101 protein-coding genes and 2 pseudogenes (1 of these 103 cut by a window edge) are annotated in these 114,872 nt (G+C 67.5%); 38 read left to right on the plus strand and 65 right to left on the minus strand.

What is annotated here, in order from left to right; translation table 11 throughout:
* The 4 genes from ACFULV_RS15355 to ACFULV_RS15370 form a co-directional block, all read left to right on the plus strand.
* A protein-coding gene (locus ACFULV_RS15355) for a hypothetical protein (RefSeq protein ID WP_378656944.1) crosses the window boundary here: on the plus strand, positions 1-213 show its final stretch. Its footprint begins 429 nt before the window's first position; 213 of the gene's 642 nt are visible here — the last part of the coding sequence; its start codon lies beyond the left edge, outside the window; the stop codon is at positions 211-213.
* 136 nt (positions 214-349) lie between these two features.
* Positions 350-991 (plus strand): class I SAM-dependent methyltransferase, encoded by a 642-nt coding sequence (locus ACFULV_RS15360; RefSeq protein WP_378656947.1) that lies wholly within the window; start codon positions 350-352, stop codon positions 989-991.
* A 34-nt stretch (positions 992-1,025) separates the two neighbouring features.
* Positions 1,026-1,694, plus strand: coding sequence for a DNA alkylation repair protein (locus ACFULV_RS15365; protein ID WP_378656950.1), 669 nt, complete (start codon positions 1,026-1,028; stop codon positions 1,692-1,694).
* Between the two features lie 90 nt (positions 1,695-1,784).
* Positions 1,785-3,455, plus strand: a complete 1,671-nt coding sequence (locus ACFULV_RS15370) for a DUF885 domain-containing protein (RefSeq protein ID WP_378656953.1) — start codon at positions 1,785-1,787, stop codon at positions 3,453-3,455.
* 7 nt (positions 3,456-3,462) lie between these two features.
* Here the strand turns inward: ACFULV_RS15370 and ACFULV_RS15375 are convergent, their stop codons facing one another.
* Positions 3,463-4,374, minus strand: a complete 912-nt coding sequence (locus ACFULV_RS15375; RefSeq protein ID WP_378656955.1) for a hypothetical protein — start codon at positions 4,372-4,374, stop codon at positions 3,463-3,465.
* A gap of 154 nt (positions 4,375-4,528) precedes the next feature.
* On the opposite strand from ACFULV_RS15375, the gene ACFULV_RS15380 reads away from it, so the two are divergent.
* The 3 genes from ACFULV_RS15380 (at position 4,529) to ACFULV_RS15390 (ending at position 7,566) form a co-directional block, all read left to right on the plus strand.
* A complete protein-coding gene (locus tag ACFULV_RS15380; protein ID WP_378656958.1) occupies positions 4,529-4,807 on the plus strand; it encodes a hypothetical protein in 279 nt (92 codons plus the stop codon).
* A 92-nt stretch (positions 4,808-4,899) separates the two neighbouring features.
* Positions 4,900-6,150 (plus strand): YhgE/Pip domain-containing protein, encoded by a 1,251-nt coding sequence (locus ACFULV_RS15385; protein WP_378656960.1) that lies wholly within the window; start codon positions 4,900-4,902, stop codon positions 6,148-6,150.
* A gap of 165 nt (positions 6,151-6,315) precedes the next feature.
* Entirely contained in the window at positions 6,316-7,566 is a 1,251-nt protein-coding gene (locus tag ACFULV_RS15390; RefSeq protein ID WP_378630226.1) for a PucR family transcriptional regulator, read from the plus strand.
* A 25-nt stretch (positions 7,567-7,591) separates the two neighbouring features.
* On the opposite strand, the gene ACFULV_RS15395 is transcribed toward ACFULV_RS15390, so the two are convergent.
* Genes ACFULV_RS15395 through ACFULV_RS15410 form a run of 4 tightly spaced genes read right to left on the minus strand, consistent with a single transcriptional unit; the run spans position 7,592 to position 19,571 of the window.
* Positions 7,592-8,890, minus strand: coding sequence for an FAD-dependent oxidoreductase (locus tag ACFULV_RS15395; protein ID WP_378656962.1), 1,299 nt, complete (start codon positions 8,888-8,890; stop codon positions 7,592-7,594).
* On the minus strand, positions 8,887-9,876 hold the full coding sequence (locus ACFULV_RS15400) for an AfsA-related hotdog domain-containing protein (protein ID WP_378656964.1): 990 nt from the start codon (positions 9,874-9,876) through the stop codon (positions 8,887-8,889). Before ACFULV_RS15400 ends, ACFULV_RS15395 begins: the two co-directional genes overlap by 4 nt.
* Positions 9,873-13,070 carry a type I polyketide synthase gene (locus ACFULV_RS15405; RefSeq protein ID WP_378656967.1) on the minus strand — a complete coding sequence of 1,066 codons (3,198 nt, stop codon included), beginning with the start codon at positions 13,068-13,070 and terminating at the stop codon, positions 9,873-9,875. The genes ACFULV_RS15400 and ACFULV_RS15405 overlap by 4 nt, the downstream gene beginning before the upstream one ends.
* A 24-nt stretch (positions 13,071-13,094) precedes the next feature.
* On the minus strand, positions 13,095-19,571 hold the full coding sequence (locus ACFULV_RS15410) for a type I polyketide synthase (RefSeq protein ID WP_378656970.1): 6,477 nt from the start codon (positions 19,569-19,571) through the stop codon (positions 13,095-13,097).
* Positions 19,572-19,807: 236 nt separating this feature from the next.
* Here ACFULV_RS15410 and ACFULV_RS15415 point away from each other — a divergent pair, with 236 nt between their 5' ends.
* The 3 genes from ACFULV_RS15415 to ACFULV_RS15425 are packed head-to-tail and all read left to right on the plus strand — an operon-like array spanning position 19,808 to position 23,115.
* Complete coding sequence (locus ACFULV_RS15415; RefSeq protein WP_378656972.1) at positions 19,808-20,704, plus strand: SDR family NAD(P)-dependent oxidoreductase; 897 nt, start codon at positions 19,808-19,810, stop codon at positions 20,702-20,704.
* Between the two features lie 25 nt (positions 20,705-20,729).
* Positions 20,730-21,902: a lipase family protein gene (locus ACFULV_RS15420; protein ID WP_378631429.1), complete on the plus strand. Its 1,173-nt coding sequence runs from the start codon at positions 20,730-20,732 to the stop codon at positions 21,900-21,902.
* A gap of 25 nt (positions 21,903-21,927) precedes the next feature.
* The gene (locus ACFULV_RS15425; protein ID WP_378630212.1) at positions 21,928-23,115 is read left to right on the plus strand and encodes a lipase family protein; all 1,188 of its coding nucleotides are present in this window, start codon (positions 21,928-21,930) and stop codon (positions 23,113-23,115) included.
* Here the strand turns inward: ACFULV_RS15425 and ACFULV_RS15430 are convergent, their stop codons facing one another.
* From ACFULV_RS15430 to ACFULV_RS15445, 4 genes are all read right to left on the minus strand, one after another.
* The gene (locus tag ACFULV_RS15430) at positions 23,116-25,191 is read right to left on the minus strand and encodes a xanthine dehydrogenase family protein molybdopterin-binding subunit (RefSeq protein WP_378656975.1); all 2,076 of its coding nucleotides are present in this window, start codon (positions 25,189-25,191) and stop codon (positions 23,116-23,118) included.
* The gene (locus tag ACFULV_RS15435; protein WP_378656977.1) at positions 25,188-26,174 is read right to left on the minus strand and encodes an FAD binding domain-containing protein; all 987 of its coding nucleotides are present in this window, start codon (positions 26,172-26,174) and stop codon (positions 25,188-25,190) included. Before ACFULV_RS15435 ends, ACFULV_RS15430 begins: the two co-directional genes overlap by 4 nt.
* Positions 26,171-26,674, minus strand: a complete 504-nt coding sequence (locus ACFULV_RS15440) for a 2Fe-2S iron-sulfur cluster-binding protein (RefSeq protein ID WP_378630208.1) — start codon at positions 26,672-26,674, stop codon at positions 26,171-26,173. The genes ACFULV_RS15435 and ACFULV_RS15440 overlap by 4 nt, the downstream gene beginning before the upstream one ends.
* Before the next feature lie 196 nt (positions 26,675-26,870).
* Positions 26,871-28,109 (minus strand): alpha/beta hydrolase family protein, encoded by a 1,239-nt coding sequence (locus tag ACFULV_RS15445; protein WP_378656979.1) that lies wholly within the window; start codon positions 28,107-28,109, stop codon positions 26,871-26,873.
* A gap of 184 nt (positions 28,110-28,293) precedes the next feature.
* Between ACFULV_RS15445 and ACFULV_RS15450 the strand changes: the two genes are divergently transcribed.
* On the plus strand, positions 28,294-29,079 hold the full coding sequence (locus ACFULV_RS15450) for an alpha/beta fold hydrolase (RefSeq protein ID WP_378656982.1): 786 nt from the start codon (positions 28,294-28,296) through the stop codon (positions 29,077-29,079).
* Positions 29,080-29,107: 28 nt separating this feature from the next.
* On the opposite strand, the gene ACFULV_RS15455 is transcribed toward ACFULV_RS15450, so the two are convergent.
* The 3 genes from ACFULV_RS15455 to ACFULV_RS15465 all read right to left on the minus strand — a co-directional run bounded on the left by ACFULV_RS15455 (position 29,108) and on the right by ACFULV_RS15465 (position 31,045).
* Positions 29,108-29,545: an anti-sigma factor antagonist gene (locus ACFULV_RS15455; protein WP_378656983.1), complete on the minus strand. Its 438-nt coding sequence runs from the start codon at positions 29,543-29,545 to the stop codon at positions 29,108-29,110.
* A 144-nt stretch (positions 29,546-29,689) separates the two neighbouring features.
* Positions 29,690-30,793 (minus strand): glutamate--cysteine ligase, encoded by a 1,104-nt coding sequence (locus tag ACFULV_RS15460; protein WP_378656985.1) that lies wholly within the window; start codon positions 30,791-30,793, stop codon positions 29,690-29,692.
* A gap of 78 nt (positions 30,794-30,871) precedes the next feature.
* On the minus strand, positions 30,872-31,045 hold the full coding sequence (locus ACFULV_RS15465) for a CsbD family protein (RefSeq protein WP_378630197.1): 174 nt from the start codon (positions 31,043-31,045) through the stop codon (positions 30,872-30,874).
* A 124-nt stretch (positions 31,046-31,169) separates the two neighbouring features.
* Between ACFULV_RS15465 and ACFULV_RS15470 the strand changes: the two genes are divergently transcribed.
* Entirely contained in the window at positions 31,170-31,856 is a 687-nt protein-coding gene (locus tag ACFULV_RS15470; RefSeq protein WP_378656987.1) for a PAS and ANTAR domain-containing protein, read from the plus strand.
* Here the strand turns inward: ACFULV_RS15470 and ACFULV_RS15475 are convergent.
* The 3 genes and pseudogenes from ACFULV_RS15475 to ACFULV_RS15485 form a co-directional block, all read right to left on the minus strand.
* A pseudogene (locus tag ACFULV_RS15475) lies at positions 31,853-32,037 on the minus strand (ornithine decarboxylase); the annotation flags it as partial. The gene ACFULV_RS15470 and the pseudogene ACFULV_RS15475 overlap by 4 nt on opposite strands.
* 146 nt (positions 32,038-32,183) lie before the next feature.
* Positions 32,184-32,576 (minus strand): hypothetical protein, encoded by a 393-nt coding sequence (locus tag ACFULV_RS15480; protein WP_378656989.1) that lies wholly within the window; start codon positions 32,574-32,576, stop codon positions 32,184-32,186.
* A gap of 276 nt (positions 32,577-32,852) precedes the next feature.
* Complete coding sequence (locus ACFULV_RS15485; RefSeq protein ID WP_378656991.1) at positions 32,853-35,000, minus strand: catalase; 2,148 nt, start codon at positions 34,998-35,000, stop codon at positions 32,853-32,855.
* A gap of 310 nt (positions 35,001-35,310) precedes the next feature.
* On the opposite strand from ACFULV_RS15485, the gene ACFULV_RS15490 reads away from it, so the two are divergent.
* From ACFULV_RS15490 to ACFULV_RS15505, 4 genes are all read left to right on the plus strand, one after another.
* Positions 35,311-35,748, plus strand: a complete 438-nt coding sequence (locus ACFULV_RS15490) for an anti-sigma factor (protein WP_378656994.1) — start codon at positions 35,311-35,313, stop codon at positions 35,746-35,748.
* Positions 35,749-35,845: 97 nt separating this feature from the next.
* Positions 35,846-36,685 carry an RNA polymerase sigma factor SigF gene (locus ACFULV_RS15495; protein ID WP_378630189.1) on the plus strand — a complete coding sequence of 280 codons (840 nt, stop codon included), beginning with the start codon at positions 35,846-35,848 and terminating at the stop codon, positions 36,683-36,685.
* A gap of 136 nt (positions 36,686-36,821) precedes the next feature.
* Entirely contained in the window at positions 36,822-37,241 is a 420-nt protein-coding gene (locus tag ACFULV_RS15500; protein WP_378630187.1) for an STAS domain-containing protein, read from the plus strand.
* A gap of 76 nt (positions 37,242-37,317) precedes the next feature.
* Positions 37,318-37,743, plus strand: coding sequence for an ATP-binding protein (locus ACFULV_RS15505; RefSeq protein WP_378656996.1), 426 nt, complete (start codon positions 37,318-37,320; stop codon positions 37,741-37,743).
* On the opposite strand, the gene ACFULV_RS15510 is transcribed toward ACFULV_RS15505, so the two are convergent.
* The 7 genes from ACFULV_RS15510 to ACFULV_RS15540 form a co-directional block, all read right to left on the minus strand.
* On the minus strand, positions 37,718-38,716 hold the full coding sequence (locus ACFULV_RS15510) for an iron-containing redox enzyme family protein (protein WP_378656999.1): 999 nt from the start codon (positions 38,714-38,716) through the stop codon (positions 37,718-37,720). The genes ACFULV_RS15505 and ACFULV_RS15510 overlap by 26 nt on opposite strands.
* Positions 38,713-38,946: a CDGSH iron-sulfur domain-containing protein gene (locus ACFULV_RS15515; protein ID WP_378657002.1), complete on the minus strand. Its 234-nt coding sequence runs from the start codon at positions 38,944-38,946 to the stop codon at positions 38,713-38,715. Before ACFULV_RS15515 ends, ACFULV_RS15510 begins: the two co-directional genes overlap by 4 nt.
* Entirely contained in the window at positions 38,906-39,577 is a 672-nt protein-coding gene (locus ACFULV_RS15520) for a HemK2/MTQ2 family protein methyltransferase (RefSeq protein ID WP_378657005.1), read from the minus strand. Before ACFULV_RS15520 ends, ACFULV_RS15515 begins: the two co-directional genes overlap by 41 nt.
* Before the next feature lies 1 nt (position 39,578).
* Positions 39,579-39,869, minus strand: coding sequence for a hypothetical protein (locus tag ACFULV_RS15525; protein ID WP_378657008.1), 291 nt, complete (start codon positions 39,867-39,869; stop codon positions 39,579-39,581).
* 114 nt (positions 39,870-39,983) lie between these two features.
* A complete protein-coding gene (locus tag ACFULV_RS15530; protein ID WP_378657011.1) occupies positions 39,984-40,943 on the minus strand; it encodes an Acg family FMN-binding oxidoreductase in 960 nt (319 codons plus the stop codon).
* Positions 40,944-41,018: 75 nt separating this feature from the next.
* Entirely contained in the window at positions 41,019-41,207 is a 189-nt protein-coding gene (locus ACFULV_RS15535; protein WP_056823023.1) for a hypothetical protein, read from the minus strand.
* Between the two features lie 68 nt (positions 41,208-41,275).
* The gene (locus ACFULV_RS15540; RefSeq protein WP_378657014.1) at positions 41,276-41,407 is read right to left on the minus strand and encodes a hypothetical protein; all 132 of its coding nucleotides are present in this window, start codon (positions 41,405-41,407) and stop codon (positions 41,276-41,278) included.
* A gap of 38 nt (positions 41,408-41,445) precedes the next feature.
* On the opposite strand from ACFULV_RS15540, the gene ACFULV_RS15545 reads away from it, so the two are divergent.
* Complete coding sequence (locus ACFULV_RS15545) at positions 41,446-42,018, plus strand: TetR family transcriptional regulator (RefSeq protein ID WP_378657017.1); 573 nt, start codon at positions 41,446-41,448, stop codon at positions 42,016-42,018.
* A 38-nt stretch (positions 42,019-42,056) separates the two neighbouring features.
* Here ACFULV_RS15545 and ACFULV_RS15550 read toward each other — a convergent pair whose 3' ends face one another.
* Positions 42,057-47,519, minus strand: a complete 5,463-nt coding sequence (locus ACFULV_RS15550) for a carboxyl transferase domain-containing protein (protein WP_378657019.1) — start codon at positions 47,517-47,519, stop codon at positions 42,057-42,059.
* Positions 47,520-47,997: 478 nt separating this feature from the next.
* Between ACFULV_RS15550 and ACFULV_RS15555 the strand changes: the two genes are divergently transcribed.
* Positions 47,998-49,743 carry an FAD-dependent oxidoreductase gene (locus ACFULV_RS15555; RefSeq protein ID WP_378630167.1) on the plus strand — a complete coding sequence of 582 codons (1,746 nt, stop codon included), beginning with the start codon at positions 47,998-48,000 and terminating at the stop codon, positions 49,741-49,743.
* A gap of 139 nt (positions 49,744-49,882) precedes the next feature.
* Positions 49,883-51,436 carry an acyl-CoA carboxylase subunit beta gene (locus ACFULV_RS15560; RefSeq protein WP_378630165.1) on the plus strand — a complete coding sequence of 518 codons (1,554 nt, stop codon included), beginning with the start codon at positions 49,883-49,885 and terminating at the stop codon, positions 51,434-51,436.
* On the opposite strand, the gene ACFULV_RS15565 is transcribed toward ACFULV_RS15560, so the two are convergent.
* The 9 genes from ACFULV_RS15565 to ACFULV_RS15605 all read right to left on the minus strand — a co-directional run bounded on the left by ACFULV_RS15565 (position 51,437) and on the right by ACFULV_RS15605 (position 60,128).
* Entirely contained in the window at positions 51,437-52,708 is a 1,272-nt protein-coding gene (locus ACFULV_RS15565) for a PucR family transcriptional regulator (protein ID WP_378657022.1), read from the minus strand.
* Positions 52,709-52,951: 243 nt separating this feature from the next.
* Entirely contained in the window at positions 52,952-53,119 is a 168-nt protein-coding gene (locus ACFULV_RS15570; protein ID WP_378657025.1) for a hypothetical protein, read from the minus strand.
* A gap of 183 nt (positions 53,120-53,302) precedes the next feature.
* Positions 53,303-53,968, minus strand: a complete 666-nt coding sequence (locus ACFULV_RS15575; protein ID WP_378657028.1) for a GNAT family N-acetyltransferase — start codon at positions 53,966-53,968, stop codon at positions 53,303-53,305.
* Between the two features lie 50 nt (positions 53,969-54,018).
* A complete protein-coding gene (locus ACFULV_RS15580) occupies positions 54,019-54,681 on the minus strand; it encodes a hypothetical protein (RefSeq protein ID WP_378657031.1) in 663 nt (220 codons plus the stop codon).
* 111 nt (positions 54,682-54,792) lie between these two features.
* Positions 54,793-55,629: an alpha/beta fold hydrolase gene (locus ACFULV_RS15585; protein ID WP_378657033.1), complete on the minus strand. Its 837-nt coding sequence runs from the start codon at positions 55,627-55,629 to the stop codon at positions 54,793-54,795.
* Positions 55,630-55,675: 46 nt separating this feature from the next.
* Complete coding sequence (locus ACFULV_RS15590) at positions 55,676-56,188, minus strand: anthrone oxygenase family protein (protein ID WP_378657036.1); 513 nt, start codon at positions 56,186-56,188, stop codon at positions 55,676-55,678.
* A 48-nt stretch (positions 56,189-56,236) separates the two neighbouring features.
* On the minus strand, positions 56,237-56,698 hold the full coding sequence (locus ACFULV_RS15595) for a VOC family protein (protein ID WP_378630152.1): 462 nt from the start codon (positions 56,696-56,698) through the stop codon (positions 56,237-56,239).
* Between the two features lie 48 nt (positions 56,699-56,746).
* Positions 56,747-58,942 carry an MMPL family transporter gene (locus ACFULV_RS15600; protein ID WP_378657039.1) on the minus strand — a complete coding sequence of 732 codons (2,196 nt, stop codon included), beginning with the start codon at positions 58,940-58,942 and terminating at the stop codon, positions 56,747-56,749.
* 244 nt (positions 58,943-59,186) lie between these two features.
* Complete coding sequence (locus ACFULV_RS15605) at positions 59,187-60,128, minus strand: alpha/beta fold hydrolase (RefSeq protein ID WP_378657142.1); 942 nt, start codon at positions 60,126-60,128, stop codon at positions 59,187-59,189.
* Positions 60,129-60,218: 90 nt separating this feature from the next.
* On the opposite strand from ACFULV_RS15605, the gene ACFULV_RS15610 reads away from it, so the two are divergent.
* The 3 genes from ACFULV_RS15610 to ACFULV_RS15620 all read left to right on the plus strand — a co-directional run bounded on the left by ACFULV_RS15610 (position 60,219) and on the right by ACFULV_RS15620 (position 62,570).
* The gene (locus ACFULV_RS15610) at positions 60,219-61,067 is read left to right on the plus strand and encodes an SDR family NAD(P)-dependent oxidoreductase (RefSeq protein ID WP_378657042.1); all 849 of its coding nucleotides are present in this window, start codon (positions 60,219-60,221) and stop codon (positions 61,065-61,067) included.
* 89 nt (positions 61,068-61,156) lie between these two features.
* Positions 61,157-62,131, plus strand: coding sequence for a diiron oxygenase (locus ACFULV_RS15615; RefSeq protein ID WP_378657045.1), 975 nt, complete (start codon positions 61,157-61,159; stop codon positions 62,129-62,131).
* 88 nt (positions 62,132-62,219) lie between these two features.
* Positions 62,220-62,570, plus strand: coding sequence for an Lsr2 family protein (locus ACFULV_RS15620; RefSeq protein ID WP_378630144.1), 351 nt, complete (start codon positions 62,220-62,222; stop codon positions 62,568-62,570).
* Between the two features lie 59 nt (positions 62,571-62,629).
* Here ACFULV_RS15620 and ACFULV_RS15625 read toward each other — a convergent pair whose 3' ends face one another.
* Positions 62,630-63,976, minus strand: coding sequence for a lipase family protein (locus ACFULV_RS15625; protein ID WP_378657048.1), 1,347 nt, complete (start codon positions 63,974-63,976; stop codon positions 62,630-62,632).
* Between the two features lie 226 nt (positions 63,977-64,202).
* On the opposite strand from ACFULV_RS15625, the gene ACFULV_RS15630 reads away from it, so the two are divergent.
* Entirely contained in the window at positions 64,203-64,853 is a 651-nt protein-coding gene (locus ACFULV_RS15630) for a hypothetical protein (protein WP_378657050.1), read from the plus strand.
* 14 nt (positions 64,854-64,867) lie between these two features.
* On the opposite strand, the gene ACFULV_RS15635 is transcribed toward ACFULV_RS15630, so the two are convergent.
* Positions 64,868-65,206 (minus strand): cupin domain-containing protein, encoded by a 339-nt coding sequence (locus ACFULV_RS15635; RefSeq protein ID WP_378657053.1) that lies wholly within the window; start codon positions 65,204-65,206, stop codon positions 64,868-64,870.
* Positions 65,207-65,285: 79 nt separating this feature from the next.
* Here ACFULV_RS15635 and ACFULV_RS15640 point away from each other — a divergent pair.
* The 3 genes and pseudogenes from ACFULV_RS15640 to ACFULV_RS15650 all read left to right on the plus strand — a co-directional run bounded on the left by ACFULV_RS15640 (position 65,286) and on the right by ACFULV_RS15650 (position 68,384).
* Positions 65,286-66,695, plus strand: a pseudogene (locus ACFULV_RS15640) (PLP-dependent aminotransferase family protein).
* Between the two features lie 50 nt (positions 66,696-66,745).
* Complete coding sequence (locus ACFULV_RS15645; protein ID WP_378657055.1) at positions 66,746-67,651, plus strand: alpha/beta fold hydrolase; 906 nt, start codon at positions 66,746-66,748, stop codon at positions 67,649-67,651.
* A complete protein-coding gene (locus tag ACFULV_RS15650; protein ID WP_378657058.1) occupies positions 67,623-68,384 on the plus strand; it encodes a MerR family DNA-binding transcriptional regulator in 762 nt (253 codons plus the stop codon). The genes ACFULV_RS15645 and ACFULV_RS15650 overlap by 29 nt, the downstream gene beginning before the upstream one ends.
* Positions 68,385-68,413: 29 nt before the next feature.
* On the opposite strand, the gene ACFULV_RS15655 is transcribed toward ACFULV_RS15650, so the two are convergent.
* Positions 68,414-69,808, minus strand: coding sequence for an MFS transporter (locus ACFULV_RS15655; protein ID WP_378657060.1), 1,395 nt, complete (start codon positions 69,806-69,808; stop codon positions 68,414-68,416).
* A 104-nt stretch (positions 69,809-69,912) separates the two neighbouring features.
* On the opposite strand from ACFULV_RS15655, the gene ACFULV_RS15660 reads away from it, so the two are divergent.
* Positions 69,913-70,467, plus strand: a complete 555-nt coding sequence (locus tag ACFULV_RS15660; RefSeq protein ID WP_378657063.1) for a TetR/AcrR family transcriptional regulator — start codon at positions 69,913-69,915, stop codon at positions 70,465-70,467.
* A 31-nt stretch (positions 70,468-70,498) separates the two neighbouring features.
* Here ACFULV_RS15660 and ACFULV_RS15665 read toward each other — a convergent pair whose 3' ends face one another.
* The gene (locus ACFULV_RS15665) at positions 70,499-71,389 is read right to left on the minus strand and encodes a LysR family transcriptional regulator (RefSeq protein WP_378657066.1); all 891 of its coding nucleotides are present in this window, start codon (positions 71,387-71,389) and stop codon (positions 70,499-70,501) included.
* Positions 71,390-71,510: 121 nt separating this feature from the next.
* On the opposite strand from ACFULV_RS15665, the gene ACFULV_RS15670 reads away from it, so the two are divergent.
* Positions 71,511-72,980, plus strand: a complete 1,470-nt coding sequence (locus tag ACFULV_RS15670; RefSeq protein WP_378657068.1) for an alpha/beta fold hydrolase — start codon at positions 71,511-71,513, stop codon at positions 72,978-72,980.
* A gap of 17 nt (positions 72,981-72,997) precedes the next feature.
* Here ACFULV_RS15670 and ACFULV_RS15675 read toward each other — a convergent pair whose 3' ends face one another.
* Complete coding sequence (locus tag ACFULV_RS15675; RefSeq protein ID WP_378657071.1) at positions 72,998-73,876, minus strand: alpha/beta fold hydrolase; 879 nt, start codon at positions 73,874-73,876, stop codon at positions 72,998-73,000.
* Between the two features lie 110 nt (positions 73,877-73,986).
* Between ACFULV_RS15675 and ACFULV_RS15680 the strand changes: the two genes are divergently transcribed.
* Entirely contained in the window at positions 73,987-75,978 is a 1,992-nt protein-coding gene (locus ACFULV_RS15680) for a BTAD domain-containing putative transcriptional regulator (protein ID WP_378657074.1), read from the plus strand.
* Positions 75,979-76,015: 37 nt separating this feature from the next.
* On the opposite strand, the gene ACFULV_RS15685 is transcribed toward ACFULV_RS15680, so the two are convergent.
* The 4 genes from ACFULV_RS15685 to ACFULV_RS15700 are packed head-to-tail and all read right to left on the minus strand — an operon-like array spanning position 76,016 to position 79,828.
* Positions 76,016-77,500, minus strand: coding sequence for a flavin-containing monooxygenase (locus ACFULV_RS15685; protein ID WP_378657076.1), 1,485 nt, complete (start codon positions 77,498-77,500; stop codon positions 76,016-76,018).
* On the minus strand, positions 77,497-78,045 hold the full coding sequence (locus ACFULV_RS15690) for an NAD(P)/FAD-dependent oxidoreductase (protein ID WP_378657079.1): 549 nt from the start codon (positions 78,043-78,045) through the stop codon (positions 77,497-77,499). The genes ACFULV_RS15685 and ACFULV_RS15690 overlap by 4 nt, the downstream gene beginning before the upstream one ends.
* Positions 78,042-78,968 carry a ferritin-like domain-containing protein gene (locus ACFULV_RS15695; RefSeq protein WP_378630115.1) on the minus strand — a complete coding sequence of 309 codons (927 nt, stop codon included), beginning with the start codon at positions 78,966-78,968 and terminating at the stop codon, positions 78,042-78,044. Before ACFULV_RS15695 ends, ACFULV_RS15690 begins: the two co-directional genes overlap by 4 nt.
* Positions 78,969-78,991: 23 nt before the next feature.
* Positions 78,992-79,828, minus strand: a complete 837-nt coding sequence (locus ACFULV_RS15700; protein ID WP_378630112.1) for an SDR family NAD(P)-dependent oxidoreductase — start codon at positions 79,826-79,828, stop codon at positions 78,992-78,994.
* Between the two features lie 102 nt (positions 79,829-79,930).
* Between ACFULV_RS15700 and ACFULV_RS15705 the strand changes: the two genes are divergently transcribed.
* A complete protein-coding gene (locus ACFULV_RS15705; RefSeq protein WP_378630110.1) occupies positions 79,931-80,578 on the plus strand; it encodes a TetR/AcrR family transcriptional regulator in 648 nt (215 codons plus the stop codon).
* A 46-nt stretch (positions 80,579-80,624) separates the two neighbouring features.
* Here the strand turns inward: ACFULV_RS15705 and ACFULV_RS15710 are convergent, their stop codons facing one another.
* Both ACFULV_RS15710 and ACFULV_RS15715 read right to left on the minus strand, forming a co-directional pair.
* Complete coding sequence (locus tag ACFULV_RS15710) at positions 80,625-81,644, minus strand: phosphotransferase family protein (protein ID WP_378657081.1); 1,020 nt, start codon at positions 81,642-81,644, stop codon at positions 80,625-80,627.
* Positions 81,641-82,849 carry an acyl-CoA dehydrogenase family protein gene (locus ACFULV_RS15715; protein WP_378657084.1) on the minus strand — a complete coding sequence of 403 codons (1,209 nt, stop codon included), beginning with the start codon at positions 82,847-82,849 and terminating at the stop codon, positions 81,641-81,643. The genes ACFULV_RS15710 and ACFULV_RS15715 overlap by 4 nt, the downstream gene beginning before the upstream one ends.
* A gap of 130 nt (positions 82,850-82,979) precedes the next feature.
* On the opposite strand from ACFULV_RS15715, the gene ACFULV_RS15720 reads away from it, so the two are divergent.
* Entirely contained in the window at positions 82,980-83,900 is a 921-nt protein-coding gene (locus ACFULV_RS15720) for a TetR family transcriptional regulator (RefSeq protein WP_378657087.1), read from the plus strand.
* A 25-nt stretch (positions 83,901-83,925) separates the two neighbouring features.
* Here ACFULV_RS15720 and ACFULV_RS15725 read toward each other — a convergent pair whose 3' ends face one another.
* From ACFULV_RS15725 to ACFULV_RS15735, 3 genes are all read right to left on the minus strand, one after another.
* On the minus strand, positions 83,926-85,068 hold the full coding sequence (locus ACFULV_RS15725; protein WP_378657090.1) for a N(5)-(carboxyethyl)ornithine synthase: 1,143 nt from the start codon (positions 85,066-85,068) through the stop codon (positions 83,926-83,928).
* Between the two features lie 34 nt (positions 85,069-85,102).
* Positions 85,103-86,671, minus strand: coding sequence for a sugar porter family MFS transporter (locus ACFULV_RS15730; protein ID WP_378657093.1), 1,569 nt, complete (start codon positions 86,669-86,671; stop codon positions 85,103-85,105).
* Positions 86,672-86,989: 318 nt separating this feature from the next.
* On the minus strand, positions 86,990-87,280 hold the full coding sequence (locus ACFULV_RS15735; RefSeq protein ID WP_378657096.1) for a hypothetical protein: 291 nt from the start codon (positions 87,278-87,280) through the stop codon (positions 86,990-86,992).
* A gap of 663 nt (positions 87,281-87,943) precedes the next feature.
* Here ACFULV_RS15735 and ACFULV_RS15740 point away from each other — a divergent pair.
* Positions 87,944-88,666, plus strand: coding sequence for a GNAT family N-acetyltransferase (locus ACFULV_RS15740; RefSeq protein ID WP_378630096.1), 723 nt, complete (start codon positions 87,944-87,946; stop codon positions 88,664-88,666).
* Between the two features lie 4 nt (positions 88,667-88,670).
* Here the strand turns inward: ACFULV_RS15740 and ACFULV_RS15745 are convergent, their stop codons facing one another.
* Positions 88,671-89,516, minus strand: a complete 846-nt coding sequence (locus ACFULV_RS15745) for an alpha/beta fold hydrolase (RefSeq protein ID WP_378657099.1) — start codon at positions 89,514-89,516, stop codon at positions 88,671-88,673.
* A 69-nt stretch (positions 89,517-89,585) separates the two neighbouring features.
* The gene (locus tag ACFULV_RS15750) at positions 89,586-90,842 is read right to left on the minus strand and encodes an aspartate kinase (RefSeq protein WP_378657101.1); all 1,257 of its coding nucleotides are present in this window, start codon (positions 90,840-90,842) and stop codon (positions 89,586-89,588) included.
* Between the two features lie 264 nt (positions 90,843-91,106).
* On the opposite strand from ACFULV_RS15750, the gene ACFULV_RS15755 reads away from it, so the two are divergent.
* Positions 91,107-91,709 carry a TetR/AcrR family transcriptional regulator gene (locus tag ACFULV_RS15755; protein WP_378657104.1) on the plus strand — a complete coding sequence of 201 codons (603 nt, stop codon included), beginning with the start codon at positions 91,107-91,109 and terminating at the stop codon, positions 91,707-91,709.
* Positions 91,706-92,062 (plus strand): DoxX family protein, encoded by a 357-nt coding sequence (locus ACFULV_RS15760; RefSeq protein WP_378630089.1) that lies wholly within the window; start codon positions 91,706-91,708, stop codon positions 92,060-92,062. The genes ACFULV_RS15755 and ACFULV_RS15760 overlap by 4 nt, the downstream gene beginning before the upstream one ends.
* Positions 92,063-92,143: 81 nt before the next feature.
* Here ACFULV_RS15760 and ACFULV_RS15765 read toward each other — a convergent pair whose 3' ends face one another.
* Positions 92,144-92,554, minus strand: a complete 411-nt coding sequence (locus ACFULV_RS15765; RefSeq protein WP_378657106.1) for a hypothetical protein — start codon at positions 92,552-92,554, stop codon at positions 92,144-92,146.
* Between the two features lie 106 nt (positions 92,555-92,660).
* Positions 92,661-93,815 carry an AI-2E family transporter gene (locus tag ACFULV_RS15770; protein WP_378657109.1) on the minus strand — a complete coding sequence of 385 codons (1,155 nt, stop codon included), beginning with the start codon at positions 93,813-93,815 and terminating at the stop codon, positions 92,661-92,663.
* Between the two features lie 323 nt (positions 93,816-94,138).
* On the opposite strand from ACFULV_RS15770, the gene ACFULV_RS15775 reads away from it, so the two are divergent.
* Complete coding sequence (locus ACFULV_RS15775; RefSeq protein ID WP_378657112.1) at positions 94,139-94,648, plus strand: DUF1269 domain-containing protein; 510 nt, start codon at positions 94,139-94,141, stop codon at positions 94,646-94,648.
* Between the two features lie 48 nt (positions 94,649-94,696).
* On the opposite strand, the gene ACFULV_RS15780 is transcribed toward ACFULV_RS15775, so the two are convergent.
* Together ACFULV_RS15780 and ACFULV_RS15785 are read right to left on the minus strand one after the other, a co-directional pair.
* Positions 94,697-95,932, minus strand: coding sequence for a cation:proton antiporter (locus tag ACFULV_RS15780; RefSeq protein ID WP_378657114.1), 1,236 nt, complete (start codon positions 95,930-95,932; stop codon positions 94,697-94,699).
* 11 nt (positions 95,933-95,943) lie between these two features.
* On the minus strand, positions 95,944-97,494 hold the full coding sequence (locus tag ACFULV_RS15785; protein WP_378657117.1) for a DUF1254 domain-containing protein: 1,551 nt from the start codon (positions 97,492-97,494) through the stop codon (positions 95,944-95,946).
* A gap of 266 nt (positions 97,495-97,760) precedes the next feature.
* On the opposite strand from ACFULV_RS15785, the gene ACFULV_RS15790 reads away from it, so the two are divergent.
* Together ACFULV_RS15790 and ACFULV_RS15795 are read left to right on the plus strand one after the other, a co-directional pair.
* Positions 97,761-98,717: a hypothetical protein gene (locus ACFULV_RS15790; RefSeq protein ID WP_378657120.1), complete on the plus strand. Its 957-nt coding sequence runs from the start codon at positions 97,761-97,763 to the stop codon at positions 98,715-98,717.
* Positions 98,718-98,793: 76 nt separating this feature from the next.
* Positions 98,794-100,362, plus strand: coding sequence for a DUF1254 domain-containing protein (locus ACFULV_RS15795; RefSeq protein ID WP_378657122.1), 1,569 nt, complete (start codon positions 98,794-98,796; stop codon positions 100,360-100,362).
* Between the two features lie 97 nt (positions 100,363-100,459).
* Here the strand turns inward: ACFULV_RS15795 and ACFULV_RS15800 are convergent, their stop codons facing one another.
* Complete coding sequence (locus ACFULV_RS15800; RefSeq protein WP_378657125.1) at positions 100,460-101,209, minus strand: SDR family oxidoreductase; 750 nt, start codon at positions 101,207-101,209, stop codon at positions 100,460-100,462.
* A 102-nt stretch (positions 101,210-101,311) separates the two neighbouring features.
* Between ACFULV_RS15800 and ACFULV_RS15805 the strand changes: the two genes are divergently transcribed.
* On the plus strand, positions 101,312-102,160 hold the full coding sequence (locus ACFULV_RS15805; RefSeq protein WP_378657127.1) for a helix-turn-helix transcriptional regulator: 849 nt from the start codon (positions 101,312-101,314) through the stop codon (positions 102,158-102,160).
* Positions 102,161-102,182: 22 nt separating this feature from the next.
* Here ACFULV_RS15805 and ACFULV_RS15810 read toward each other — a convergent pair whose 3' ends face one another.
* From ACFULV_RS15810 to steA, 12 genes are all read right to left on the minus strand, one after another.
* Positions 102,183-102,458, minus strand: coding sequence for a YggT family protein (locus ACFULV_RS15810; protein ID WP_378657129.1), 276 nt, complete (start codon positions 102,456-102,458; stop codon positions 102,183-102,185).
* A gap of 328 nt (positions 102,459-102,786) precedes the next feature.
* Positions 102,787-104,202, minus strand: a complete 1,416-nt coding sequence (gene der, locus ACFULV_RS15815; RefSeq protein WP_378657132.1) for a ribosome biogenesis GTPase Der — start codon at positions 104,200-104,202, stop codon at positions 102,787-102,789.
* Complete coding sequence (cmk, locus tag ACFULV_RS15820; protein WP_378631424.1) at positions 104,199-104,903, minus strand: (d)CMP kinase; 705 nt, start codon at positions 104,901-104,903, stop codon at positions 104,199-104,201. The genes der and cmk overlap by 4 nt, the downstream gene beginning before the upstream one ends.
* Before the next feature lie 38 nt (positions 104,904-104,941).
* Positions 104,942-106,357, minus strand: a complete 1,416-nt coding sequence (locus tag ACFULV_RS15825) for a pseudouridine synthase (RefSeq protein WP_378657135.1) — start codon at positions 106,355-106,357, stop codon at positions 104,942-104,944.
* 8 nt (positions 106,358-106,365) lie between these two features.
* The gene (scpB, locus tag ACFULV_RS15830; RefSeq protein WP_101463266.1) at positions 106,366-107,022 is read right to left on the minus strand and encodes an SMC-Scp complex subunit ScpB; all 657 of its coding nucleotides are present in this window, start codon (positions 107,020-107,022) and stop codon (positions 106,366-106,368) included.
* A 70-nt stretch (positions 107,023-107,092) separates the two neighbouring features.
* On the minus strand, positions 107,093-107,974 hold the full coding sequence (locus tag ACFULV_RS15835) for a segregation and condensation protein A (RefSeq protein ID WP_378657144.1): 882 nt from the start codon (positions 107,972-107,974) through the stop codon (positions 107,093-107,095).
* Positions 107,974-108,807, minus strand: a complete 834-nt coding sequence (locus tag ACFULV_RS15840; protein WP_101463778.1) for a ParA family protein — start codon at positions 108,805-108,807, stop codon at positions 107,974-107,976. Before ACFULV_RS15840 ends, ACFULV_RS15835 begins: the two co-directional genes overlap by 1 nt.
* Positions 108,808-109,057: 250 nt before the next feature.
* Positions 109,058-109,990: a site-specific tyrosine recombinase XerD gene (gene xerD, locus ACFULV_RS15845; RefSeq protein ID WP_378657138.1), complete on the minus strand. Its 933-nt coding sequence runs from the start codon at positions 109,988-109,990 to the stop codon at positions 109,058-109,060.
* Between the two features lie 38 nt (positions 109,991-110,028).
* Positions 110,029-110,688, minus strand: a complete 660-nt coding sequence (locus ACFULV_RS15850; protein WP_378630072.1) for an NUDIX domain-containing protein — start codon at positions 110,686-110,688, stop codon at positions 110,029-110,031.
* Between the two features lie 21 nt (positions 110,689-110,709).
* The gene (locus ACFULV_RS15855; protein ID WP_378630070.1) at positions 110,710-112,434 is read right to left on the minus strand and encodes a CTP synthase; all 1,725 of its coding nucleotides are present in this window, start codon (positions 112,432-112,434) and stop codon (positions 110,710-110,712) included.
* Between the two features lie 203 nt (positions 112,435-112,637).
* The gene (locus ACFULV_RS15860; RefSeq protein ID WP_378657147.1) at positions 112,638-113,579 is read right to left on the minus strand and encodes a copper transporter; all 942 of its coding nucleotides are present in this window, start codon (positions 113,577-113,579) and stop codon (positions 112,638-112,640) included.
* Positions 113,576-114,775 (minus strand): putative cytokinetic ring protein SteA, encoded by a 1,200-nt coding sequence (gene steA / locus ACFULV_RS15865; RefSeq protein ID WP_378630067.1) that lies wholly within the window; start codon positions 114,773-114,775, stop codon positions 113,576-113,578. Before steA ends, ACFULV_RS15860 begins: the two co-directional genes overlap by 4 nt.
* Between the last annotated feature and the right edge of the window lie 97 nt (positions 114,776-114,872).

Below are 114,872 nucleotides of genomic sequence, written 5' to 3' on the forward strand. Positions count from 1 at the left end.
ACCCTCGAAACCGACGGCGGCCCCGGCATCACCCTGGCCGTCGGCCAAGACCTCGGCTCCGCCCTCGCAGGCCCGATCCTGCTCGCGGTGGCGATCGCGGTCACCGCCATTGTGCTCGGCATCGCCATCCTGATCGTCACCCTCATCCGCCGCAGCCGCTCCCAGCGACCACCGGCAAGCGGATTCAGGCCCGCGATGCCTCCATCGATCTAGACAACGCTCCCGCGCAGGGCAGATACCTTCGCGGCAGTTCGCAGCCGGACGCTCGTCCGATCAGCTGGCTCGGACTTCTCACCAGCGCGGCTAAGGTCGGCAAGGTTGGTATAGCGGCCGAATCGAGGGAGCGATCATGAACGCGTCGAACGAGCGCACACGCAGTGGCTGGGAGGACATCGTCGCCGCGGATCCGGCGCATTCGAGCCGGTATGTGGAGCGGTTCCGGGCGCTCGCCACGCAGGGGACCGACATCGTGGGTGAGGCGCGGTTGGTCGACGCGATGCTCGGACGTGGCAGCCGGGTGCTCGACGCGGGGTGCGGGCCGGGGCGGACCGGTGGATACCTGCACGATGTGGGGCACACGGTGGTGGGCGTCGACGTCGACCCGGTGCTGATCGACGCGGCACGCGCGGACCATCCCGGTCCGACCTGGCTGGTCGGCGACCTCGCCGAGCTGGACCTGCCCGTCGCCGACTTCGACGCCATCGTGTGCGCGGGCAATGTGATGACGTTCCTGGCCCCGTCCACCCGGTCGGCGGTGCTGGCGGGTTTCGCCGGGCATCTCGCGCCGGGCGGGCGGGCGATCATCGGGTTCGGTGCGGACCGCGGCTACGAGTTCGCCGAGTTCCTGACCGACGCCGGAAACGCCGGGCTCACCGTCGACCTGCTGCTGTCGACCTGGGATCTTCGGCCCTTCACCGACGACTCCGACTTCCTGGTCGCGGTGTTCTCCCGAACCCCCGGTCCTGGCACCTCGACACGGCCCGACGCATGATGGTCTCCGAGGAGCACTAGACCAGGAGGCGCAGGTGTCCGAAACGACGGTGGACGAGGTGCTGGCCGAACTCGCCGCCCTCGACGACCCGAAGATGCGCGCGGTGAACGAGAAGCACGGCGACGATCACGGCGTCAACCTCACCAAGCTGCGCGCGCTCGCCAAACGCCTGAAGACACAACCGGCGCTTGCCCGGCAGCTCTGGGACACCGACGACACCGCCGCGAAACTCCTCGCCCTGCTGATCTGCCGCCCGAAGATGTTCGAGCGTGACGAACTGGACGCGATGATCCGCCAGGCGCGCACACCCAAGGTCCACGACTGGCTGGTCAACTATGTCGTGAAGAAGAACCCGCACGCCGAGGAACTGCGTGTCAGCTGGTTCGACGACCCGGACCCCGTGGTCGCGAGCGCGGGCTGGGCACTGACCACCGAACGAGTCGCGAAGCAGCCCGAGGGCCTCGACCTCACAGGTCTGCTCGACCTCATCGAAGCGCAGATGAAAACCGCACCCGATCGCCTGCAGTGGGCGATGAACCACTGCCTCGCCCAGATCGGTATCGACCACCCCGAACACCGCGCCCGCGCCCTCGACATCGGCGAGCGCCTCGAGGTCTTGAAGGACTACCCCACTCCCCCTGGCTGCACCTCCCCGTTCGCGCCCACCTGGATCACCGAGATCGTGCGTCGGCAGAGCGCCTAGCGGTTCCTGTGCGGGCGTGCTCACACCGCGGTGGCCGTGCTCGCGATCGTAGGTTGCCCGCGGGCGGCCGATGGCCGTTAGCGTGTCCGCATGGGTGTGGATGAGATCTGTGATCGATTCGTCGAGGACTACGCGGCCGCTGATCCGGTCACGGCGACCATGTTCGGCATCGCGGGACACGACGATCGCCTGACCGACTATTCGCCCGCCGGGCACGAAATTCGGGCGCGGATAGCGCGAAACGCGTTGCACGCCATGCTCGACGCACAACCGGCCGATGACGGCGAACGGGTGGCGAAAGCTGTGTTCACCGAACGGGTCGGGCTCGACGTGGAGATCCATGACGCCGGGCTCCCTCTCGCCGCGCTCAATGTGATCGAGAGTCCGGTCCAGAACATTCGGATGGTGTTCGACGTGATGGCCGCCGACACTGCCGAGGACTGGGCGGTGATCGCCGAGCGTCTCGCGGGGGTGCCCGAGGCGCTGGCGGGCCTGCGGGCCTCGCTGCTGGTCGCGGCGGAGCGCGGGCAGGTCAGTGCGCTGCGCCAGATCATCAAGGTCGCCGAGCAGGCGGACACCTGGGCGGGTTCCGGCGCGAACACCGGGTTCTTCACCACTTTTGTCGCCGCCGCGGAAGCTGTCGAGGGTGCGCCGCTGGCGCGGCTGCGGCAGGGCGCGCAGGCTGCCGAGCAGGCCTACGCCGCTCTCGCCGAGTTCCTGCGCGCCGACCTCATGGCGAGCGCGCCCGCCAAGGATGCCGTCGGCGAGCAGACCTACCGCCTCTGGTCACGCTATTTCACCGGCGCGAACCTCGACCTGCGGGAAGCCTACGACTGGGGCTGGGCGGAGTTCGCCCGGCTCGAGGCCGAGATGATCGCCGTTGCCGCCCGGATCGCACCGGGTGCCTCCCTCACCGAGACCGCGGCAGTGCTCGACGCAGACCCGAAATACCGGGTGCGCGGGCGGGCCGGACTCCGGGCGTGGCTACAGCAGATGTCCGACGAAGCCCTGGCATCGTTGCGCGAGGAGCACTTCGAGATCCCCGACGAGCTCATGCGATTGGAATGCACCATCGCGCCGCCGGGCGGAGTCGTCGGTGCGTATTACATCGGCCCGACCGCCGATTTCAGCCGACCCGGACGCATGACCTGGTCGGTGGAGCCGGACAAAGAGGACTTCACGACCTGGCGCGAGGTCAGCACGGTCTATCACGAGGGTGTGCCCGGCCATCACCTCCAGATCGCGACCGCGGTGTACGAGGCGGATTCGCTGAACACCTACCAGCGGTTGATGTCGTTCACCTCCGGGCACGGCGAGGGGTGGGCGCTCTATGCCGAACGCCTCATGCAGGAACTCGGCTACCTCGACGACGACGGCCACCTGTTCGGCATGCTCTCCCAGCAGCTGTTCCGCGCCGCCCGCGTGGTCGTGGACATCGGGATGCACCTCGAATGGGAGATTCCGGCCGGCGCCGACTTCCACGAGGGCGAGCGGTGGACTCCCGATCTCGGCCTGGAGTTCCTGCTGACGCGGACCCTCGAGGACGAGGCCACCGCTCGCGACGAGATCGACCGCTACCTGGGCTGGCCCGGACAGGCACCCGCCTACAAGATCGGTGAACGCCTCTGGCTGACGGCCCGCGAAGAAGCCCGGGCGCGCGCTGGAGCGTCGTTCGACATGCGGCGATTCCACACCCGCGCTTTGCGATTGGGCGGCATGGGACTGGACACGATGCGGGCACAACTCGCCGCCATGGAGTGAGCGGACTTCAGAACAGGCTGGTCTGCGCTGGTTCCGGCGTCGCCGTGATCGTGGAGTCGAGTTCGATGCGGCGACCGACGAGGCGCGTGTCGTTGACCAACACGAGTTCGCTCGCGCCCGCGGGGTCCCGGCAGGCGATGGTGTGGCCGTGTGCGGTCACCGCGTCGAGGACGTATTCGCCCGGCTCACCGTCGATTTCGGTGGCGACCGGGAATCGGCCGTTGGCCTGGATCGTGGCGTAGAAGTCCCGCCCGCCCGACCAGGCGATATCGGTGCGCGTGATGTCGGCGGGCAGCGTGCCCGCGGCGTGCTCGGCCGCGTCGGCGACCGCGGATTCCAGCACCGCCCAGGGGCGCAGCGGTTTCGTGAGGATGCGGGTCTTGGTGACCCCGGCGACCGCCTGCCCGATCCCGGCTCGCTCGGTCACCGTCCGCTCCAGATCCCGAACGTGCAGTCCATCCGGGGAATCGGTGATGAACCGGGCGACCAGCGCACCCTGTTCGAAGAGACGGCGATTGCGCCGCGACGCCGAGGCCGTACCGACCTTGGTCATCCCGTCCCCGAAATACGCGATGTAGAGGTGGTGTGGCTGCGACATGTAGTCGCGGACCTGTTCGGGCAATGCCGCGAGCGGACCCCGGTGGCTGTGCACCACCGACCACCCCTCGGTGACCCGGCACTGCTCGCACTGGCGCCCGGTGTCGACCCGTGCGCGACGAGGACAGGCGACTCGCCCACGACGTCCTGCCCCGAACCCGTTGTAGCCCAAGCAGAATCGTGCCGAATCGGTGATCCGGAACGCCAGCCGCGTGCCGATTCCGGGCAGCAGCTCGGTGGTCCCGTCGTCGCCGAGCAGCTCGTAGAACCATCGACCCTGCTCGTCCCAGCGAGTGCCGTAGTACAGGGCCGTGGAGGTCATCGGTCGAACCTACACCGGCCGGTCGGTGCGGATCACAAGTCGGCAGCCGAAAGATATCTGAACCACCAGTAACCCCCGCACGATTTCCCACACCGTGAATCGGTCCCCTACGTTGAGCGCACAGCAGGGGTGCGAAACCGGTAAGGGGCAAACAATGGACGATCTCGAGCTGCTACTCGACACGGCATTCACTGTGACACCGACCGTTCACATGGATTGCCTGACGCAACAGCTGATGGTCGCCGTCGAATCCTGCTCGCGCAACGGAATCCCCTTTCCCCGAATATGGGAAGAGGTCGAAGACGCACTCGACATGGTCCCGGCGGGTATCCCCGCGGAGTGGCGTTCAGGATTAAGGCTCTACCTCAGCGATCACGTGATTTCGGCATTCATGAATGTGCCGGCCGATGCGAAACCGCTACCCGGCGTGTGAGCTTTTTCGGACCGGCGCCAACGCTCGATCATCGGCATTGGACAGATTCCAACGCACCGCCGCGCGGCCTCGGCCGCTGTTAGCGTGCGGCGGTGCGTATCTGGCTGTTCCCGACGATCGTCCTGACCTTGCTCAGTGCGCTGATGGCCACGATGTATCTCGGCTACATCGTCGACCCCGAGAAGAATCTGCACGACTTCCCGATCGCGCTGGTCGACCAGGATGTGGGCGATACGCTGGGTTCGCCACCGCAATGGCGCGATATCGGCAACGAGATCACCACCGCATTGCGCGACGCTGTACCCGCGGACAAGATCGACCTGCGCGTACTGGGAATTGCCCAGGCCGAAAGACAGCTACGCAGCGGCGAACTCTACGGCGCGATCATCATCGCGGGCGACTTCACCAAACGACTCGGCAATCTCGGCACGGGGAGCGTGATTCCCGGCGAGATCGAACGTCCCACGATCACCGTGCGGACCAATCCACGCACCGGCGCGTTCGCCTCGGCGATCATGCAGCGATTCAGCGACCGGGCATTGACCGAGGTGAACACACGGATCGGTGAGCAGCTACTCGATACCGTGACCGGGACACTCGGTCCTGACTACGCACTGCCGGGTGCGACCGCGGTGACGCTGCGCAACCCGGTCCAGGTGATCCACACCGAGTTCCATCCGCTGCCCGACGGCAGCGGCGCCGGGCTCGGCGCGTTCTTCTACGCGCTCGTCCTGCTGCTCGCGGGCACGCTCGGCGCGATGATCGTGCACACGATGGTCGACGGCGCACTGGGATTCGTGCCGACCGAGTACGGGCCGTGGTCACCGCACGTGCGGCCCGCGCGGATCTCCCGATGGCGCACACTGCTGCTCAAATGGGGCGTGCTCATCGTCGCGGCACATCTTGTGGCGGCGGTACTGCTCGTCGTCGCGCGCATGCTGGAGATGCCTGTCGCACAGCCCCTTCCGCTGTTCCTCTACAGCACGTTCGCGATGATCGCCGTCGGTGTCACCGGCCTGTCGGTGCTCGCCGCGCTCGGCTCGGCGGGGCTGCTGGTGAACCTGATCGTGTTCGTCATTCTCGGGCTGCCGTCCTCGGCCGGTTCGGTGCCGATCGAGGCCACGCCTCGCTACTTCGGCGTGCTGGCCTCGTTCGAACCGCTGCATCAGGTGTACACGGCGGTCCGCGCGATCCTGTACTTCGACGCCGATCTGGGATCCGGGCTCGCGAGGGGCTTCTGGATGACCGCGCTGGGCCTGGCGGTCGGGCTGGTCCTCGGTGCGGTGAGCACGTCGGTCTATGACCGCGTCGGACTGCACCGCAACCGTGCGGCGAACAGGTGACGCCACGGGCTTGTGAGTCCGCACAACCCCGGCTGTGAGGTCGTCGTGATCCCACCAGGCCATTCCATGGGACCGGCGACTACGACCTCCGATGTGGCTATGTTGCGATTCACACAAGTCCCACGACCAGCCCCATTCGCTGTCTGCCACACCGGAGTGCACTCGATGAATTCTCAAGCCATGGACCGGATACCCAATCCGCTCACCATCGCGGGCGGCCGGGCCGCGTCGAGTTTTCTGGGAAACGCCGACGAGCTGGTTTCGCAGCTGGTCTCCTATTTCGCCGAGAACGTGATGCCCTGCCAGTCACTGCCGAGCGAGGCGATGCGGGGTGACGTCACCGAGTTCACCCGCCGCTGCCTGGCGCTGGCGATGGAGATGCTGGACAAGCGCACCACACCGTCCGAGCAGCAACTGGTGGCGCTGCGCGCGGCATCCGCCCAGCACGCGCGGGAGGGCGTGCCCGTCGGCACCCTGTTGCGCGCCTACGCGGAGGGGTTCCGGATCGGCTTCGAGCTCGTCGTCGGGCAGGTGACCGCAGCCGACCTCGCCGAGGTCGTCGCGGGTACCCGCCTGCTGCTGCGCACGCTCGAGGTCATCAACGCGACCGTGACGAGCGCCTATCTCGACGAGCAACGCCAGGTCGCCAAGGAACACCAGACCGGCGCGCAGACGATGGTGTCGGCGCTGCTGAGCGGCCACGGTGTCGGCGCGCTCACCCGGCAGACCGGAATCAGAGTCGCCGATTCCTATCAGGTGGTGGCGCTGATGATTCCGGAGCTGGCCGAGGAGCACGACCCGCGCGTGGACGCGCAGGTGGTGGCGCGCCGCAAACTGCGGCGGGTGCAGGCGGCGCTGGCCGATGCTTTCGCCTCACGGTCACTGGCCCTGCTGAGCACCAACGGTGGCACCCTGCTGATCCCGAGCGATGAACCCGAGCTGCCGCGCATGACCGGCGATGTCCTCGCCACGATCGGCGCGACCTCGGGAGTCGAGCTCACCGCGACCCTGGTGCCCGCCCCGACCGAGCAGATCCCGCAGGCCACCGAGGAGGCACACGAGCTGCTCGAGCTGGTGCGCGGCATCGCCAAACCCGCTGGGCTGTACGAGCTCTCGGATGTCGCGATCGAATATCAGCTCACCCGCCCCGGTCCGGCGCGCGAGCATCTGGCCGGTGTCATCGCCCCACTCGCCACCCATCCCGAGCTGCTGGAAACGCTGCGGACCTATATGGCCACGGGCCTCAATCGCAAAGCCACCGGCCGGCGACTGCATGTGCACCCCAACACCATCGACTACCGGCTGCGTCGAGTGAGCGGGCTGACCGACCTCGATCTCACGACCGCGGAGGGCATTCTGCGGGCCCGTATCGCACTGCTCGCCGACGATATGGTGCACACCAGGGGCGCCGCGTGATCTCACGTGGCGCCCCTGGCCGGGCTCACGCGATCAATGCCAGGGCCGCGGCGATGCCGGATCGGTAGCAGGCCTCCAACTGGGCGCCCAGCAGGTAGTCACCCGCAAGCTGGAGTCCCGCAACGGATTCGGTCTGTTCGCGCACCACCGTGCGGAAGCCGGCGTGATCGGGGAGGTAGGCGCAATGCGCCGCGGCCCAGCTGCGTGTTTCGGTACGCACCCGCTCGATCGCCGGGCCGCCGAGATGACCGCGTACCTTCGCCTCGGCGTCGTCGATCCACGTCGCCAAGAGCTGCGCATCCGGGCTCGGCCGGGCATCGCGCCCGCTGAAGGTGTAGCGGACGATGTCGAGATCGTTCACGCCGTAGACCCCCGCGGCACTGCACGGCCCCGAGTCGAACGCGATCGAGCGAACGGTGCTGCCGAAGAAGGGCTGCTCGTACTGCACCACCGCGACCGTGGACGGGTAGTAGGCCACCTCGCTCAATGCCTTGCTCAGCGCGGGAACCACGGGTTCCAGCAGTCCGGCGGCGGCGTGCGCCGGGATCGCCAGGACGACACCGTCGTAGGCGGAAAAGGTAGTGGCACCGCCGTTTTCCGCCGTATCGAGTCCGATCACCCGGCCGTCCCGCACCACGAGGCGATCCACACGGGTGCCGAGCCGGACCGGCACCCGTCCGGCGAACCAGTCCAGGACCGGCTGCATGCCGTCGACGAGCTGGTCGTAGCGGTCCTGCACCATGCCGAGGCTCACCCCGAACGCGCCGAGGTATACCTCGTCCGGTTCGGCGGCGTTGAGCCGGACTGTCAACGGTCGCAGCACAGTACGTCCGAACTCGGTGCCGAAATGCGCGCCGAGCGCGACGCTGTCGTTGGCGGTGCCCGCTTTCCCGAACCAGTCCGACCCCAGGTAGCGATTGCGTTCGTCGAATCGAACGCGCGCACCGTAGTAGAGCATGCGCGCCGCGTCGATCGGCGAACCCATGCGCAGCAGATGGCGAAGGAATCCGGCGATGCCGGGGTTGTCGAGTGTCACCAGTTCGCCGTTGATGATCTGCGAGCTGTTGATCCCGAAGGGCTCGTACGCCCGCTCCCCGGACGCGGCGACGAACCCGCGCAGCTCGTGGTAATGGCGGCCGATGTTCTTGCCGCCCATCATGATCGGCCGACCGCCGAGGGTGTCGAAGCCGCAGCGGCCGCCGAGCACCGTGTCCTGCTCGAGCAGTTCGACGGTGTGGCCTGCCCGGTGCAGCGCGAACGCGGCGCCGATGCCGGACAAGCCGCCGCCGACAACCGCGTACCGTTTAGCCGATGCTGTGGTCATGATCCGAGCTCCTGTCGTTGCGTGGACACGGGATAGTGCGCCAGCTCGACGTGGGCGAGGGCGATGCGGTTGCCGTACTGGTGCAGCCCCACCTCGACCGTGATCTCGTCCAGGTCGAGATCGCCGACGGCGGCGGTAGTACAGGTGATGGGGGCGTCCAGTTCGGCGAAGTCGGTGAACTGGGCCTCGAGGTCGATCACCGCGGCGACCGGTGAGGTGAGCAGTCCCGCCGAGGTCGCGGACAGCACCGCTGCCTGCCGGAACGCCTCGAGCAGCAACGGGCCGGGGACATGGTCGTATTGGTGGTCGAAGAAGCTCGGATGGCCGCGGTCCACCACCACGACGAGGTCTTGGGCCGTGGTACGGGCGAGCACGACATTGCGCGGGTCGCGCCTGCCGACGAGTTCAGGTGGCAAACGCCGCACCGAGTCGGGACCGACCGCAGCGAGGGTGGAGCGCTTGCCCTGCTGGAGTTCGCGGAACTCGTCGTAAGCGTCACGGGGAAAGGTGATTCCGCTGCCGCGCAGCGTCATGGCCAGTGCCCCGTGGACGGACAGCGTGGCGTCGAAGGATACATCGTGGTAGTAACCGCGCCCGGTGCCCGCCGCGCCGGGTCGCAGGCGCACCACCCCCTCGAGCGGGTCGCGTTCACTGTCGCGGAACAGGCTCAGGTCTTCCACCGCGAACGCCATCCGTTGCAGGCTGGCCGGTGCGTCGGCGGGCACACCGAGGTGTCGCTGACCGACGACGAGCAGTGCCTGCCGGACGGCCTCGACGGCGGAGAAAGGATCGTGGTAGGCGACGAGCCGATCGAACCACAGCGAGTGCGCCCGTGGCACCTGCACGGCGGCAAGGTATTCCGAGCTGCCGACGACCGCGGTGTCGGCGACGTAGACCTCGGCGAGTCCGCGCCGGTGAGCCAGCGCGGCGGGCACCAATTGTTCGAATCCGAGGGTGCCGCGTACCGGCGACAGTCCCCCGTTCACGCGAGCACCGCCTCGTGGGTCGGCGCGTCGATCCAGATCCTGGTGGCGAGTACGGCGCCCAGTGCCCGTGGCGTCGGGTGGGTGAACAGGTCCTCCAGCGAGAGCTGGGTGCCCGCGGCGGCATTGATCCTTCCGCGGAGTTCGAGGGCGGACAGCGAGGTGAGCCCGATCGCGAGAACCGTGGCGTCGAGGTCGATCTCGTCCTCGGTGAGGTCGATGAGGATCTCGCGGATCTGATCGACCACCAGGTTGACCGCGACATCGCGGCGCCGGTCCTCGGGAACGGTCAGCAGGTCCGAACGCGCGGACGGTGCCTCCCCTGCCGGTGCGTCGCGCCGGGCGGCAGTCCGGTCACCGGCGAGTTCGGCGCCGGCGACGCCGATCATGCTTTCGAGGACGGCACTGTCGGTGTGAACCCAGTAGCGCCGATGCTGGAACGCATAGGTCGGCAGATCGACAACCCTGGTGGTGTCGTCGGAACACAGTGCCGACCAACCGACTTCGGCACCGGCGACCCAGGCTCCCGCAACGGCTTTGATCGCCGAGCCGGCTTCGTCGGCCCCGGGTCGCAGCACCGGAATGGCCGTGCTGCCGGTATCGGCGAGTGTCTCGTAGACCAGGCCGGACAGGGTGTCTCCCGCACCGAGTTCGAGATAGGTGACGACGCCGGATTCGTGCAGCCGCAGCACACTCTCGTGGAAACGCACCGGCTCGCGGGCCTGACGTACCCAGTATTCGATCGAAGTCAGCTGTCCCGGTGCCGATTCCGTGCCGGTCACGGTGGAGAGGAAAGGGATGCGCGGTTCCTGGAGGCGAACGGTCGCGACGACCGAGCGGAATTCGTCGACGATCGCGTCCACGTGCGGCGAGTGGAAGCCACGGTCTACGCCGAGCCTGGCTACTCGTCGGCCGCGTTCGCGCCAGTGCCGGGCGAGCTCACCCACCGCGGCGACATCGCCTGCGATCACGGTGGCGTTCGGCCCGTTGGCCGCGGCGACCGACACCTCGGCCTCGCGACCGGCGATGGAGGCCGCGACCTCGGCCATGGTTGCCCGCACGGAGACCATCGCTCCCGGGTCCATCCGCTGCATCAGCCGACCGCGCGCGGCGACCACAGCCACCGCGTCGTCCAGGGACAGCACACCCGCGACGTGCGCGGCGGAGAGTTCACCGATCGAGTGACCGACAACGAAATCCGGTACTACACCCCAGGATTCGAACAGCCGGAACAGAGCCACCTGCACGGCGAACACGGCGGGCTGGGTGTAGTCGGTCCGCGCGAGCAACTCACCCGTTCCGAACATCTCGGTCCGCAACGGATGCTCGAGATAGGCGTCGAAACCCGCGCAGATCGTGTCGAGCGCCTCGGCGAACACCGGGTACGTGTCAGAGAGCCCGCGGCCGATGCCCGACAGTTGTCCGCCCTGACCGGGGAACATCATCGCCAGATTGCCGCCGGTGCCACGGCGTGACAGGACTGCCGAGGGGGCGGTGTGTTCACCGGCGATGGCCGTGAGTCCTTCCAGGAACTCGCCGCGGGTGTTCGCCACGACGACGGCGCGATGGTCGAATCTCGTTCTCGTGGTTGCCAAGGAGTGCGCGATGTCGGCGAGATCGTCCGGGGAATTCGCGACTGCCGCGCGTAGGCGGGCCGCCTGGTCGCACAGTGCGGCGGCGGTGCGTGCCGAGAGCAGCCATGGAGCCGGCGAGGGCGTGGGCCTCGAATGCGCCGGGGCGAAGGTCTGCGTGGAGGCGGCCGCGGGCACCACTGCGTGGCGGGTATCGGCCGAGATCATCTCGGGTGCTTCGGGTTCCGGTGCTTGCTCGACGATCAAGTGGGCGTTGGTGCCGCTGATCCCGAAGGACGACACCGCGGCCCGGCGTGGGTGTTCGGTGGTCGGCCACGGCTGTGGCCGCAGCACCAGCCGGATTCGATCCCCGGTCCAGTCGGCGTGCGAGGTCGGCGCGTCCACGTGCAGCGTGGGCGGAACCATCCCGTGGCGAATGGCCTGCACCGCCTTGATCAGTCCGGCCACGCCCGCGGCCGACTGCGTGTGTCCCATATTCGATTTCACCGATCCCAGCAGCAGTGGCGGCGCACCGTCGCGCTGCCCGTAGGTGGCCAGCAGGGCCTGCGCCTCCACCGGGTCACCGAGCACGGTGCCGGTGCCGTGGCCCTCCACCATGTCGATGTCGGACGCGCGCAGGCCGGCATTGGCCAGCGCGGACCCGATCACCCGCTGCTGCGCCGGTCCGCGCGGTGCGGTGAGCCCGTTGGACGCGCCGTCGCTGTTCACCGCCGAACCGCGCAACACCGCGAGCACTCGGTGCCCGTGCCGCTGCGCCTCCGAAAGACGTTCCAGGAGAACGACACCGACTCCCTCACCCCAGGCGGTGCCGTCCGCGCCCGCGGCGTAGGACTTGCATCGCCCGTTGGGCGCCAGCGCACGCTGACGCGAGAACAGCGCGAACGGCATCGGGGTGGACATCACCGTCACGCCGCCGGCGAGCGCCAGGCCGCATTCGCGCAGGCGTAGCGACTGCATCGCCTGATGAATCGCGACCAGCGACGAAGAGCAGGCGGTGTCGACGGTGACCGCCGGTCCTTCCAGACCCAGCAGGTACGCGACCCGACCCGCCGCCATCGAGGCATGGTTGCCGGTGAAGTAGTAGGTCTCCGCGCCATCCCATGCCCGCGTGGCGCCGAATCCGTAACCTTGATCGCTGAATCCCACGAACACACCGGTATCGGTGCCGCGCAACGTCGTCGGGTCGACACGGGCCTGCTCGACCGATTCCCATGCGAGCTCGAGCAGCAGGCGCTGCTGCGGGTCCATCGCCTCGGCCTCGCGCGGGCTGATCCCGAAGAATCCGGCGTCGAACTCGCCCGCTCCCGCGAGGAAACCACCTTCTCGCACATAGGATTTGGCGAATTTGTCCGGGTCGGGATCGTAGAAGCCGTCCACGTCCCAGCCGCGATCGGCCGGGAACTCCGAGATCAGGTCGCGCCCCTCGATCAGCGCCTCCCACAGGTGCTCGGGCGATTCGATCCCGCCGGGGAACCGGCACGACATTCCCACGATCGCGATCGGTTCCCGTGCGCGTGCCTGCTCGTCCTCGAGCTGCTGTCTGGTCTCCTGTAACTGCCGGGTGGCGCGTTTGAGATACGTGCGAAGTTCCGCTTCGGTGGCCATCGGTCTCTCGCTTTCTGTCTCGGCTCAGACCGAACGGACCTGGTCGATGAGATCGAACAGGGCGTCGTCGTCGGCACCGTCGATGTTGTCGACCAGATCGCGCGGCGAGTCGCCGCGCAGGGTGCGCACGAGGTCGTTGATCCGCAGCAGCAGTTCCTCGACCCGCTCCGGCGGCAGCTCCACACCGGCGCATCCCGCCGCCACTGCGTCGAGCTGTCCGGCGATGCGGGCGCCCGGGTCGTCCACGGGCGCGATCTCGGTGCGCAGGTAACTCGCCAGCGCGGCGGCATTGGGGTAGTCGAAGACGATCGTCGTGCGCAGCTTCGCGCCGGTGGCCGCCTCGAGCCGGTTGCGGAATTCCACGGCGCCCAACGAGTCGAAGCCCAGGTCGGTGAACGCGGTATCAGCGGGCACCGCCTCCGCCGACGCGTGACCGAGGACGGCCGCCGCGTGCGACCGGATGACGCCGAGGATGATCCGCTCCTGTTCGGCGGGCTCCTGGCCGGTGAGGCTCGACAGCAGCTTCGCCGACTCATCGGAACCACCGCCGGCCGCCCGGCGCGGGCCGCGCAGCAGCGAGCGCAGCATCGCGGGCATCTCGTCGACATCGCCGAGCGAGCCCAGCGCCGTGAGGTCCAGGCGTGCGGGTACGGCCAGCGCTCTGCCGGTCGACAGGGCATTGTCGAACAGGGACATGCCGTCGTCGTCGGTGAGCGGGATCAGCCCTTCACGGCGCATTCGCCGCAGGTCGCGCTCGGTCAGGTGCCCCGTGATGCCGGTCCCGCGCTCCCACAGCCCCCACGCCATCGCGGTGGCGGTCAGGCCACGGTGTCTGCGGTGCTGGGCCAGCGCGTCGAGGAACCCGTTGGCCGCGGCGTAGTTCGCCTGGCCCGGGTTGCCGAGCAGGCCCGCGATCGAGGAGTACATCACGAACATCGCCAGCGGGCGCCCGTCGGTCACCTCGTGCAGGTGCCAGGCGGCATCGGCCTTGGGGCGCAGCACTGTGGGGATGTGTTCGGGAGTGTGCTCGCTGAACAACGCGTCCTCGACGACGCCCGCGGTGTGGACGACGCCGGTCAGCGGGTGCGCGGCGGGGATCGCCGCCACCAGTGCGGCGAGAGCGTCGCGGTCGCCGACATCGCAGGCGGCGATGTCGACCTGGGCGCCGAGCGCGGACAGTTCGGCGGCGAGTTCGCTCGCGCCGTCCGCGTCGAATCCGCGACGACTGGTCAACAGCAGGTGCCGAACTCCATAGGTGGTCACCAGGTGCCGGGCGGCCAGCGCGCCGAGTCCACCGGTGCCGCCGGTCACCAGAACGGTGCCGTCGCGGTCGAGCGGGGTCGGCACGGTCAGGACGTATTTGCCGACGTGGCGTGCCTGGCTCAGCTGACGGAACGCCTCGGGTGCGCGCCGCACGTCCCATCGGGTCACCGGAAGTGGTTGGAGGTCACCGAATTCGAACAGCTTGCGCAGTTCGGTCAGAATCTCGTGCAGCCGGTCCGGGCCCGCCTCCATCAGGATGAAGTTCTGGTATCGGACGCCCGGGTGGGTTGCCGCGATCTCGTCGGCGTCACGCAGATCGGTCAGACCCATCTCGATGAACCGACCGCCGCGTGGCAGCAGGTCCAGCGACGCGTCGACCTTGTCGCCCGCGAGGGAGTCGAGCACGACATCGACACCACGTCCGCCGGTCACTTCGAGGAACTTCGCCTTGAACTCGGTGGTTCGCGTATTGCCGATCCGCTCGTCGTCGAAGCCGTTCGCGCGCAGCACATCCCACTTGCCGGGGCTGGCCGTGACGTAGAGGTCCAGCCCGAGATGGCGGGCGAGCTGGACCGCGGCCATGCCGACGCCGCCGGTGGCGGCATGGATCAGCAGCGACTCCCCCGACCGCACCCGCGCCAGGTCGACCAGCGAGTAGTAGGCCGTCGCGAACACGATCGGCGCGGCCGCCGCCTCGTCGAACGACCAGCCTTCCGGAATCTTGATGACCGTGCGCCGGTCGGCCACCACCGTGGCGCTGACGCCGGTGAAGATGCCCATCACCCGATCGCCCACCGCGAAGTCCACCACATCGGGAGCGACCTCGACGATCACCCCCGCACCCTCGCCACCGATGGCGGTGTTCGGGATCGGGTACATCCCGAGCACGATCAGCACATCGCGGAAGTTCACACCCGCCGCCCGCACCGCGATCCGCACCTGCCCGGGTCCGAGCGGCTCGATCTCGGCCGGTGCCAGGAGCATGTTGTCGCCGTGGAGTGTTCCGCGCCCGTGGTCGACCAATCGCCACTCGTCCTCGCCGAGCAGCTCAGCCGACCCGACCGTGTCCGCACCCGCGCGCACCAGGCGCGGCGCGTGCGTCTCCCCGTGCCGGATCGCCAGTTGCGGCTCGGTGGTGAGTGCGGCGCAGCTGCGCACCGCCTCGCGGTAGTCGCCGCGATCATCGAGATCGAGCAACGCGATGCGACCGGGGTTCTCGTTCTGCGCGGACCTCAGCAGACCCCACACTGCCGCCCCGGCCAGGTCACCGACATCCTCGGCGCCATGGATCGCCACGGCGCCGCTGGTCACGAAAACCACCAGGGCCTTGGCGAATTCGTCGTCGGTGAGCAATCGCTGCACCACCGTCTGCACGGCGATCACCTGCTCGCGCACGGCGGCGGGAACGGATGCGGTCGCATCGCTGTGCACGCGGACGACAACGAGATCGCGATCAGCGCGTGCGCAGCGCTCGACAACTACTCTGCTGTCGACAAAGTCCAGCTCGGACCATTCGCCCTGTTCCGCGATGGGTTCGGGCGAGGGTACGGTCACCCAGTTCATCTCGTACAGTCCGCCGTCCGAGGACGCCGGGCGCTGACCCAGCGCTTCGAGGGAGATCTCGCGCAGCGCCAGTGATCGCGCGCTGGCCACCGGCCTACCCGCCGAATCGGTGAGTTCGAGACCGATGCGGTCGGTGCCGACCGGCGTGAGGCGAACCCGCAGCGACGACGCGCCGACCGCGTGCAGCGAGACGCCTTCCCAGGCGAACGGGAGCCGGATCTTGCCGGATTCAGTCGGGCCGACCGTGCCGGTCGCGATCATCGCGTGCAGTGCGGCGTCGAGCAGCGCGGGGTGCAGACCGAACTCGGCGGCCTCCCCGGCGGCTGATTCGGGCAATGCCACCTCGGCGAGGATCTCGTCGCCATGGCGCCAGATCTGGCCGAGGCCACGAAAAGCGGAGCCGTAGTCGTAGCCGACCGCGGCCATCGCCTCGTACGGGTCGCCGACTGCCACCGCCACCGCACCCGCAGGAGGCCAGGCGCCGTCAGCCGACGCCGCGACCTCGTCCAACGGTTGCAAGGTGCCGGTGGCGTGTCCGCTCCACGGCAGCTCCTCCACCGAAGCTGTCTGTAGACGCGAGTACACCCCGACTGTCCGATGCCCGGATTCCTCAGCCGGTCCGACCAGCACCTGTAGTTCCACCGCGCCGGTCTCGGGGATCACGAGCGGGGCTTCGAGCACGAGTTCGCCGACGGTTGGGCATTGCACGAATTGGCCTGCATGCCAAGCGATTTCGATGAACGCGGTGCCGGGCAGCAGGACCGCGCCACCGATCCGGTGTCCGGCCAACCACGGGTGCGAGTGCAGCGACAGCCGCCCGGTCAGCAGCAATCCTCCGTCCTGGGCGAGGCCGATCTTCGCACCGAGCAGCGGATGGTCGTCGGCGTCCAGCCCGGCGCCACGCACATTGCTGCCCTCGCTCACCTCGAGCCAGTACCGATCACGCTGGAAGGCATAGGTAGGCAGGTCTACCGGGCGGGCGTCGGCCCCTTCGAAGAGCGGGCCCAGATCCAGTGCTGCCCCGTGGGAATACAGCGCGGACAGTCCTGCGACGAACGCGAGGTCGCCCGCGATGCCCGGCCGCTGCAACGCGACGGCGGCCATCGCCACACCGTCGTCGACGATCTCGTGCACCATCGCCGTCAGCGCGGCCCCGGGGCCCATCTCGGCGAAGCAGTTGACCCCGCCCTGTTCACGCGCCCACCGCACCGCGTCCAGGTAGCGAACCGGCTCGCGCAGGTGGCTCACCCAGTATTCCGGCGAGCACAACTGCGCGGCCTCGGCCACCTTGCCGGTGAGCGCCGAGATCACCGGCAGGGTCGGCGGGCGATAGGTCAGGCCCCGGCAGATTTCGCCGAATTCGGCCAGCACAGCATCCATCTGGGGCGAATGGAACGCATGACTCACCCGCAATCGGTGGGTACGCACACCGTCGGCCGCCAACTGCTCGGCGATGGCGTCGACGGACGCGGGCGCACCCGAAACAACCACGGACGCGGGCCCGTTCACCGCGGCGATGCTCACGTCGTCGTATCGACGCACGAGTTCGGCGACGGTCTCCGCGTCCGCGGCGACCGCGACCATCGCCCCGCCCTGCGGCACGGACTGCATGAGCCGACCACGCGCGGCGACCAGGGTGCAGGCATCCGGCAGCGACCAGACCCCGGCCACATAGGCCGCCACGATCTCGCCGATCGAGTGACCGAGCACGAAAGCCGGTCGCAATCCCCATGATTCGGCCAGCCGGTACATCGCCACCTCGGTAGCGAACAGCGCGATCTGGGCGATCTCGGTCCGGTCGAGCGAGGTCGCGTCTGCCCGATCGTCGAAGATCGTCTCGCGCAGCGGCGTATCGCGATGCTGATCGAATTCCGCGCAGATCTCGTCGAAGGCGGCGCGATAGACCGGATAGCCCTGGTACAGCTCGTGCCCCATCCCGGCACGTTGCGCACCCTGACCGGGGAACATCACCGCGGTGACGGCCGCGATCGCGCTGCCCCGCACCACATTCGGTGCGCCCTGCCCGTCCGCGAGCGCTCGCAGCCCGGCCGTCAGCTCCTCGGCATCGTGGCCGACGATCACGGCGCGATGCTCGAACCGGGCGCGGGTGTCGAGCAGCGCGACACCGATATCGACCGGGTCGGCGCCACGTTCTGCCTCGACCCGACCGAGCAGCGCGCCTGCCTGCGCGGCCACCGCCGCGGCGGACCGCGCGGTGAGGACCCACGGAATCACCGGCGGTGCGACGGATGCGGGCGATCGCTCGATCGCCGGGGCGGATTCGCCCCGCTCGATGACGACGTGCGCATTGGTGCCGCTGATCCCGAACGACGACACCGCGGCGCGCGGCGTCCGCCCGGTCGCGGGCCATGCCCGCGCCTCGGTGACCAACCGGACCGAACCGGACGACCAGTCCACGTGCGGCGTCGGCTCGTCGACGTTCAGCGTCGGCGGCACCACCCCGTGCCGCATCGCCATCACCATTTTGATCAGCCCACCGACCCCGGCGGCGGCTTGCGTGTGCCCCATATTCGACTTGAGCGACCCGAGCAGCAGCGCCTCGCCGCCCTCGCGCTCGGCGCCGTAGGTCGCGAGCAAGGCCTCCGCTTCGATGGGGTCACCCAGGCGGGTGCCGGTGCCGTGCGCCTCGACGACGTCCACCTCGGTCGTGCTCAACCCGGCATCGGCCAGCGCGGATCGGATCACCCGCTGCTGGGACCGCCCGTTCGGGGCGGTCAGACCGTTGGACGCGCCGTCGGAATTCACCGCGGTGCCACGCACCAGACCCAGGATCTTGTGCCCGAGGCGCCTGGCCTCGGAGACGCGCTCGAGCAGCAGCATGCCGACGCCTTCGCCCCATGCGGTGCCGTCGGCGCCCGCGGCGAACGACTTGCATCGGCCGTCGGCCGCCAGCGCACGCTGGGTGGAGAACGCGACGAACGCGGCGGGCGTCGCCATCACGGTGACACCGCCGGCCAGCGCCATCGTCGACTCACCGGAGCGCAACGATCGCACCGCCTGATGAATCGCGACCAGCGAGGACGAGCACGCCGTGTCCACGGTGACCGACGGACCTTCCAGTCCCAGCACATACGACACCCGGCCCGAGGCGATACTCGACGCCTGACCGGTCATCAGGAACTGTTCGATCGTCGCGCGCACCCGCTCGTCGATATCGCGCGACGACGGGCCCTCGGTGTCGGGCATCAAGCCGACGAAGACCCCCGTGGCACTGCCGCGAACAGTCGTCGGGTCGATGCCCGCCCGCTCGAAGGCCTCCCAGGCCGTCTCGAGCACGAGTCGCTGCTGCGAATCCATCGCCTGCGCCTCACGCGGGCTGATCCCGAAGAAGTTCGCGTCGAATCCGGTAGCGCCGTCGAGGAATCCGCCCGTGCGCACATACGACTTGCCCGGCACACCCGGCTCGGGATCGAACAGACCCTCGACATCCCAGCCGCGATCGGCCGGCCACGGCGACACCAGACTGCGCCCCTCGACCGACGCCTGCCACAACTCCTCCGGCGAGGTGACCCCACCCGGATAACGGCACGCCATGCCGACGATGGCGATCGGCTCGGTCGCCCGCGCTTCCACATCATCGAGGCGCGCGCGGGTGGTCTGCAGTTCCCGGATCGCCTTCTTCATGTAAGTGCGTAGTTCGTCTTCGCGAGCCATAGGGCAAACATCTCCTGCATCAGAGGTATCGACAGGGAATCGAGCAGTGCGGCGGGATCGGGTATTCGCCCGGCAATCCACTCGACAACACTGACCGGCGCCACGCTACGACAGCGGGCAACCGAATTCCCCGCGCGCCGGGCCTCTTTGGGAAACGACCAACAGTCCTCGCGTCGTCCCTGACATTTTCCAAACGCATTGCCACCCGGTGACCGCGATTCGTAAGGTCATGCGCCATGGCAAGGACTCCCGATCCGATACCGGATCAGCACGGCCGACGATTCGTGATCACCGGAGCCAACGGCGGCCTCGGTGAGGTGGTAACCCGCACGTTGGCAGCCCGTGGCGCCACGGTGATCATGGCGTGCCGTGATACCGAACGGGGTCGCGCCATCGCTGATCGGCTGGTCGGCGATATCTCCGTGGCGGCCCTGGATCTTGCCGATCTGTCCGACGTACGGCGCTTCGCGCAAGAGCGCGGCGAATTCGATGTGCTGATCAACAATGCCGGATTGATGAATGTGCCGTTCGCCCGTACCGCCGAAGGATTCGAAACACAATTCGGCGTCAACCATCTCGGTCACTTCGCTCTGACGGGCCTGCTCCTGGATCGGATCCAGGACCGGGTCATCTCTTTGTCGAGCATTTCCCACGGGTGGACCAAAGCACTACCGCTCGACGATCTGCGCTTCGAGCACCGCCGATACAGTCGACACGCGGCCTACCCGGAATCGAAGCTGGCCACCCTGATATTCGGCCGCGAACTACAGCGCAGGCTCCGCGAATCCGGGTCGACGCTGCGTTCCTACGCTGTGCACCCCGGCGTCGCACCGACCGGCCTCGTCGCCAAGACGCAGACGCCACTCGACTACGTTGCCGAACCGTTCATCCGCCTGGTAGGCCAATCACGCACCGCGGCAGCACAATCGATGCTCTATGCCGCCACCGCCCCGGATGCGGATCCCGATATCTATTGGGGCCCGACCAAGCTGTTCAACACCCGGGGACCGGTCAGCGCCTGCCCGTCGAGCGCGCTGTCGCAGGATCGGGCCCTCTGGCAGCAGTTGTGGACGGCATCCGAACGCGCCACCGGTGTTTGCTACCCCGCGTCGGCGGTGATCCGTGAGAATTAGCCTGCGCACCCTGGCCTGCGCCGTCATGGTCGGGCTTCTCACCGCCTCCGGCCCGCCGTCGGCCGCCGGGGCACCCCCGGTGTACCCGGCTCCCGACCCCGATCCGTTCTACGCCGCGCCCGCCGACATCGCGAGCAAGGAACCCGGGGCTGTACTGGCAGTCCGGGTCCAGGAGCCACTGCCCTACTTCCCCACCGCCACAGTCACTTTGGTGAAGTTCCGGTCCAATGATTCCCAGGGCAGGCCGATCGCCGCGACCACCACGATCCTCACCCCGAAAGACCATCGCCCCGGCGCGCCGCTGCTGTCCTACCAGCACATCATCAACGGCCTCGGCACCCAGTGCGCGGTCTCGCGGGCCCTCTACGCCTACGATCCGAATCTGCTCTATCGCGCTGTGCCGCTGCTGAACACGATGCTGCTGCGCGGCTGGAGCATCGCGCTGCCCGACCATCTCGGCCCCAACGCCGCCTACGGCGCGGCCAGGCTCGGCGGCCAGATCACTCTCGACGGCATCCGGGCCGCGACCAGGGTCGCGCAACTGGGTCTCGCCGACAGCCCGGCGGCCATGCTCGGGTACTCCGGCGGCGGCATGGCGACCGGCTGGGCGGCCGCGCTCGCACCGCAGTACGCGCCCGAACTGCGCCTGGTCGGCGCCGCGCAGGGCGGGGTGCCGATGAACATCACCACGATGGCGCGCGCACTCGGCTTCGCCCCGCATCCCATGTTCGGCCTCGCGATGGCCGCGGCACTCGGACTCGAACGCGAATACCCCGACCGCCTGCCGATCAGCGGACAGCTCAACGACACCGGCCTGGCGGTGCGCGATGCCATGGCCAACGGGTGCACGGTCGAACTCATCGCCGCCGGAGCCATGCACAGCGCCTCCGACCTCGCCTCGACCGTCTCACTGATCGACGACCCGCGAGCGTGGGAAGTCGGCGACGCCAACAGCCTGGAACTGTTCGAGCCCGTGCCGACGATCCCGATCTTCGAGTGGCACACCCCCATCGACCCGCTCATCCCCGTCGACGCGGTCGACCGCACGAACCAGCGCTACTGCGAGGCCGGGACACCGGTGCAGTCGGAGCTCTATCCGAGCCCCGACCACCTGGCCACCGCGGTCATGGGTTTCCCGTCTGCCGTCGCGTGGCTCGACGCCCGCTTCCGCGGCGAGCCCGCACCGAGCAACTGCTGACTTCCGCCAGAGAGAAGGATCCACCATGCGCCGGATTTTGACGGCCGCACTCACGGTGCTGTTCTACGGCCTCACCCTCGCCATCTTCGCTCCCGCGGCGACGCCGGAGCCGCGCTACCCCACCCCCAATCCCGATCCCTTCTTCACCGCACCGGCCGATATCGGCGACTTCGCGCCCGGTGATGTGGTGCGGCAACGGAAGTTCGACCTCGGCCCCTACCAGGGCACCGACATCTGGCACGTCGCCTTCCGCTCGACCAACTCCGCGGGTGACCCGATCATGGGCGTCACCACGGTCCTGATCCCCGCCGGTGTCACGAACCCGCCGCTGGTGTCCTACCAGGCGCTGATCAATTCCCTCGGCACCAAATGCAACCCGTCCACCTCGCTGATCAACGACGAAACCCCCGACGCCTTCGGCGCGGCTCTGCCGCTGGGCCGCGGTTGGGCGGTCGCCTTGCCGGACTACCTCGGGCCGAATGTCGCCTACGGCGCCGCCCGGCTCAGCGGCATGGTCACCCTCGACAGTGTGCGAGCGCTCCAGCGCGCGCCCGAACTCGGCCTCGGCCAGTCCCCCATCGCCCTCGCCGGGTACTCCGGCGGCGGGCTGGCGACCGCGTGGGCGGCCGCGCTGCAACCGACCTACGCACCGGAACTGAAGCTCGCGGGCGTCGCCGCCGGCGGCATCCCGGCCGACCTCGAACAGATGGCCCTCGGGATCGGCTTCGGGCACCATCCCGGTTTCGGCCTCGCCTGGGCGGCGGCGATGGGCCTGGAGCGCGAATACCCCCGGCGTCTGCCCATTTCCGACCAGCTCAACGGCGAGGGCCTGTGGTTCCGTGACTTCACCGCTGACGAATGCCGGCGCTTCCTGCTGTTCCACGGTGTGGCCCGCAGCGCCGAACAGCTGGCGGCGACCAAGTCCCTGATGGACAGCCCCGAGGCACGAGCGGTGTTGCGGGAGAACAGTTTGCGCTACGACCCCGAGGTGCCCGAGACGCCGATGCTGATCTGGCAGGGCGTCTTCGACGAACTGACCCCCTTCGACGCCGTCGAAGACGTCGCCACCCGCTACTGCGCGGCAGGCGCGCCGGTCACGTTCTCCCGCTATCAGATAGCCGAGCACATGACGACCGCGGTGGCGGGTCTGCCCGAGGCCTGGAACTTCATCGAAGCCAGGTTCCGTGGCGAACCCGCGCCGACCCGCTGCTGATCAGAGCGCGCCGAGCAGGTCTTCGAGATGAATGGGCACGTGGCGAACGCGGACACCGGTGGCGTGGTGGATCGCGTTGCCCACCGCGGCCGCCGAGCCGACGATGCCGATCTCGCCGATTCCCTTGCTGCCCATCGGGTTCAGATGCGGATCGTGTTCGTCGATCCAGCTGACGTCGATCTCGCCGATATCGGCGTTGACCGGGATGTGGTACCCGGCGAGGTCGTGGTTGACCACGGCGCCCAGGCGCGGATCGAACTCGCTCTGTTCGAACAGCGCCATCGACAGACCCATGGTGACAGCGCCGATGAATTGTGAACGGGCCATCCGTGGATTGATGATGCGGCCCGCGCCGAAAACGCTGACCACGCGCGGAACCCGGATCTCGGCGGTGTCGGTGTTCACGCGGACCTCGACGAAGTGCGCACCGAACGCATGCGTCGAGAAGTTCTCTCTCCCCGGATATTCGGGCGCCTCGACCGTGATCTCGGCGCCGTCGACGGGTTCCGGCCCGAAGCGGTCACGGAAGGCCCGCGCGGCCCCCACCACGGCCGAACCCCAGGACGCCATGCCGGTCGAACCGCCCGCGACCGTCCCCTGGGGGAGATCGGAATCGCCGATGCGCAGATCGATGCGATCCGCGTCGACCCCGAGGGCGTCGGCGGCGATCTGGCCGAGGGAGGTCCAGGTGCCGGTACCGATATCGACGGCGTCGATGGCGACTTCGTAGCGGTCGCCGGTGTAGCGCACGCGGGCGCTGTTGCCCGCGGAGGTATCGGCCGGGTAGGTCGCCGCGGCGACTCCGGATCCGACCAGCCATCGGCCTTCGCGCCGCGACTTCGGGGCCGGGTCACGCTCTGCCCAGCCGAAGCGCTCCGCCCCGGTACGCAGGCATTCGACCAGCCCACGGGTGGAGAACGGGCGCCCTGATTCCGGGTCGACCTCGGGTTCGTTGTGGATGCGCACAGCGATCGGGTCCATGCCGAGGGCGATCGCGAGTTCGTCCATCGCCGTCTCCGCGGCGAACATGCCCGGACAGTGCCCGGGCGCCCGCATCCAGGACGACACGGGAACATTCAGTGCCGCGAAACGGTGCGAGGTCGATCGGTTGGCCGCCGCGTACATCACGCGGGTGACCACGGCGGTCGGCTCGGCGAATTCCTTCACGGTGGAGGCCTGCGCGATCGCGTCGTGGGCGATGGCGGTCAGGGTGCCGTCGGGGTGCGCGCCGAGCCGGACGCGCTGGCTGGTCGGCGTCCGATAACCGGCGAGGGAGAACAGCTGTTGCCTGGTCAGCGGGAGTTTCACGGGTCGCCCGTCGCAGAGTTTCGCGGCCATCGCCGCGAGCACGATATTGGCGTGCGGCTCACCTTTGGATCCGAAGCCACCGCCGACGAAGGGCGCGATCACCCGCACCCGCTCGGGCGCCAGGCCGAACAGGGGCGCGATCTCGGCGCGCACCACATGCGGGCCCTGGGTGGAGTCGAAAAGCGTCAAGGTGTCGTCGGTCCAGTGCGCGATGGTGGCATGCGGTTCCATCGGGTTGTTGTGGACCATCGCGGTCGTATAGGTGTGGTCGATGGTGACCGGGGCGATCGCCATGGCGGCGTCGACGTCACCGATCGTGGTGTCGGCGGGAAAGCCGCCGCTCACTTCCCCGGGGTTGTGGAGGTCGTCCCGGTCGGCACTGAACGTGACGTCGGCGGTCTGCTCGTCGTAGGTCACCCGCACGTGCGCGGCCGCTTCGCAGGCCACCTCCAGGCTCGTCGCTACGACGGCGCCGATCGCTTGCCCGCGGAACGCGATCTCGGCGTTCTGCAGGATGAACAGTTCGTTGTCGTCGTCGACGGCCAGCCGGGGAGCGTTGTGGTGGGTGAGCACGGTGACGACGCCGTCCATCCGTTCGGCCACGGAGGTGTCGATCTCGCGGATACGCCCGCGGCTGATCGTCGACTGAATCACGAAGCCGTACAACGGATCCTGTTGCGGATGCTCCATCGCGTAGGGCGCGACACCGCGGAGTTTGGCCGGCCCTTCGATACGGGTGGGCGAGCTGCCGATCGCCGGTGAGTTCATCGCACCTCGCTCAGCTCGCGCAGGGCCGCGACGAGCACATTGCGCGCCAAGGGGATCTTGAAACCGTTCTGCCGCTGTGGGCGCGCAGCGGCGAGTTCGACATCCGCCGCGGCGGCGAAGTTCTCCTCGGTGGCCGCCCGGCCGCGCAATTGCGCTTCGGCGGCGAATGCTCGCCATGGTTTGGCCGCGACACCGCCGAACGCGATCCGCACATCCCGCACGACGCCGTCGGCGATGTCGACGGCGGCGGCCACCGAGACCATGGCGAACGCGAACGACGCACGATCGCGGACCTTGCGGTAGGTGGAGGTGCTCGCCCACTCGAGCGCGGGCAGGTCGACGGCGGTGATCAGGTCACCGTGGTCGAGGATCGTGTCCCGCTCGGGTTCGCCGCCGGGCAGCCGATAGAGGTCGACCAGTGGGATCTCGCGCTCACCGACGGCGCCGAGCACCCGCACGACCGCACCCAGCCCGGCCATCGCCACCGCCATGTCGGAGGGATGGGTGGCGATGCACTGATCGGACGCGCCGAGGATGGCCTGGTCTCGATCGAACCCGCCGATCGCCGAGCATCCGGTGCCCGGGTCACGCTTGTTGCACGGCACAGTCGAATCCTGGAAGTAGGGACATCTGGTGCGCTGCAACAGATTTCCGCCGGTGGTGGCGAGATTGCGCAGCTGGGCCGACGCACCCGCCAACAGGGCAGCCGACAGCATCGGGTACCGCGCCCGGACGGCCGGATGCGCGGCGAGATCGGCATTGCGCACCGCCGACCCGATGCGGACACCGCCGTCGGGCAGCTGGGTCACCTGATCGAGCGGCAGTCCGCTGACATCGACGAGCTTGCCCGGCGCGATGATCCCGAGTTTGAGGTGATCGACGAGATTGGTTCCCGCACCGAGGAATACGGCGTCGGGCTCGGCGAGTACGGCCGCTACCGCTTGCCCCGCGTCAGTGGCGCGTTCGTAGGCGAACTCCCTCATCGAGCGACCTCCTGAATCGCCGCGACGATGTTCGGATACGCCCCGCAGCGACACAGATTGCCGCTCATGCGTTCCCGGATCTCGTCGGCGCTCAGCACGATCTCGCCCGTGGGGTCCGCCGTCACGTGACTCGGTGCGCCCGCCCGCACCTCGTCGAGCATGCCGACCGCCGAACAGATCTGGCCCGGCGTGCAGTAGCCGCACTGGAAGCCGTCGTGTTCGAGGAATGCCCGCTGGACCGGATGCAGGTCGTCACCGTCGGCCAGTCCGTCGGCGGTGACGATTGTCGCCCCGTCGTGTGCGACGGCCAACGCGAGGCACGACGTCGCCCTTCGGCCGTCCAGCAGGACGGTGCACGACCCGCATTGCCCGCGGTCGCAGCCCTTCTTCGGGCTGGTGACGCCCAGTTGTTCACGCAGGGCATCCAACAGGGTGGTGCGGGTGTCGATGTCCACCACCCGCGTCCGCCCATCGACGGTCACACTGATCCGCGCTCGCATCGAAACGGCCTCTCGTCGTGGGACACCGACTCCGCACAGGCCCCTCCGGGCCCGCTACCAGCACGTACGCAACCACAGTACGCACTTCGGCCACGGTACCAATCCGGCCGTCGGCCGTCGTGCACCCCGACCACATCCGCCGTGGTTTCGCCGGAGATCACCACCGGCGTGATCGCCGGGACGTGCGCGCTGTGTTTCAGTCGGCGAAGCGGGCGTTCACCCAGGCGAGGGCGTCGTCGTTGCTCGCGCCGAGGATGGCGCGGTGATCGACGCCGGGGTAGGTGCGGTATTCCACGGGTTGGCCGGTCAGCTGCTGCTGAGCGACCATGGCGTCGGTGCCGGCGGGCAGGACGACGGTGTCGGCCTTGCCCTGCAAGACCAGCATCGGGGTGGTCAGAGCCAGCCCGCTGGGGTCGTTGTCGTCGAGAACCCGCACCAGCGCACCGGGATCGGCGTCGGCGGAGAACGTGTCGCCCGCGCCGAGCCCGCCCCAGGAATCCCGCGCACGCAGCTGTCCGATGCAGCGGTCATCGGCCTGGCCCACCATCGAATCAGCTTCGGCGGTAAGGAATGCCGACGGATCGATGTCGGCGACGGTCTGGGCGCCACGGATGAACAGCGGAATGAACGACACCGAGCCCGCCGGTGCGTCCACCTTCTCGGCGATGCCGGTCCGCCGGGCGAGGGTGAAGGCCTGCACGACCGGCCCCAGATGCGAGGCGGGCGCCATCGCTACCGCACCGAGCAAGCGCAGTTGCGGCGCCCACTGCTGCGAGCGCGCGTTGGCGTAGACGGCGGCCTGACCACCCTGCGAATGCCCCATCGCCACCCAGCGAGTCCCGATCTCGGGCGCGATCACCCGCGCCGCCAGGGCCATGTCCGCGACCGCACGCTGCTCGGCCTCCCCGATCAGATACCCGTGCGGGCCCGGCGTACCCAAACCCTGATAGTCGGTCTGCGCCACCGCGTATCCGGCAGCGATCCACCGGGCCAGGGTCTCGCGCGTCAACGAGGTGTAGTCGTGAGCGGGGAATCCGGCGCCGGTGTCCCGCGAAGGTGCGCACACGTCGGCGGTGCCGGTGGTGCCGTGTGCCCAGGAGACCAGCGGCCAACCGCCGGCCGGCGGGGTTCCCTCCGGGACAGCGACCGTACCGGAGACGGCGACCGGCTGACCGTGCACATCCACCGACCGGTAGAGCACAAGGAAATTGCGCGCCCCCGGCAGTCCCGGCTCCCCGGCAATCGGCTGTGACGAGATCACCGATCCGTGCTCTCCTGCCACTGATTCCGGTGCCGGAGAATAGAATTCGAGACCGGCCGACGCGGGCTCGGCGGTGGCGGCCGGGACCACCGAAGCGCAGACGGCCAGCACCACCGCGACCGCCCGTGCGCATCGACGCGCGACGATCGACGCCGGCTCCGTGCCTGATTCCATCACCACTGAATCCTCCTGATTCGTCGCGTCGAACACGTCCCGGTCGGGCCGCGGCGCAATATACCGCTCCGCCGCACAGCGCTCCCGTGGCGCACCGATGAGTTTGCGGGGGCGACATCGTCGTAGTGATAGACAGTGGATCGATCGGGATCCGCGCGCGCCGGGGCACCGAAAGGAACCAGCTATGAGGATCGCTACGTCGAAGGACGGCACCGAACTCGCCTACGACGTGTCCGGTGACGGGCCTGCGCTCGTGTACATCACCGGCGCGACGTGTTTCCGGCGGTTTCGGCCGATCGCCGCCGACGTGCGGGTGTTCGCCACGCGCTTCACCGTGTACAACTACGACCGGCGCGGCCGTGGGGACAGCGGGGACGTACAGCCGTATGCGATCGAGCGGGAAGTCGACGACATCGAGGCGATGGTCGATGCCGCCGGTGGGCGCGCGATTCTCTACGGACATTCCTCGGGTGCCGCGCTGGCGCTCGAAGCGGCGGTACGGATGCCGGACAAGATCGACAGGGTCGTGATCTACGACGCCCCCTATGTGCACGACGAGGCCGAACGGGCGTCCTACGCCGAGCTGGCCGCGACGGTGCGTGCGCTGCTCGACCAGGCGAAGAACGCGCGAGCGCTGAAGGCGTTTCTGCGCGGGATCGGGATGCCGGGCGCGTTCGTCGCGCTGCTACCGCTGTTTCCCGGGTGGACGACGATGAAAGCACTCGCCCCCACACTGATGTACGACATCGCGATCACCGAGACACTTCCCCCGGTGGAACGTTTCGAGAAGATCCGGGTTCCCGTGAAAGTCGTTGTCGGGGAGAAGAACCCGCCCGGAATTCAGCAGGTGTCCCGGGAGCTCGCCGGGGCGATTCCCCAGGCGAGGCATCAGGTGCTCGCCGGGCAGGACCACATGGTCAGTGCCAAGGCGTTGCTGCCGATTCTCACCCACTCCGCTGCGAACGATTGAACCCGGACCTGGCTTATCGGCCCCAGATCTACGTCGTCGTCCACGACGCCGGGGGAATCGTTCGGGTGGGCGCGGGCGCGGCGGCCAGAGCCTCGGTTCGGCTCGGGTAGACGGGTAGCCACTCGGTGAGACCGGCCGCGACGATGATCCGGTTGGTGACCGACGGCACGGGATTGACCACACTCATGCGCAACTGACTCTGCTGCGCGCGGGTCGCCATGTCGAGGATCGCCCGGCAGGACATGAACGTCACGTCTCTGATGTCGATCACCAGGTGGCCCGACTCCCCCTCCGCCGTGATGGCTCCATCGAGAATGGTGCGCCATCGAGGCAGGTTGCAGGCGTCGATCTCGCCGTGCACGTGCAGAACGGTGGCCGTGTGATGGAGAGTGACCTCCGCACGCAGTGCTGAGTCGGTTTCATCGATCCGCGACGGTTGGTCGCCATGGCCGGAATGGGTGTTCACGAGTGCCCGATCCCTCGACACCGGCAGGTGTACACACTGCCCCGGCCGGTCCTGGTTCCTCAAGACCGGCTGGTGGTTCCATTTCAGCACGCCACATCGACTGTGTCTGCGATTGTGATGGATCTGATGCGCCCGGCGTCGCGATCAGCGGCAGCCCTCGAGGGTGGCGTCGGCGAGCTCGCCGATCACATCGGCGATCTCGCGTCGTCGATTCATCGCCGCCAGCTGCCGGCGCGCGCCGTTTCCGCGCTCGCCGAGCGCCCTGACCGCATCGGTGACGAAGTCGTGATCACCACAACGATGCAGTGCCGATGCGATGTCCTCGACGAGCCCGGCCAGCAGGTCCCGGTGGGGAACGACGCGACCCGCGACGAGGTCGAGGCCGTTGCCGTCGAGCCCGGATCGCGCGGCGTTCCAATAGGCGGCGCGCAGGACTTCGCCGGGCACGTTGGGAGCGGGAATGTCCTGCGCGATCGCGTCGAGCGCGGTAGTGACGATTCCGCGGATGAGGGCGGCCAGCAAGGCGGATTCCTCGGCTGTCGCCGGAACATCGCTCACGCGGACCTCGACGGTCGGAAAGGATTCCGACGGGCGGACATCCCAATAGACCATCTTGTTGTCCAGGATGCTGCCGCTGGATCGCATCATCGCGACGATCGATTCGTAGTCACGCAGCGACCCGAAATACGGCGGCGGACCCGCGCTGGGCCACCGGCGCCACAAAATACTGCGCCAACTCGCGTAGCCGGTCTCGCTACCGCGGTAGATCGCCGAATTCGCGGTCAAGGCGAGCAGTACCGGCAACCGTGGCCGGACATGATTGCTCACCAGCACCGCGGTTTCGCGGTCGGGCACCGCCACGTGCACGTGGCACCCGCACAGCCCCTGCTCGTGGGCGATCATGCCGAAAGCGTGCGCGATGCGCTGATAGCGCGGCGTATCGGTGACCGGGTATCCCTCGGGGACAGTCGGCGGAACCGCGACCGCCAGCAACCGGGTGCCGTGCTCGGCCGCGCATTCGGCCACCCGGCGCCGTGCGGTCCGCAAGTCCGCCAGCAAGGCGCCGATCTCGGAGTGCACCGCGCTGCTCGTCTCGACCTGACAGCTCGTCAGCTCCAGCTGCAGATCGATCCCGGCCTTCTTCGCCGTCTCGGCGACCAGCGTGTTCTTCGGCGCGGGCGCGCCGGACTCGGGATCGGTCAGCAGGAACTCTTCCTCGACGCCGACCGTCGGTACGTGCGCGGACACTTCTCACCTCCAGCACCTGCGGAGCGGGCCCGGGTCATCGGTCCGGTGAAGGACTGATGACCCGGGCGGCGTGACCGGTCAGTCGCGGAAAGCGTCCTTGACCTTCTCGCCCGCGTCCTTCAGGTTCGACTTGACCTGCTCGCCGCGACCCTCGTTCTCGAGATCGCGATCGTCGGTGGCGCGGCCGGTGGTTTCCTTGGCCTTGCCCGCCAGCTCTTCGGCCTTGTTCTTCGCCTTGTCAGCGATACCCATGGCATTCCTTTCAGGCTGTTTCTCGGCCACTCGGTGGCCGTGGGCCGTCCTGGGGACCCATCGACGGCCTACCCGGGTCTGTCAGGTGCAAACAGGCGCGGCGCCCAGGGTGAATAATCAACGCATGACCGAACTGGACAACGCATCCACCGCAGAGCGCGCGCTTGTCGAACGCGTGGTCGGGGTCGGCGACTCGTTGACGGTCGGCCGATTCCGGTTTCGATTCGCCACCCGGCAATGGGAATGGTCCGATGAGGTCGCGCGGATGCACGGCTACCAGCCCGGCACCGTGCCGACCACCGAGATGCTGCTCTCGCACAAGCATCCCGACGATCGTGATCGGGTCGCGGCCATGATCACCTCGGTCGAGGACAGCGGCGCGTTCTCCAGCCACCACCGCATCATCGATACGCACGGCCGGGTACGCGATGTGCTGGTCGTGTCGGAGCCGCTCATCGACGCGGACGGCACGGTGATCGGCACCGAGGGCTATTACATCGACCTGTCCGACACCGCGGCCGGATACCGGCGCGAGGCACTCGACAGCACCCTGCCGGGGCTGCTGGAGGCGCGCATGGTGATCGAACAGGCCAAAGGCGCGTTGATGCTGGCCTACAGCGTCAACGCCGACCAGGCGTTCCGGGTACTCCAGTGGCGCTCACAGGAGACCAACGTGAAGCTGCGCGCCATCGCCGAACGGCTGGTGGCCGCGCTGCCGACCGTGGCCGGTGACGAGGTGCGGTTGCGCACCCGGCTCGACCACGTCCTGCTGACCGCGCACGAAGGCGCCCAGGCGGACGCCAACGGTTAGCGGCGACCCGCGACCACGCGGATGATGTCCAGCCGCGGATGGCTCGCGTCGGGCCCGTTCATGCTTCCGCGGCGACTCCGGTGCGCAGATAATCCACGACGGCCGCGTCGATCCGCTCGCCCGGCACGATCGCGGGAATACCGGGTGGGTACGGGGTGAGTTACTCGGCGGCGATCCGGCCGACGGTGGGCGCGCAACCCGTCGGCGGCTTTGGTAACCGCTCGCGCCGATGGGGGTGAATCCGTAGCGGCTGAGCCCGCGGTAGTCGGCTACCGCGGCGACCAGCGGGGCCGTGCGGTGGTCCATCGAACCGACCTCCCTGATTGCCTATAGCCGCGCCGCGAGGCCGGGGCGCGGTGACACCGAGGGCGCGGTCCGAGCCGAGCCGGGATCGAGTGTCTCGGTGAGACCTCGAAGGATCGGCGGCGGGGGTACGTCGGGGCCGGGCGGCTCAGGCGGAACAGGCACCGGATCACCGGGACCGGGCGGAGACGGCGGGGCGGGCACCGGATCGGGGCCGGGCGGGCTCGGCGGCGGGGGCACCGGATCCGGGTCGGGTGGGCCCGGCGGGCGAGGAATCGGATCCGGGCTCGGCGGGCTGGGTGGGGCGGGCACCGGATCGCCCGGGTTCGGCAGGAACGGGTCCGGCGGAGGGCCTGGTGGTGTGGGTTCCGGCGGTGTCGGCACCGGGCTCGACTCGGTGCGCTCGATCGCGAACATCATCGCCTCCTGTCATCGGGTGTTGCGGCGGGCGCACGCCGTTGGGCACCCGCGAAAAGCCGCGACGCAGGTCGAGCGCGCACCGCGATGACGCCGTTGGCATCGTGATGGTGCGCTCGACCTGCCCCGAGGTAACTCCGGTGTCGACACCGTCCTACGAAAGCGTGGCTGAGCCGGTTCTTCGGCGCCCGTTCCACATTCGGCCGATCGCCACACTTGGTGGGATGCCCGCGCACTCGCACTCGAAACGACGCACGCGCACAGTGCCGGTGCGGGTCAGGCGTCGGCTTCGATGCGCGCCCACGCACGATGCTCGGCGAGATCGGTGAGCAGCGCGCTCGTCGCTGCCACCGCGTCGGCGACGGTGATTCCCGGTGCATCGGGTTCGATGTCGTTGCGCTGCAGCACCGAGGCCGCTGTGCCGACCGCGGCGATCGCCTTGCCGTGCCGCCACATCTCCTCGACCAGCAGGTTCACGCGGGAGTCCGCCGACGCGGCCAGTAACAGCGCGCCATCGAATTCGACCGATCGCATGGTGGCGAAAGTCCGTGCCACCGGCACACCGTCGATGACACCGCCGCGCGCCGCGACGACCATCGGCCGGACCCTGGCCTCTTCCAGCGCGGTCGAGACCTCCCGTATCGCGTCGCCCGAGGTGGTGTCGTCGACCAGCAGGGCCACCGCTCGCCCGTCCACCGGGAAGCTGCCGTGTCGCTGCGACAACGCGGGACTCGGTGCGAGGTCGACATGGTCGCTGTTCGGGGCGGGCTTGTCGAGGCCGAGTTGACCGGCGACGTACTCGGCCAGCCCGTCGTCGACATTGACCAGCATCTGCAGAGCGCGCCGCTGGATCGTCTCGGACTGGCATTTCCCGAGTTCGAACGAGAACGCGTCGGCGAGATGCCGCTGTTCGCCGGTGGTCAGGCTGCGATAGAACATGCGCGGCTGCGAGTAATGGTCGGCGAACGACACCGATCCCGCACTGTTGGCGGAGGTCCGCAGTTTCGCGGTCGGCCGCGGAATGGGTGTCGGCGATTCGACGAAGGCTTCGCCGGCGAAACTCGCCGCGTAGGGGCAACCGCCGCCGAGCGAATTGGGTTTGTAGGCAGCGACTCCGGGGTGCACGGCACCCTGGTGCATCCCGTCCCGAAAGAGGTCGTTCACGTCGGCGTGCGGCGTATTGATCGGCAACTGGGTGAAATTCGGGCCGCCGAGCCGGCTGATCTGGGTGTCGAGATAGGAGAACAGCCTGCCCTGCAGCAGCGGGTCGTCGGTGACCTCGATGCCCGGAACCAGGTGCGTGGGGCAGAAGGCCACCTGTTCGGTTTCGGCGAAGAAGTTCTCCGGATTCGCCGTGAGCCGCAAGGTGCCGATGGTCCGCACCGGCGCGAGTTCTTCGGGGACGATCTTGGTCGGGTCGAGCAGATCGATGCCCTCGAAGAGGTGCTCGGGCGTGTCGGGAAACACCTGCACACCGAAATCCCATTCCGGTGCGTAGCCTGCCGCGATCGTGTCGGCCAGATCCCGGCGATGGAAATCCGGGTCGAAACCGGCCGTGAGCTGCGTTTCCTCCCACAGCATCGAATGCACGCCCAGGCGCGGCTTCCAGTGGAATTTCACCAGACTCGTCGTGCCGTCCTCGGCGACGAGACGATAGGTGTGGACGCCGAATCCCTCCATCATCCGCAACGACCGTGGCAGCGCCCGGTCCGACATGTTCCAGAAGGTATGGGCGGTCGCCTCGGTGTGCAGGGTGACGAAATCCCAGAAGGTGTCGTGAGCGGACTGCGCTTGCGGGATCTCCCGATCCGGCTCGGGTTTGCCCGCGTGGATCACATCGGGGAATTTGATCGCTTCCTGGATGAAGAACACCGGAATGTTGTTACCGACCAGGTCATAGACCCCTTCGCCGGTATAGAACTTCACCGCGAAACCGCGGGTGTCGCGCACCGTGTCGGCCGACCCGCGTGAGCCGAGCACCGTCGAGAACCGTACGAAGACCGGGGTGCGCGCGTCGGCGGCCAGGAACTTCGCGCGGGTCAGCGACGCGGCGGCGCCGTTGGCGACGAACACACCGTGGGCGGCGGTGCCCCGCGCGTGCACGACCCGCTCGGGGATGCGTTCGTGATCGAAGTGGGTGATCTTCTCGCGCAGATGGAAGTCCTGCAGCAGCGTCGGGCCGCGCGGTCCCGCCTTGAGCGCGTGATCGGTGTCGGCCACCCCCGCACCCTGCGGGGTGGTCAGCCGAGGCCCCTGCTGGGCGCGCACGTTCGCGTCACCGGGAATGGGCGCACCCGTGAGGCTGCGCAGCGCGGGCCCCTGCTGGTCGGCTGCCGGACCCGCCTGCTCACACGGTGTCCCGGCGTCCTCATCGGGCGGAGTCGGCGGATGGGTGAATTCGGACGGAATATCGCGGTCGGTCATGGTATTTCGTCGTCCCTTCGTCGCGCGCGGGAATTCGGAGAACGGCCTGCCACTTCTTCGACGGACTACCGCGTTATCGGCGGGGCAAACAGCGGTTCGGACTCGGCTCGTGGGGTAAGCGGCGCGTATGGAGATAATTGCGATCGTGGCTTTGGTTGCCCTCGTCGCGGTGGTACTGGTGATGCGCAAGACCCGGGGCAGGCGACCGGGAGAACCGGAGTCGACAGGTAACGACCCGAAATGAGCTCGAGGCGTGACCCGGCGGTTACGGGGTAACCTCCGACAAACAGTAGTGGATGAGGGAGGTGGCGTGCGGGCTCGAGATCGCGACACCGCTCCCCGCTCGAGAACTGTCGGGTTCCAGGTGCCCGCCGAACTGGACCAGCTGAGCATGGTGCACGCCCTCGCCGAGACGGTGCTGCTCGTGGGTGGTTTCGCGCTCGACGAGGTCACCGACCTGCTGCTGGCCCTCGACGAGGTCGCCACCGCGTTGATGCTGGTCGCGACGCCGGACTCCCTGCTCGATTGCGCGTTCACCGGTGGGGACGGAGCGCTCGGCGCCCGGGTGAGCGCAGTGGCACGAGAGCCCACCGCCCTCGATGAGCAGTCCTTCGGCTGGCATGTCGTCGCGACGCTGACCGACGCGCTGCGCACCGACTACGCCGGGTTCGACGCGGCCCGCGACGGCTACCCCACCACGGTCGAATTCGGCTGGATCCGGCGATTGCACGGACCTGCCAAGTCGTGACCATTGCGCGCTAGCCTCGTGGGTAGGGCATAGCCCCGGGTCCCGGTGGGTACCCCATGAACACATCTGCAACCGCCTGGAAGTGAGGCAAGTAGCGATGACATGGGAATCAACGACAGCTTCGGCCGACCGTTCGACCGCCCGGCGATCTCATTCGCACGGCGACAGCTACGACAACATCGAACCGTGGTTCGAGAAGCTGCGGGCGCTCGAGCCCGGCGACGAACACCACGACACCGTACGCGCACAGGTCATCGAACTGTGCTTGCCGCTCGCCGATCACATCGCGCGCAAGTTCAACGGCCGTGGCGAGCAGTTCGACGACCTCGAGCAGACCGCCAGGGTGGGGCTGGTGCTCGCCGTAGATCGCTATGACGTCACCCGCGGCTCCTCCTTTCTGTCCTTCGCGATCCCCACGATCATGGGTGAGGTGCGCAGGCACTTCCGTGATCGCACGTGGGCGGTGCGGGTGCCGCGACGGCTCAAGGAGATCCAGCTCAGGATCGGGCCCGCCACCGAAGAACTTTCGCAGCGGCTCGGCCGGTTCCCCACCGCGCACGAACTCGCCGACGAGCTCGATGTCGACCTGGTCGAGGTGACCCGCACGCTGGTCGCGGGCAACGGCTACCAGACCAACTCCATCGACGGCGTCACCCACGACGGCCGGGACAACTCCACCCAGCCGATCACCGACACGCTCGGCAGCGACGAGCCCTGCTACCAACTCACCGAGGACGCGATGGCGGTCCGCCCGCTGATCGCCGCGCTGCCCGCCGAGGAACGGCAGGTGCTGATCATGCGTTTCTACGAGTCCCAGACGCAGGGCCAGATCGCCGAGCACCTGGGTGTCTCGCAGATGCAGGTCTCGCGGATCCTGTCGCGGACCTTGACCTTCCTGCGTGAGCAAGCGCTCGCCGAGCCGACATCGACTCAGTGACAGCGGCGCTGACACGTGCCAGAATTGTTCCAGGTTGAGACCTCCAGCCGACCCCGGTCCTCGTCTACCGCTCCCCCCAGCCGGTAGATGCCTGTCGGCAGCGACGACCGGTCATTCCTGTCGCACAGGAGGTTCTATGTCTGTGGTCACGGATCGTCGGCATTCGAGTCGGCTGCGCTGGTACCGCGGATGCTCCGCGGATGCCGCGGCGGAGCTGGCCTTGCGCGACCCGGGACGACCTGGCTGCTGGGTACTCCAGGGCGGCATCGAGCTCGACGCGGCGCGCCTGCCGCGATTCCGTTCGCTCCTCGATCGCTCCGTGCGTTCGGGTGCACGCGTCGTCGTCATCGACCTGCGCGACACCGAATTCCTGAGTATCCGCGTCGCGGCGATGCTGCGCGACGCCAAGGTCGAGGCGTGGACGCACCGGGTCGACATCCGCCTGCTCACCGGCACCCGCGAGGTGGAGCGAGCACTGGATCTGGTCGGTGTGCGGCCGCTGTTCCGGTGTTACCTGTCGATCGACGAGGCCTCCCGATCGGAACCAGGTCACTGACAGGCCGTTTCGCTCACCCTGATCCTGGGTATGCGCTCGATGAAGCCACTCCGCGCACGCTCGGGAGGAGGACATCGTGGATTCGAGCGACCGGATCATCACCTCGACCCGTGCGACATCGACCCGCGTCCAGATCGACGCCGATCTGAGCCAGGTTGTCATGCTCCGGGCGGTCGCCGAAACCGTCGCCTTGATCGCCGGTTTCACCGTCGACGAGGTAGCCGACATCCGCGTAGCACTCGACGAGGCGGCCACCTGCCTGATCCTCGACGCGGTACCCGAATCCCAGATCCACTGCGAGGTGACCGCCGACGGATTCCGGATCCGGATCGCTGTCACCGCGGTCTGTGACAGCGACCACCCGATCGACACGACCGGATTCGGCTGGCACGTGATGCACTCGATCACCGACCACCTCGCCGCCGACCACGAGACCTACGACCGGGAACAGGGCGGTTACCCCGTCGAGATCGCCTTCACACAGGTGCGACGGGTGCACTGAGCACCTCGCGTAACGAGCTGCGATCCTCGTTCCAGCACGTCAGTACGTGATCGGCGAAGCGATCCTCGAGCAGGTTCGTCGCCTGGATGCCGAACACGACCGAGGCGGCCTGGCCGGGTTCGGTGGCCAGCAATCCGGCGATGACATCGCGGCGCATCACCTGTTCGTGCACTGCGTCGGCTTCGACGTGTTCGGCGTAGAAATGCGCGCACGCGGGATGCGGGAGCAGCGTGCGGGCGAGCTCGGCCAACCGACGCGACGCAGGCGGCGAGGTGATCTCGGCATTCGCGAAATGGCCGATCAGCGCGCCGCGCAGGCCACGGTGCAGGCCGAACAACGTCATCATGTCCACCAGCGCCAGCATCGGCGCGGGCACGGTGTCGAGGTAGTGCAGGTAGCCCGGCTCGAGGTCGGCGCCGGCCAGCAGATCGGCGAAGAGTCGCGCGTGCACGCGTTCGCCGCGGCCGGCGCCGAACTCGTCGAACTCGACCGCCACCAGCGACGCCTTCACCTGTCCGCGCAGGCGCGGGATCACCCAGGCATACGGGTCGGCTTCGATGTGGTGATAGATCGAGCGGTGGACGAAGTATTCGCGCAACCGGTCGGCCGTCCCCCGCTCGGCGAGGAATCCCGCGATGCCGTCGGTGTCACGGGTCGGTTCGAGGAGACGGTCGAGTTCTGCCTCGACGTCCTCGCCGCCGGGGACATCGGCATGCAGGGCTGTGAGCAGCTGGTTCTCCAGGTCGCGACGCAGGCGCAGCAGGTCGGGGTCCCACTCCCAATTCTCGTCGACACCGCCGAATCCCTGATAGTGCAGCTCGTAGCAGGTGTGCAGGGTCAGCAGAAGATCCTCGCCGTAGGGGTCGAGGCGGCCGACCTCGGGAACCGCCGAACCCGGTGTCCGCGTGAGCAATTCGGTGACCGCGGCAGACAACTCGCCACGCGGGCGCGGCAGTGATCGCAGAGCCGTCATGGGGCACTCCTCGGATGACGTCGGCGCCGGTGGCTCGTATCGCACAGCGGGTAGGTGCTCGACCGGCGACACAGACACAGCGCCACCACGAAACGGTCGCAGTGCAGGACCGTCCCGTCGGGGGTGACCACCTCGACGGGACCGTCGATGAGCGCGGGCCCGCCGTCGGTGAGCACGACCCGCCGCGCCTCAGGCTGGGTCGGCGACGGGAGACGATGTTCGGTCGACACGGATCACCACCAGTTCCTCCTCGCGCTGACCGGGCTGGATGAAGCCGTTGGCGGCCAACCATCCGGCGCGAGACCGCATGACCGGCCCGAACGGCACCGTTCCGGTCGCCGCGACGTGTGCGTTCTCGCCCAGTCCACGCAGTTGGCACAGGCTGCGCTCGGGGTCGCTGATCGCCGAATGCACGATCAAGCCGACGCCACGTTCGGTGAGCAGATCCGGCAGCATCGCGCACAACCGGTCGAGCACGCTTCGGCCGTCGGGGCCCGCGTCCCAGGCCAGCGCCGCACCGCGACCGGTCGCCCGGCTCGCGGGAACATAGGGCGGATTCGCGACCACCACGTCGAAGCGCGGCAGCCGCAAGGCGGATCCGAAATCGCCGTGCAGCAACTCCACCGCGATGCCGCGCAACCGGCAGTTCATCCACGTCGACATCAGCGCCGACCAGGACAGGTCGACGGCGGTCACACTGCCGGCACCCGCCGCGGCGGCGGCCATGGTGAGCGCGCCGGTCCCCGAGCAGACGTCAAGCACCCGCCCGCCGGGTAGCGACGGCACTTCACGCATCGCACGACTGAGCAGCCAGGTATCGGCCTGCGGCCGGTAGACGCGCGGCGCCCGCAGGACGACCATCTCAGTGTCCCCGCGGCTCGTCCAAGGCGAGACCCTCCTGCGCCTTCACCCGCCTGTGCTCGGCGACTACGAGCCCGATCCCCACCACCAGACACACCGCACACGCCACACCCGCGATCACGGCCCAGCCGCCGAAGCCGTACCCGGCCGCGGTGAGCGTGAGACCGAGCAGCACCAGCCCGATAGCGGCAAGAATCAATCCGGGCCAATTCCTGGTGTCTCTGATCGACTCGCCCGCATGGGTGCGAGTGGTCCGAGCGTCATCGGGAAACTGTTTCTCTGACTGATTCATCGCGCAGCTCCTTTTCGAGGACGAGACCGCCCTGTCGTGGACATGCCCGCAATCCGTCGAAGCAATCAGCCGCCCTCGCGCCGACCCGGTCGAAACACCGATCGACCAGGTGATTCAGTTCGTTTCGATGACCTCGGTCACCGGGCGGCGCGGGGTGGCCTCCAACGGTGCCGCGGCGTGCGGCATGACGCCGACTCGGATCATGACGTGCGGATAGGCGCATTCCTGGAGGACCGTGGTGCGGATCTGGTCGCGTAGATCCAGCATGCCGAGCGGTTCGGATTGCAGGCTCGTCGCCAGGCCGAGGTAGGTGGCCTGCAGCAGGATCGCGCTCGTCGCCTGACCCGCGCGCAGCTGGGAGACGCGGTTGTCGTGCGGGGTGCACACGACCAGCCAGTGGGCGGAGTCGGGCTCGTCGGTGTACTCGGACAGTTCCGCTTCGGCGAACACCCGCACCGGTAGTTCGTCCGATGAGCGTGCGGCGGGCGCGTTGCGGGCAGGTATGCCGTTGGGCTCGCCGCGGCAGCCGCTCCATTGATCCAGTTCCGCCAGGTAATTCGTGTCTGTCGCGTGCCGGGCGGCGGCTCGGCGCATGGGGGCGGCCAGCTGCGAGAGCATGCTGTCGGGGACGTGCCGGGCCGCGGCCCCGAATCGGGCCGCGCATCGCGACACCGCACGCAGGTCGCGCGCGGGCACCGGCACGCCGGGATAGCGGCGCCGATCGGATTGGCGCAGGTGGATGGCGGCGGCCAGCCGGATATCGCGATCCGACGGCGGACGCGGTGTGAACCGCACCTTCGCGAGGTGGTCGGGTCGATCCGGGTCGGGCAGCCGATCGATCTCGGCCTGCCAGCCCAGCATGGCGAAGGCCACTTCGAGATGATGCAGCGCGGCGCCGCAGCTCACCACGAGAGCGCGCGCCAAGGGGTCGGTGGCGGGGACCTGACGCCCGAAGTCGGCGAACAGATCGACGCGGCCGCGCTGGATCCGCCAGCGCCACGGTTGGGTGTTGTGCACCGAGGGAGCACGCACCGCCAATTCGAGTGCGTCTCGGCACGTTGTGATGCTCGGCATGTTTCGCCAGTGTTCCTTCCTGTGCAGGTCGGCGTACTGCGGCCGGACCCGACCCTAGGTGGCGAATCTGAGAAATTACACAGCCGGATAGACCTCGGTCGGGACGCTGGTGGCCGCTGCCCAGTGCAGCAGGCAGTCGCGGGTATCGAAGTGCCGCACGTCGCCGGCACCGAGGTCGACGGTGATCCATCGGTTGTTGACGTCGTGATCGATGCGCTGCCAGCTGTCGCAACCATCGCGGTCGCAGTGTCGAGCCAAGGCCATCGGAACGCTCCTACTCGTGATGCGAAGAGACCAGGATATAGGGGCATTCGATGTGGTCAGGACCACTCCTACGACTTCGGGGTCATAGCGAGTCGATGAATCCGTCGCACACGCCCGTCGTCGGCGACGCTGCCGATCATGATCCATTCGATCCGCAGGTGTCCGAGCTTGCGAGCTGCGCGTTCAGTTATCTCTGACATACCTGACAATTTTAAGTGGGCTGTTATCATTGTCAATTGTGTCAGAGATAAGGCGGCGCCGTCAGCGAGTAGAGGTAGGACGCAACCGGTCGGCGCTGGTCGCGGCCGCGATCCGGGTACTGGGCGAGCATCCGGAGGCGAGCATGGCCGAGATCGCCGCCGCGGCGGGGGTGACGCGCCAGACCGCGTACGCGCACTTCGGTACCAGGGAGATGTTGCTGGCGTCGGTGCGCGACGAACAGAGCCGACGCGCGCTCGACGCACTGGAAGCCGCCGACCTCGACACCGGCACCGCCACGGCGGCTCTCGACCGGTTCCTCGCCGCCGTCGCCACGATGCTGGCCGAACAGACGAGATTCGACTTCTCCGACAGTGACTCCGCGGCCGACGCCGCACGCCACGTACCGGTCGAGGAGCACCTCGACGCGCTGATCCGGCGCGGCCGCGAGACCGGAGAATTCACGACGGATCTGTCCACCGAATGGCTCGTCACCGCGACGATCGCGCTCGGCCACGCGGCGGGGCAGCAGCTGCGCGGCGGCCGGGTCGACGCGGCCACGGCGGCCACTCACTTCCGATCGTCGGTTCTACGCCTGTACGGCGCCGGCTGACCGGGCTCGGTCGAATCCCGAGCCCGGTCCGCCGAGTACTACGCGGGCAGTCGCGCCTCGATCGCGTCGATGATGCGCGGACGCAGATCCGCGACGCTGACGATGGCGTCCACCGAACCGACCTCGACCGCGCGCTGAATGTTGTGCACGCGGTCGAATTCCGCGGCCACATCGCCCAGCTTCTCCGCGCGCACCGAGGACCGTGTCTCGTCGAGTTCGGCACTCAGCGTCGCGCGATCGGTGCCGACGGCATTGGCCACCTGGCTTTCCAGCTCCCGCACGCGCGGATCGGCCGCGGTCCTGGCCTTCACCTCACCGGCGAACACCACCGCGGCGGCGGGCGCGCCGCCGAGCACCGAGGCGAACGACCCTTCGAGCGCGAGCACCGTCATGTTCGGGTTCAGCGCCTTCGAGAACACCACGAACGCACCGCCGTGGTAGCGCGAGATCACGCAGAACACGATGGGGCCGTCGAAATTGACGATGGCGCGGCCGATTTCGGCGCCGTACTCGAGCTGCAGCTTGCGCATCGATTCGGGCGAGCCGTCGAAGCCGGACAGGTTCGCCAGCACCACCAGCGGCCGGTTACCGCTGGCCGCGTTGATGGCCCGTGCCGCCTTCTTCGACGAACGCGGGAACAGCGTGCCCGCGGTGTAGGTGTCGGGGCCGTCGGTGGACGGGAAGCCGCGTCGCGCCACATTGCGTGACTCGATTCCCAACAGGCACACCGGGATTCCGCCGAGGTGCGCGTCGTGCACCACGGCGGTCTCGGCGTCTGCCATCCCGGCCCAGCGCTCCAGGACCGGGTGGTCCTGGTCGGCCAGCGCCCGCATCACGGTGCGAATGTCGAAGGGCTTCTTGCGATCCGGGTTGGCGTGGGCGGAGAAGATCTCGCCGACGGTGGCGAAGCTGCTGTCCGCCAGCACATGCGGGAAGCTCGAGATGTCGCGGTCGACGGGATCGCCGGTCGCGGCCCGACGCGGCGCCTGCTCCCCCGGGGCGACGTAGGTGTGGTCGTAATGAGCCATCAGCACATCGCGGGCGGCGGACAGGTTCGGCGCCCAGTACTGCGCCTGCCCGTTCGGGCCCATCACCCGGTCGTAGCCGCCGATGCCGAAGTTATCCTCGGCCGAGACGCCGCCGGAGAAGTCCAGCGACTGCTTTCCGGTGAGCACCATGGCCGAGTCGGGCGTCATGACCAGCACACCCTTGGTGTGCATGAGCATGGTGGCCTCGGCGTTCCAGTACGGCTGCGCGCCGACGTTGATGCCGGCGACCACGATATTGATCTCGCGACCGTCCTGGGTGAACTCGACGATCCGCTTGAGCGCGGCCGCCACCCAGTCCATGTTCTCGGTACCCGAGGACATCGAGATCCGCGCGCCCGAGGACAGCGCGTACCACTCGAGCGGCACCTGCAGGCTCTCGGCCAGATCCAGCGCGGCGATCACCCGGCGGCATTCCGGCTCCGAGAGCGCGCCGAGGGACTTGGTGGGGTCACCGAGCAGCAGCACTCGGGTCACGCCCTGCGGATGCTGCGCGGTCACGGTGGTCACCACACCGGCGACGATCGCCGCGGTGTTGTGGCCCTTGGGCCGATCGACCGGCACCAGCGCATGGTTCGCGTCGAGATCGTATTCGGCGAAATCGCCGAGCAGCGAGGTCAGTTCGTACGGGTACACGGTGTTGCGGGCCGCGGCGCGCAGCACCTTCTGCCGGTATTCGTCCAACGGCTCGACGGGTTCGTCGGTCCGTTCGCCGACCGTCACGTCGGATCCACCGTCGGGACGGAACGAGATGCGCACGCCGACCTTGGTGAGCTCGCCGGTCTCGGGATCGCGCTGGCGGGCGATGAGCAGGATTTCCTCGAGCCCGGCGCCCGCGGCCGTCGGCAGCACGTGGCCGCCGATGGTCTCGAGCTCCGCGCGGGTGACATCCATGTGCGGCCAGATGTACATCACGATGCGGTTGGTGTTGAGCCGCTTGGCCGAGGGGAACCGCGACTGGGCCCGCCGGATCGAGTCGACGCAGGTGGCGATGGCGCTCTCGGCGGTGGGCAGGGCGACCAACCGGCCGTCGTGATCGCGCAATGCCGCGAGGTCGCGGACCTGAGCGAAGGCGATCAGGCGCTCGTCGGAGGGGTTCTCCTTGGCCACGCCGCGGAACAGGTAGACCTCTTCGTCCGAGGACGGCAACCGGGTGAGGTCGAACTTGCGCAACCGCTCCAGCTGCATCCGCTGCGCGATGTAGGGGTGCAGTCCGCGGATCAGCCGTTCCTCGGCCATCCCGGTCACCGACGGACGGAAGGTGAAGTGGTGGTGCATGACCGAGCCGCCGCTGCCCGCGACGGTGGCGGTGATCCGGTGCACCTGATTCGGCACCGGATGCGCGCCGAGCACCTCCTGCAGGGCCGCGGCCATCGCGTCGAAGTCCTCGGGCTGCGATTCCCAGCTGAGGTAGATGTCGGCGTCGATGGAGACGGCGCCGCTCGCCAGTTCCGCGAGCCCGTCCAGTGCGGCGTCGAGCTTGTCGAAGCCGACGGCGGTCGAGACCAGCGTCGAACCGTAGCGTTCGGCCACGACGAACGTGGTGTCGCCGACCTGTTCGGTACGGACGCCGGTGAGGCCCTTGTTGCCGTAGTAACGCCGGGTCAGCACCTCGAGCATCGAGGTGTGGTCGGGCTTGTCGCGCTCGAGCCGCTGGCCGAGCAACCGCACCAGGGGTTCGGTGCTACGCACCATTTCGGCGATCCGGGCGCCGCGATCATCGGCGGTCGGGTTCGCGTCCAGGTAGCTCAGGTGCCTACGGACGTTGGTGTACACGCGAGCACGGTTGCGGCGCAACAGCGGCTGGCCGTACCAGGCGTAGACCAGACCGCGAGCGAGATCGGCGATCACCGGGAAACGCACCTGCGTCGCCGCGACGAGGCGCTCGAGCGCCAGGCCGACGGGTTCGCGCAGCACCTGGTCGGGCATCGGCTCGTTCAGCCATTCGCGCAGCAGCGCGGTGACGACGGTGACGGTGTCGGTGGGACGCTGCTGCGCGAGGAAGATCCGGAAGACCGCCGCTTCGAGGTCGGGCGTGCGGTCCAGCTCGGTGATCCCGTAGTGGCGCAGCGCCGTACCGAGTTTGGCCTGGTAGGACTCGGGGAGCCCGGCCCGCTCGACATCGAGGCTCTGCAGGTAGGTGTGGAAGTACTCGCGTGCGCTGTGGACGTGGCTCTGACCGTGATCGTCGTCGGCCGACCGATTGTGGCTCAGCTCGGCGAGATCGGCGAACATCTGCACCAGTTCGAGCTCTTCGGCGAGCGGGCGCAGGCTGTCGGCAACCGCTTCGCGACGGGCCGTGAGGTAGTCGTCGAGGACGCGACGGTCGTCGTGCGGGTCCACGTCGAAGCCGAGCAGCAAGCTGCTCAGGTCCTGCAGACCGCGGGCCACGCGCTCGTGGGCGCGCAACGGTGTCGGCGCGCTGGGCAGATCGAGCTCCACAGTGCCGGTGGTCTCGGCCTCGGCGGCTTCGTCGCCGTCGGCGAGCGGTTCGAGCCGCAGCAGCGGCGCGCCCGCTTCGACCTGGGTGCCGACCGAGACCGCACATTCTTTCAACCGGGCCCGGAACGGTGCGCGCAGCACCGTTTCCATCTTCATGCTCTCCAGCACCAGCACAGGCGCTCCGGCCTCGACCTCGGCGCCGACCTCGAGCGGCGTGCCGACGACCAGCGCGGGGGCGGGCGAGCGGACGACACCGCCCTCGTCGCGGCTGATCCGGTGGGTCACGCCGTCGACGTCCACCACGTGGGTGGGTCCGTGGGTGCCGGTGATCAGGCGGTAGCGGGTGCCGTTGACGACGATCTGGCCGGTGTGGTGATCGAAACGCTCCAGATCGACATCGGCGGTGCGCAATTCGCCACCGGCCTCGATGCCGACGCGGAAGCGGTGCGCGCCGATCCGGGCCACGCGCACGCGGTAGCCCGCGCCACGCAGTTTCAGATCCAGCGGCCGACCGCTCTCGTGCTGCACCTGCGGACGCCCGCCGGATGCGGTCGAGAGCAGTCGATGCCGCTCGACCCGCTCGTCTTCCTCGTAGGCGTCGATCGCGGCCACCGCCAGCGCGACGGTGGAGTGCCGATGGGTCACCAGGCGGCCTTCGCCGCGCACGCGGTCGATCCAGCCGGTGTCGGCGCTGGCGTCGATCACCTCGGGCTGGTCGAGCAGGTCGAGGACGAAACTCTTGTTCGTCGCGCCGCCTTCGATGACGACGCGGGTCTGGGCCATGGCCCGGCGCAGCCGGCCGAGGGCCTCGTCGCGATCGCGGCCGTAGGCGATGATCTTGGCGATCATCGAGTCGAAGTCGGCGGGGATCGTGTCGCCCTGGCTGACGCCGGTGTCGACGCGGATACCGGGGCCCGCGGGCAGATCGAGGCGCACGATGCGGCCGGGCGCGGGCGCGAAGTCGCGGTCGGGGTCTTCGGCGTTGAGGCGGGCTTCGATGGCATGGCCGCGCTCGACCGGCGGCTCACCCTCGAGCTTGATGCCCGAGGCGACCCGCAGCTGCGCGTGCACCAGGTCGAAACCGGTGGTGAGCTCGGTGATCGGGTGCTCGACCTGCAGGCGGGTGTTGACCTCGAGGAACGCGAACAGCTGGTCACCGGGGTGGTAGAGGAACTCGACGGTCGCCGCGCCGCAGTACCCGACCGCGATCGCCAGGCGCTCGGCGGAGCCCTTGAGTTCGGCGGTCTGCTCGGCGCTCAGTACGGGAGAGGAGGATTCCTCGATCACCTTCTGATTGCGGCGCTGCACCGAGCAATCGCGCACACCCAGCGCCCACGCGGTGCCCTGACCGTCGGCGATCACCTGGACCTCGACGTGGCGGGCGCCCGTGACCAGGCGTTCCAGGAAGACGACGCCGCTGCCGAAGGCGCGGGCGGCCTCCTGCTTGGTGCGCTCGTAGGCGTCGACGAGTTCGGCCTCGTTGGTGATCACGCGGATGCCGCGACCGCCACCGCCGGCGGTGGCCTTCAGCATCAGCGGGTAGCCGATCGCGGTGGCCGCTTCGATGGCGTCTTCGACGGTGTCGACCGCGCCCCGGCTCCACGGCGCGACGGGCACGCCGACTTCCTCGGCGATCAGCTTGGCGCCGATCTTGTCACCGAGCTTGCGCATCGCCTCGGCGCTCGGCCCGACGAAGGTGACGCCGATGTGGTCGCACAGTTCCGCGAACGCGGGATCCTCGGCGACGAAGCCCCAGCCGACCCAGGCCGCGTCGGCCTTGGTGGCCACGAGGGCGTTCTCTAGGGCTTTGAGGTCGAGATACGGGCGGGCCGAGGCCGGACCGAGGTCGTAGGCGATATCGGCTTCCCGGACGAAGGTGGCATTTCGGTCCACGTCGGTGTGCAGGGCTACGGTTTCGATCGGTAGCCCGGTTGCCGCCGCCAGATCACGGACGGCATGGATGAGGCGCATAGCGGCCTCGCCCCGATTCACGATGGCGATACGGCTGAACACTCGCCGACTCCTTCCATTTACCCAGGACATCGTCCTGCGGGTGAGATTTGCAACTCCCGGTCCGTGCGCAGTCTGCACCCCCGTGCCCCATATACAAGCACCGTGCGCGGGTTACCGGCACGTAGCCAAGGCACGAGCGGCCGCCGAGCACCATACAACCCGACGAACGCGAGCGGCCGAAGGCGCTCAGATGACCGCCGGCGGGCGTCGCGATGCCCGCTGGTTGAACAAGTATCTCCCCCGAGTGAGTGGACGGCCAAGGTCTGCGGTCCCGGACCATCCACTCACTTCGAAATCCTATCAATCATGTTGACCTACAACATATTCGAGGTGAACTTCCACCCGTCCTACCAGGTGCGGGACGCGGGCGGACCTTCGACTGTCATCCGTGCCATAACTCCGCGCCCGAGATCGTGAGTTCTGCCAGTCGGCGCGCCGAATGGGTCGCTTCGGCACGCGGGCTTCTACCGTCGGGTCCGTGTCAGCAGACTCTCCCGGCAACGCCGCCCCCTCCTATGACTACGACGTCTTGATCGTCGGATCCGGGTTCGGTGGCAGCGTCACCGCCCTGCGCCTGGTGGAAAAGGGATACACCGTGGGCGTCCTCGAGGCCGGTCGCCGGTTCGCGGACGCGGACTTCGCCGCGACCAACTGGGATCTGCGCCGGTATCTGTGGGCCCCACGGTTGGGTTGCTACGGCATCCAGCGCATTCACCGCCTGCGCGACTGCTTCATCCTGGCAGGCGCCGGGGTCGGCGGTGGTTCGCTCAACTACGCCAACACCCTCTACAAACCGGGATCGGCGTTCTTCGGCGACCGGCAGTGGGCCGATATCACCGACTGGGACGCCGAGCTCAGCCCCCATTACGACCAGGCCCGCCGCATGCTCGGCGTCGTGCGCAATCCGCACATGACGCCGGCCGACACGATCATCGAGTCGGTGGCCCACGAGATGGGAGTCGGTGACACCTTCGTGCCGACCCCGGTCGGGGTGTACTTCGGCGAACCCGGCCGGACCGCCGCCGACCCGTACTTCGGCGGCGTCGGTCCCGAGCGCACCGGCTGCATCGAGTGCGGGGAATGCATGACCGGCTGCCGTCACGGCGCCAAGAACACCCTCGTCAAGAACTACCTCGGGTTGGCGGAGCAGGCCGGCGCCGTGGTCTCGCCGATGACCACGGTGACCGCGATCCGGCCCCAGCCCGACGGCAGCTGGCTGGTCGACACCGAACGCACCGGGAAGTGGATCCGCAAACACCGTGCCACCCGATCGGCGCGACATGTCGTCCTGGCCGCGGGCACCTGGGGCACCCAGCACCTGCTGTTCCGCATGCGCGACACCAAGGTGCTTCCCGGGATCTCGCCGCGACTGGGTGTGCTCACCCGCACCAACTCCGAGGCCATCCTCGGCGCCGGACGCACCGAGGTCGACCCCGCCGTCGACATCACCAAGGGCGTGGCGATCACGTCCTCGTTCCATCCCACGCCGAACACCCATGTCGAACCCGTGCGCTACGGCAAGGGATCCAATGCCATGGGATTGCTCAACACCTATCTGGTCGACGGCGATCAGCGCCTGCCGCGATGGTCGCGGGTGCTGCTCATCGCCGGGCGACACCCGGTGCAGACCGTGCGGCTGCTGCGCACCAACCGGTGGAGCGAGCGCACGCTGGTGCTGCTGGTGATGCAGAGCCTGGACAATTCGATCACCACCTACACCCGGCGCGGGGTGTTCGGCCGCCGGTTCACCAGCAAGCAGGGTTTCGGCGAACCCAACCCGTCGTGGATTCCGCCCGGGCACGAGGCGACCCGGCACGTCGCCGCGAAACTCGGTGCCACACCGGGCAGTACCTGGCCCGATGTGTTCAACGTCCCGATGACCGCGCACTTCATCGGCGGTTGCGTGATCGGTACCGATGCGAGCGACGGCGTCATCGACCCCTATCACCGGGTCCACGGCTACCCCGGTCTCAGCGTCGTCGACGGTTCGGCGATCTCGGCCAACCTCGGTGTCAATCCGTCACTGACGATCGCCGCCCAGGCCGAACGCGCGGCCGCGCTGTGGCCCAACAAGGGCGAACCGGATCCGCGCCCGGCGATGGGCGTTCCGTACGAGCGGATCGCCGCGGTGGCACCGAACAACCCCGTCGTTCCCGCCACCGCGACCGCCGCCCTTCGCCTGCCGATCTGGCCGGTCACCGCGTCCACCCACGAGGACCGCTGAGCTCGGTGTAGAGAATGCGATGAGATCGCCGACCGAGACTTTGTGACCTCTCCCGCCTCCCCCGCTTATCGCGCTGCCGCACCGTGATTCGACTACCGTCGCGCACAGCATTTGAGTTGGTTGGAAGGTGGCAGTAAGCGTGGTAAGTACCAAGGCGAAGCTCGACGGGCTGGCCGAGATTCTGGCGATCGCCGCGGAACCAGCAGGTGAGGCCGCCGTAGCCAAGCGAGCGAAGAAGGGCGTTCCGAGCGTTCGCGAGCGGATGAACATGCTGCTCGACCCTGGGACATTCATCGAAATCGGAGCGCTGGCACGACAGCCCGGACAGCCTGATGCCCTCTACGGTGACGGACTGGTGACCGGTCGTGGGCTGATCCACGGCCGGACAGTGATCGTGATCGCTCATGATCCGACCGTGTACGGCGGATCGGTCGGTATCACGGCGGCGCGCAAGTTCATGCAGGCGCTGAAACTCGCGTTCGACAACGGGTGCCCGGTGGTGACGATCAACGAGTCCCCCGGCGCACGGGTTCAGGACGCGGCCGGTTCGCTCGCCTCGTTCGGCGATATGACCCGGGTTCTGGAGAAGCTGTCGGGCTATGTGCCGCAGGTGTCGATCATGCTCGGCAAATGCGCGGCGGGCTCGGTCTACGGGCCGATCAATACCGACGTGCTCGTCGGCACGAAGGACACCTACATGTTCGTCACCGGGCCCGACGTGATCAAGGCCGTCAACGGTGAGGACATCAGCGCCGAGGCGCTCGGTGGCGCGGAGGTGCAGGCCAAACGTGGCACCCTGCATCACGTCGCGGACAACGAGCAGGAAGCCTTCGACTGGGCCCGCAACTACCTCAGCTACATGCCGTCGAGCTGCCTCGAACAGCCGCCGGTCGTCAATCCCGGCCTGGAACCCGACATCACCGCCTACGACCTGGAACTCGAGACGATCATCCCGGATTCCGATCGTGCGGGGTACGACATGCACGACGTCCTGTTGCGCCTGTTCGACGATGGTGAATTCCATGAGATCCGAGCGGCTTTCGCCCCGAACCTGATCACCGGGTTCGCCAGGGTCGACGGCTACCCGGTCGGCGTGATCGCCAATCAGCCACTGGTCCTCGGTGGGTCCGTCGACGCCGCGTGCTCCGACAAGGGCACCTACTTCATCCGGCTGTGCAACGCCTTCAACATCCCGCTGATCTTCGTCACCGATACTCCCGGCGTGCTGCCCGGCCTCGATCAGGAAGACGCGGGCGTGATCATCCGGGGCGGCCGGATGCCGCGGGCGATCATCGAGGCGACGGTACCGATCATCAGCCTGGTGGTGCGCAAGTCCTATGGCGGCGCCTACGGAATGATGGGCTGCCGTCAGGTCGGTGCCGACGTGAGCTTCGCCTGGCCGACGGCCCGGATCGCCGTGATCGGCGCCGAAAGTGCGGTCGACCTCGCCGCCAAACGCCAATTGGCCGCTGTCCCCGAGGAACACCGCGCCGCGGCGCGCGATTTCATGATCAACCAGTACAACGAGACCATCGCCACCCCGTGGGTCGCCGCCGAGCGCGGCTACATCGACGCGGTGATCGAGCCCTCACGCACCCGCCTCGAGATCCGGCACGCACTGCGCCTGCTGCGCGACAAGCCGCCGGTCAAGCCGGAGTTCAACCCGCGTAAGCACCCGCTCTATCCCATGTGATCAGCCTGCGCGCGAACTGGTTTCGCTCGGGCTTCGATAGAGCTCTGTTGATCCGGACCCACGGTGGGCCCGGATCAACAGAGCGGCGCGCAGATGACACAGACCGGACACGTCGTTGAGGTCGAACCCGGTCATCTGGCCGATCCTTTTCAATCGGTAATCGACGGTGTTCGTGTGGATGAACATCATGCGAGCGGTCCGCGCCCGCTGCATATTCGTGGACATGTACACCTCGAGCGTGCGTAGCAGTTCCGGATGCGCTTCGAGGGAATCGACGATGGAACTCAGATAGTCGCGCGCGGGGCCCGGCCGGGTCAGCTGATATTCGAAGGCCAATTCGTGCGGGCGATATACCTTGCTCGGACCACCGAATCGATGCACGATTTCGACGAGTTCATGGACTTGCTCGGCGGCGTGCGGGATTTCGGGCGGCGTCGCCGACGTCGCCACCGCACGCACCGGCACCTGCGCCGCGGCGGACAGGTGCACGATCAGCTCATCCAATTCCACCTGGGTGAATTCGTGCGCGGGCAACAGCAGCGTGCCGCCGTCCACGCTCAACAGCGACAGCACCTTCCCTTCACAGCGGTCCGCCAGTTCTGCCTGCACGCGGCGCAATTTGCGTCGGGCGACGACTTTGGCGTCGAGGGTGGGATCGAATTCCTCCGCGTGCGGCGGTAGTTCCAGTGCCATCACGTGATAGCGATCGGCGACCTCGATGCCGCATTCGCGCGCCATCGTCGAGGTGTTCTGGCCGCCGAGCAGCGCCGAGGTGAGGGTGTGCACCGCGGTGTGATGCTCGCTGTCCACCGATCGCAATTCGCGGACGTAGGCCACCGAGACCGCCGAGGTGATCATCTTCTGGGCGTCCATCAATCGCCGAGCCACCCCGACCACGGTGTCGTAGTCATGATTGGTGACATTGGTGATGACGAGATCGAAGCCGAGTTTGAAGCCCTCGTGCACGGCGTCGTGAATGGTGTCGATCGGGATTCCCTCGCGCGCCCAATCGGCGGCGGCGGCCTGTACTCGCTCGACCCGTCCCGGGATATCGCGGCCGTCGAGCATGCTCCTGGTCAGCTCGAGACAGACGCGGGTCACCGTGGTGACGTCGCCGTCGAGCGCTTCGCCGGGCAGCGTGCCGCACGCCACGACATTCTCGATGAAATGCACCACCATCTGGCGGGATATCGTCCGCACATCCTTCAAGGGGTTCGACACGGGCCGCCCCGAAACGGTCAGGAACGGCTCGATGGAAGTTGCGCCAGCCATGATGAATCCTTCCCACCCAGATCACTGGGCAAGCCCCCAAACTACCGTGAACGACAATCCCCCGTCCAACCTTCACTTGTGACAAAGAGTAAGAGAAGGCTGGATCAATGATGCTTTCCGACAAAGAAACCCGCGGGCCTGCGGGTCCACAACGATGCGGCGGTGGCGGATCCGAACGGGAGCCGCGCACATCTTCACTCCGTGAACGGTGTCGCCACCGCCGCATTTAGCCGTGTCAGTCGGTTACAGGCAGAAGCTGACCTCGAGCACCGGGAGCGGAAGGGGGACACACACTTCCACCGAACCCGAGACGGGCGCAGGCGCCGCGGCCGTGGCGGTGCCTGCGCCGATCGCACCGGCGGACAGCACGATCGCGGCGACGGCGAGCGGACGGGAGATTCTGGAGTTCATACGGTCATCCTTATTTGCACTCTGTGAAGCATCCCAGCTTCGGGACATCTCGATCAGATCACGGTCACCATGCAAACCGCTATCACCGTGCACAGGTTTTGACGTTCCAATTCCCATTCCGCGGAATTATCATAGATTTCCACAACAATTTCCATCACGAACTTCTCGCGTTTCGTAGCGACTTCAGGTATTGCGCGGCCGCCTGTCCCGGGCGGGATTCGGGATCGGTTGCGGCACTTGACGCATGAGCCATCTGCGCGGGCCACCACCTGGAAGGTCGAGCACCCCGGTCGTCTCGAATCCGAGGCGTTCATAGAAGGACAGGTTGTGGGGATTCGTCGTTTCCAGGTGCACGGGGACACCGTCTGCGGCAGCTCGGTACATTCCCGCCGCGATCAGATCCCGTCCGTGTCCGTGTCCACGCGCCGCCGCGGAGACGCCCACCGCCAACAAGTGCCAATGCTGCTCCTGCACACCGGCCGCGTAGGTCGCGCGCGCACCAGCGCCGGCACGTCCGGCGTGCGCACCGTAGGTGTGGATCGATCTCAGCTGTCGACCCAGCGTCGCTCGCGGCAGGATGTGAAAGGTGGCCAGCCATACCGCGACGCCGACGATCGCGCCGGTGCTGTCGAGCGCGAGGTCGACGCCGTCGCTGCAATCGCGTGCGTCATCGAGCGAGAATCGAAACGAGCGGACGAGCCGGGTTCTGCGGCTGGATTCCTTCGGGTGCAGCCACAAGGTCGCCGGATCCTCCGCCAACGCCGCCGCCAGGAGTTCGGCGGCGACACCGAAGTCCTTCCGGTTGCCGGGGCGAATCCGCCGGGCATCGTCCTGTACCGCATCTCCCACGGGCGGAATGATAATGGCGAGCCGTCCGTCCGGCTGCCCGAGCAGGGCGCTCAGACGGGGACGGCTCGGCCGCGCAGGTAGGCGATGACGTCCTCGGCGCCCGGCTCGTTCGGGTCGGCGACCGATGATCGGAACTGGTTCACCGCATCGTCGAGTCGCGGTCCGGGTCCGTGTTCGGCGAGCAGAACGATGATCGCTTCCAGCACGGCAGGGCGCGGATTCGGGTCCGCCAGCAGTTCGTCCAGATAGGCGTCCGGTTCGAGCAATCGCAGTGCCCGGCGCGCGTAGGCATGGACGCGCACCGGCAAGTCGGCGCGCACGGCGTCGACGTCGGCCTGGAGCGCGGGGCGCTCCCGGTGGGCCGGATCGACGCGCAGCCACCACAACTCGGTCAGCTCCGCGCTCAGGCCGTGGTTGTCGATCACTCCGGGCCCAGTGGCTTGTTCGAGCGCCGCGGGCGGGAGGTCGCGCGCAGCGTCACGCCATGCGCAGAATTCCCACCAGGCGGTCGGCGTCGCGCTGAGCTCGAGGCCGAATCCGAGCGCCTGCTGACCGTCTGTCCAGGTCCGCTGAACGCGGGTGCGGCGGATCGAGGCGACCCCGCCTTCGGTGACCTGGGTCCAGGATGCTTCCGTTCCATGAAAGCCATAGGGCCGCAACAGCTTTCCTGCCTCGCGGGTCAAGCGGCGTAGCGCAGAGTCCGGTCCGTCCATGAGAGCAGACTAACTTCGCGCACCGACAAGTTCGGTTCACCGAGCAACAGCGCCCGCTCCGCCGCATGTCGCGGTGGAGTGAAATTCGCGCCCGGCGGTGGTCCGTTCGTACTAGGAATCGACGACGCGGGCGCCCGTCGTCGCGGCGCGCACCGCGGCGGTGACCTGATCGGGCGCCTCGACCATCACCAGGTGCCCCGCGCCCTCGACGACGATCGCCCGCGACGGCGCCAACGTGCGGTTCAGCGTGGCGCCGGCGCGAGCGCACAGCACTCGATTGCGGCTGCCCCAGACCGTGGTGATGGGCGGAAAGTCGTGGGGCGGCACGAACTCGTCCAGTTCGCCGAGCCGCGGGATCTCCCGGGAGATCGCGGCGGTGACCATCAGCCGGCGGGGTTCGGTCCAGCTCTCGCGCAAGTGCGCGACGATGTCCGTCGCGTGCGGCGCTTTCTCCGAACCCAGTTGTTCTGCCACGATCAGTCCCGCCAGCGGGCCGGGTATGCGGACACGGGCAAGCAGTGAGTCGATGTGCACGCGCCGCCCCAGTAGGGCCGCCCATGCGGTGCGGGTCGGCCGCAGAGTGGCCGGGGTCAGCGGGCTGCTCAGCACCAGTGACCGCACCCGGTCGGGATTGCGCTGCGTGTAGAGCAGCGACAGCGCGCTGCCGAAACAGTGGCCGACCAGCGTCACATCGCGCAGTTCCTGCTCCTCGAAGAACGCGGTGACCATGGCCAGATAGTTCTCGACGGTGTATCCGTCGTCGGGAGCGTCGGAATCGCCGTAGCCGATGAGGTCGATCGCGAAGACCCTATGCGTCTGCCGCAGCGCATCGACTTGCGCGCGCCAGATGTGGCGGTCGCCGCCGAGGTTGTGCAGGAAGACGACCGGGGGGCCCGCACCGGCCTCGTCGTAGGCGATCGATGTTCCGCGAAAGTCGAAATACCGCATCGCGGGGCTTCCTTCCCATGGCAGCCACGTGACCACGTCGTCGTGGTCAACCCACGGTAGCGCCGACCCCCTCGTCCGCACGGCGAAACTCTCGCTTCTGCTCCTCGGCACGCCACACCACCAGGCCGATGATCAGCGCGAACGCGGCCAGCGCTGTCCCGGTCCGCAGGAAGTGGAACAGATCCCACCGCGCGAGGATGTCGGCGTAATCGGCGGGCGCCCCGTCGACAGCCCAGGCGTTGATCTTGTGGTTGATCGGCACGTTGCCGAGCCTGGTGATGAGGAACGATCCGACGACGAGTAGCGCGGCCGCCGCGGCGAGCACCCGGTCCCTGCCCGTCTGCACGACGGCCAGGACGAGGCAGCTCAGCGCGGCGGCGGCCATGGTGAGTTGCATGCTGATGCTGTTGTTCTGCATGAGCTCGGTGTGGAATTCCAGGCGCATCTGCAGCGGGACCCGACGAAAAGTCGGGACCAGATTCGCGGCACCGTAGCCGAACGCACCGGCGAGAAGACCGGTGGTGAGCAGGGCCAGTGCGCGTATCGGAGCGTGTTTCATGAGGTCGAAGTTAGCCGCCCGCCGCTAACTCTGACAAGAGTGTCAAATTTAATCGAGGCAGAACTCGTTGCCTTCGGGGTCGGCCAACACGATCCACCCGGCACTCATCGGCGGCTCGGGCTCGAAGCGCTCGACCCGCTTCGCACCCAGCGCGACCAGTCGCGCGCACTCGGTCTCCAACGCCGCCATCCGCTCGTCCCCCTGCAACCCGGGCGCCGCCCGCACATCGAGGTGAACCCGGTTCTTCGCGACCTTGCCCTCGGGTACCCGCTGGAAGAACACCCGCGGACCATGACCGTCCGGATCCTCGATCGCCGATTTCGAGTTCCGCTCCTCCGCCGGAACCCCGATCCGCGCGAGAAACTGATCCCACACAACGAGCGGATCCACCCCGGCGGGCACCTCGACCCCCGGCGGCCCCGGATGCACGTACCCCAGCGCATCCCGCCAGAAGGTCGACAGCGCGGCGGGATCGTGCGCGTCGAAGGTGATCTGAATATGGCGGCTCATCATTACTCCGTTCATGGCAACCGAACACACGGCGTGACAGATCTTCGGTCACCGTATGTCAGAGGTCCGACAATCTGCCGCTGTCGTTGCCGAGGACGGTGATTCGCCCAGTCCGAACCTGGCGTGGACGGCCTTCATCCAGGTGGGGGCCCACCAGCAGTCGTCGCCGAGCAGTTTCATCGTCGCGGGGACCAGGAGCATGCGCAGGACGGTGGCGTCGATGATGAGCGCGGCAATCATGCCGTAAGCGACGTATTGCATCAGGACAAGGTCGGAGAAGGCGAAGGCGCCGGTGACGACGAGCAGGATCAGGGCGGCGGCGGTGATGATGCGGCCGGTGTGAGCGGTGCCGATACGCACAGCCTCCGTCGTGGAGGCACCCGCGGCCCGCGCTTCGACCATCCGCGAGAGCAGGAAGACCTCGTAGTCGGTGGACAGGCCGTAGATGATGGCGATGATCATCACCAGCATGTTGGCCTGGATGGGTTGCGGGGTGAAGTTCAGCAGGCTCGCGCCGTGACCGTCGATGAAGATCAAGGTGAGGATGCCCAGCGTCGAGCCGAGACCGAGCGCGCTCATGAGAGCGGCCTTGATCGGCAGGATCAGCGAACCGAAGGTCAGGAACATCAGCAGTGTGGTGACGAGCAGAACGAGCGCGATCATCCACGGGATGCGCTCGAGCAGCGCGTCGATGCTGTCCTTCTGGATGGTGGGGACACCGCCGACGAGCATCTGGACCCCGTCGGGAAGTTCGATGCCGCGCAAGTATTCGATGGTGTCACCGGCCGCATCGGAGTCTGTGAGCGTCGTTGTGGTGCGGTAGACATCGGACTGCACCGGCGAGCGCGACGGCAGTTCGAACTTCGCCGCCAGCCCGGGTGCCCGGTTGGCCAGTTTCAGGGCCGCACCGATCGCGACGCTGTCGTCGGAGACGAAGATCAGGTCGATCGGATCCGATCGGCGGCCGGGGAAGGTCGCGTCGATCTGCTCCTGCGCGACGCGAGTGCTGTTGTCCGGCGGTAGATATCGTTCGCTGAAGCCACCGAAGGCGAGGTTGCGGGCGGGCAGGATCAGCAGCACCAGCACCACGCACAGCACACCCGCGACCTTCACCGGATGCCGCATCACCCACTGGGTGCTACGACCCCAAAAACCGTTCTCCACCTCGTGCGCTGACTTCGTTCGCCGGAGCCGTCTGCTGCCCCACAGATCTACGCGCGCACCGAGGATCGCGAGCATCGCGGGCAGCAAGGTGATCGCGGTGAGCGCCGCCAGCGACACGGTCGCGATCGCGCCGTAGGCGATGGATTTCAGGAACCCCTGCGGGAACAACAGCATGCCGCCCGCGCTGGCGATGATCATCGTCGCGGAGTACACCACGGTGCGCCCCGCCGTCGTCATCGTGCGTCGTACCGCCGACGCGGTGTCGTAGCCTTCGGCGAGTTCCTCACGAAAGCGGCTCACGATGAACAGCCCGTAGTCGATGGCCAATCCGGCGCCGATCATCGAAACCACCGGCGCGACGAAAGAGTTCACCTCGGTGACGTAGGTGAAGGTGCGCACGATCCCGCTCGCACCCGCCATCGTCAACCCACCCACGATCAACGGCAGCGCGGCCGCGACCACACCGCCGAAGATGAAGAACAGCAGCAGCGCGACCACCGGGAAGGCGAGGACTTCCATCCGCCGGATGTCGTCGGACAGGGTGTCGTTGAGTGTTCCCGCCACCGGTTGCAGGCCGCCCACCTGCACATCGACGCCGGGAATCGCGAAGGCGTCCTTCACCTTTCTGGTGTTGCGCAGCATCTCGGTGTCGTTGTCGCCGACGATGGCCACGGCGGCGACCGCGCGGGTGCGGTCGCCGGTGGCGAACAGGGAACCACTCGCCCGGCCCGTTTCCGTCGGCCAGTAGGCGCCGTTGACGCCGGCGATCGCACCGGGGTACGCACGAGGCAGGCTGTTGAGGTTGTCGACGATCTTGCGGCTGAACTCGGGATCGTCGACGGTCCTGCCGGGCGGCGCGGTGTAGAGCACCACCACATCGAGGTCGTGGTTGCGACCGAACGCAGTGTCGGCCAAGCGCCCTGCCAGCGCGGATTCCGAGCCGGGATCGTCCATGCCGCCGGAGCTCAGCTCATCGTGTAATCCCAGGCCGTATCCGCCGAGCGCCAGCAATGCGGCCACGACGACGCCGAGTACCGCGAACCGGAATCGATGGATCAGATCGCCCCAGCACGCGAACACTAGCTCGCCGCCCGTTCATCGGTTCCGAGCGCAATCTCCAAGAGGCCGCATCCTTTCCGGTGGTCCGCCTGATGTGCCTCCCACCAAAAGTACCGCCACTTCGCGTCTTCCGGCCGAGCGCGATGCCGTGGAGCGATGCCGTGCCGCCCTCGCAGCAGAATCGGTTGCCACGGAACGGGATCGCAGGGCAGCGGTGGACGCTCGGGCATCGCGAGGTCGGCGAGCTGGGCGAGATCGCCCCGACCTACGACCGCGCGCGCTGACCGACGCCGACCTCCCGCAGCGCGGCGATCAGGAAGTCGTTGACCGCGTCGGTTCGCTCGAGGTGGACGAGGTGGCCCGCGCCCGGAAGTTCCACCACCGCACGCAGATCGGTGACATTGGCACGCAGCGTGGCGAGGGGGTCACGACCGCTGAAGCCCTCCATGTCGGGATCGTTCTCGCCGTAGAGGAAGTACGTCGGCACCTCGATCCGGGCGTCGGCGAAGGGCTCGGTGAGCTCCCAGTTGCGATCCAGGTTTCGGTACCAGTTCAGGCCTCCGGTGAAACCGGTCCGTTCGAATTCGGCGACGAGGGTGTCGAATTCTTTCTCGGTGAGCCAGGTCCACGGCAGCGCGGGCGCCTGGGGCAGCACATCCAGGTAACCCAGACCCGGCGGGTTCTTCCAGGTGTCGAGATAGTGGTAGTCGCCGGAGAGGGAGAAGTAGACGCGGGACAGGAATTCCCTCGGCCGCGCGGCGAGTTCGACATCGGCGACACCGGGTTCCTGGAAGTAGGACAGGTGCAGGAAGTGCCGCTGGGCGGCCTTGGTCCAGAACACCGAGGGCGGGCGCGGCGGGCGCGGCGAGTACGGATTGTTCAGCACCACAACGGCTTCGACCCTCTCGGGGGCGCGCAGCGACAGTTCCCACACCAGTTGGGCACCGAAATCGAGGCCGACGAACACGGCCTTGTCGGCGCCGATGTCATCGAGTAGCGCCAGGAGGTCGCCGATCACGGCCGCGTTGGTATAGGCGGCGACATCAGCGGGCGCCTCGGTTCGGCCGTACCCGCGCAGGTCGGGCGCGATAGCCCGGAATCCCGCCTCGGCCACGGCTGCGATCTGCCGGTGCCAGATGAACCCGGTGTGCGGAAAGCCGTGACAGAACACGACCGGGTAGCCCTGCCCCTGCTCGGTGACATGCATCCGGATTCCGCCCGTGTCGAGGAATCTCTGCTCCACTACCGCCTCCAATTTCTAGAACGTGTTCTGGTTTGACGGTAGTGTCCTGAGGTCATGAGCGGAACACCCAAGATTCTGGCCGGGCGCGTCGCGGTCGTCACCGGGGCAAGTCGTGGCATCGGCAAAGGCATCGCCCTCGAATTGGGCGCGGCAGGCGCGACCGTGTACGTCACCGGGCGCACCACCGAGCCGGGCAGACTGCCCGGCACCGTGCAGGAGACCGCCGCGATGGTCACCGAGTTCGGCGGGCACGGCGTGGCGGCGGCCTGCGATCACCGCGACGACGACGCGGTCGAGCGGCTCTTCGCCCGGGTCCGCGAGGAACAGGGCCGCCTCGACGTACTGGTCAACAACGTCTACAACTCCCCCGCCGCCGCCCGCTGGCTGGGCCGCAAGTTCTGGGACGTGCCGCCCAAGGCCTGGGACGAGACCTTCGAAATCGGCGTGCGATCGCACTATGTGGCCAGCGTTTTCGCCGCGCCACTGCTGATCGAGTCGGCCGGGCTCATCGTCAATGTCTCCTCCCCCGGCGCGCGGCGGTACATGCACAATGCCGTCTACGGCGTCGGCAAGACCGCACTGGATCGGCTCACCGCCGACCTCGCCCACGATCTGAACGGCACCGGCGCGACCGCCGTCTCGATTTGGCCGGGAATCGTCGATACCGAACTGCTGCAACTGATTCCGGCCGACGAGCACGGCCGCCGCCGGGTGACCCTGCCCGGCGAAGGCTCCTTCGATCTCGACACCGCCGAGACCCCGCGTTTCCCCGGGCGTGCCGTGGTGGCACTGGCCGCCGACCCGGGCCGGTCGACTCGCTCCGGGAAGTCCTGGAAAGTCGCCGACCTCGCCGAGGACTACGGGTTCACCGACGTCGACGGACGCATCCCGCGCGCCGACTGACTCCCCCTAGAATTACCTGCGACAGTGCGTTACATTTACATTGAGGATCAGCCGCTCGATGGCTGTCCAGGTGACAACGGAGAGAAACAATGACGTTCTCGAAAACCGCGGCTGCCGAGTACGCCGAAACCCTGCACACACTGTCGGAAGGGTCGGTCCATCGCCGGTTCGACCCCTACCTCGACATCGACTGGGACGCACCGGAACTGGCGATCGATCGCGACGATCCTCGCTGGGTGCTCTCCGACGAGCTCGACCCGCTCGGCGCCACGAGCTGGTATCAGAACCTGCCGCTGGAGCGCCGGATCGAGATAGGGCGGTGGCGACAAGCCAACGCGGCCAAGGTCGGGCTGGCATTCGAATCCATCCTGATCCGCGGGATGATGCAGTACGCCATGACCTTGCCCAACGGCTCCCCCGAATTCCGGTACTGCCTCCACGAGATGACCGAGGAGTGCAACCACATCCAGATGTTCCAGGAGCTGGTCAATCGCATCGGCGACGATGTGCCGGGCATGCGGCCGATGTTCCGGGTGATGTCACCGTTCATCGGTGTCGCGGGCGGCTACTTCTGGGCCATTCTGTTCATCGGCATCCTCGGCGGTGAGGAACCGATCGATCACTATCAGAAGGCGCTGATCCGCTCCGACAAAGAGACCCAGCCCGCCCTCCTGCGGATCATGCAGATCCATATCGCCGAGGAGGCGCGCCACATCTCGTTCGCCAACGAGTTCCTGCGCACCCACATCGCCCGCATGGGCCCGGTACGCACCGCGGTCTGCGCGGTGGCGTTCCCGATCGCGATGCGCTGGCTGGCCGACGAACTGGTCAAGCCGTCGAAATCCTTCGCCACCAAGTTCGACATCCCCGACGAGGTATTCGACGACGCGTTCTGGCGCAGCCTCACCTCCCGTCGGATCCTCAGCGGATTCTTCGGCGACATCCGAACGCTGGTCGACGAACTCGGCATGATGAACCCGGTGACCCGACAGTTGTGGAAGCTACTGAAAGTCGACGGCGGCTACACCCGCTACCGTGGTGAGCCGCAACGCCGGGCGAGCTGATCGCGACCGATGCCGAGCGAATAACCCGCACCGTCGTCAACTAAGATCAACGACGGTAATTCTCGGCACCCGAACGAACAGGACTCCCATGGCGCGCAAAGTCGTTGTCACACTTGTCGATGATTTCGATGGCACGTCCGCTGCCGATGCGACTGTCACATTCGGAATCGATGGGGCGGCCTACGAAATCGACCTGTCGGATGCCAACGCGGCACAGTTGCGTGAGGTGTTCGAACAGTGGGTTCCGTACGCGCGTCGCACCGGCCGCGCGAAGGCAGGCGCCGCACGTCGTCTCGGCGCGGCACCGGCGGCAGAATCCACCCGTCGCAACGATCTCACCGAGATCCGGGCGTGGGCTTCGCAGAACGGACACACGGTGTCCAGCCGCGGCAGGATTTCGGCGGACGTCATCTCGGCCTATGAGCAGGCCTCGGCGTAAAGTTTCGGTTCGAAAACAGCACGGCGCGCATTCCCTCCGCGCGCCGTGCTGTTTTCGTTTCAGTTGGGCAGCGGGATATCGGCTTTGAATCGCTCGCCCGGCGGGAGACCTCGCAGCACCGCACTGGTCCAGGCGACCGCGGGCGGCCAGCCCGCGACGGCATTGACGATGTGTTCCGGCAGCGGCATCGTGTAGAACCGCAGATCCGCGCCCCGGTTCCAGTAGTCGTTCACCGTCGGTAGTACCGCCGACGTCGGGATCAGTTCGTCCCAGATTCCGTGCCACCAGAAGATCGGGCTGTCCGGAATATGGTGTCCCAGACTCTGGTCCGCGAGAACCTCCATCACACCCGGTGCCGTTTCGAGTGACTTCCCCGGCTGGAAATAGGCACTGATCGGCCGGTACGCGCCGGCGGCGGCGATCGTGTAAACGCAACGACTGCGCATATCCGCCACGATCGCCTGCCCTTCCGGGGTGAGCAATTCCTTCGCGTCGAACTGGTCGGGAAATTCCCGCGACAACGCGGCGAACCCGAGCCACATCGTGAAATTACTGGCGCCGGTGAGGCCCGGCTGCTGGGCGATCGCGTACCGGGCCTGTGCTCGCAGATCGGCGGGGAATCCACCCACCGCGGTGCCGAGCAACCGCACATCGGGGGCGTAGCTCTCGCGGAGTTCAGCCGCCCGGATCGAACCGGAGCCGCCGCCGGAGTACCCGTAGAGCGCGATCCCGGAGTCCGTCAGGCCCAATGCCGAGTTCTTCATGGCGCGCAGACTGTCGAGCACCATTTTGCCTTCGTCGTAGGTGTTGAAGGTATTGAACTTGCCGTCGAAGTCCGCGACATTGATCGCGAACCCCTGCGCGAGCCAATACACCGCCAGCGCGGCCTCTTTCATCGTGCCCGTCTGCAATGTGTAGGACGGGTTGCACGACGAGTCGGTCGCGTCGATGGCCTCCTGGAAGGACACCACCGGCCGCGGACTGCCCGACCACGGGATACCGGGAACGATCACCGAGGTCGCGGTCGCGATCGGGTTGTCGTGCACGTCGTTGCTGCGGAACAGCAGCTGTTCGGTATGCACCGGGAAGGGCAGGCCGAGCAGGCGCGTCTGCACCGTTCGGGAACGGATGATCTGGCCGGGCGCATAGGAATCGAGGTCCGCCGGGTCGTCGTACCAGGGATCCTCGGCGGGCACCGGGATCGGCAGCATGTCGTAGAGCTGGGGTTCGGCGGGCAGCTGCGGGAGCTGGTTCTGGTCCGGCGGGAAACTCGGATACGGGTTACCGGCGGCGGTGCCGACGCTCGATATCGCCAGGCACACCGCCGCCAAGGGCACCGCCGCCCACCTCGTTCCGAGCCTGCGTCCCCGCCCCGGGCGGACAGTGGCTGCCGTGCTGCGCTGCATGGCGTCTCCTCTTCTAGGTGACGCTGATTACAGCACGATGACTTGTTTCTAACAAGAGGTCTTATTCAAACGGAGGATGGAGCGGATCTCGTTCCTCTTCGACCCGGCAACCAAGCCGACGGCCGAACGATGAGCACCGATCACCTTGTGCGAGTGGATAACCGGCACGCGGTAGAGTGCGCGTGAACGTTCACAGGGGTGTCGGCGCTTGATTCGGGGGAATACGGTGGACGAAGTCTTGGCCTTGATCGGGGTGGGTGGGCTGATCCCCACGATGATCGCCGCGGTGTCAGCGTGGTTCTCCGCGACATTCAGTCGCCGCATCAGCAAGCGGGCCATCGAAGTCACCATGACCGGCGACACCGCTGCCCCGGCCGTCTCGGAAACAGCGGATCCGACCACCGGCGACACCGGGACGCCGCGTCATCGAACAGAGGAATACCTTCGCCAGGTACGCAGTGCGATGGCGCAGAGCACGGCGTTCTTCTGGGCGTACATGATCAGCGGTTGCTGCGGAGTGGTGGTAGTCCTCGCCGCGGCGTCGATGGTGGCGTTCGGCAATCGCGACGCCGCCGCCGCGACCTCGATCATGGGCGCGGTGCCGGTCGGGATCACCGCGCTGTTCTACAAACGTTCCACCGACCTCGACAAGATCGTGGGCGAGAACCTCACCCGCTTGAGCAAAGCCGACGAGATCGCCGAGGCCAACCGCGCCGCCCACGATGTGGTGTCGCGGATGGGCGTCGGTGCCGATCAGGACCGGCTCCTGGCGATGATCGGTGTGCGGCAGCTCTTTCCGTCCGCCACACCCACGGAAGTGGCCGAACTACTTCGCACGGTGCCCGTCGAATCCGGGACGGTGACTTCGCGGGTGTGACGTGCCCACGGCGTTCAGTTGCCGTACTGCGCGGTCTCCGGACGCTCGATCAACAGCACATGCGCGACCTCGTCGGCGACCGGCCGGTGCCGAATTCCCCTGGGCACCACGAATAGTTCGCCGGGTCGCAGGATCACGGGTGCGCGGTCTGCCAGTTCGACGCGGAACGTGCCGTCCCAGCAGAGGAAGAGCTCGTCTTCGTCGTGGCGGTGCCAGGGAAACTCACCCGCCAGCCGGGCGACGCGGACGACGGTGTCGTTGACCGTTGCCAGCTCGTGCTGCTGGAACGGGCCGGGCAGGGCGGCGATGGCCGCGGGGACCGAGACGGAACCGGTGGCGCTCGAAACTGTCATGGTGATCATCGTCGGGCCGCGCAAGGTGCCGGTCCAGCGCCAATCGAGCATAATTGGTTTGCCTATGGAACCAATTGACGTGACAGATCGGCTCGGCCGCTGGTCGGCGGGGCGCGGCCCGCTGTATGCCCTGCTCGCGGCCGGTTTGCGCGCGCTGATCGAGGACGGCGAACTGGCGCCGGGGGCACTGCTGCCGCCGGATCGGACACTCGCCGTCGCCTTGTCGGTCGGGCGGAGCACCGTGGTAGCGGCCTACGACCTGCTGCAGGACGAAGGCCGGATCGTGCGCCGGCAGGGCAGTGGCACCCGGGTCGCGGGGACGCCACGGGTCGATCCACCGGCGACCACGAGTGAGCCGATGTTTCTGGACCTGCTCGAGCCGCGGTCCGACGTGATCTCGCTGGCCTGCGCGGCACCGGACCGGCCGCCGGTCGAACTGGCCGAGTCCTATGCGGCGATGCTCCCCGCGCTGGCCGCGACGACCGACGACATCGGCTACTACCCGTCGGGCCATCCGACGCTTCGGGAGGCCGTCGCCGAGTACTACCGGGGGCGCGGCCTGCCGACCGAGACCGGGCAGATCCTCGTCACCGCCGGTGGGCAACAAGCACTGTCGTTGCTCGCCCGGGCTTACCTTCGGCCCGGCGATCGCGTCCTCGTGGAAGCCCCGACCTACCCGGGGGCGTTGGAAGCCTTTCGCGCGGAAGCGGCGGTCGTCTTCGGGCTGCCGCCCGGACTGCACGGTTTCGCGGGTGCGATCCGAGACCGCCGGCCCACTCTCGCCTACGTGATCCCCACCTGCCAGAACCCGACAGGGTCGGTGCTTTCCACGCTCGCGCGCCGCGGCCTCGCGGAAACATCAGCAGCGGAAAGGATTCCGCTGATCGATGACGAGGTGCTCGCCGAACTCGGCTTCCCGGGCCATGAGACTCCGCCGCCCCTTGCCGTGTTCGCCGACACCGTGATCACCATCGGATCGCTGAGCAAGAGTGTCTAGGGCGGACTGCGAATCGGCTGGATCCGCGCGGAGGCCCCCGTCGTCGCCAAGCTCGCCAGACTGCGCGCGGTGCACGATCTCGGCGGCAATCTTCCTGCCCAGCTGGCCGCGGCCGAGCTACTCCCCCGCCTCGACGGCCTGCTGCGCACCCAGGCCGCCGAACGCGAACGTCGCCACGACCACCTGCGCGCCGAGCTCGCGCGCCGGATCCCCGAATGGGACGTGCCGCCGGTCCGGGGCGGACAGACACTCTGGATCCGGCTGCCGCGCGGCGACGGCGCTTCCTTCGCACAAGCCGCACTGCGACATCGTGTTTCGATCCTGGCGGGCGGTGGTCTCGATCCGACCGGTGGCAGCGAACGGTATCTGCGGATCCACTTCCTGCATCCGCTGGAGACCCTCACCACCGTGGTCGATCGCCTCGCGCAAGCGTGGCGCACCTACCGCCCGTCGGCCACACCCACCACTGCCGCACCTCCGCTCGCGCTGTAGCCGACGCAGAGGTTGACCTTGACGCAGCGTCAGGGTTGCACCCTTGTCGCATGACGAACAACGACATCTCCTCGACGAAGCCCGCACCGCCGGTCGGCGGGTTCACCGAGATCGACGGCAATCGCCTTTTCGTCCATCGGTCGGGCAGCGGTGGACCGGCGGTGGTCTTCCTGCCCGGTGCGAGCGCGGTCGGCCTCGACTATTTCGGTGTGCAGCAGCAGGTTTCGCAGTTCACCAGTGCCGTGGTGTACGACCGCGGCGGCACCGGCTACAGCGATCCGCTGCCCCTGCCCCGTACCGCCACCGCGGTCGCCACGGAATTGCACCAGCTGCTGGGCACTCTCGACGAACTCTGCGGCCCTTATGTTCTCGCTGCCCACTCACTCGGATGCCTCTACGCGCACCGGTTCGCGCAGCTGTACCCGCGGCAAGTGGCCGGACTGGTCTGGATGGACGGCTTGCACCGAGACTGGGACGAGTTCATGCCACCGGCGATGGGACTGGCCGCGGCCGCGGCGCCCGCGCCCGACGCCGAGCAGCTCGAACACCTGCGCACAGCCCTTCGCGAGATGCGCGCCGAGCTGCTCGCGGACTACCCGGAACCGGTGCGGCGAGCGCTGACGGAGGCCAAGACGAGCGACGAATCGATCCGGGCGGGCTTCGCCGAGCGCGACGGGCTGCCGGAACTGGCCGCTGAATTGCACGCCGGGCCGAACCTTCCCGATGTTCCGCTGGTGGTGCTCAGCGTGCTGGGGCCGGACCCTTACCAGTCGCCCGAGGCGCTGGCCGAGATCCACGACGGCAGGCGGCGAATGGACGCCGCTGTGGTGCGCGGGGTTTCCCAGGGGCAACAGCGAATTCTCACCGACACCGTGCACCACCGGCTCTGCTTCGATCGCCCCGATGCCGTGGTCGAGGCGATCCGCGATGTCATCGACCAGGTTCGTCGCCGCTAGGATCGGCGCGGTGCTGACCATCGGCCAACTCGCGGCGACCACCGGCGTGACCGTGCGCACCGTACGCCACTACCACCAGGTCGGCCTGTTGCCCGAGCCCGAGCGCGACGCCTCCGGCTATCGCCGCTACCCCGCGCAGGCGGCGGTCGATCTCATCCGGATCAGAACCCTCGCCGACGCGGGCGTTCCGCTGTCGCGGATCGACGCGCTGCTCCACGCCCAGCCGGCCGAATTCGCCACGGCCATCAGCGAGATCGACACCGCGCTCCAGCGCAAGATCGATCAGCTCGCCGAGTACCGCCACCGGATCGCCGAACTGGCGAGCGGCGAAAGCCTTTTCCTCCCCGGCGAGGTGGTCACCCTGCTGAACCGGATGCGCGGTCTCGGCATCAGCGAACAACGGATGCGCCTCGAGCGTGACGCCTGGATCTTGTTGCAAGCGCTGGACGCCGACGCGATCCCGCACCGGATCCGGGAGAAGAACGCCGAATTCGACGACCCGGAAACCACCCGCCTGTACCGCGCGGTCGATGAATCGGTCGACTGGCACCCCCACGACCCACGCCTCGACCGCCTCATCGACGACCTCGACGCCTGGGAAATCGCCCACACCCACGGCCGCACCCGCTCCACCGAACTGGTCGCTTCCCGCATCTCGGAGTCCTCCCCCGCCTGGCAACGCATCGTCGATGCACTCACCCACCGCGCCGAACAACGAGCCGCCGAACCCTGACCCGATTGCACGGTCCGGACTGCATCGGATCAGTACGCCGTGCTGCGGCGCGGAACGTAGCGCACGCTCAGCACCGCTATCGCGACGAAACACACCACTGTCAGGGCAATCCCGATGCGCGCGCCGAAGATCGGATCCGGAGCGGCCAGGCACGCCCCCAACAGTGCGATGCCGATCGCCATTCCGACCTGACGCGAGGTATTGAGGACTCCGGATGCCAAACCGGCATAGCGCGGGTCCGCGGAGGCCATCGCCGCGCCGTTGCTGCTGGGCCCGAAAAGTCCGCACCCGAATCCGACGATCGCGGAGCCGACCAGCACCACCGGCCACCTGTCCGGCTCTCCCACAGCCGAACACACGACGGCCCCGACCCCGGCGGTGAGCGACCCCGTGATCAGTAGCCACCTCATCCCACGGTCCGCCCACCTGCGGTTGAGTACCAGGGTCGCGAACGTCCACAGAACAGCGAACGGCAGGAAGAACAATCCGGTGGTGCGGGCGTCGTAGCCCCACTGCGTCTGCAGGAACACAGCGAGCATGAATTGCAGCCCGTAGGCACCGAATTGGAAGGCGAACCCGTTCGCGATCGAGGCGGAGAAGGATGCGCTGCGCAACATCGTCAACGGCAGGACCGGCGACGCAACCCGCGATTCGGCCCCGACGAACCCCGACAGGAACAGGGCGGACGCGGCAAGGAGCACCAGCGTCAACGGCGACGACCAGCCACGTTCACCACCTTCGATCAGACCGCCGACGAGTGTCCCCAGACCCGCGATCGCCAGGAGCTGGCCTGTCCAGTCGAAGGATTCGTCGTCACGGCGTGCGGTTTCGGCGATGTGCCGCCAGGTCAGCCACAGCGCCGCCGCTCCGATCGGCACGTTGAGCAAGAAGATGGACCGCCAGCCCAGCGCCTCGGTGAGCAGCCCGCCACCGATCGGCCCGGCAACCAGTGCGACACCGCCGGTCGCGCCCCACACGGTGATCGCGCGTGCGCGCTGCGTCGCGTCCGGATACATCCGGGCGATGATCGCGAGCGTGGTGGGCAGGACTCCGGCCGCGAAGATCCCTTGAAAGCACCGGGCGACGAGGAGCACCGCCAAGGTCGCACTCACCGCGCAGATCAGTGACGCGACGGTGAATCCGCCCAGCGCCCAGGCAAACACCCGGCGGGCGCCGAGCCGATCAGCCAGCGTTCCCGCGCTGAGCAGCAGCGCGGCCAGCGGAATCGTGTAGACGTTCACCAGCCACTGCAGAGCCGCCATCGACCCGCCTGTCTCGGCCCGAATCGACGGCAACGCGATATTCAGCGCGCTGCCGTCCAGCAGAATCATGAAGAACCCCAGGCAGATTGCGGCCAGGGCGGCGGTCGTGTTCGGCGACCGCTCGCGACTCCTGCCCGACTGCGCGAACTCGTCCACTGTCACAGACGCCCGTTCCGAATCCGCTGCCCCCATCGCGCCGCCTTTCGTCGGTCCTGTACCTATGAGTACAGATCGATACTGTACCTACTGATAGGTACAGTTGTGCGATGACTACGGCCGAGCGTTTGATCGAGAGCATGCACACCCTGCTGTGGGAGCGCGGCTACTCGGGCACGAGTCCGCGAGCGGTCCAAGAGCTCGCCGGTGCGGGACAAGGCAGCATGTACCACCATTTTCGGAGCAAGGCGGGCCTGGCTGTCGCTGCCGAGCTGCAGATGAGCGACGAGCTGAAACACCAGATCACCGCCCGGCTGGACAGCGGGTCCACGACCCGCGAGAAAGTCGCGGCCTTCTTGACCCTCGACGAAAATGTGCTGCGCGGTTGCCGACTCGGGCGGCTCGTCCAGGACGCGGCAGTGGTGGACGACGATTCGCTACGAGCACCGATTGCCGCGACGTTCGACTGGATCCAGGATCAGATCCGGCAAGTCCTCGCCGAGGGCAGACGAAACGGCGAACTCGACCCGAACCTGGATGTCGATGACCTCGCCGCCACGATTCTCGCTGTCCGACAAGGCGCCTACGTCCTTGCTCGCGGCGCACAGTCCAGCGAACCATTTCGCCGGGCCACCCAGGGCATCCTTCAACTTCTGCCGCGATAGCCGAGGCCACACGCCGTCCCGCGTCGAAGAGTCAGAATCGGGTGGCGGTGGCGGATGCGGTGTGGGCGAAGGCCTGTACTCGGGTGGTGAGGCCGGTGTTGAGCCAGCCGAGGCCGAATTGGAGGGGTGGGGCGTCGGTGACGGGGATGAAGGTGACGTCGGGGCGGAGGTAGAACAGGGGCGCTTGTTCCGTGGTCAGGTAGACGCCTTTGCCCGCGCCGACGAGGGCGAGGATCTCCTGGAAGGTGGCGGCGGTCGGACCGGGTCGGATGGGGCGACCAGAGGGGGTCTTTCGGGGGTGGTGGAATTCGTCGAAGTAGGCGGGCAGCTGCGGCGGGTTCTGGATCATCGCGGCATCGGCGAGGTCTTCCAGCGACAGCGCCGGTCTGTGGGCGAGGGTGTGGCCGGCCGGGACCGCGAGCATCTTGGCCTCGGAGATCAGCGGCGGGCCGATGGTCATGTCGGGCTCACGCATCGGGAAGCAGCACAGCATCGCGTCGACCTCGCCGCTGCGCAACCGATTCGCACCATCGCTGAGCTGCAATTCGGTGATCCGCACAGCGCATTCGGGATGCCTGGCCTCGAAGCGCTCGGCGACTTCCAGCAGATACCGTCCACCGGCCGATCCGAAATAGCCGACCCGCACGGTGCCCTGGATGCCACGCCCGGCCAGTTCGGCGTTGCGCACGCTGCGCCGAACCTGCTCGTAGGCGGGGCGAAGTTCTTCGCACAACTGACGGCCGACCGGGGTGAGGGCGACCTTGCGACTGGTCCGTTCGAACAGCGCCACCCCGACCTGACGTTCGAGCCCCTTGATCGTCTTGCTGACATGCGCTGTGGAAACCCGCAGCCGCTCGGCGGTTCGGCCGAAATGCAGTTCCTCCGACAGCGTCAGGAACGCCTCGATCTCGTTTCGCTCCACGGCCGCCTTCGATCATTGCTCGCCGGTTAACGACCCTTGGGTGATTTGTCGTTGATCACGCCCGGCGAACTGTTGATCATAGATCCGTCTACGAAATATGTTCAGAGAGGCCGGTTTCGACATGGCGGTAGTGCACGTCCCGCAGATCAGGCACAGGGTCGTCGAGGTCGACGGAGTGCGGGTCTTCTATCGAGAGACCGGACCCGCGAACGCACCGGCGCTGCTTCTGCTGCACGGCTTTCCGTCGGCCTCGCACCAGTTCCGCCGGCTCATGGACGCCCTCGGTGGCCGATTCCGGATGATCGCTCCCGACTATCCCGGTTTCGGGCACACTCAGGTCCCCGACGATTTCGTCTATTCCTTCGAACGGCTGGCCGACATCATCGAAGGCTTCGTCGACGCGATCGCCCTGGACCGATTCGTGCTGTACGCCTTCGACTTCGGCGGTCCGGTCGGCCTCCGCCTGGCCACCCGCCGCCCCGCGCGGATCGCGGGACTGATCGTGCAGAACGCGAACACCTACGACGACGGCCTGTCCGACATGGCACGCGCGATGACCGCGAACAAGCCGGGACAGCCGGGCGCCGAGGACAACGTTCGGCAGATCCTCGAACTGCCCGTCACCCGCGGCCAATACGAGGGCGGCACCACCGATCTCGAGCTCATCGCACCCGACGGCTGGACCCTGGACCAGCATTTTCTCGACCTTCCCGGCCGCAAGGACGCGCAGGTGCACCTGGCCCTCGACTACCACACCAATGTGGCGCTCTACCCGGTGTGGCAGCAGTGGTTGCGCGAGCACCGACCGCCGACGCTGGTGCTGTGGGGTCGCAATGACGCCTTCTTTCCCGAGGCGGGCGCCAACGCCTACCTCCGCGATCTGCCCGACGCCACCGTCCATCTCTTCGACACCGGCCATTTCGCGCTCGAGGAGAACCTTCCCGAAATCGCCCCGCTCATCAGCGATTTCGTTGACAGCCTGGACCGGGGCAAGCCGATGAGGATCGCTGTCATCGGCGCCACGGGCAATCTCGGCGGTGCGGTCGTCCGCGAGGCGACCGCTCGCGGCATGCAGGTCACCGCGCTCGGCCGGGACACGGTGGATGTCACCGACGCGGCCTCGGTCAAGAACGCCGTCGCGGGACACGACGCCGTCGTAGCGGCCGTCAAGGGCGATGACCGACTGGTGCCGCGTGGCGCGCAGACCCTCCTGGAAGCACTCCCCCTCGCCGGGGTCGACCGCCTGGTGTTCCTCGGCGGGGGCGGCAGCCTCGAATACGCACCGGGGCACCGTTTCGTCGATTCGCCCGACTTCCCCGCCCAGTACCTGGCGACGGCCCGTGACCAGTGCGAAGCGCTGGAAATCTTGCGTGCCGCCGACTCCCCGGTCCGGTGGTCGTATGTCAGCCCGCCGCCCGTTCACCTGATCCCCGGCGAGGCGACCGGCGTCTATCGCGCCGAGGCTCGCGACACCCCGATCGTCGACGCCGCTGGTGAAAGCCGGATCAGCGTGGGCGATTACGCGAGCGCGATCGTCGACGCGCTGGCGGAGAACACCTTCGTCGGCCTGCGCTTCACCGTCTCGTACTGAGCGGTGCCGCGCCGTCCTCAGCGCCGGAGAAGCTCACGCAGGGCGGCGGTGACGGTCTGGGGGTCCTCCTCGGCCATGAAGTGACCCGCGTCGACGGTGCGGTGGTCGAGGTCGGGCGCCCAGCTCGACCACAGTGCCGCCGCCTCGTATCCGAGCGCGGCGCCCCAGTCCTGCTGCATGACCGTGACGGGCATGGCCAGTCTGGCGCCTGCCGCGCGGTCGGCGCGGTCGTGGTCGATATCGATGGTTGCCGAGGCGCGATAGTCGGCCACGATCGAAGGGACAGCGTCGCGACAGGCGTCGAGGTACGCGGCGCGCACGGGCGCGGGGATCGCGTCGGGGGTCTTCGCCCACTGGTCGAGGAAGTAGGCGAAGAACGCGTCAGCACTGGCGGAGATCATCTGTTCGGGCAGTCCGGGCGGCTGTGCCATCAAGTACAGGTGGAACCCGACGGCGGCGGTGGCGCCGTGCAGCACTTCCCACATGTCGAGAGTGGGCAGCACGTCCAAGCAGGCGAGATGGGTAACCGCGTCCGGGTGGTCGAGCCCGGCGCGGAAGGCCACCAGCGCGCCGCGGTCGTGACCGGCGAGCGCGAAGCGGTCGTGGCCGAAGGCAGCGGCGGCAGCGACGATGTCGGCCGCCATGCGCCGCTTGGAGTAGGTGTCGCTGCCTGCTTCGACGGGTTTGTCGCTGTCGCCGTAGCCGCGCAGGTCCGCGACTATCACCGTGTGGTCGGCGGCCAGGTCGGCGGCGACGTGACGCCACATCAGGTGGGTCTGCGGGAAGCCGTGCAGCAGCACGATCGGGGTTCCCGCACCGGCGACGGCGACGGTGAGGGCGACATCGTCGGCGACCGGGACGCGGTGGTAGTCGAAACCGGGAATGGTGCGGGTCATCGCGTGGGCTCTCGCTTCGTTCGAAGGGTGTTCCGCGGGGTCTGCGCGGAACGAGTTCGAGCGTGCGGTGTCGCGATGAGCAGCCGATGAACGCGCACTACATTGGCCTGATGCGGTTTCAGGTGCTCGGACCGGTCATCGCGCACGACGACCGCGGTGAGCCGGTCGCGCTGCGCGGTCCGCGCTACCGCGAAGTGCTCGCACGGCTGATCCTCGCGCACCGGCGGGTCGTTCCGGTCGGTCGCCTGGTCGAGGATCTGTGGGACGAGCCGCCCCCGAACGCGGTGGGTGCGGTCCGTACCTTCGTCGCCGGATTGCGGCGCGCACTCGAACCCGATCGTCCGCCCCGCACACCACCACATCTACTCGTCACCGAAGGGCTCGGTTACGCGCTGCGGCCCGAATCGGCGGATGTCGACGCGTGGCGATTCGACGATGCTGTGCGTGCGGCGGCAACCCTGCCGCCGGAAGAGTCGTTCTCGCTGCTCACCGACGCACTGAGCTGGTGGCAGGGGCCTGCCTATACCGACTTCGCCGATGCCGGATGGGCGCAGGCCGAACGGTCGCGGCTCACCGAGCAGCGGTTGCTGGCCGTCGAACGTCGCGGCGCGGCGCAATTGGCACTGGGTGCCGCCGCCGCGGCGGTTCCCGACCTCGACGCGCACGTCGCCGAACATCCCTGGCGTGAAGACGCATGGGGGCTGCTGGCCACCGCCCTCTACCGTTCGGGCCGCCAGGCCGACGCGCTCGCGGTTCTCGCCAGGGCCCGGCGGATGCTGGCCGATGATCTGGGCATCGACCCCGGACCGGCACTGCGCCGCCTCGAACACGACCTGCTCCGCCAGGCCGAATACCTCGACCCGGTCGCGACCGACCCCACGGTGCGGGTGTGGGAACAGGCGCGTGCCGCCTACGACAGCGCGGTCCCGCCGCGTACGAGGACGCGGCTGGAATCGACCGCGGGCCTGATGCGTGATCTCGCGGTCACGGGTGGCGGCGGTCTGGCGGCCGCACGCGCACACCGGATTTCGGCGGTGGTCGCCGCCGACGACCTCGGTGACGCCGAGCTGACCGCGCGGGTGATCGGCATCTACGACGTCCCCGCGATCTGGACCCGCTCCGACGACCCGGCGCAGGATCGACGCCTCGTGGGCATCGCCGAGAAGACACTCCTGCGCCTGCCCGCCCACGATGATGCCGATCGAGCCAGGCTGCTGGCGACCATCGCCGTCGAATCGCGCGGCGCCCTGCCGGTGGGCGATCCGACCGAGGCGGGACTGCGCCCGCTGCGTGCCGCCCGTCAGGCCGAGGAGATCGCCCGGCGGCTGCACGACCCCGCCCTGCTGGCCTTCGCACTCAACGGTGTGTTCATGCAGAGCTTCCAGCGCGCGGGACTGGCGCACCGGCGTGACGCTGTCGGCACCGAGATCATCACGGTGGCAGCCAACAGCAAACTCGCGACCTACGAGGTACTGGGCCACCTCATCCTCATCCAAACGCGGTGCGCCTCCGCTGATTACACGAGCGCCGACCAGCACGCCGAAGCCGCGGACGCGCTGGCACAGCGGTATGAATTGCCGCTGGTCGAGGTGTTCACCACCTGGTACCGCGCCTTACGGGCCAGCGCGACAACAGACCTCGCGATTGCGGAAGCCGCGTACGTGACGGCGGCCGCCTCACTCACCGGAGCAGGCATGCCGGGACTCGACCGTGGTCTGTTGCCACTGGCACAGCTGAGCATGGCTCTGCGGCGACACGAGACCGGCAGGATCGCCACGATCGACCCCGAGACAGACTGGGGGCCCTACAAATCCTGGGTCGAGCCCGCCCTGCTCGTCGCGCGTGGCGAGCTCGACAGTGCGCGAGAGGTCTTGCGCACCATCACATCCCCGCCGCGCGACCTGCTGTTCGAAGCACTGTGGGCCATCGTGGCACACGCGGCCACCGCCGTCGGCGATCGCGAGACCATGCGCCGAGCCCGGACCCAGCTGGCCCCCGCGGCGGCCGAAACAACGGCGCAGAGTGGACTTCTCAGCGTAGGCCCGGTTCGCGCCTACCTCGACGAGATCGATGCGGCGCTGTCAAGGTCGTCTCTCGGGTGAAGAACGACTGCGCGCCGCCCGAGCCCGGCCGATGCGATCAGGAGAAGACGTAGTCGGTGAGTGGGAAATGACCGCTGCGCCAGGCGGATTCGATGGTGGAGGTGGGACGTAGGGGGACGTCGCCGTGTTTGTCGAAGTAGTAGCTGTTGGCGGTGACGCAGCTTTCGTCCCAGAACACCTGGCCGCCGCGGCGGGCGAGCATCTCGCGGAAGTAGCGGTCGTTGGCTTCCTCGGTGACCTCGATGCGGTCCGCGTCGTTGGCCCTGGCGTGGTGCAGGCAGCGCAGGATGTGGCGGGTCTGGTTCTCGATCAGCGTGAAATAGGAGGCCCCGTTGTAGCCATAGGGGCCGATGATGGAGAAGAAGTTCGGGAAGCCGGGAACGCTCACGCCCTCGTAGGCTTGCAGCCGGTTCTCGTCCCACCAGGTCTCCAGATCGCGGCCACCGACGCCGTGCAGGTCATAGGTCGGCATGTTGCCCGATTCCATGACCTTGAAGCCGGTGGCGAGGATCAGCACGTCGGCGCGATGTTCGGCACCCGTGGCGGTGCGCACACCGGTGGCGGTGATCTCGCTGATCGCCGCGGTTTCCAGGGTCACGTTCGCACGGTTGAAGGTCGACAGATAGTCGTTGGAGAAGCTCGGCCGTTTGCACCCGAGGGCGTATCGCGGGGTGAGCGCGTCCCGGACGGCGGGGTCCTTCACTTGACGCCGCAGGTGGGCCAGGCCCGCGCGTTCACCGATGGCGGCGGTGGGCAACGAGCGGTGATAGTGGGCGGCGAGCGGGAAGGTGACCTCCACGTAGGTCTGACTCACCAGGCGGGTCACGGTCCGTCCGCCGGGGACCTTCAGCGCCAGCCGGGCGGCGAGAGGCAACGGCAGGTCCGGGCGCGGCAGGCACCAGATCGGCGTGCGCTGGAACACCGTCAGGTGTTCCACCCGCGAGGCGATCTCCGGGATCACCTGGACCGCGGAGGCGCCGGTGCCGATGATCGCCACCCGCTTGCCCCGCAGGTCCTGGCGATGATCCCAGCGCGAGGTGTGCATGGTCGCGCCCGCGAAGCCTTCGATGCCGGGGATATCGGGCAGTTTGGGGCGGGTGAGCACACCGGTCGCGCTGATCACGAACCGTGCGGTGAGGTCGTCGCCGTCGGTGGTGTGCAGCACCCAGTGGTCGGCCCGCTCGTCGAAATCCGCGCCGACCACGGTGGTGCCGAAGCGGATTCGCGAACGGAGTTCGTACTTGTCCACGCACGATTCGGCATAGGCCTTGAGTTCGCGACCGGGCGCGTAGACCCGTGACCAGTCGGTGCGCTGTTCGAAGGAGAACTGGTAGCTGAACGACGGGATATCCACGGCGACACCGGGATAGGTGTTCCAGTGCCACGTACCGCCCACGCCGTCGGCCTCGTCGATGATCACGAAGTCGCCGAACCCGGCCTTGCGCAACTCGATCGCCACGCCGATGCCGGAGAAGCCGGCGCCCACGATGACGATCTCGTGGTCGATTCCCTTGGTGCTCATGCGATCTCCTTCACGAGTGCGGCCGACGGATGCAGCCGGCGAGGCCGGGCGACGGTACGAACGACACAGCCCGCGTCGTCGGCGTAGACGATGCTGTCCACCTGATGCTCGATGCCGTCGACGGTGCGCACACCCAGCGGCACCAACCGCGCGATCGGCCAGGTCACCAGGGTGCAGTGCGGTTGCCGCAGGGTTCGGTAGTAGCTGTTGTGCACCGCGACGCCCGCGGTGTCGTCCGGTGTCAGGCGGTGTCGCAGCCACGAATCACGCACCTGGACAGCCAGATTGACACGGGCGACGAGTCGCAGGAGCCGCTGCGGCATCGTCGCGGTGGGCAGCGGAACGCGGGGGAGCACCCACACCGCCTCGGTCTGGAACACCGTCACCCGTGCGGCCTCGGCGGCGATGCCGGGCAGCAGGCGCGCGGCGGCCGCCCCGCTGCCGATGATCGCGACCCGCTGACCGGTGAACTCGTGCCGGGGCGCGAAGGCTGTGCGGTGCACCTGGGAACCGGTGAAGGTATCGGCGAAACGCGGCGTCGTCATTTCGCCACCGGTTCGTAGGTGAGCTCGTCGGACCAGGACGGCCTGCGGCCGAGCACCCGGATCGGGAACCGATCGATACAGGCATTCGACACGTCGGCCAGCAGCTGGAACGGCTGACGGCGGTGAATCGTGGCCTTGCCGTGCATCTTCACCACGTGGTAGAGCGGGAGCTTGCGGATGGCCGGGCTGCGCTCCCCCACGTTCTCGAACCGGCGCACCGCCTGCCACAGCTTCTCCTCGTCGAGGCCCAGCGCCATGATGTTGGTCGACATCCGTGACAGCAGGGGCGCGTACAGCAACGCGCCGAGCACGAACGACGGACGCACCGCGAAACCGGCTGTCTCGATGACGGTTCGGCGCAACGGTCCCGCGCCGAGTTGTTCGAGAACCTGGAAACCTACTGCGAGGTGGCGAGATTCGTCGCTGTTGATGTGCCGGAACACCTCGTGGCACACCGGGTCGTCGACCTCGTCGAGCAGGAACTTCACCAACGCGCCGTCGAGGGCGGTCTCCAGCGACGGGATGACGGTTCCGAGCACGGGCAGGGTCAGCTGGTCGGCGTAACGGTCGAGCCAGCTGATGACGAGGCGAATGTTCTTGTTGGGCACCGGCATCGCCTCGCCGTCGGGGAGCATGCCCCAGCGACGCATCAGCGCCAGTTCCGCGTTGGCGTGCTTTTGTTCCTCGGCGTGGAAGTACCGGTAGATCTCCCGCAGTGGGCCGGGCGGCGCCTGGCGGGTCAGGGCGGCGAAGCCGCGGGCCCCGACGTGTTCGATCCACACCAGGTCGGCCATGAAGGTGGCCAATCGCGGGCGTTGCTCGTCGGTGATGGTGTCGGCGCCCGGTGCGTCCCAGTCGATATCGGCCAGTGCCCACTGCTTGGCGCGAATCGTGGCGAGCATGTCGGGGTAGGCGAACGTCATTGTTCGATCTCCTTCGGTGTGGATCAGCGCACGACCCGCTCCAGCAGGCCTGCCGAACGGGTGTAGGTCGCGGGCAGCCAGCGTTTGGCCTGCCACAGCATCTTGGCCTCGAGCTGCGGCACCACATACAGCTCGCCGCGGTCCACCGCGTCCAGCGTGGTGCGGGCGATGGCGGTGGGCGCGCGGCCGGTCCAGCGCAGCAGCAGCCCGCCGAGGCGCTCGGCGGTGTCGTCCATCGGCGAATCCGCGGTCATGATATTGGTTTTCACGCCGGTCGGGCACAGCACCGTGACGCCGACGCCGGTGCCGGCCAGCTCGGCCGACATCGTCTCCGACAGCGCCAGCACACCCGCCTTGCTGACGTTGTAGGCGGCCATCCGCGGTGCCGCGCCGAACGCGGCCGCCGAGGCGACGTTCACCAGCGACCCGTGCCCGGCCGCGCGCAGGATCGGCGCGAAGACGTGGCAGCCGTGGATCACGCCCCAGAGATTCACCCCGAGCGTGCGGTGCCAGTCGTCGAGGGCGAACTCGCCGACCACCGGTCCGCCCGCGCCGATGCCCGCGTTGTTGACGACAACAGTGGGCGGGCCGCCGAACCAGTCCTGCGCGGTGGCCGCCAGCTGTTCGACCTCGTCGATCACGGTGACATCGCAACGGGTGCCGATCGCCTTGCCGCCCCCCGCCTCGACCAGTTCGGCGGTTTCGGCCGCACGGTCGGGGTCGATATCGGAGCACACGACGCGACCGCCTCGACGACCCAATTCGACGGCGAACGCACGTCCGATTCCACTACCCGCGCCGGTCACCACAGCATCGGCGGCAGCGGTTCGGCGGTGTCCGCCGAAGGGGAACAATCGCATGGCAACTCCCGGGTCGACCCGATGAGACTCAAATTGGTGGCATCTGCCACCATTGGCCGCACCTGACACCAATTAGGCGCGCGGAGGAGTACTTTGTCAACCATGGATGTGCGCGCACCGGCACGGACCTGGGGCGGGCGGACCGCCGAGGAGCGCAGAGCGCAGCGGCGGGTCGGCCTGGTCGAGGCTGCCCTCGATATCTGGCTCGACCACGGCTGGGCCGCGGTGACCATGCGCGGTGTCTGCCAGCGGGCCTCGCTCAACGATCGCTACTTCTACGAGCACTTCGCCGACCGCGACGAACTACTGGCCGAGGTCTGGGACGAGGTGTGCGCCGGGGTGTTCGCCGAACTGGCGAGCGTCGTCGCCGAGAATGCCGATCGAACCCCCCTCGAGATCACTCGCGCGGCCATCGCCTGTGCCGTCGGATTGCAGACCGATCTGCGCGGACGCGCCCGGATTCTGCTGGCCGATCACGCGGGCAGCGCCGTGCTCGAACAGCGCCGCAAGACCATGCTCACCGACGCGACCGATCTGCTCATCGCCGCCGCGTGGCCCTATCTGCGTCCCGACGTCGACGAAACCGCCATGCGGATGAGCACATTGGCCGGCATCGGCGGCTTCATCGAACTACTGTCCGCGTGGCGGTCCGGTGTGCTCGACGTGGACGCCGAGCGCATCGTCGATCACACCAGCGCGATCGCGGCGCAACTCGGCGCGATGTTCCTGCCCCCGGAGATCATCGGATGATTCACGCCGCACGCCGGGCAGGGTTCGGTTCGACCGCGCGGCGGTACTACGCGGATCCTTTCAGCGCGCGCAAGCCCGCCGCCATGAATTCCGGGGTGGCCTCGGCGGCCCGGTCAGCGGCGGAACCGGTGTCGGAACCCTGATGCGCGCGATGGGTGATGCCCTCGCCGATGATGCCGAGTTTGAAGTTGGCCAGCGCGAGGTAGAAGCCCCAGTTGTCGAGCTCGCGCCCGGACGCGGTGGCGTAGGCCTGTGCGAGCGTGTCGGCGCTCGGCAGGCGCGGGCTGGTCCACGCCGCACGGGTCCCGAGGATCACGTCGAAGATCGGCGACCGGTAGACGCACATCAGGGCGACATCGGTGAGCGGATCACCGAGGGTGGACAGCTCCCAATCGACCACGGCACGGACCGTTGCCGGGTCGGCGCTGTCGAGGATCGTATTGTCGATGCGGAAGTCCCCGTGCACGATCGAAGCCGATGTCTCCGGCGGGATCGCAGCGGCCAGTGCGGCATGCAGGGCCGCCACATCCGCGAGCTCGCGGGTTTTGACCCGCTCCCACTGGGATGCCCAGAGCTTGACCTGCCGGGCGACGAAACCTGTTGGCCTGCCGAATGATTCGAGACCGACAGCGCCCGGGTCCACCGCGTGCAGATCGGCGAGAACGCGGACCAGCGCGCGCACACTCGAATTCACCTGCGCATCGGTGAGCGCGGACAGATCGTCCTGGTCGCGAAACACCGTCCCGTCGACGAACTCGACGACGGTCGTCGGCGCGCCCAGCGCGGATCCGGCCGCGTCGAAGGCGATCGTTCTCGCCACGGGCACAGCCGATGCCTGCAACGCGCTGGTGACGGTGTACTCGCGGGCCATATCGTGCGCGGACGGGGTGAGCCCGGCGACCGGCGGGCGGCGCACCACCCAGCGCGAGACGTCATCGGCGGCGGCGAAGGTCAGATTCGACCGGCCCCCACTGATCAGTTCGACGCGCAGCTCGCCTTCCACCGCGACGCCGTTGGCGCGCAGGAACTGTTCCAGCGCGGCGATGTCCATGCCCGGCAGTGTCATTCGGAATCCCGCTTCGTCCGCTTGGCGGCGCTCACCGCGCGTTTGGCGATGGCCCAGCGATGCACCTCGGAGGGACCGTCGTAGATCCGGAACGGGCGCACCTCGCGCGAGAGTCGCGCCAGCGGCAGGTCGGCGGAGACGCCGAGACCGCCGCACATCTGCATACTCCGGTCGACGATGCGGAAGATGGCCTCGGCGGCATAGGTTTTCGCGATGGAGGTGGCATTCGCGGCGGGCTCGCCGCGGTCGAGTTCCCAGCAGGCACGGGTCAGCAGTGCGCGGGTGGCGGCGATGTCGATCTCGTTGTCGGCGATCATCTTCTGGACCATGCCGAGGTCGCCGAGGCGCGAACCGAAGCCCTCGCGGTGCGCCACGTGCGCGACCGCGACGTCATGACCGCGACGGGCAGCGCCGAGCCAGCGCATCACATGGGTCATCCGGGCGGGGCCGAGCCGCACCTGGGCGTATTCGAAGCCTCGGTCGACTTCGCCGAGTACCGCGGACTCCGGGACGAGAAGGTCGTCGAAGAAGACCTCGCAGTGGCCACCGATCATCGACTTGTCGAGGGTGTCCAGATGGCGGCCGACGCGAATGCCCGGGCTGTCGGCGGGTGCCAGGAACATCGTGGCGCCACCACGTTGGCCGGGCTCGCCCGAGGTGCGGGCCATGATGATGAAGAACCCCGCCCCGTCGGCGCCGGTGATGAACCATTTGTGGCCGGTGATGCGCCAACCGCCATCGGCACGGACCGCGCGGGTGCTCAGCGCGGAGGGGTCCGAGCCCGCACCCGGCGCCGGTTCGGTCATGGCGAAGGCCGAGCGCACCTCGCCGCGAGCGAGCGGGGCGAGGAACTGCTGTTTCTGCTCCGGGTCGGCGATGTGGGCGAGCATGTGGACATTGCCCTCGTCGGGGGCGGCGATATTGAGGGCCGTCGGGCCGAACAGCGAGTAGCCCGCCTCCTCGAACACCGGGGCCCGGTTGGACATGTCCAGACCGTGGCCACCGTATTCGAGCGGCGCGTGCGGGGCGAAGACACCGGCATCACGGGCGGCCTGCTGGAGTTCGAGGCGCAGCTTCTCACCACCGGCCGCGGTGATGTCGCCGTCGTGCGCGTCTTCGACCGGGAGCACATGGTCGCGGACGAAGGTGCGGGTGCGGTCGGCCAGGCTCTGCACCTCGGACGGATAGGACAGGTCGATCGGCACGGGTCCGCTCCTCGGCTCGGTTGCCGAACGATCGCTCGGCACATTGACTGTTACGACAGTCGCACGCGCGTATTCATGCTGTCAACAAGGCTGGTAGGACTCAAATGTTTGTTCAGCTATTCTGAACATCATGGATTCGACGGCAGCCGAACAGCAGGCACTGGGGGCGCGGGTGCGCCAGGCGAGGACCGCGGCGGGGTTGTCACTGCGGGCGACCGCACAGCGAATCGGGGTCAGCGCGGCCACGCTGAGCGCCATCGAGACGGGCAAGACCGGCGCCTCGGTTCCGCGCCTGCGATCCCTCGCCGCCGAGCTGGGCACGACGGTGGCCAGGCTGATCGGCGACCAGCGCACCACCGGTGCTCCTCCCCCTGGACCGCGTGCGACTGATTCCCGCCCCGCCGGGAGCCCCGCGCACGGTGAAACCGGATCGCCCGACTCCGGCGCACCGGATTCCTGGCGTGAGTTCCCGCCCCTGGTTCTCGACCCGGTGCTCGCCGCCGCCATCGATTCTTTCGTCGAGACCGGGTATCACGGCGCCACGATGCGCTCGATCGCCGCGCGGGCGGGCATGAGCGTGCCCGGTGTCTACCACCACTATCGCGACAAACAAGACCTGCTGGTCCGCGCACTCGACCTGACCATGGACGAATTGCACCGGCGGGTGCGCGCGGCACGCCTCGACGGCACGAACGGCCGCGAACGAGTCTGCCGTGTCGTCGAAGCGCTCGCCCTGTTCCACACGCACCACCGCGAACTCGCCTTCATCGGCGCCAGCGAGATGCGCAGCCTGAACCCGGCCGATCGTGATCGGATCACAGCCTCCCGCAACGAGATCCAATACCTTCTCGATGCCGATATCGACGCCGCGCTGACCGAGGCGAACCGATCGACCGCCCGGGCCCGCGACGCGGGCCGTGCCATCGCGACGATGTGCACCGCACTGCCCCAGTGGTTCCGGCTCGACGGCCCGTCCTCTCCCGAACAGATCGCCGCCGCCTACGCGGACTTCGCCCTCGGCCTGCTCGGCGTGGACGGCCCGCACCGATAGCGGAACGGCAGGACCGGGCCGGAAATCAGTTCACCGCATACGGATATACGTCGGAGCGACCCTGGAACGACAGGATCCGCGGGTTCTGTACCCGACCGTCGCGAATCTCGATCGCCCGGCGAATCGTTTCGCTGCCATCCCACGCTGGGGGGCCGCCGAGCACGACGGGCAGGTACTCGAGCAGAGCTTCGGAGTTCTCCCACGTCGCCGAGTCCCAGAGAAACGAGGGGCTGTGGTCGACGCCGTAGTAGTGCAGATCGTCACCGACGGTGAACATCGGATCGGCGAACGAGGTCGGGCGCGAGAACTCGAAGCCCATCCCCTCGTCGCACGAGACGTCGACGAAAAGCGTTCCGCGCGAGAAGAGTTCGAGGTCATCGTTCATGATGAATGTCAACGGGTCCTCGGTGTCCTGGAACATGCAGTTCACCACCACGTCGTAGTTGGCCAGCATCTCCGCCAGCGGCCCCGGCTCGGGCGCCTTCAGCGCGAGTGTGCGGCCGGGCAGTTTCGGGTCACGCTTGAAATGCTGCATCCGCACCGAGGCGAACGGCGAGGCCACCGCCGACACACTGCGCTGGGTCAGCACCGTCACATCACTGATCCCCAGTGCCGACAGCGCCCGCACCGCACCACGCGCGGTGGCGCCGAAGCTGATGACCGCCGCACGCATCCGGCGACCGTAATCTCCACTCACGCCGCGCAATTGGAGGGCATGCATGACCGAGCAGTAACCGGCCAGTTCGTTGTTCTTGTGGAACACGTGGACGCTGAAAGCACCCGACTTCGTCCAGTGGTTCATCGCCTCCCAGGCGATCAGCGTCAGGTCGCGGTCCACGGCCAGCTGGGTCATGCTCGCGTCCTGCACACAGTGCGGCCAGCCCCACACGGTTGTGCCGGGGCGCATCTGCGCGAGGTCTTCGGCCAGCGGTTTGGCCAGCAGCAGCACATCGCACTCGGCGAAAAGCTCGTCGCGAGTGCGATGACCCGCTACGAGTGGGGCGAGGGCCTCGTCGGGGTAACCGAATCGCTTACCGTAACCGTGTTCGAGGTAGATCTGACCGCGCAGCTCGGGATCGATGCGGTCGAGGTGGGCCGGGTGGATTGCCAGCCGGTGTTCGTTTTCCTTGCGAGAGGTCGCGACGACGCCGACCGTCAGGTGTTTCACAGTTGCTTCACCTGGTCAGCCTACCCGTAGGCCCTCAGCTCTCCGCCTTGCTGGTGATGTCGTCGAGGGACTCGCCCATGGTCTCGGGCACCCGGCGATAGCAGAACACCAGCGACAGCGCGGAAACGACCGCGAAGAGGAAGAACATCGTCGACGCGCCCCAGAGTTCGCCCAGCGGCGGGAACACCAGGGAGACGGTGAAATTGCCCATCCAGATGAGGAAGGTGCAGATACTCATCGCGGTGGCGCGGATCGGGGCGGGGAAGATCTCCGAGATCAGCAACCAGGTGGGCACCCCGACGCCGAGCTGGAAGGCACAGACGTACACGATCATCAATGTCACCAACACATACCCGGTGGCAGTGCTCTGCGTGAGACGTTCCATCAGACCCATACCGACCAACGCGACGACCATGATCGCCAGGCCGAGGAACATCGGTGGGCGCCTGCCGATCTTGTCGACCAGGCTCATGCCGAGCATCACGCCGAGCACCGCGCCGACACCGATGCCGATCGACGAGGTGATCGCCGCATTGTCACCCATCCCCGCCTGGGCGAGAGTGGACGGTGCGTAGTAGATGACGGTATTGACGCCGACGAATTGCTGAATCAATGCCAATCCGATTCCGGTGTAGAACAGCGCGCGCACCTTCGGTTTCCGCAATTGGTCGCTCAAACTGTCCTTGACCGCCGCATCGGCGGCCTCGGACTGTTCGATCTCGGCGATCGTCGGCTCGACATTCTCCGGGTAATAAGACTGTTCGAGCACTTTCTTCGCATCAGCGGTGCGGCCCTGTTTCAGATACCACCGCGGTGAATCCGGCATGAAATACATACCGATCACGAGCGCCGCCGCCGGAACGGCCGCCATCGCCAGCATGAGCCGCCAGTTCCCGGTCGGGGCGAGCAGCGCGTTGACGATGTAGGCGAGCAACTGCCCGCTGGCGATCATCAGCGAGTTCATCGACACGAGGCGCCCGCGATAGGTCGGCGGGGAGATCTCGGAGACGTACATGGGGACCACCAGTGAGGCGGTACCGACCGCGACGCCGAGGAACAGGCGGGTGATGATCATGACCGTGGCATCGGGCGCCAGCGCCTGGGCGAGCGCGCCGATGAAGAACAGGGCGCCCGCGAACAGCAGCGTCGTCCGCCTGCCCCACCGGTCGGCCATCCAGCCGCCGGTGATCGAGCCGATCGCGGCGCCGATGAGCAGCGAACTCGTGATGACGCCGACTTGGGTCTGGCTCAGCGCGAAATCAGGCGTGAGGTAGACCAGCACGCCGGAGATGACGCCGGTGTCGTAGCCGAACAGCGCGCCGCCGAGCGCGGCGATGACGACGACAGTGAGCACGAACTTCTTGATCCTGGCCCGCATCGCTTCCCGCTCCGGCGAATCGGGTGGCGTCTCGACCGGTGGTTCGGTGACCGGGGACACCGGCTCCGGTCCGTCCTGGACGGTGTGCGGTACCCGGATCGAGGTATCGGTATCCGGCCCGATGAGGCGGCCGCCGGAAACCTGCGCCACAGGCACGGTGGGACTCGAGACGGCGCCGCGCCGCTCCGGCTCCTTATCGGTGGATCCACGAGGGGAATCGGGCATGTCCACACCTCCGCCGGATGGAGTAGGTCGATTCCTGCACCTTAATCGAGCGCGGAAGATTCGCGATAGCTCGAAATCCATGGATATTTTCGTCCGCAGATCAGCAGTAAGGAGCGATCGGGATATGTATCCCACCCCCTGCGTGGGATACATTCCCCGATCAACACGCTCTTATCGGAATCGCCGCCAACCGAAATGCTCGCCGTTTGCCCGGATCGGAGAAAAGCGTCGCGTAGCCATCCGACACCATCCATCCGTCAAACCGTAACCACCGAATGCCGCTTTTGCCGGGTTCCCACGAATCTCGTCGACGCTCGGTTATCGACGATGCAGCGACCGGACGGTGACCGCGCCCCAGAGCATCAGGCTCGCGGCCGCGGCCATATAGAGGAAGTAGGCCAGCACAACCAGGACGGATCCGTAATTGCCCACCCAGTCACCCAGTCGCAGCAGGCCGGCCACACCGAGGCCGAGCAAGATCAGCCCGAGAATCAGCCCCGGCATCGCCAGCGGCGCGATGGGCGATTCGATGGCGGAGGTCGCCGAGACGCGGCGGCCGCGCTCGGTAACTGGCAGATTGCTGTTCGATTCGAAGTAGATGCTGCTCATGACAACAAGTCCCTTCCGGACAGCCGCCCCGACACGGCCGATAAGTGATCCGTACCGGATCCTTTGATGACCGCCACGCCGCAGCGGAAGTGCGGGTCGTTCGCGACCCCGGATCCGTGTCGATCCGGTCGATGATCACGAACGGTTAACGTTCAGCAATTACGAGCTTGCCAGCCAGGCCGACTAGAGAATAGGTGATGTGATCTGCATCACATCGAACTCCTGTGCGACACGATCCGATAACGTGCGTTACATTTCGCCGGAACACGGGCTGGAACTGGCGAAAACCCGACACAACTGGGCATTTGTTCAACAGGCCGACATTGATGTCATTTATCGAACCGTTACGGCCCTGACGTGGGAAAACACACTTCCGCCCACCGCGATCCAGTTGGTACCGCCATGAGCCACCGACACGGCACCGTGACGGAAACCGCCCGATCGGGACCGGCCGGTCCGGGAGGAACCGATCGTCGAGGCGCGAAACTTTCCGACCGCGACTTCTGCGTGGGTTCGAACGAGGGAACGCGTCACGTCGGCTATCTTGATCTAGTTTTTCGATGCTGCTGGATCGTTCGTGTCGCTTCGCCGAAATCGCGTGCCGCGTGAGATCCACGCCTCGCGCTGTCGGCGACCCTCTCAGACGAAGGGACGCCGGTCACCATGCCCGCACCCGTTATCCTCCACGGCCGCATCGCACGGCTGGAACCTCTCGCACCTCACCACGTTCCCGGACTGATCGCCGCGGCCGCAGCGCTCGACGGACCGGCCGGGTTCACCGTCGTCCCGCACGGTGACCAGGAGGCGCGCACCTATGTCTTCCAGGCCGAAGCGGCGCAGCTGGCAGGCACAGCGCTGGCTTTCGCGATCGTCACCGTCGCCGACGAGTGTGTGGTCGGGGCGACCCGATTCACCCGGCTCGACTACTGGCAGGGACCACTGACCTGGCCGTTGTCCGCCGAACCGGTCACCTCGTTGCCCGGCGGGGCGATCCCCGACGCCGTCGAGATCGGCAATACCTGGCTCACCCCCGCGGTGCGGGGCGGTCAGGTGAATCTCGACTCCAAGCTGCTGCTGCTCACCCACGCCTTCGACAGCTGGGGCGTGCGGCGGGTGACCCTGCGCGCCGACGCGCGCAACCTGCGCTCCCGGGCGGCGATCGAACGGCTCGGCGCGGTGAGTGACGGTGTGCGCCGGGCACATTCGCGTGGGCTCGACGGGGCGGTGCGTGACACCGCGTTCTATTCGATCCTGCACGACGAATGGCCGGGGGTGCGCGGGCGGATCATCGAACAACTGGCCGCCCGGGCCGCGCTGCGGGGCGCGCCGTTGATCCCGGCGACCGCGGCGGCGTTGCGGCCGTTGGCTTCTTCGCCGATCGGTTGAGGTCTCAGCCCCGCGACGACTCGATACGGTCGGCGATCAGGTCGGCGAGTTCGTCCGGGCATTCCTCGGGCAGCCAATGCGAGCCGTCGAGCACGGCGAAACGATAGTCACCGGTGACGAATCCGCGGGTCAGCTCGGCACCGCGGCGGGTCAGCGCCGCGTCGCCGGTGCTCCACACGTGTGTCACCGGCACGGTGACGCGTGCCGTCACCGCGCGCGGTGTGATCAGTGCCAAGGCGCGATACCAGTTCAACGCGGTGGTGAGCGCGCCGGTGTCGATGATCTCGGTGTGCACGCGGTCGATCGCGTCGGCGGACATGCCCGATGTGGCCAGGATCTGGTCGAAGACGCCGGGCCGCGCGCGAATCAGGCGCTCGGGGAGCACCGGCAGCTGGAACAGCGCCATGTAGGACGAGCGAAGGAGCTGATCGCTGCTGATCATCGAGCGGGCGAAGGCGCCGGGATGCGGCACCGACACGGTAACCAGCGTGCGGACGAGTTCGGGGCGGGCCGCGGCCACCGACCAGGCGACCATCGCGCCCCAGTCGTGCCCGACCAGATGCACCGGACCGCGGTCGATGTCCTCGATCAACGCGACCACATCGTCGACGAGTTCGGGCACGCGGTAGGCGAGGCGGCCGGACGGCCGAGCGCCGGGTGAGTAGCCGCGCTGATTCGGGGCGATGGTGCGGTAACCGCGCGCGTTGAGCAACGCGGTGAGTGGCTGCAACGAGGTCGCGGTCTGCGGGAAGCCGTGCAGCGCAACGACGACGGGGCCGTCGGGCGGTCCGGAGTCGACGACGTCGAACTCGAGTCCAGCCCTGGTGAAAGTGGTCAACTGGGTGCTCAACGAACCCTCCGATCCAGCAACTTACTTATCGGTAAATTACTCGGGGCCCGTGCCTGGCGTCAACAGCGCTCACCGTCCTGTTCCCCCGTGCACGACGGCGACTTCCGCACCACCGAGATCGAAGGCCCGGTGCAGGATGCGCACGGCTTCGTCGAGGTCGGTGTCGCGGACCAGCACGGAGATGCGGATCTCCGAGGTGGCGATCAGGTCGAGGTTGATATTCGCCGCGGCCAGCGCCTCACAGAAGCTCGCGGTGACGCCCGGATTGTTGCGCATGCCCGCGCCGATCAACGAGACCTTGCCGACGCGGTCGTCGTAGCGAACATCGGCGAAGCCGATCTCGGCACGGCGGTCGCGCAGCAAGGCGACCGCCCGCGCGCCGTCGGCGGCGGGCAGGGTGAAGGTGATGTCGGTGCGTCCGGTACCGGTGTTCTGCACGACCATGTCGATGCCGATCTCGGCGTCGGCGACCGCGCGGAACACCTCGGCCGCGTAGCCGGGCTCGTCGGGCAGGCCGACGACGGTCACCTTGGCCTCGTTGCGGTCGTGCGCGACGCCGGTGAGCACGGCCTGGTCGGCGGGGATGTCGGCCATCGAGCCGAAGACGGTAGTGCCGATCGCGTCGGTGTAGGACGAGCGCACATGCACCGGTACCTGGTAGCGGCGCGCGTATTCGACGCAGCGCAGCATGAGGACCTTCGAACCGCAGGCGGCCATTTCCAGCATCTCCTCGTAGGAGATCTGGTCGAGTTTCTGAGCGTCGGCCACGATGCGCGGGTCGGCGGTGAAGACTCCGTCGACGTCGGTGTAGATCTCGCACACATCGGCCTTCAAGGCCGCGGCCAGCGCGACGGCGGTGGTGTCGGAGCCGCCACGACCGAGAGTGGTGACATCGTCGCTGTCCTGGCTCACGCCTTGGAAGCCGGCCACGAGCACCACCTCGCCGTCGTCGAGTGCGCGGCGCACCCGGCCCGGGTCGACTTCGATGATCTTGGCCCGGCCGTGGGTGCCGGTGGTGATCACGCCGGCCTGCGAGCCCGTCAACGATCGGGCTTCGGCACCGAGTGCGTGAATCGCCATGGCCACCAAGGCGTTCGAGATCCTCTCACCGGCGGTGAGCAACATGTCCAACTCGCGCGGTTCCGGCGCGGAGGCGATCCGGCCCGCCAATTCGAGGAGCTCATCGGTGGTATCGCCCATGGCCGAGCACACCACCACCACATCGTGCCCCTGCTTCTTGGTCTCCACGATCCGCTCGGCGACCCGCCGGATCCGCTCCGCGGTGGCTACCGACGAACCGCCGAATTTCTGCACAACCAGGGCCATCCCGAGTCCTCTCCCCTGCTCCCCCGCACGCGATCCGCGGGTGACCCCTTCGAGTATCCAGGCAATCCGGGCACGGCCGTACCAATTCGGCAACGAAAACGACTGCCGCCGAATGGTTTCGGCGGCAGCCTTCGATCGCCCCTGTTCGGTGGGTACGACGTGCCGACGAAACCGGGTTCGGTGCGCAGAGGGCGGGCCGGCCCATCGACCGACCGACGACACCGCGTTTGCGTCCGAGATCATCATTGGTATAGCGTTCTGAACATGTTCAATGAACATGTTCAGTCGCGGTCGGAGCAACAGGCGGCGACGCGACAGAAGGTCTTGGCAGCAGCCGAACGGCTCTTCCGCGCCCAGGGGTTCAAGGCGACCACGATTCGGCAGATCGCCGCCGAAGCGAACGTGAGCACCGGGACCGTCATGGCTGCCGGCGAAAAGGACGCGCTGCTCGTCTCGCTCTACGACAACTGGATCACCGCGGTACACAACAGCAGGCAAACCGAACTCGCACCCTCGACGAAGACCGCGACCACCGAGGACGTGCTCGAGCTCTTCGCGCCCTTCGTCGGACATTTCGCGCTCGACTCCGAGCTCTCACGCGAGTATTTGGCGATCCTTGTCCGCGGAAACCATGAGTCGGTGATCTTTCGAGACCTCGCGCTGGCTCTGCTGGGCGAAATCGAAACCGTCCTCGCCCGCTCAGCGCTGCCCCGCAGCCAGGTCGGTCACGGCGCTCGGACCATCTATCTCGCCTATCTCGGCTTGCTGATGACCGCGTCCAGCGGTGCCATCGAGATGCCCGCCGCGGCCGAACAACTACGACAGATCATCGAATTCGTCATCACGCCCCCGAAAGGAAACCAATGATCCACGCTTCCCAACCATGGTGGCTACCAGCACTACTCGCGGTCTCGCTGTTCGCCGACGCGCTCATGTCCGTGCGCCCGCCGATGTTCATTCAGCGATGCCTCGACGGCGTCCGGTTTCCCCGCGACTGGTGGTGGACACTGATCGCCATCAAGCTGGCGGCCACAGCCGGTCTCCTTGTCGGATTGAAGTATCCCGGCGTCGGATTCGCCACCGCGGTCGGCGTGATCGCCTATTTCGGATGCGCCGCGTACGCCCACTACCGGGCCCGGTTCCTCGGATACGAGTTCTGGATCAACTGCCTCGGCATGCTGGCCCTGGCGGTGGCGGCGACGATCACGTACGTGGTGTAAGCCGCACCGCTGTTCGGTGCCCGACTGGTCCGCCGCACGGGCAGCGGCGGCGGACCGCTGCCGCCGGGCATTTTCGGCGGATCAGACCGAGCGCGGATCCCATGTCGTGACGGCCCAGATGACCACCACATCGAGCACGATGATCAGGATCGACCACGCCGGGTAGTAGGGCAGCCACAGGAAATTCGCGATGATCGACAGTGACGCGATGACGACCGCGACGATCCGCGCCCAGGTCGCGCCGCTCATCAGCCCCACCGCACTCAGCCCGAGTACGATCCCGCCGATGATGTGGATCCAGCCCCATGTCGTGGTGTCGAATTCATAGACGTAGTCGATGCCGGCGACGAACAGGTCGTCCTTGGCCACCGCGGCGATGCCCTGCAGAACGGACAACACGGCGACGACCAAGAGCAGGATCGCGGCGCCGATGGACGTGCCCGCGGCGAAACCCTGCCGGACCGGATGCCCGGTTTCCGATAAGTGAGCCATCATTAATCCTTCCGTAGAAGACCGGCGTCCAACGTTTCCCGATGGGAGCCGCGAGGGCCTCACCCGAAACGGATGAATCGGCTCGCCACACGCGACGCGCGGCTGGTCACCCGTGTTCTTCGACTGCTTTCGAGGTGATGGTTCGCTGCTGTGCCTCGGCAGGGGTCGAGCTCATTTCTGTCGGTTCGCCTTCATCTGGGTTCACCTTGCTCGTGAGCAGGATGTCCAGCCATCTCGTCGATGGGTCGACATCGACCAGTAGCGCCTTGGCGAACAGTGTCAACGGCACGGCCAAGATCGCCCCTAGTGGTCCGAGAACCCATGCCCACAGCACCAGCGACAGGAACGTGATCGTCACGGTGAGACCGACCGCGTCGCCGACGAATTTGGGTTGGATGACCGACTGGATGATCACGTTGAGCGTGCTGTAGACGATGATCACCCACAGCATCAGTACCGGGCCGCCATCGAGCAGTGCCAGCAACGCAGGTGGGACGAGGCCGATGATGAAGCCGATGTTGGGGATGTAGTTGGTGATGAACGACAGCAGACCCCACAGGATCGGCAGCGGAATGCCCATCAGCCACAGCGCACCGGCGTCGAGGACTGCGACGATCAGACCGAAGACGGTCGAGACCATCAAATAGCTGCGCGTGCCGTGGGCGAAGGTCGTGAAAGCCGACGCGATTTCTGGACGGATCCGATGCAGCGTGTTCAGCCGCCACGTGTAAGTGGCCGCATCGGCGGACATGAACAACAGCAGGGCGAACACGAAGAACAGGTTCGAGAACACCGCGACGGTGCTCTGCAGAATCGACCCGACCAAGTCGGTCACCTTGGACATGTCGATACCGGCGAGCATCTGTTGCACCTGCTCCGAGCCGATGCCATGTGATTCCAATTGCGACCGTACGTTGCCCACGAGTTCGTCGAACTTGTCGGCGTACTCAGGAAGCAGGGTCGACAATTGTGCGATCGAGAACACCAGCGCGAAGACGAGAACCAGCAGGATTCCCCATACCGCGGCGATCGCGATGATCATGACGAGCCACCCTGGCCAGCCCTTGCGTCGCAGCCGATTCGGCAATGGCTGCACCGCGACCGTCAATATCAGCGCGAGGAACACCGGGCCGATGATGTCGGCGAACAGTCTGATCATGATGAGGCCGACGGCCAGGCTCACTCCACCCACCAGCACGATGACAGCGCGTGGCATCGGCCATTTCGGAACACTCTCCGGTGACACAGATTTCGGAGTCATCGCTACCCACTCTCATCGATGCGTAGATGACACGACATCAGCGACCGCTCGGCAGGTGGTCGAGTAAACGACAGACGTTCGATATTCGAGCCGCGACGGGGCTCTCGACACTTCGATTTCGGAATTCTTCCTAGATGCTATCCCACCCACAGCGGGCGAGACAGCAGCTCGATCACGACCTGACGCGACGACAACCTGCGACGAAGCCGAATCCGACGACCGGTTTCGCGATCTCATCCCATGCGGGTGACGACCGAACGAAATCGGCGAGGAAGCCTTGAATTGTGGTCGACCGACCGCGTACACCGGAAACGGAGGACCCTATGGCGAAGACAGACGAGGAAACATTCATCTACCTCGCGACCTATGCGAACGAGGCCGCCGCTCGCGACGACTACCAGGTCGTCAAAGATCTGCACGGCGAAGGCTTGGTCGGCTCCTATGACGCGGCCGTAGTCACCAAAGACGCCAACGGCAAGGTCCACGAGAACAAGGACGAGACAGCCACCCGCCACGGTGCATGGGGAGGTATCGCGGCAGGCGCGGTGCTCGGGGTGATCTTCCCGCCCGCGGTCCTCGCATCGGCAGCTGTCGGCGGCGTCATCGGCAGCGTCGGCGGACACCTCGCCAAAGGCATGTCGCGGTCGAAGGTCAAAGAGCTCGGCGACTTCATCGATCCGGGCCAGGCAGGACTCGTCGTCATCGGGGAGCTCAAGGTCAAAGAAGCTATCGAGAAAGCTGTGACCAGGGCAGAGAAGGAAACCGCCGAAGAGCTCGGTGTCGCGCCCGAGGACATCGACCGGGTGTTGCAGGAGGCCTTGAAGGGGCTGTAGCGCACCGTGGCCGAATGCCCGGATCGAGAACCCGGGCATTCGGCCATGTCACGGGACCGTTTGTTGCTCAGCGCGAGGATAGCGCCGGGCCCAGGCGGCATAGCGCTGAGCCAGGGGTGCGGCGCTGAGGCCATGGGCCAGTACCGAGAGCCCGATCGTCACGACCGCGGTGGTCAAGAGAAGATCTTCGTGGGGCAGTGCTCGGTCTTCTTCGAGGATGAGGATGGCGAAGACGATGGTGGCGAGCCCACGGGGACCGAACCAGCCGACAAAGGCGATGGTCGGTGCCCGGGTGTGGGTGCCGATCATCGACAGCGCGACCGGGATCATCCGGACAACGGTCAGGCTCAGCACCGCGTAGCCCAGGACGGCCCAGGACAGGTGGCCGAGGGCAGGGCCGAGCAGAACGGCGCCGAAGACGATGAAGGTGACGGCATTGAACAAGTCGCCGGATTCGTCGAGCAGGCCGGCGTCGTCTTCGCCGCTCGCGGCGCGGCGGCGGATCGTGCCGAACGTCAGTCCACCGACGAATGCCGCGATGAATCCCGACCCGCCCAGTGGCACGGCGGCGGTGTAGCCGAGTAGGGCGGCCGCGACGGGAACGATCTGCGCCCATAGCGGGTCGATGGTGTGGCGCCGCTGCGCGGTGACCAGGATCGCGGTGGCGATCGCCCCGGCGACAAGCCCCGCCAAGATGCCGTATCCGATCTGTTCGGCGACCAGCCGGGCAGCGGCGCCGCCGCCGATCGCACCGGACTCGGCGTGCGCGATCGCCAGCACGATCAAGAACAAGGGCACACAGATTCCGTCGTTGAGCCCACTTTCGACATTTAAGCCCTGCCGCACCCTCGCCGGTAGCACCGGAAGCGTGACCACCGCCTGTCCCAACGCGGCGTCGGTAGGCGCCAGGATCACCGCGAGCAACAGCGCCTCGGGCCAAGCGAGGTCACCGAGCACGACGACCGCGGTAGCGAAACCCGCCGCGATCGTCAACGGTAGGCCGACACCGAGAAGCCTTGCGGGAAGGGAGATCTCGGCGCGCAACTTGACCAGATCCACCCGCGAGGCATCGGAGAACAGCACCATCGCCAATGTCACCTCGGCGAGGAGTTTGATGACCTCGGCGGTGGCTTCGATATCGATCAGCTCCAGCGACACGGCCCCGAGTAGCAGGCCGGCGGCGGTGAAGATCATCGGTGCGGTGATCGGTGTACCCGAGATCCGTCCCGAAATCGACGCGAAGATCAACAACACCGCGGCGATCGCCGGTAGTGCCCACGTCACGCGCGCTGCCCTTAACGCACCCGGTCGATTTCGCCGGGTCGCCAGGTCTTGTCGAAGTAAGGGGCGAGCGGGCTGTAGAGGCGCAGGATCACGAAATACCCCTTGCCCGGCACACTTTGGATCCAGTTGCCCCCACCGACACCGTCGGGCTTCTCGGGAGCGAAATGGATCGTGGTCGTCCCGTCGGCATCGGCGTCGGCGGCCGGGGTCGGGTAGCTCTGGCTGCCGGAGCGAGGGAAGCGCTGCGGCGTCTGCAACATCGACCGAGTCTGGTTGTCGTACAAGGTGATCGACCAGAACCGGGCTGCGGGGATATCGGGCGGCAATGTCACGGTGTAATGCTCGGCACCGTCGTAGTAGTTGTTGTCGGAATCTTTGAACGCGACCAGGTACTGCGACCCGATACCGGTCAGGCGCATACACATCGCCGGGGAGATACCGGTATAGCCGTAGAAGAACAAGGTGCGCACGTTCAGCATCTTCGCGCCGCCGACCGGGAACGGTTTGATCCCGTCCGCGGTGACCAGCGGCGGCGGGGTCTCGAAGGTGTATCCACCGGGGAAGAGCATGTTGGTCCACGCCGAGTCCGGGTAGAACCGCACACCGTCGGATTCGGGTGCATCGAACAACAACGACCGGGCAGTCGCCTGGCCGATGGCGGCAGCCTCGTCCAGGATCTTGCGCATCCGCTGGTCAGGGGCGAACGGCTCGCCTTTCACGATACCGATCGCGGCCAGCGCTCCCGTGGTCTCGGCGTCGGTAGCAGTCGCGGGCTGCTCCTGAATCATCGCGTTGAGCAGCTCGTAGAAGCCGAAATCCGACGGGGGGATCGTATTGAACGCTTTGCCGCTCGCCTCGAGGAATTGCGTCTCGGGTGGCTCGGTTGCGGTGCCCGCGGGCACCTCGCCTTCCAATAGGGTCGCGACGCTGGTGCCGTAACCGCCCGGTGTGTACGGGTAGAGCTTCAGGGTGCGCTTGATCACCTCGACCGTCGGCTTCGGGTCGTTGTCCTGCAGAAACGACCTACCCAGCATGAGTGCCTGGTTGGTACCGGAATGCCCGACGTGGAAGCCGCTGTCGGGCAGCGGCCCGTCGTATCCCGGGGGAACGAGCAGGAATTTGCCGCCTTCACCCCGGTCGGGGCCGGGAAGCCCGAAATCGATGATCCAGTGGAACCACATGTCGTCGAAGATGCCGAGCGCCATCGGCGGAGTCTCGACGACCATCGGCCCGTCGGCGAGATCGATGATGGCGACATAGTAGACCGTGTCGGCGTTGGCAGTCAGGAACAGCGACTGAGAATCCATCAGCTCCGAGAACATCACGACCGTGTTGTCCTTGGCACCGATACTCCGGAACCCCTCACGTAACGCCCAGGTGGACGCACCTTGGAAAGCATTGAGGAATACCTCGGTCCCTCGTATCAAGGCGAGGTTGTCGTAGACCTTCGCCACGGTGTCGGGACTCGGTGCGCCATCGGTGAAATCCAATGCGCCCAGTGGGGTTTGTAGGCGGTCTGGGACGGCGAGCTGTTCCGGAACGGTGTCGCGATCGATGCTCATCTCTCGGCATTCCCTTCAATCCGGCTAGGCGATGTCGGAAGTCGACAGAATCTGGCGTGGGTGCGATCGGCCGACTGCGCGGCCACGAAGTATCGGGCTGGCGTCACACGCCGCCGCTTCAGAAACAGCGTCCTCCGAGCCCGGCGACTCCCGCTTCACCCGAATCGGGTGAAGCCCACAACACGAGTGGAGGCCAGCCTTGATCAAGGACGATTCACCGTGTCCTCTCCGACAGCAGTCGGACACGAGCACAAGGGGAAGATCCGATGACCACAGATCTTCAGAAGAATGCCCGCCGACTCCGCAACGCGGTCGAGCCGTTGGCAGCCGGCGTCTACTTCGCCCCCGAAGCACACCAGGCATACGCGGCCCTGGGTTTCGACCCCAGCCCTGTCGCTCAGGACGGCGTGGCCCGCCCAGAAATGACGGCATACTTCACCAGCCGCGGCGCGTGCATGGGCCACATTCCCGGCGAAGTCGCGGCCGCCGCGTTCGGTTGCTTCAACCCTGGCGTCGTCGTTCCCGGCCTGACCGCAGGCTGGCAGATCACCGACCGAGAAACCATTCTCGCTGCCCGTGAACGGTCCGCGACCGCGATGCTCACTCGCATCCTCGGCGAACGACCCGAGGGCCTCGCCCGAGCGACTGACCTCCTGCGCCGCGCCGCCGCAGCCGCAACCTGGCCCGGCCGCCCCATCTATAGCGGACTACGCTCACTCGGCTTTCCCGATCACCCCATGGGCGCGCTCTGGCGCGCCGCCGATCTCGTCCGAGAACATCGCGGCGACAGCCACGTCATCGCCTGGGCAGTCGGCGGCGCTGACGCGGTCGAGATACTGCTGCTGACCGAGCAGTGGTGGGGTCTGCCCGCTCGCTCGTACACACCCTCACGCGGCTGGACCACCATCGACATGGACGCCGGGTTCCAACGACTTGCCCAACGCGGGCTCATGACCAGCGACGAGAAACTCACCGACGCGGGCCGGGCATTCCGTGAAGAAATCGAGGTCCGCACCGACGAGCTCGAACGCCCGCTCCTCGACGCGCTCGGCGCCGACCTCGACGAACTGCTCTCCTACCTCGACCCGTGGTCCGAAGCCATCATCGCCGGACACTCCTACCCCACCCGGGTCGCCGGAATCTACAACGTCGGCGGCGGACCACACTTCGGTTCCGGACTCACCATCGACACCGCAGCCGAGCGCTACGAGAACAAGGTCTGATCAACCGCGCCGGTCCGAACGACATCCAGCCCGTCCGAGCCGATCTCACCCCCAGGAACCTGTGGAAGGAACCGCAATGTCATCTGATGCTTCCAAGACGCCCGTGCCCGACGCGATCACGACAGCGTCGAGCGTGCAGACCGGGATCGGCACCCTCGAATTCGCCGACGGCTACCCGAAGGGCGAGACTGCGGCGACGCTGCGCGACCACCTGGACTACCTGCACGGCGTCGAGACATTCATGAACACCATTCAGGGGGTGTCGGCCTTCGCCATCCGGAAGGGATTCCAAGACGCCGGGATCGCGGATGGTGACGTGGTGATCTTCTCCGAGCTGATGGATTCTCGGTCGCTGTTCCTGACCGGGAACGCCGACACCGTCTACTTCTGGTCCTTCCACGACCTCTCGCAAGGACCGCTGGTGTTCGAGACACCATCCGGTGTTCTGGGCGTCTTCGACGACATCTGGTTCCGCTGGATCAGCGACTTCGGCCTGCCCGGCGCAGACCGGGGCCTGGGCGGCACCTATGTCCTGGTCGGCCCCGACTACGACGGGCCGCTGCCCGAGGGCGGCTGCTACATCCGCCACTCGCGCACCAACCACATCACCCTGGTCGGCCGGGCGTTCATCAACGAGAACCCCGGCGACGATCCGGCCCCGACGGTCGCCCGGATCAAGGAAGAGCTGAAGATCTACCCCTACGCCCCCGGCGGCTACGGCAGCAGCGTCGGCGCCTACCTGACGGGCAAGGGCCCGCTCGGTAAGCCGACCACTCCGCAGAGCCCGCGGTTCGTGGAGGGGACCGGCCTGGCGATGAACACCATCTCGCCCAACGACTTCGGCCACTACGAGATGCTCGACGCCCTGGTGCAGCTGGAGTCGGCCGAGGTGCTCGACACCGAATTGGCCGGACAGTTCGCCGCCATCGGGATCGTCAAGGACGAGAAGTTCGCGCCCGACAGCCGACTGCGGAAGATCCTCGACGAAGCGGCGGCCGTGGGCAATGCCGCGTCCCGGACATTGGGGATGGGTGCGTCTCCGACCGAGGGATTCCGCTACTACGACGGTGACTCCGCGTGGTGGAACATGCTGTTCGTCGGCGGGTTCGAGTTCACCAACCCGCCGCCCGAGATCACTGCCGAGGGCGTGGAGCCCTACCCGGACAAGAACGCCCGTCGGCTGCACTCGCGCACCTCGATGTTCTACACCGCCACCGTTATCACCCCGGCCATGTGTATGCGGCTGACCGGCGTCGGGTCGCAGTACCTGGTCGCCAACCTCGACGCCGACGGTCAACCCTTCGACGGTGCGAAGACCTACCGGGTGAGGCTCCCCAAGGACATCCCGGCTGCTCGCTTCTGGTCGCTGAACCTCTACGACAACCAGACCCGCTCCCTGCTGCAGACCGAGCAGCGCTATCCCCGGGCCGGCAGCCAGGCGTTCCCCTCACCCGCCGCGGAGGCCGAGGCGGACGGCTCCACCGTCGTGTACTGCTCGCCCGCCCAGCCCAACGGCGTGGCCGCGAGCAACTGGATCCAGACCGACCCCGACAAGGGCTGGTTCGCCATTCTTCGCTGCTACAGCCCGCTCCAACCCTTCTTCGACAAGACCTGGCGGGCAGGCGAGTTCGAGGTGGTGAGCTAGCCGCTATCGCCCCCGTTCAGCTGGACCGCGCACCCGAGCAGGGCGTCAACTGTAGCGAAAATAGCTGCCGCCGAATGGTTTCGGCGGCAGCACTCGATCATCCCTGTTCGGTGGGTACGACGATGAGTTCGGCGACGTTTACTCGGCGTGGTGCCGAGACGGCGAAGGCGATCGCGTCGGCGATGTCCTCGGGGAGCAGGATTTCCAGTCCCTCCCGCCATCCGGCGAGCTCGGCGCGACGGGTGTCGTCGCGCATTCCGGCACCGAGTTCGGTGCCGGTGAATCCGGGTTCGATGTTCTTGACCCGAACACCGCGTGGACCGAGTTCGGTGCGCAGAGTGCGGGTCAGGTGCGCTACCGCGGCTTTGGTGGCGCAGTAGACGCCGTAGTTCGCAAACGCGGCGTGGCCGCCGATGGAACCGACGAACACCAGGTCAGCGCGGCGACCCGCGCCTGCCGCGGCGAGTAGGTCATCGATGAAAGCTCGTCCGGTGTAGAGCAATCCGTTGATATTCGTCCCCACCATCTGATCCCATTCGTCGATCTCGGCCTGCTCGAACGGCGCGCCGAGCATGACGCCCGCGTTCGCGACGACCAGATCGACAGAGCCGAACGCGGCGCGCACTTGCGCCGCGGCGTCCAGGACCGACTGCCGCACGCTCACGTCGACAGTCACCGCGAGGGTGTTCGCGCCGAGAGTGCGCGCGAGTTCTTCCAGCCGATCCTTACGCCGCCCGAGCAGCGCGACCTTCATGCCGTCGGCCGCCAGCCGTCGCGCGGTGGCGGCACCGATACCGCTGGATGCTCCGGTGACGACGGCGACTCGGCCTTCGATGTTGTGTGTCATGACCACAACGTTCGTCTCGGTCCTCGACGCGTGCCAGGTCGGAAACTTCCTGGTAGTGCGAGGGCCACCCAGCCGCCGCGAGGTCGGCATACCCTCGAAAGCATGGATACCGACAACCGTCTCGGTGCGTTCCTGCGGGCCCGGCGCCAGCAGGTGGGCCCCGAAGAGTTCGGGATGGCCGGTGGCGGTCAGCGCCGCGTGGCCGGACTCCGGCGCGAGGAAGTGGCCATGTTGGCCGGGATGAGCGCCGATTACTACATCCGGCTCGAACAGGGCCGGGACAAGCACCCGTCCGATCAGATCGTGGCGGCGCTGGCCCGGGTGTTCTCGCTCGACGACGACGGCATCGCGCACCTGCGGGAATTGGCGCGCCCGGCACCGCGACGCAGTCGTGCGCCGCGACGACCGGAACGGGTCACGCCGAGCCTGCTGCGCCTGATGCGCACCTGGTCGGACACCCCGGCGCTGGTACTCGGCCGGTATATGGATGTTCTGGCCGCGACGCCGTCGGCCATCGCGCTGAATTCGTGTTCGGCGCCGGGAGTCAATCAGGTCAGGATGGTGTTCCTCGACCCCGAGGCCCGCAACGTTTTTCCGGATTGGCCGAGAATCGCCGCGGAGACCGTGGCCGGTCTGCGGGCCGGCACGGGCACCGATCTCGACGACCCACGTCTGACCGAGCTGGTGGGCGAACTGTCGTTGAAGAGCGAGGATTTCCGCCGCCTCTGGGCCAAGCACGACGTCCGCGCGAAAACCGCCGGGGAGAAACGTTTCGTCCATCCCCTGGTCGGTGAGCTCGGCTTGTCCTACGAGACCTTCACCGTCAACGGCGCGCCGGGCCAGACACTTGTCGTCTACCACGCCGAGCCGGGTTCTGATTCCGCACAGTCACTGGCCCTGCTCGCGGGCCTACCCGTCGAAGACGCGTCCGTGAGCTCGCCGGCGCGCTGACCCCTCGGCAGCGCCACCTCGACTACAGGCTGAAGGCGATCGCTCGCAGGATCAGGACGGCGACGAACACGGCGGTGAAGGCCAGGTCCAGGGAGAAGTCGCCGATCCGGATCGGCTTGAGTACCTTGCGTACCGGGGCGATCACCGGTTCGGTGGCGGCGTGGGTCACCTCCCTGGCTTTGCGGGCCCACTGGGGTCCGTTGCCGAGCGCATCGATCCAGTCCACCACCATCCGGGCGATCAGCAGCACCAGAAAGACTGTCAGCGCGTAGCCGACCAGGGTTCCGATAAGACTCATGACGCACTCCCTCGCGGAGGCCACAGAGGACCTCTTACCGCTCTCAACGTGCCCGACATTGCCAAGGTGTCCACCACCCGGTTTTTCTCAGTCGATTATCAGGCCCGCGGCCACGTTCTTCGTGGTGATCGCGGGCGGCGTGGTGGCGTCCGAGCGGTAACCACCGACGATTCCGACCCGAGCAGTACCAGCGTCGGCATGGTGATCGTGACCAGCCGCTCGCGCGCGCAACACAATTGGTCGACCATCTGCTCGACCGCGTGCTCGACGCCTGAAAAACGAAGAGCCCCGGCGATATTCGCCGGGGCTCACTCGTCTGACACTCGAACTACTTCTTGCGTTCCTTCTTCTCGCGCACACGCACCGAAATGCGCACCGGCGAACCGTCGAAACCGAACTCCTCACGCAGGCGGCGCTCCAGGAAGCGGCGGTAGCCTGCCTCGAGGAACCCGGTGGTGAACAGCACGAACGTCGGCGGGCGGGTGCTCGCCTGGGTGGCGAACATGACGCGGGGCTGACGGCCGCCACGCATCGGCGGCGGGGTGGCCGCGATGACTTCCTTGAGCCAGGTGTTGAGGCGGCCGGTGGAGATGCGCTTGTCCCAGGACTCGAGCGCGGTTTCCATCTGCGGCACCAGCTTCGCCACGGCGCGGCCGGTGTGGGCCGAGATGTTGACCCGCTGGGCCCACGGCACCCGCACCAGATCGCGATCGATCTCGCGCTCGAGCATGTAGCGGCGGTCCTCGTCGACCAGGTCCCACTTGTTGAACGCCAGCACCAGCGCGCGACCGGAGTCGGCGACCAGGCTGATCACACGCAGGTCCTGTTCGGTGATCGGCACCGAGGCGTCGATCAGCATGATCGCGACCTCGGAGGCTTCCAGCGCCGACTTCGTCCGCAGCGAGGCGTAGAACTCGGTGCCGGTGGCATTGGAGACCTTGCGGCGCAGACCAGCGGTGTCGACGAACTTCCACGTCTTGCCACCGAGTTCGACCAGCGAGTCGACCGGGTCGACGGTGGTGCCCGCGACATCGTGGACCACCGAACGCTCGTCGCCGGCCAGCTTGTTCAGCAGGCTGGACTTGCCGACGTTCGGCTTGCCGACCAGTGCCACGCGACGCGGTCCCGCGACGGCGGTGCCTTCGCGCGGGGTCTCGGGCAGCGCGCTGAGCACGTCGTCGAGAAGATCACCGGTGCCACGGCCGTGTGCGGCCGAGACCATACGCGGTTCGCCCAGACCCAGCGACCACAGCGAGGCCGCCTCGATTTCGACCTTCTGATCGTCGACCTTGTTGGCCACCAGGATCACCGGGATCTTGGAGCGGCGCAGCTTGCGCACCGCGGCCTCGTCGGTCGTGGTAGCTCCGACAGTGGCGTCGACGACGAGCAGGATGGCGTCGGCGGTTTCCATCGCCACCTCGGCCTGGCGCGCGACGTGCTGCTGCAGACCCTTGGCGTCGGGTTCCCAACCGCCGGTGTCCTGCACCATGAAGCGGCGCCCGGCCCAGTTGGCCTCGTACGAAATGCGGTCACGGGTGACACCGGGAACGTCTTCGACCACCGCTTCGCGGCGGCCGAGAATGCGGTTGACCAGGGTCGACTTCCCCACGTTCGGGCGTCCGACCACGGCCAGCGTGGGCATGGCGACGTGCTGTTCGCCTTCGCCGTCCCCGTCGATGTCGAGGACTTCCCATTCGGACTCGTCGGTCCAGGTTCCGTCGCCTACGAGAATCTCTTCGATCATCGCGGACCTCCTGTCGTGGCCGAAAGCTGCTGAGCCACCACGCGGTACAGCTCCTCGATGGTCTGTGCCATCGTCAGGTCGCTGGTGTCGACGAGCACCGCGTCGGCGGCGGGGCGCAACGGCGACACTGTGCGGGTGGAGTCGAGGGTGTCGCGGCGCTGCACGTCGGCCAGCACGGCCGCGTAATCGTCGCCGCGGCCCTCGCGGATGTTCTGTGCGTTGCGCCGTTCGGCGCGTGCCTCCGCGGAGGCGGTGAGATAGATCTTGGCGTCGGCGCCGGTGAGTACGACGGTGCCGATATCGCGGCCTTCGACCACGATGCGTCCGGCCATCGCCGTGATCTCGCGTTGCAGGGCGACGAGCTGCTCGCGCACCTGCGCCACCGCGGAAACAGCGGAGACGGCCTTGGTGACGGCGTCGCCGCGGATCTCCGCCGAGACGTCCTCCCCGTCGAGTTCGATCACCTCGTGACTGGGGTCGGTACCGATCGAAAGCGGCAGTGCCGCAACGGTTTCCGCGATCGCAGCCGAATCGTTCAGCTCGACACCCGCACGCAGCACGCGCAGGGTCGCGACTCGGTACATGGCACCGGTGTCGAGGTAGCGGGCGCCGAGACGCGCCGCGAGCCGACGCGACACGCTGGACTTACCGGTGCCGGAAGGACCGTCCATCGCGACGACGAGCGTCGCGTCGCCGGTCATCCGGTCGCCGGTGAATTCCAGGGGAAAGTCCACACCGTTCACAGCTGCACCGCCTCGTAGAGTTTGCCGATCTCGTCGCGGCCGAGCACCCGCAGCGTGCCGGGACGCTGGTCGCCCAGCGCCACCGGGCCGAGGTGGGTGCGCACCAGCCGGATCACCGGGTGGCCGACCTCGTCGAGCAGCCTACGCACGATGTGTTTGCGGCCCTCGTGCAACACGAGCTTCACCAGCGACCGGCCCTGGTAGGCCTCGAGCACCATGAACTTGTCGACCTTGGCGGGCCCGTCCTCGAGCTCGACGCCTTCGCGCAAGCGCTTGCCGACCAGGCGGTAGTTCACCTCGCCGTCGACGGTGGCCAAGTAGGTCTTGGGAACTTCGAACGAGGGGTGCATCAGTCGATGCGCCATCTCGCCGTCATTGGTGACCAGCAGCAAGCCCTCGGTGTCGGCATCGAGACGGCCGACGTGGAAAAGGCGCTGACCAGCGGCGATCCGTTCGGCGATGATATCGCCGACGCAGGGGCGCCCCAGGTCGTCGGACATGGTGGACTGCCAGCCCCTCGGCTTGTTCAGCACCAGGTGCACCAGTTCGTCGCGGACCACGACACGGGTACCGTCGACGCGCACGACCGCGTTCTCGGCGTCGATGCGCAGACCCTGCTCACGCACGATCTTGCCGTCGACCTCGACGCGACCGGCCGCGATCATCTCCTCGGCGGCGCGACGCGAGGCCACACCCGCCTTGGCGAGAACCTTCTGCAGACGTTCGCCTTCGCCCCAGGGAAGCTTCTTGGGGCCCTCGGTGACGTCGGCGTGCTGGTGCCGCGCGGGCTTGGCGTTGTTCAGGATCGTCGGAGCGACGACCTTCTTCTGCGGCTTCGTGGTCTTCTTGCGAGCCGCGAAGGCTTGTGTGCCTGCCGAAGCGCCGCTGCGCTGACCGGCGGTGCCTCCACGCTGTCCGCGGTCGGCGTCACCACGCGGGTAGCCGCCACCGCTGGAGGCACCGGTGCTGCGACGGTCATCGCGCTGACCTGCGCCTGCGGGGCCACCTCGACGGTCGTCACGCTGGTAACCACCGGCGGACGCGCCGCGACCGGTCGGGGCGCCGCGTCGATCGTCACGCTGGAAGCCACCGGGCGAACCGCCGCGACGGTCCCCACCGGTGGACGCGCCACGACGGTCATCGCGCTGGTACCCACCACCGGTGGATCCACGGCGACCGCCGGACTCGGCGTCACGCTGGAAACTGCCCGCGGACCGGGCTGCTGTCTGATTGCCGCGCTGGAAGCCACCCGCGCCGGTGCCGCGTCGGCCCGGAGCCGCTGCGCGGGAGCCACCCTGCCCGGTGCGCGCACCCTCGCCACGGTTGCCCGCAGTTCGGTTCGCGCCACTTCGGGGCTGGTCGCTGCGACTTCTTCGATCCGGTGTGCCATCTCGGCGAGCGGAATTATTCATCTGTCCTGTCAATCGTCGGTGCCGAGATCCATGTCGGACTCGGCGGGTTTTTTCAGCCTGGTGAACCGGGGATCGGTTTCCAGGCTCTCGCTGATCTCGTCGATCAGATCGACGCCGGGAAGCAGCGGCGCCAGCAGTGGCAGGTCGCCGAGAGAGGCGAGCCCGATCCGTTCGAGGAACAACTCGGTGGTGCGGTACAGCGTGCCGTTGGTTTCGGGGTCCTGACCCGCTTCCGCGATCAAGCCTCTGGCCAGCAGTGTGCGCATCACTCCGTCGACGTTCACCCCTCGGACCGCGCTGACCCGCATGCGGGTCACCGGCTGGCGATAGGCCACTACCGCCAAGGTTTCCAAGGCGGCCCGGGTCAGCTTCGTCCGGGCCCCGTCGAGCAGTACCCGCTCGACATAGGGCGCGTACTCCTGTCGAGTATAGAAGCGCCATCCGTCACCGACGAAACGCAGGTCGATGCCGCTGCCCCGCGCGCTCAGTTCCGCCGACATCGCGCGCAGCACGGTTTCGACGCGCTCGCTGGTGTCGTCCAAGGCCGCTGCCAGCTGTTCTGTCGGTGCCGGGGCGTCGACGACGAGCAGCATCGCCTCCAGCGCGGACCGCAGTTCGAGGTCGTCGAGTGGCTCGGAGGTGAATTCCGCCACTGCTTCCGTCATGCTCTGCCTCCTCGGATGATCGCGGGCCCTGCGTGGTTACACTGCGCTGCCGCCTCCGGGCCTGACGCGCTCATCCGTAATCCTCCTCGAAGGTCAATGCCGCTGCTTCCGCGTCAGGGTCGAGCTCGCCGAGCCAGCTGACAGCCAGCGGCCCGAGCGGATCGGGTTGGTCGAAGGCGATGGTCTTACCGCGGTACAGCTCCAGCAACGCCAGGAACCGCGCCACGATTTCCACCGGGACTGTGCAGTCGACCACCAATTCGGCGAAGGTCGTCCAGCCGCCCGGCCCGCGTTCCTTCAACATGGCCAGCACCATCTCGGCCTGCTCGGCGACCGAGATGGTGTGCATGTGCAGATGCCCGAGCCCGACCTCGGCGACCGGACGTGGCCGGAAGGCCGCCGCCGCGATCTCGGCGAACGCGGCGATGTCCACCCCGAGAGTGACCTCGGGCAGCAGTCCTTCGAACTGTTCCTCGAGCGCCACCGACCGCGGATACCGGCGCAGGGCCGCGGCTTCCAGCTCGGCGAGCAGTTCGGCCACCTGCTTGAACGCGCGATACTGCAGCAATCGGGCGAACAGCAGATCGCGCGCGTCGAGGAGTTCGAGATCGTCGGCGTCGGTCATCTCACCCGAAGGCAGCAGCCGGGCAGCCTTGAGGTCGAGCAAAGTGGCGGCGACGACGAGGAATTCGGTGGTCTGATCGAGAATCTTGTCCGCGCGCAGCTTGGTGTTCTCGGCCAGCTCGGCGGTCAGGGCCTTGGTGTAGGCGATGAATTCGTCGGTGACCTGGTGCAGCGCGACTTCGGTGACATCGAGTTTGCGCGAGCTGATCAACGTCAGCAGCAGATCGAACGGCCCCTCGAAATTGGTGAGCCGCAGATGGAATCCGGATTTGTCCGCGGCCGGCACCGCGTCTTCGGGTACTGCTTGCACCGCAGGTGTAGCTCCGATCACCGGCCAGACCGGTGGATGACTTCACGGGCCATCGCTCGATACGACTCGGCGCCGCCCGATTTCGGCGACCAGGTGGTGATCGGCTCCCCGGCAACGCTGGCGTCGGGGAAGCGCACGGTGCGTGAGATGGCGGTGTCGTAGACCAGGTCACCGAACACCTCGACCACCCGCGACATCACCTGACGCGAATGCAGCAGGCGCGCATCGAACATGGTGACCACGATGCCGTAGAGGCTCAGTCGCGGGTTGAGACGGTCGCGCACCTTCTCGACGGTGTCGTTGAGCAACGCGAGCCCGCGCAGCGAGAAGTATTCGCATTCCATCGGAATGATCACACCGTCGGAGCAGGCCAGCGCGTTGACCGTGAGCAGGCCGAGCGAGGGCTGGCAGTCGATGAGGATGTAGTCGTAGCGATCGCGCACGCTGTGCAGGGCGCGGCCGAGCGACTGTTCGCGGCCGACCTCGTTCACCAGCTGGATCTCGGCGGCGGAGAGGTCGATGTTGCTGGGTAACAGGTCCATGCCGTCGACCTTGGTGGTCTGCAGCACGTCGTCGACCTTGGCCTTGCCGCCGATCAGCAGGTCGTGCACGGTGAGTTCGAGATCGTGGTGTGCCACCCCGAGCCCGGCCGAGAGCGCACCCTGGGGGTCGAGATCGACGAGCAGCACCCGGCGACCGTACTCGGCCAGTGCCGCACCGAGATTGATGGTCGAGGTGGTCTTTCCGACCCCGCCCTTCTGGTTGCACATGGCGACGACGAGTGCGTCGCCGTGTCGCTGGACCTGGGGTGGATCGGGTACCAGTCGCAGCGGGCGCCCTGTCGGGCCCATCTCGACGGCCTCGGCGACCTGTTCCGGTCCACCGTCCCACGGTGTTTCCGCTGTCGTCACGATCCGCTGCTCCTTATACGTTTTCCTTGCCGGTAACCCCTGTCGAGGGTAGCGAGGCCGATCCGGGACCGGCTCGCTTTCGTACGGTCCAACTCTGGGTAGACGCTACCGCTCGGACCGGTGAGGTGCGGCATGGCAACGCCGGGCGTGTTCGCACGATACCTGCTCAGCGGGTATCGGAGGTGCCGGTTCACGTCGCACGGGGATGGGCCGTGGCCCACACTTCACGCAGGGTGCTCACCGTCACGAGCGTGTAGATCTGGGTCGTGGTCACCGAGGCGTGGCCGAGCAGTTCCTGCACCACCCGCACATCGGCGCCGCCGTCGAGCAGATGGGTCGCGAAGGAGTGACGCAGGGTGTGCGGCGAGACCGTCGCCCCGATTCCGGCGCGTTCGGCGGCGGTCTGTAAGACCTGCCACGCGCTCTGCCGCGACAGTCTGCCGCCGCGGGCGTTGAGGAAAAGAGCTCCGCCGGAACCCTTTCCGCTCGCGGCGAGAGCGGGTCGGCCGCGCACCAGGTACGCGTCGACGGCCGCGAGTGCCGGACGGCCGATCGGGACGAGGCGCTGCTTTCCGCCCTTGCCGTGCAGCACCACGCAGCGTTGCTCGGCGTCGATGTCGTCGACGTCGAGTCCCACCATCTCCGAAATACGCGCGCCCGTGGAGTAGAGCAGCTCCAGCAGTGCCCGGTCACGCAGTCCGCGCGGGCCGCCGTCGGCACCGTCCGGTTCGCCACCCGTCGATTCGAGAAGTCGCAGAACCTGGTCGTAGGGCAGTGCTTTGGGAAGCCGGCGACCCGGCGCGGGTGGTTTCACCGCGTGCGCCACATCGGTGTCGGTGAGGCCCTCGGCGGCGGCGAACCGGTGCAGTCCACGGACCGCGATCAACGCCCGCGCCACCGAACCCGCGGCCAGCGCGGGATGATCGGCGCCGCCGGCGCGCAACGCCATGGTGAATTCGGCGACATCGCCCTGGGCCACCGCACCCAGCGATTCGACACCGCGCCCGGTCAAGAAACTCCGGTACCGGGCGAGGTCGCGGCGGTAGGCGCCGAGGGTGTTGCGCGCGGCTCCGCGCTCGACCGCGAGATGGTCGAGGTAGGCGGCTATCTCCCGCTCGAGCACGCCCTCGCCTGTCTAGTCCCCGCCGACCGCTGCGGTACTCACGCGTGGTTGCCGTGCGTCGACTGCGCCTCAGCGGCTTTACGCCGCAGGAACGTGGTCGGCTGACCGGGCCACGGTGCGTCGGGTGCGCGCAACGGCACCCCGCTCGCCTCGGCCGCGGCATAGGCGAGCACCCCGGCGACCGCGGTCGCGTTCACGATCTCCCCCGCCAGCGCGGCTCGCACCGCCTCGGCGAGGGGCATCCGCACCAGCTCGAGGTCGGCTTCCTCGTGCTCGGGATCGGGCCGGTCGGTGGCACTGAGACCGGTCGCGAAGAACACGCGCAGCGCCTCGTCGGTGAAGCCCGGCGACAACGCCACATCCACCAGCACCGACCACTGCGCGGCGGCGAGGCCCGTCTCCTCGGCCAGCTCACGCTTGGCCGCGGTGAGCGGGTCCTCACCGTCGATGTCGAGCAGCCCGGCGGGCAGCTCCAGCAGCCTGGTGCCGATCGGATGCCGGTACTGGCGGATCAGCACCACGTTGCCGTCGTCGTCGAGCGCGAGCACCGCGACAGCACCGTGATGCTCGATCACCTCACGCTCGGCGACCCGCCCGTCCGGCATCCTGACCTGATCCTGGCGCAGGGCCAGGATCGCGCCGCTGTAGAGCACCCGGCTCGACACCGTCTCGAAGTCGTGACTACCGGGCTCGCTCATGCGTTCCTATCGCCGATCTTCCTAGGCTTCCGCGGTGGCCTGCTCCGCGAGCTCTTCCTCCGGGAAGTCTACGGGAAGGCGTTCGGCCAGTTTGTATTTCAACGCGGCGTTGATCAGCGCCGCGAACAGCGGATGCGGCCGGGTGGGACGGCTCTTGAGCTCAGGATGCGCCTGGGTGGCGACGAAGAACGGATGCACCGAAGCCGGGTACTCGACGAACTCCACCAGGTGCCCGTCGGGCGAGGTGCCGGAGAAGACGAGCCCGCTCTTGGCGATGGCGTCGCGGTAGGAGTTGTTCACCTCGAACCGGTGCCGGTGCCGCTCGGACACGTTCTCGGTGCCGTACGCCTGCGCGACGACCGAGCCCTTCTTCAACGTGGCGGGGTAGGCGCCCAGTCGCATGGTGCCGCCCAGATCGGCTTCACCGGCGACAACGTCTTCCTGATCGGCCATGGTCGAGATGACCGGATTCTTGGTGTCGGGCTCGAATTCGGCCGAGTTCGCGTCGGCGATACCGACCGAACGCGCCGCCTCGATGACCACGCACTGCAAACCGAGGCACAGGCCGAGCAGCGGGATACCGCGACGGCGGGCGTAGCCGATCGCGCCGAGTTTGCCCTCGATACCGCGGATGCCGAACCCACCGGGGATCAGCACCGCGTCGACATCACGCAGCGCCGCCTGCGCGCCGACCTCGGTCTCGCACTCGTCCGACGGCACCCAGCGGATGTTCACCTTGGCGCGATGGGCGAAACCACCCGCGCGCAGCGCCTCGGTCACCGACAGGTAGGCATCGGGCAGATCGACGTACTTGCCGACCAGCGCCACCTCGACGGTCTCACGCGGAGAGTGCACGCGATCGAGCAGATCGCCCCACACCGCCCAGTCCACATCACGGAACGGCAGCCCCAGCTTGCGCACCACATAGGCATCGAGGCCCTCGCTGTGCAGCACCTTGGGGATGTCGTAGATCGACGGCGCGTCCGGCGTGGAGATGCACGCCTCCACATCGACGTCGCACATCAGCGCGATCTTGTTCTTGAGACCCTGCGGGACCTCGCGGTCGCACCGCAGGATCAGCGCGTCGGGCTGGATACCGATATTGCGCAGCGCGGCCACCGAGTGCTGCGTCGGCTTGGTCTTGAGCTCACCCGAGGGCGCCAGATACGGCACGAGCGACACATGCAGGAAGAACACGTTGTCGCGACCCACATCGTGACGGATCTGGCGGGCCGCCTCGAGGAACGGCTGCGACTCGATGTCACCGACGGTGCCACCGATCTCGGTGATCACCACATCCGGCACGTGCCCCTCGAGATCGGGGCCCTGCATCGCCAGGATGCGGCTCTTGATCTCGTCGGTGATATGCGGAATGACCTGCACCGTATCGCCCAGATACTCACCGCGGCGTTCCTTGGCGATCACCGTCGAATAGATCTGGCCGGTGGTCACGTTCGCGTCCATCGTCAGATCGCGATCGAGGAAACGCTCGTAATGACCCACGTCCAGGTCGGTCTCGGCACCGTCTTCGGTGACGAACACCTCGCCGTGCTGGAACGGGTTCATGGTGCCCGGATCGACATTGAGATACGGGTCGAGCTTCTGCATCGTCACCCGCATACCGCGCGCGGTCAGGAGCTGACCGAGGCTGGAGGCGGTGAGACCCTTACCCAATGAGGAGGCGACGCCACCGCTCACGAAGATGTGCTTGGTGGCACTTTTAGCCTGATTCCGTTGATGACCCACGGACCACCACTGTACCGCTAGTCCGTCTCTCCGCGTATTTTGCCGGTCGTTTGCGGGCGGCGTGTTGGGTTCGCGGGCCTGCGGGGAGGCGCTGATCGACGCCTGGGCGTACCCGGTGGGTTACCCATGTTCTTGCGTGATCAGTTGTTACGCCGGTACGCGGGTCGCGAGATCGTGCCTCGGCGAGGTGGTGAGGTTCTCACTCAGCGGGGCATGGCTACCAGAGTCAGCGACGTCGCTGTCGGGCCTGTTCCGTAGCGGCCCGCGCCGCCGGTCAGCTGTTCGGTCAGGGCGAGTGTCGTTGTCACTCGGCCTGTTTCTCGGTCGATGTTGTCGACGGTGGTGACTGTTGTCGCGAGGGGGGCCTGGGCTCGGACGGTGGCTATCGCGGCGTTGCCCTCGGCGGCACCTTGGCGGCCCGCGAGGACAGTGCCCGCGGCTCGGGCTCGCAGGGCGGCGGTGAAGCGGGCGATAGTCGCGCCCTCGCCGGTGTCGGGTTCGACACCGTTGCCGGTGATGACCACGGCAAGTTGCGCGGGTCTCGTCGGCGGGTCGGTGTAGGTGAGGAAGTCGCCGCCCCGGAGGGTTTCGAGGATCAGGGACAGTTCCTCGGGGGTGCTGCGGGGATGGTTGGTCACCGGGTCTTGGAGCAGGGCCAGGCCGAGGAGGTCACCCGCGAGGCTGCCCTGGTCTACGGCGCCGGTGTTCAGCTGGGCGCCCGCGGGGACGATATTGGTCAGGGCGGAGCGCATGCGGTCACCCTCCCCCGCGTCGACGAAGGACTCCGTCAAGGCGACGCGGCCGGTCACGGTGGCGCCCGCGGTGCGCAGGGAGTCGCTCACGCCGTCGATGTCGGCGGGGTCGGCGTCGGGGGTCGTGAGGACGACGACGGTGCGATCGGCCAGGGTGCCGTTCAGGATGCGGGCCGCCGAGCCCGCGATGAACCGGTCGGCGGACTCGAGGCGGGCGGTGAGCTGCGCGTTCTGCGCGGTCAGTTCGTCTACCTGGGTGTTCAGGTCCGTTTTGTCCGACCGGAGGCCCGAGATCATGTTGCCCGCGAGGGTGTGTGACCCGAGCACCACGCCGACCGCGAGCGCGAGGAAGATCGCCGCGATCGAGATGGCGTGTTGACGCAGCGAGATCACAGCAGACCACGCACCCACAGGACGAAGCTGTTCCAGTACTCGATCGCCCAGTCCAGCACCTCGGAACCGTTGTGCGAGGCCAAGATCACCACCACGATCGCCACCAGGGCGGCCAGCACCACCAGCGCCACCGCGGCGCCCGCGGAACGATGCCGGTACAGGGTCGACACCGCGTTCGCGTCGACCAGCTTCGCGCCGACCTTCAATCGGGTCAGGAAGGTGGCCGGATTGCTGTCACGCCGGCCACGGTCGAAGAAGTCCTCGAGCGAAGCGGGCGCCCCCGCCAGCACGATCAGCGACGCGCCGTGATGGTCGGCCAGCATCAACGCGAGATCGGTCGGCGAACCCGACGACGGGAACGTCGTGGCGCCGATACCCAGGTCCTGGATGCGCTCGAGGCCCTTGGCATGGCCGTCGGTATCGGCGGGCAGGATCATCTCGGCGCCGGATTTCAACGTCTCCGTGCTGATCTCGTCGGGATCACCGACGATCAGGTCGGGCGTGTACTTGAGCTTGCGCAAGGTATCGGCGCCACTGCCCACACCGATCAGAATCGGCGCGTACTCCTTGATGAACGGCTTGAGCCGCTGTAATTCCGCGAGATGGCCCGAACCGTCGGCGATGACGACCACGTGCCGGTTACGCATGTCCAGCTCGATATCGGGCACGCCGACACCATCGATCAGCAGCGCGCTCTCGGTACGCACGAATTCGGTGGTGTTCCCCGCGAACGCGTCGAGGTGATCGGCGAGGCCGTTGCGCGCCTCGATCATCCGGTCCGCGATGGCCGACTCGTCGAACTCGATGCCCTCGACCAGGACCTCGGGTTCCTTCTTGGTGAGCCTGTCGGCGTAGACGATGCCGCCGTCGATGCGGACCTTCGACCCGTCCTTGATCCTGCCGAACGCGTCGGAGGACACCGTGTCCATCAGCACGATCCCGTTGGCCACCAACACCTCTGGGCCCAGATTGGGATAGCGCCCGGAAATCGATGGCGAGGTGTTGATCACCGCGAGCACCCCCGCCTCGACCAGCCGATCGGCGGTGTGGCGGTCCAGGTCGGTCTCGTCGAGGACGACGACGTCCCCGGGACCCACCCGCCGCAGCAGTCGTCCGGTATCGCGATCCACCCGGGCGATCCCGGCGACACCGGGCAGCGTTTCCGTGTTCCGTGACAACAGCGCCGGCATCTTCATGAGGCCGATGATGAAGCCAAACCCTCAACCTTTGGTGGAGGCGCGCCGGTCGGAGCATGGGTGACGACTACCCGTATGCTCCGGGTCACAGACATTT

This window comes from Nocardia sp. NPDC057272 (assembly GCF_042668615.1).
Classification (GTDB): domain Bacteria; phylum Actinomycetota; class Actinomycetes; order Mycobacteriales; family Mycobacteriaceae; genus Nocardia.

Excerpts from the sequence above, each read along its gene's own strand:
- ACFULV_RS15615 (WP_378657045.1), top strand. The coding sequence starts at position 61,157 with ATGACGTTCTCGAAAACCGCGGCTGCCGAGTACGCCGAAACCCTGCAC.
- ACFULV_RS15435 (WP_378656977.1), bottom strand. The coding sequence starts at position 26,174 with ATGAGGGAGTTCGCCTACGAACGCGCCACTGACGCGGGGCAAGCGGTA.
- ACFULV_RS15770 (WP_378657109.1), bottom strand. The coding sequence starts at position 93,815 with ATGACTCCGAAATCTGTGTCACCGGAGAGTGTTCCGAAATGGCCGATG.
- ACFULV_RS15645 (WP_378657055.1), top strand. The coding sequence starts at position 66,746 with ATGACGAACAACGACATCTCCTCGACGAAGCCCGCACCGCCGGTCGGC.
- ACFULV_RS15585 (WP_378657033.1), bottom strand. The coding sequence starts at position 55,629 with ATGCGGTATTTCGACTTTCGCGGAACATCGATCGCCTACGACGAGGCC.
- ACFULV_RS15610 (WP_378657042.1), top strand. The coding sequence starts at position 60,219 with ATGAGCGGAACACCCAAGATTCTGGCCGGGCGCGTCGCGGTCGTCACC.
- ACFULV_RS15520 (WP_378657005.1), bottom strand. The coding sequence starts at position 39,577 with ATGGTCGTCCTGCGGGCGCCGCGCGTCTACCGGCCGCAGGCCGATACC.
- scpB (WP_101463266.1), bottom strand. The coding sequence starts at position 107,022 with ATGACGGAAGCAGTGGCGGAATTCACCTCCGAGCCACTCGACGACCTC.
- ACFULV_RS15695 (WP_378630115.1), bottom strand. The coding sequence starts at position 78,968 with ATGACGTTCGCCTACCCCGACATGCTCGCCACGATTCGCGCCAAGCAG.
- ACFULV_RS15660 (WP_378657063.1), top strand. The coding sequence starts at position 69,913 with ATGACTACGGCCGAGCGTTTGATCGAGAGCATGCACACCCTGCTGTGG.
- ACFULV_RS15445 (WP_378656979.1), bottom strand. The coding sequence starts at position 28,109 with ATGGAATCAGGCACGGAGCCGGCGTCGATCGTCGCGCGTCGATGCGCA.
- ACFULV_RS15735 (WP_378657096.1), bottom strand. The coding sequence starts at position 87,280 with ATGAGCAGCATCTACTTCGAATCGAACAGCAATCTGCCAGTTACCGAG.
- ACFULV_RS15625 (WP_378657048.1), bottom strand. The coding sequence starts at position 63,976 with ATGCAGCGCAGCACGGCAGCCACTGTCCGCCCGGGGCGGGGACGCAGG.
- ACFULV_RS15795 (WP_378657122.1), top strand. The coding sequence starts at position 98,794 with ATGTCATCTGATGCTTCCAAGACGCCCGTGCCCGACGCGATCACGACA.
- ACFULV_RS15590 (WP_378657036.1), bottom strand. The coding sequence starts at position 56,188 with ATGAAACACGCTCCGATACGCGCACTGGCCCTGCTCACCACCGGTCTT.
- ACFULV_RS15605 (WP_378657142.1), bottom strand. The coding sequence starts at position 60,128 with ATGCATGTCACCGAGCAGGGGCAGGGCTACCCGGTCGTGTTCTGTCAC.
- ACFULV_RS15395 (WP_378656962.1), bottom strand. The coding sequence starts at position 8,890 with ATGACCACAGCATCGGCTAAACGGTACGCGGTTGTCGGCGGCGGCTTG.
- ACFULV_RS15620 (WP_378630144.1), top strand. The coding sequence starts at position 62,220 with ATGGCGCGCAAAGTCGTTGTCACACTTGTCGATGATTTCGATGGCACG.
- ACFULV_RS15510 (WP_378656999.1), bottom strand. The coding sequence starts at position 38,716 with ATGACGGCTCTGCGATCACTGCCGCGCCCGCGTGGCGAGTTGTCTGCC.
- ACFULV_RS15465 (WP_378630197.1), bottom strand. The coding sequence starts at position 31,045 with ATGGGTATCGCTGACAAGGCGAAGAACAAGGCCGAAGAGCTGGCGGGC.
- ACFULV_RS15805 (WP_378657127.1), top strand. The coding sequence starts at position 101,312 with ATGGATACCGACAACCGTCTCGGTGCGTTCCTGCGGGCCCGGCGCCAG.
- ACFULV_RS15405 (WP_378656967.1), bottom strand. The coding sequence starts at position 13,070 with ATGGCCACCGAAGCGGAACTTCGCACGTATCTCAAACGCGCCACCCGG.
- ACFULV_RS15680 (WP_378657074.1), top strand. The coding sequence starts at position 73,987 with ATGCGGTTTCAGGTGCTCGGACCGGTCATCGCGCACGACGACCGCGGT.
- ACFULV_RS15730 (WP_378657093.1), bottom strand. The coding sequence starts at position 86,671 with ATGCCCGATTCCCCTCGTGGATCCACCGATAAGGAGCCGGAGCGGCGC.
- ACFULV_RS15495 (WP_378630189.1), top strand. The coding sequence starts at position 35,846 with ATGACATGGGAATCAACGACAGCTTCGGCCGACCGTTCGACCGCCCGG.
- ACFULV_RS15635 (WP_378657053.1), bottom strand. The coding sequence starts at position 65,206 with ATGACAGTTTCGAGCGCCACCGGTTCCGTCTCGGTCCCCGCGGCCATC.
- ACFULV_RS15850 (WP_378630072.1), bottom strand. The coding sequence starts at position 110,688 with ATGAGCGAGCCCGGTAGTCACGACTTCGAGACGGTGTCGAGCCGGGTG.
- ACFULV_RS15750 (WP_378657101.1), bottom strand. The coding sequence starts at position 90,842 with ATGGCCCTGGTTGTGCAGAAATTCGGCGGTTCGTCGGTAGCCACCGCG.
- ACFULV_RS15390 (WP_378630226.1), top strand. The coding sequence starts at position 6,316 with ATGAATTCTCAAGCCATGGACCGGATACCCAATCCGCTCACCATCGCG.
- ACFULV_RS15425 (WP_378630212.1), top strand. The coding sequence starts at position 21,928 with ATGCGCCGGATTTTGACGGCCGCACTCACGGTGCTGTTCTACGGCCTC.
- ACFULV_RS15485 (WP_378656991.1), bottom strand. The coding sequence starts at position 35,000 with ATGACCGACCGCGATATTCCGTCCGAATTCACCCATCCGCCGACTCCG.
- ACFULV_RS15525 (WP_378657008.1), bottom strand. The coding sequence starts at position 39,869 with ATGAATCAGTCAGAGAAACAGTTTCCCGATGACGCTCGGACCACTCGC.
- ACFULV_RS15650 (WP_378657058.1), top strand. The coding sequence starts at position 67,623 with ATGTCATCGACCAGGTTCGTCGCCGCTAGGATCGGCGCGGTGCTGACC.
- ACFULV_RS15785 (WP_378657117.1), bottom strand. The coding sequence starts at position 97,494 with ATGAGCATCGATCGCGACACCGTTCCGGAACAGCTCGCCGTCCCAGAC.
- ACFULV_RS15765 (WP_378657106.1), bottom strand. The coding sequence starts at position 92,554 with ATGGCTCACTTATCGGAAACCGGGCATCCGGTCCGGCAGGGTTTCGCC.
- ACFULV_RS15595 (WP_378630152.1), bottom strand. The coding sequence starts at position 56,698 with ATGAGCCGCCATATTCAGATCACCTTCGACGCGCACGATCCCGCCGCG.
- cmk (WP_378631424.1), bottom strand. The coding sequence starts at position 104,903 with ATGACCGGCGACGCGACGCTCGTCGTCGCGATGGACGGTCCTTCCGGC.
- der (WP_378657132.1), bottom strand. The coding sequence starts at position 104,202 with ATGATCGAAGAGATTCTCGTAGGCGACGGAACCTGGACCGACGAGTCC.
- ACFULV_RS15360 (WP_378656947.1), top strand. The coding sequence starts at position 350 with ATGAACGCGTCGAACGAGCGCACACGCAGTGGCTGGGAGGACATCGTC.
- ACFULV_RS15670 (WP_378657068.1), top strand. The coding sequence starts at position 71,511 with ATGGCGGTAGTGCACGTCCCGCAGATCAGGCACAGGGTCGTCGAGGTC.
- ACFULV_RS15420 (WP_378631429.1), top strand. The coding sequence starts at position 20,730 with ATGGTCGGGCTTCTCACCGCCTCCGGCCCGCCGTCGGCCGCCGGGGCA.
- ACFULV_RS15500 (WP_378630187.1), top strand. The coding sequence starts at position 36,822 with ATGTCTGTGGTCACGGATCGTCGGCATTCGAGTCGGCTGCGCTGGTAC.
- ACFULV_RS15570 (WP_378657025.1), bottom strand. The coding sequence starts at position 53,119 with ATGAACTCCAGAATCTCCCGTCCGCTCGCCGTCGCCGCGATCGTGCTG.
- ACFULV_RS15540 (WP_378657014.1), bottom strand. The coding sequence starts at position 41,407 with ATGTCAGAGATAACTGAACGCGCAGCTCGCAAGCTCGGACACCTGCGG.
- ACFULV_RS15535 (WP_056823023.1), bottom strand. The coding sequence starts at position 41,207 with ATGGCCTTGGCTCGACACTGCGACCGCGATGGTTGCGACAGCTGGCAG.
- ACFULV_RS15565 (WP_378657022.1), bottom strand. The coding sequence starts at position 52,708 with ATGGCTGGCGCAACTTCCATCGAGCCGTTCCTGACCGTTTCGGGGCGG.
- ACFULV_RS15800 (WP_378657125.1), bottom strand. The coding sequence starts at position 101,209 with ATGACACACAACATCGAAGGCCGAGTCGCCGTCGTCACCGGAGCATCC.
- ACFULV_RS15430 (WP_378656975.1), bottom strand. The coding sequence starts at position 25,191 with ATGAACTCACCGGCGATCGGCAGCTCGCCCACCCGTATCGAAGGGCCG.
- ACFULV_RS15480 (WP_378656989.1), bottom strand. The coding sequence starts at position 32,576 with ATGTTCGCGATCGAGCGCACCGAGTCGAGCCCGGTGCCGACACCGCCG.
- ACFULV_RS15375 (WP_378656955.1), bottom strand. The coding sequence starts at position 4,374 with ATGACCTCCACGGCCCTGTACTACGGCACTCGCTGGGACGAGCAGGGT.
- ACFULV_RS15740 (WP_378630096.1), top strand. The coding sequence starts at position 87,944 with ATGCCCGCACCCGTTATCCTCCACGGCCGCATCGCACGGCTGGAACCT.
- ACFULV_RS15410 (WP_378656970.1), bottom strand. The coding sequence starts at position 19,571 with ATGGCTCGCGAAGACGAACTACGCACTTACATGAAGAAGGCGATCCGG.
- ACFULV_RS15710 (WP_378657081.1), bottom strand. The coding sequence starts at position 81,644 with ATGACACTGCCGGGCATGGACATCGCCGCGCTGGAACAGTTCCTGCGC.
- steA (WP_378630067.1), bottom strand. The coding sequence starts at position 114,775 with ATGAAGATGCCGGCGCTGTTGTCACGGAACACGGAAACGCTGCCCGGT.
- ACFULV_RS15470 (WP_378656987.1), top strand. The coding sequence starts at position 31,170 with ATGACCGAACTGGACAACGCATCCACCGCAGAGCGCGCGCTTGTCGAA.
- ACFULV_RS15685 (WP_378657076.1), bottom strand. The coding sequence starts at position 77,500 with ATGAGCACCAAGGGAATCGACCACGAGATCGTCATCGTGGGCGCCGGC.
- ACFULV_RS15840 (WP_101463778.1), bottom strand. The coding sequence starts at position 108,807 with ATGGGCCCGACAGGGCGCCCGCTGCGACTGGTACCCGATCCACCCCAG.
- ACFULV_RS15580 (WP_378657031.1), bottom strand. The coding sequence starts at position 54,681 with ATGGACGGACCGGACTCTGCGCTACGCCGCTTGACCCGCGAGGCAGGA.
- ACFULV_RS15675 (WP_378657071.1), bottom strand. The coding sequence starts at position 73,876 with ATGACCCGCACCATTCCCGGTTTCGACTACCACCGCGTCCCGGTCGCC.
- ACFULV_RS15380 (WP_378656958.1), top strand. The coding sequence starts at position 4,529 with ATGGACGATCTCGAGCTGCTACTCGACACGGCATTCACTGTGACACCG.
- ACFULV_RS15760 (WP_378630089.1), top strand. The coding sequence starts at position 91,706 with ATGATCCACGCTTCCCAACCATGGTGGCTACCAGCACTACTCGCGGTC.
- ACFULV_RS15370 (WP_378656953.1), top strand. The coding sequence starts at position 1,785 with ATGGGTGTGGATGAGATCTGTGATCGATTCGTCGAGGACTACGCGGCC.
- ACFULV_RS15790 (WP_378657120.1), top strand. The coding sequence starts at position 97,761 with ATGACCACAGATCTTCAGAAGAATGCCCGCCGACTCCGCAACGCGGTC.
- ACFULV_RS15530 (WP_378657011.1), bottom strand. The coding sequence starts at position 40,943 with ATGCCGAGCATCACAACGTGCCGAGACGCACTCGAATTGGCGGTGCGT.
- ACFULV_RS15700 (WP_378630112.1), bottom strand. The coding sequence starts at position 79,828 with ATGCGATTGTTCCCCTTCGGCGGACACCGCCGAACCGCTGCCGCCGAT.
- ACFULV_RS15810 (WP_378657129.1), bottom strand. The coding sequence starts at position 102,458 with ATGAGTCTTATCGGAACCCTGGTCGGCTACGCGCTGACAGTCTTTCTG.
- ACFULV_RS15825 (WP_378657135.1), bottom strand. The coding sequence starts at position 106,357 with ATGAATAATTCCGCTCGCCGAGATGGCACACCGGATCGAAGAAGTCGC.
- ACFULV_RS15450 (WP_378656982.1), top strand. The coding sequence starts at position 28,294 with ATGAGGATCGCTACGTCGAAGGACGGCACCGAACTCGCCTACGACGTG.
- ACFULV_RS15690 (WP_378657079.1), bottom strand. The coding sequence starts at position 78,045 with ATGACGACGCCGCGTTTCGCCGATACCTTCACCGGTTCCCAGGTGCAC.
- ACFULV_RS15705 (WP_378630110.1), top strand. The coding sequence starts at position 79,931 with ATGGATGTGCGCGCACCGGCACGGACCTGGGGCGGGCGGACCGCCGAG.
- ACFULV_RS15440 (WP_378630208.1), bottom strand. The coding sequence starts at position 26,674 with ATGCGAGCGCGGATCAGTGTGACCGTCGATGGGCGGACGCGGGTGGTG.
- ACFULV_RS15775 (WP_378657112.1), top strand. The coding sequence starts at position 94,139 with ATGGCGAAGACAGACGAGGAAACATTCATCTACCTCGCGACCTATGCG.
- ACFULV_RS15755 (WP_378657104.1), top strand. The coding sequence starts at position 91,107 with ATGTTCAATGAACATGTTCAGTCGCGGTCGGAGCAACAGGCGGCGACG.
- ACFULV_RS15415 (WP_378656972.1), top strand. The coding sequence starts at position 19,808 with ATGGCAAGGACTCCCGATCCGATACCGGATCAGCACGGCCGACGATTC.
- ACFULV_RS15720 (WP_378657087.1), top strand. The coding sequence starts at position 82,980 with ATGGATTCGACGGCAGCCGAACAGCAGGCACTGGGGGCGCGGGTGCGC.